Genomic DNA, 115,343 nt, shown 5'->3' on the forward strand with positions numbered 1-115,343 from the left:
AAGATTTCACTATTATATTGTTTATTTATTATTTCATTAAAATTACTTTTCATTTTATACCCCACACGTTATACACCACACGCTAAATCTATTTATAAATATTTAATTATTAATTATTAAATTTTTATTATTCCATAATCATCAAAAAGTTTTCCTGATATAAATACTATTATTAGCAAAGAGCAAAAATATCTTACTGAAAAAATCGCTAACATAATTGCAATTTGATATTTTATTGCAGTTAAGGGAACACTTCCACCTAATATTTGACCTGTCATCATACCCGGAAGTGCGACTAATCCTATAGTTTCAATAGAAGCAATACTCGGCTTTATTGATGTTAAAAGTGCTTCTTTAATATAGGGCTTTATCGCTTCTTTATGATTGGCAGATAAACTAAGTAAATAATAATACTTTAAATGTTTCTCTTCTAGAGATTTAATATACGAATTCATGGTAATAATTATACCAGTTAATGCATTTCCTAAAAGCATTCCACCAATCGGAATGACATACCAAGCATCTAATATATTATCTAATCTAATAACAAAAGTATTAAAATATAGTAGTATTACTAGGTTAGGAATAAGTATCGATAAAAAAATTTGCATCCAATAATTTTTAACTATATTCTTATTACTTTTTATTGCAGAAAAGCTTGCAATAATCATCATAAAAAATAAATAAAGCATATTAATAATTGGCATATTTAATTTAAATAAATACTGAAGAAACAAACCAACGAGCGAAAGTTGTATTACCATTCTGATTATAGCTATAGAAATTTCTTTATTTAAACTAAGTCTAAGTTTGTTATTAACAATAAATATTACTGCTATAAATACTATTAAACTGAAAATAGACAAATAACTAATATTAGCTGTTCCCATTATTCCACCTCAGTACTTTCAAATTTTCATATTCATAAAAAATGTTATCGTGACTAATTATAAAAATAGTTTTATTATTTTTTATAAAATAGTCAATTATTGATTTTTTAGATATCTCATCTAATCCACTCGTAACTTCATCAAGAATCCAAATATCTCGATCAAGTAGAACATTAATTATAAAACCAATTTTTTGCCTTTCTCCGCCCGAAAGTTCTGATATTTTCTTATTCAAAATATTTTCTTCTAAATAAAACGTTGACAATAACTCTCTTAATTTTTCTTTACTTAATAGATTGTTTTTATTTATTGGATACTTAAATATTGTTGTAATTACTTCTTTAACAAGACCCTCAAATAAATCTACATCCTGGCTAACATAAGAAATCCTATTTCTAAATTTAGAAACTGACAATGAATCTAGCATTGTTTTTTCAAGGAGTATTTCACCACTATCAGGTTTTAAAAAACCAAGTAGAAGCTTTGCAAAGCTAGATTTTCCGCTTCCACTTTTTCCATTTAGCCATATTTTTTCCCCATAATCTACTTTGTAATTAAACTTGTCTAAAATAATTTTGTTGCCAAACGTTAAAGAAATATCTTTAAATTCAATCATATATTCACCTTTATATTTTTTCAATTTCTTTCACTAATTCTTCTATTAATTCTTCTTCCTTAACTTTTTTTAATATTTTACCTTTTTTAAAAATCAATGCTTCATTTATTCCGCCTGCTATACCAATATCTGCATTTGATGCTTCTCCTGGACCATTAACCGCGCAACCCATAATTGCAAGAGTAATATTTTTATTTAAGTGTTTTATTTTTTCTTCAACTTGAAGTGCAATTTTCTCTAAATCAATATTACACCTGCCGCAAGTTGGACATGAAATTAGATTTATCCCTTCATTTCTTATTCCAACATCTCTTAGTATTTCTCTTCCTAGTTCAACTTCCTTAATTGGATTTCCAGTAAGAGATACTCTAAGTGTATCCCCTAAACCACTAAGTAAAAGCGAACCAATTCCTATTGAAGATTTTACAGTTCCAGAATGAAGAGTACCAGATTCGGTAATTCCAATGTGAAAAGGGTAATTTACTTCTTTAGCCATTAATTTATACGACTCAATAGTTGTTATTATATCTGAAGACTTAAGCGCTATAACAATATTATCAAAATTTTGTTTTTCTAGTATTTTTACATGCTTAAGCGCACTTTCTACTATTCCTTTTGCATTTACTCCATTATATTTTTCAAGTATTTCTTTTTCTATTGATCCACTATTTACACCTATTCTAATAGGAATATTCTTCTCTTTTGCGTAATCTACTACTTTTCTTACCCTCGACTCGTCGCCAATGTTACCCGGATTAATTCTAAGTTTATCTACACCATTTTTAATAGACAGAAGTGCTAAATTATAGTCAAAATGAATATCTGCAACAAGGGGAATATTTATTTGTTTTTTTATTTCACTAAGGGCATTTGCAGCTTCAATATTCGGTACTGCAACTCTTATTATCTCACACCCAGCATTTTCAAGTTCTTTTATTTGAATAACTGTTTTTTTAATATCTCTTGTATCAGTCGTTGTCATAGACTGAATTGTAATTCTTGAATCTCCACCTATATAAGTATCACCTATAACAATTTTTTTACTTACCCTTCTATTAATCATATTTTCTCCAATCTAAAATTTAGAAATATCTCTAAAAACTAAAAATACCATTAATGCCATTAATAAAACAAATCCAATAAAATGTACTTTTCCCTCAGCTTCTTTATTTACTGGCTTACCTCTTAAAAGTTCTATAAGCACGAATACAATACGTCCACCATCAAGTGCTGGAAGTGGTAATAAATTAAATATACCAAGATTAATAGATATCATTGCTGAAAGTTGAAGAAGTCTCACCATACTTTCTTTTGCTGCTTTACCTATCATTCCGACCATTCCGACAGGTCCTACAACATCACCACCCTGAGTTCCTTTGAGTGGTAAATTGATTAAAAATGATGTTATGCCTTTTATCACGTCTCCTACTACTAAAAAAGAATATTTAACAGATTTAAAGAAATTCTTTTGATATCCTGAAGTAACGCCAATTATTTTTCTTCCATTATCTAATTTTGGAACTATATTAAATTCTATTTCTTTTGAATTTCTCACTACAACAATATCTAGTGTATCTTTTGAAGAAGAAATTGCAGAAATAACATCTTCCCATGATTTTATAGATCTACCATCAATAGTTTTAATAATGTCTCCTCTTTCAATTCCACTAACTTGTGCAGGAAATCCATCAGTCACATTCCCAACAATATTTGAAGGAAATCCAATAATAGTAAATACAGAAAAAAATAATATTAGTGCTAATACAAAATTCATAATTGGGCCACTAGAAAGTACAATTAGCCTTTGAAAGGGTTTCTTATTGCTAAATGCTCTTGGATGATCAGATTCTCCATCTTCACCTTCCATGTTAACAAATCCACCAATAGGTAAAAGTCTTAGAGAGTATTCAGTTTCTCCTATTTTTTTCTTAAAGAGCACAGGTCCCATACCAAGAGCAAACTGATGTACATATATTCCATTCAATTTTGCTGCAGCAAAATGTCCAAATTCATGAAAAAAAACTAATGCACAAAATACTAAAATAAAACTAATTGCTGTAATCATTATATCCACCTCTATTTTCTTATATTTTTAAGTACTTCGTTAAATACTTTTTTTCTAATTTCTTTATCAACGCCTAAAATATCATCTATAGTAGGATTTAAAATCGGCTTATGTTTTTCTAATACACTTTCTATAAATAGTGGTATATCGTAAAACTTAATTTTATCTTTTAAATACAAATCAACAAGAACTTCATTGGCAGCATTTAAAACTGTAGTCATAGTTCCACCTATTCTTAGTGACTCAAAAGCTAAATTTAAACATGGGAATTTAACTAAATCTGGTTTTTCAAAAGTCAACTTTGATATTTCAGCAAGATTTAGTCTTGGATAATCATTTTTCATCCTATTGGGATAAAAAAGAGCATATTGAATTGGCAACTTCATATCCGGAAGTCCCATTTGAGCTATTACAGAACTATCCTTATACTGTACCAAAGAATGGACAATACTTTCTGGATGCACTACAACATCAATTTGATTTAGTTCTACATCAAACAACCATTTAGCTTCAATTACTTCCAAGCCTTTATTCATAAGTGTAGCAGAGTCAATAGATATCTTTTTACCCATACTCCAATTTGGATGTTTTAATGCTTTATTAGCTTTTAAATCAATTATTTCGTTTTTAGTGAATTTGTTAAATGGGCCTCCAGAAGCAGTTAAAATGATTTTATCGATAGATTTTTTATTATTTCCTCTTAAACACTGAAAAATTGCACTATGTTCACTGTCGACAGGAATAATCTCAGAATTATATTCTTCTGCTAGTTTCATTATAAGTTCACCCGATGTAACTAGGACTTCTTTATTTGCAAGCGCAATTCTTTTGCCTTCTTTTATGGCTGTAACTGTTGGAACAAGTCCAATATTGCCAACTAAAGATGACACTACTGTATCTGCATCGCTAATCTTAGAAATATAATTTAAGCCTTCCATTCCATGTAAAATTTCTGTGCTCATTTTAGTTAATTTAACTGTATTTTTTAACTCCAAGTATTTTGTTTTACTATATACAACGGCATATTTAGGAGTAAATTCTTTAATTTGACTATATAATTTTTCAATATTTCTATTACAACTAATAGCAAGTATATTTATTTCTTCTCTGTTTTCTCTTGCAACTTCCAGCGTTTGAGTTCCAATTGAACCAGTAGAACCTAGAATAACTAAATTAATCATATTTTCCCCTTTACATTATTTTTGTTTTCTATTAATTATACATCAAATTTATGTAAAAACTAGTAACAAAATTGTGAACAAGCTTAGCTTAATGTAAAAAAATTGCTCAAGAGCAATTTTTTTATTTAGCCATATATTGATATAATAATACTACGTAATATACTAATGGTCCTGTAAATATAATAGAATCAAATCTATCTAATACTCCACCATGACCTGGCATAATATTACCAAAATCTTTAACACCATTTATCCTTTTAATTTTTGAAGCAATTAAATCCCCTATTTGAGAAAAAACACTTCCCAATAAACCTAAAAATATAGAAAACAACAAAAATTCTTTATTAAATATAAAAGAATATAAGTAAGAAACTACAATTGCTCCAATTACTCCGCCTATTGCCCCTTCTACAGTTTTATTAGGACTTACGTTAGGTATTAATTTTCGCCTTCCAAGTAAAGAACCCACAAAATATGCACTAGTATCAGATACCCAAGCCAAAATAAATATATACCATATAAAAAAGCCGTTATCAATTTTATCGATCATAACAATATGAGAAATAGAAAACGTTATATAAAAAAAACCTAAAATAGTTATCGCTACATCTGATAATTTATACTTATTACTAAATACCACAACCCCTAAAGACGTTGATATAAGGGTTAAAATCAAAAACATATACACTTCATATCTAAAATAAAAAAATAACATTAAGTAAAGCAAAGTTGTTACAAAATAACTTATAATATTTATTGGTTTAATATTATTTCCTTTAAATGATGCATAAAATTCAAATAGTGCAATAATATTAATTATAAATGCAGCTATTAGCAAAAAATTTCCACCTTTTATTACAAAGAAAAATAATAAAGGAAGAGCTATTATACTTGAAAGAATTCTCTTTAACATATTACTCCTCCTTAACTTTTCCAAACCTTCTATTCCTAGTCGTATAAACGTCAATTGCTTTATTTAATTCATTAACGTTAAAATCAGGCCAATACACATCTGTAAAATAAAATTCTGTATAGGCTAATTGCCATAAAAGAAAATTACTCAACCTTTTTTCTCCACTTGTTCTTATTAATAAATCTGGATCCGGTATTTCTTTTGTATATAAATACGATTCAAATAATTTTTCATTAATGTCTGAACCCTTTAGCTTTTCATTTAAACATAGGTCAACTATTGATTTACACGCATCCACAATTTCAAGCCTAGAACCATAGTTAAGAGCAATACAGAAAACCAAACCTGTATTATCTTTTGTTTTATCCATAGCCTTATTTACTTCACTCTTTTGAAGTTTAGGCAATTCATCGATTTTGCCAATAAATGTAATTTTTACATTGTTTTCATGCAATTCTCTTATTTCTTTTCTTAAAAAAACAACTAAAAGTTCCATTAATCCATTCACTTCTTTAACTGGCCTACTCCAATTTTCAGTAGAAAAAGCATAAAAAGTCATAAATCCAATATTATTTTTTGAACCAAATTTTACAATGTCTTTTAAAGCCTCTACTCCTGCTTTATGGCCAAATAATCTTGGCTTTAATTTTTTCTTAGCCCATCTACCATTTCCATCCATAATAAATGCAATATGATTTGGAATTTTTCTTTTTTCTTTAGTCATAATCCCTCCATTTTCAAGCACAAATATTAAAAATTCAGACAGCATATCGCCTGAATTTTTAATAGACTAGAAAAATTAGACAGCTAAAATTTCTTTTTCTTTCTGTTCAATTAATTTATCAACAATTTCTGAATATTTTTTTATTAATTCTTCAACTTTTTTATTTGATTCTTTTAGTTCATCTTCTGTTATATCGTTGTCCTTATGCATTTTCTTAAGTAGATCATTCGAACGACGTCTTTCATTTCTAAGTGCAACTTTCGAATCTTCACCCGTTTTCTTTACTACTTTAGTTAAACTTTTTCTTCTTTCTTCTGTTAACATTGGTATAGCAAGTCTGATTATTTTACCATCATTTGAAGGATTTATTCCTAAGTCTGACGCAATTAAAGCTCTTTCTATATCTTTTAATGCTGTAACATCATACGGTGAAACTTGTAGTAGTCTTGGTTCAGGTGCAGAGACTGCAGCAACTTGCTTTAACGGAGTTTTAGAACCATAATATTCAACCATAATCCTATCAAGTAATGATGGATTAGCCCTTCCTGCTCTTATACTATGTAATTCATTTTTTAGTACAGAAACTGTTTTTGTCATTTTTTCTTCTAAATTACTAAATATTTCACTTGGCATAAGTCTTCCTCCTAAAATTTATTAACTAATAATAGTTCCTATTTTTTCACCACAACTTACTTTAATTATATTAGATGTATCTTTTAATCCAAAAACATGAATCGGAATATTATTATCCATACATAAAGTTATAGCAGTTGAATCCATAACTTGTAATCTTTGATTTAATACATCTATATAACTTAATTTATCATAAAACAAAGCATTTTTATTTTTTTCTGGATCACAGTCATAAACTCCATCTACCTTTTTGGCAAGTAAGATTATTTCTGCATCAATTTCAGCTGCTCTTAATGAAGCAGTAGTATCCGTTGAGAAGAATGGATTACCTGTGCCAGCAGAAAAAATTACAATCCTATTTTTTTCCAAATGTCTAACTGCTTTTCTTCTAATATAAGGTTCAGCAATTTGCCTCATATCAATTGCAGACATTACTCTTGTTTCTAAACCTAAATTTTCAATAGCATCTTGTAGACCTAATGAATTAATTACTGTAGCAAGCATTCCCATATAATCAGCAGTTGATCTATCCATATTATCATTAGACCTTCCACGCCAAAAATTTCCACCACCAATAACTATTGCAATTTCAGTGCCAAATTCATGTAATTTTTTAATTTCCGATGCTATATTATTAATAATATCTTGGTCAATCCCAAAACCATTTTCTCCAGCTAATGCTTCACCACTAAGTTTTAATATTATTCTCTTATATTTAGGTTTCAAAAGTATTCCCCCATTCTTTTTAATAATTCTACAAAACATCTGTAATTCCTTTAAATCTTTTTATATCTTTACTTTAAAAAAGAGAACACAATGTGTTCTCTTTTTAATAATACTTTAAGCATTAAGTTGCTTTGCAACTTCTTCAGCAAAGTTTTCTTCTTTCTTTTCAAGGCCTTCTCCAACTTCAAATCTAGCAAACCTTCTAATTGATAAATTCTCACCGATTTTAGCAATTTTTGATTTTAATAAAGTTTCTACATTTACATCAGAATCTTTAATAAATGGTTGTTCTAATAAACAAACATCTTTGTAAAACTTTGCTATTCTTCCTTCAACCATTTTTTCAATTATTTTTTCAGGTTTTCCTTCATTTAAAGCTTGAACTTTAAGAATTTCTTTTTCTTTAGCAATAATTTCTTCTGGAACTTCTTCTCTTGAAACATAAGTTGGATTTGTCGCTGCAATTTGCATCGCAATATCTCTTGCAAATTCTTGGAATTCATCATTTTTCGCAACAAAGTCAGTTTCAGAATTAATCTCAACTAATACTCCAATTCTTCCACTATGAATATATGAAGTAACAATACCTTCAGCAGCGATTCTACCAGATTTCTTAGCTGCTTTAGCAAGTCCTTTTTCTCTTAATAAGTTAACCGCTTTTTCAACATCACCATCAGTTTCTACAAGCATTTTTTTGCAATCAAGCATTCCAGCACCTGTAATTTGTCTTAATTCTTTTACCATAGCTGCAGTAACTGCCATTTTATACCTCCTAAATTGTTATATAATCAACTATTTGCTTTCTTTTGAGTCTTCTTGACCTTGTCTTCCTTCAATAATTGCATCCGCCATTTTACTTGCAATTAATTTAACTGCACGAATAGCATCATCATTTCCAGGAATTACATAATCAACTTCATCAGGATCACAGTTTGTATCTACAATAGCAACAACTGGAATACCAAGTACTCTAGCTTCATTAATAGCGATTTTTTCTTTTTTAGGGTCAACAATAAAAATTGCAGAAGGTGCACCAGGCATTTCCTTAATTCCACCTAAAAATCTTTGTAATTTTTCTTTTTTTAATTTTAATTTAATTACTTCTTTTTTAGGTAAAACATCAAAAGTTCCATCGTCTTCCATTTTTTCTAATTTGTATAATAAATCAATTCTTTTTTTAATTGTTTTAAAGTTTGTTAGCATTCCACCTAACCATCTTTGGTTTACAAAATACATTCCACATCTTTTTGCTTCTGCTTCAATAGCTTCTTGAGCTTGTTTTTTAGTACCAACAAAAAGAACGTTTCCACCTTCAAGTGAAACTTGTTTAATAAAATTATAAGCATTATCAGCTAACTTTACTGTTTGTTGTAAATCAATGATATATATACCATTTCTTTCAGTAAAGATATATTCTTTCATTTTGGGGTTCCATCTTCTTGTTTGATGTCCAAAGTGAACACCTGCTTCTAATAATTGTTTCATTGATATTGCTGCCATTAGCAAACACCTCCATAGTTTTTCCACCTTGTTATTCATTTTATAGAGGAACTTTATAAGCACTATCTCTATAATCCTAACAAGTGAGTAATATACGACCTTTAGTATTATACCAAATTACAAATAAAATTGCAATAAAAAATACACTATAAAGTGTACTATTTTTTACTTAAATTTAAAATTAATTGTAATTCACCTATACCAACGTCTAACTTTTTCGCTATCTGATTTAAAGAATATCCAGTCTGTCTTAACTCAATTACTTTACTTCTAATTATACTTTTCTCTTCGTAATTCAGATCATTTAATAATATTCTTTTTTTCGTATTTTTTGGTATTAGGATATGCTTTTCTAGGTCATAATCTTTTTCGTTAACCAATTCTTCTACTTCTTTTACTTCCGAATTCTCATATTCTATATTTTCCTTACTAATTCGTTTTACTTTGTTACCTTGAATTTCTTTCGATAAATTAGATTTTATTTTCTTTATATCACTATCGATAATTTTGTTTTGAAGTTCAATTTTCTCTAGTTTTTCTTCAAATAAATCTAATTGTTTTTCATGAATGCTATATTTTCCCTCAAGATCAGAAACAATATCATAAAAAGATCTATTTAATTCATTAATTGTATCTTCAACTTTTTCCAAATTTATTAATACATCTTTCGTATTAGAGTTATTAATAAAAGAATACTTCTTATTAATATCAAATTTCACTTTATTTAATTCTTTTTGAAACAAATAATATGAAACTATTATAATAACACTACCAACTATTATACTAATTATTCCTATCATAACAGCTCCTATTAACAAATTAACTATATTTTCATATCAAATTTATGATATGTTAAAGATTTTTTTGTTTCGACTTTATCAATTTCCGAACCACTTTTTTTCTTCTTTTTTTCCTTCTTCTTTTTTCCCTTTGATAATGAATCTTTAACATGCTTATCTTTTTTTATTTTTGAGTCTTCTTTTTTTTCGTTTTTTAATATTTTCTGTTGTTTACTTACGGCCTCTTTTTTTGATTGAGCTTGAGATTGTTGAAGAGCATTTGCATCTTTATTCACAACAGTTTCTCTAGAAGCTTTATTATCTTGCACTTTTGGCAAAGAAACTTGCATATCAATTGGTCTTAACGGCATATTCTCACCTCTTATATTGCAACTGCAACAATTTGACCCTTTTCTCTATATAATTCAACACCTTTTAATGTGTTTTTAACATTATAATTTGAATTACCAATTTTTATCATTGTACCAACATGAATAATCCCAGCTGCAACTTTTGCTCCTTGTAATTCATTAATAAATTCATTAATCTTAACAAATTTTTCTGAGAGCTCCATAAACTCCATATTTATTTGTTTTTTACTAAGCTTAGTCTTCTCAAGCATTAATTTTGTTTCTTCATTGTCCTTGTCAGATTTAAGTTGCCTAGTTAATAGATTAATAAGTTGCTCAAGTTTCTTTTTGCTTTCTTTGGTTTCTTTTAACATGTCTGTAATAGTTTGATATTCTTTGATAATTTCACTATCTATTCCTAAAGTTAATTTAGTTAATGTTCCCATATCTGAACCAATAGTTTTGGCTAAAATTTCTTTTCTCACATTCACTTCACCACCAACCAATAGTCCACTTTTACCTTTTAAATGTATAGAACCATCGCATACAATATTTGAATGCATAATTGATCCCGATTCAATATCGCCTCCAACTTTGCATGAGCAATTATTGATGAAATTACTTACTAAATCACCTTTGATATTAAGTTTAGCCAAATCGTTACCTTGAATACCTGAACTTATAAGTACGTTTCCTTTGCATATCACCTCAGCACTCTCAACTATCCCTCTAATTTCAAGATCATCATCACAATCTATAATATATCCACTTGTTAGGCTACCATTTACAATAACTTTACCACTAAACTTAATATTCCCTGTTTTAACGCCAACATCACCTTTTATCTCTAAAAGTTCAATAATAGTTATTTTATCACCATCAAAAACAATTGTACCATCTGCTGATGCAATTAGAGCCATGCTATCTTCAGAAAGTTCAACATTTTTTCCAAATTTAAAATTAATCATTTTTCCTGATTTAGCATTTATAACTTTGTTAGTAACCGTAGTTCCCTTAGAACCTTTTGTAGGTGGAATCATTTCTGCTAAAATTTGACCTTTTTTTATAGAAGTAATGAAACTCAAATCCTTAAAATCAACGTTTCCGTTTGGAAGTATTTTGGGCTTAATTTTTTTATCTTTTTTAATTTTATATATAATTTCACCGTCTTTTCCATTAATATGAGGTTTTCCAATAGCAATTTTAACATCACTCACTTCATGAGGATTTTGAACTATAAAATCAATTGCCTCTTCTTCAATTCCATAAGTTATATTTTTAGCGCTTAAGGCACTAATTATTTCTTCTCTTTTAATTGAAAATTCTTCATATTTAATAATTGTCAAAAACGCAGAATAATAATCACTAGAAAGTTTAATGATTATTTCATATTTTTTCTCATCATTTTTTAATGGAACTTTATTTTCATCCATAACTCCTCCAACTTAATCTCATTAATTACCTATAGTCTTTCTTAACTTAGCAATTATTTTTGTATGTAACTGAGAAATTCTTGACTCTGAAATTTTTAATATTTCTGCAATTTCTTTATAAGTAAGTTCAGAAAAATAATATAAATTCACAATAGTTCTTTCTCTCTCAGGTAAACCTTCAATTACATTATGAAGATTATCTACAGACTCATTATAAAGCAGTTTTTTTTCCGGTGAAAAATCAAGGTTATTAGATTTAACTCCAAAATTTGAATTTTCTTCAATTTTTTCATCTAATGAGGCAATTGAAAGAGTTGAAATTTCAGAAATAATATCGTAAAGTTCTTTTAAATCAACATTAAGTTCTTTTGCAATATCTTCATCGTTATAATTATTTCCAAATTGATTTTGCAATTTATTTATTGCTTCCTCAAAAACCCTGAATTTATGACGCGTACTTCTAGGAATCCAGTCTAACGACCGCATTTGATCAATAACTGCACCCCTAATTCTAATATTTGCATACGTCTCAAACTTAACATTTTTTGATAAGTCAAATTTTTCTATGGCATCAATAAGACCAATGATGCCATAGCTTACTATATCATCATATTCAACATGAGAATTATAATTTGTATACAATCTACCAGAAATTATTTTAACTAAATCAATATATTCAACGATTAACTCATCTTTATATTTTTTATCGCCTGTATTCTTATATGATTTCCATAATTTTTCTTTTTTCATAAGCATACTCCACATTCTTAAATATTTTCTATAGAACTTTTTCACCATGACCGATAGTTTTTATTAAAAGTCTACCATCTTCCGAATAAAATTCTATTGTTCTACCAAAGTTGCCACCTGTTTCATTAGCTTTTAATGGAATACTTAATGATTTCATAATTTCTTTTACTGCGATTGCATTTCTCGCTCCTATTTTCATAGTGTCATTACCACTAGAAAAAGCAAACATCTGTGCACCACCTGCAATTTTGCAAACCATACGCTTTGGGTCTGCACCAAGTTTTTTCATTTCTTTTATTAATTTCACCGTGCCAGTGTCGGCAAATTTTGCTTCATTCGAATTTTTTCTAATTGCTTTGCTCGAAGGAAGCATAATATGTGCAAGTCCTGTGACTTTTGTTACTGGATCATATAGACATATACCTATACATGATCCAAGACCAAGAGTAGTTAATGCATCAGGATATTTTACAACCTTTAAATCTGCCATACCAACTTTAATTATTTTACTCATAGACTCACACCCAAACTACTTAATAAAATATCGTAAGAATCTTCATCAGGAATTAAGAAAAAATATCCTTTTGTACTTTTTGATGCTTCGATTTCTAGAAATTCATTTTCAATAATTAATACCTTGTCACCCATAAGACCAAATTGAATTGCAGGCACACTAAGCACTGCTCCTGCCATATCAACAGCTAAGGAAGGAACTGAAATATTTATTTTTAAATTCGTTAAACTTGCAAGCGATGAAACATATGAACCTGAAAGTATATTCCCTATTTCCTTTAATGCCGACATAGTAAATTCATCTAGCTCTTTGACTTCTCTAGGCATTAGTAAATCAATAATCGAATATGCAGAATCCAAATCTAAAACAAACATAATAGAGCCATTTAAATCACCAGAAAGTTTAAAGAAAATACCTGCAACTTGCATTTCTTCTCCGCCAATCATCTCCGGAACTTCAGAAAATTCTAATATTTTTACTTTCGGAACCGTCATATCAACTTTTGTATTAACCATTTTTGCTAATGCAGTCGCAGCATTACCAGCACCAATATTTCCAATTTCTTTTAAAACATCAATTACCATTGAATTGATATCATCAAAATAATCACCCATAATTTAATCTCCTAGCTTTAATTTTCAACTTCTACTAAGCCGAGAATTTTTTTTAAATCTACTAACATTATAATTCTACCCTCGTTTTTGCCAATTTCCCTAACAAAGTCTAAATGAACATTTCCTCTAACTGGAGGTGCTGTGTCAATATCATCACTTTCAAGTCTTAAAACTTCACTTGAAGCATCAACAACCATTCCAATTTTGAGGTCATTTACACTTACTATAATTATTCTAGACTCATCATCAAATTCCTTTTTTTCTATTGAAAATCTTGCTCTCAAATCAACAACAGGTATAATATTACCACGCAAATTTACAACGCCTAATACATATTTTTCTGTGTAAGGAACTCTAGTTATAGGAATAATCTTTTCAATATTTTCGACATTATCAATATCTATACCATAATTTTCTTCATTTATTTTAAATAAAACATATTCTTTACTAGCCATTTACATCACCCCTTTATTAGAATAATTGATTTGGATCAACAATCAGTGCTACTCCACCATTACCTAAAATAGTTGCACCAGCAATAGATTTCGCGCCTTTATTTGAAGTATTAATATATTTACCTAATGATTTGATTACAATTTCTTGTTGCCCTATTAAGCTATCTACAACAAACCCTGCTTCTGATTCACCTTTTCTTACTATTACTACAATAAGTTCTTCTCTATTTTCTTCATTTTCTTTTTCAACATTTAATATCTCATCAAGTCTAAGAAGTGGTAAAGTATTATTTCTATACAAAACAACTTCCTGATTTTGTACCATGCTTATTGTAGAAGCATTAATTGTTGTGATTTCTTTTATATTATTTAGAGGAATTGCATATTTTTCTTTTGCAAGATTAACCATAAGTGCTTGAATTATTGCTAAAGTTAAAGGTAGTCTTATTGTAAATTTACTTCCCTTACCAAGAACTGTTTTGACTTCAACAGTACCATTTAGAAGTTCTATTTTAGATTTAACAACATCAAGACCTACCCCTCTTCCAGAAAGATCTGTAACAACTTCAGCAGTAGAAAGTCCTGGTAAAAATAATAGATTTACTAATTCTTTTTCAGACATATTTTCTACTTCAGCTTCAGTTAATAAACCTTTTGAAACAGCCTTACCCGCAACTTTTTCTGCGTCGATTCCATTTCCATCATCTTCAACTTCAATAACAACTGTATTTCCATCTGGATATGCCCTAAGTGCTACGATACCCATTTCTGGTTTGTTTTTAGCCACTCTTTCTTCAGGTGATTCAATACCATGGTCAATCGAATTTCTAATTAAATGAATAAGAGGATCTCCGATTTCATCAATTACAGTTCTATCAACTTCTGTTTCTTCGCCAGACATAACAAGTTTGATTCCTTTACCCAAATCCTTAGATAAATCTCTAACCATTCTTGGAAATCTATTAAATGTTCTCTCGACTGGTACCATCCTTACTTTCATAACAGCATCATGAAGGCTAGTTGTTATTCTTTCAAGATATTCAATAGCTTCATTCATATTCGCCTTTGACTCAATACTATCTTGATCTTCAAGTCTCGTTTTAATAATAATTAATTCACTTACTAAATTCATAAGATTATCAAGTCTATCAATATCAACTCTAACAGTTTTAGCTGTTTTAGGTTTAACTTTTTTATCAGTTTTTTTGTTAGCTTTTTTATTAGATTTTTTTGTTAGTTTTTCAACTGATTTTGTTTCATCAATTTTTTCTTCTTTAGGAATTTCTATTACAGTTTCAGTTGGTTCATCTTCAAGTTCAACAAAGGCTACTATTACATTTTCAATTTCAGAAATATTCATAAGCTCGTTCTTGATTGTTTTTTCATCTAGTTTCGTAATGTAAACAACTTCAAAGAATTTATCAAATTTTTCATCTTCTATTTCTTCAGCAATTGGATAAGACTCAATAACTTCACCAAATTGTTCTAAAGTGTTAAATACAATAAATGCTCTTGCAGCCCTAAGTAGGCAGCTATCCTCTACAACAACTTTAATTTTAAAAACGTTATTTCCTGTTCTGATTGCTTCTTTAATTACAGTTTTATGAGTTCCATCAAGTTCAATAACAAAACCCTCATTATCTATAGCCACTTTTTTTTCGCTAGTTTCTTCATTTTTTTCTTCTTCGAGGACTACGTCACCCTCAGTAGGTGCAACTTTATTTTTAACTAGATAACGTAATTTTGCAACAAGTTCAGAAGAATCAATATCTCCTTCCTCTCCAGTGTTTTCCAAATTCACAATATATCCATCCAATGTATCAAAACATTCAAATAAAACATCAATAATATAAGTAGTAACTTTTATTTCTGAATTTCTAACCAGATCAAGTACATTTTCCATTTCGTGCGTTATATCTGCTACTTTTGTAAAGCCCATAGTGCCGGACATACCTTTAATAGTATGTGCAATTCTAAAAATTTCTTTTAGGTGAACCAAGTTATTAGGTTCATCCTCGAGTTCAAGTAAAATACCGTTCATATGTTGCAAATGTTCTTTAGATTCTTCAATAAATATCTCCATATATTGACTCATATCCATAAAAACTACACCTCCATCGCATTAATAATTTCTTTTGCTATTCTATCTAAAGGAACTACCACATCTACAACTTTTCTCTCAATAGTCGATTTTGGCATCCCAAATACAACACAACTGTCTTCATCTTGTGCAATTATAAAACCTTTCTCTTTTTTAACTTTTTCTAAACCCTTAGCACCATCGGAACCCATTCCAGTCATGATCACGCCTATTACATTGTCTATTTTTAATTCTGCTATTGAATTCATCATAGCATCAACTGAAGGTCTATGTCCTGAAACCAATTCAGTTTGTTCTAAGCTAATAACAAAACCGCTTCTAGATTTCTTAAGCCTTAAATGCTTGTCTCCAGGTGCTAGATATGCTTTTCCCGTTTCTAAAACATCGCCATCTTCCGCTTCTTTCACTTCGAGTTCTGACATTGAGTTTAAACGATCAGCTAAAGATTTTGTAAAACCTTTAGGCATATGCTGAACTATTAGAACACTTGCATTTATATCCCCAGGTATATTAGGCACAACAGATTGAAGTGCTCTCGGTCCACCAGTTGAAGTACCAATTGCAATAATCTTCTCAATATTTTTACTTCCTCTAGCAAACGAAGATAAATTTTGAAGTTTTTCTTTATAAATCGGTTTATTATAAATAGAATTCTTGGTATATTTAATTTTTGATGCAACTTCAAGTTTTTCTAATAGTTCTTTTTTAGTATCTTCTGTGTTTACTTTAAAAATACTAGATGGTTTTGTTATAAAATCAATTGCACCTAGTTCTAAAGATTTAATAGTTGCATCTGCTCCCTTTTTAGTTATACTTGAAAGCATAATAATTGGTAAAGGATTTTCTTTCATAATAATTTTCAGTGCTGTTATACCGTCCATTTCAGGCATTTCAACATCCATAGTTACAATATCTGGCAAAAGGTTTTTGATTTTATCAATTGCATCCTTTCCATTTTTAGCGGTAGTAATAACTTCAAATTTATCAAATGAATTTACTAAATCTGATATAACTTTTCTCATAAACGCTGAGTCGTCAACTACTAAAACTTTTTTCTTCATATTTATCAGTCCTTTTTAACTAAATTCCTTTGTTTAGCAAATATATACCCAATTATCTTTGATCTAACACTTTCTTCCATATTTATAAATGAACAGCCTATATCATACGTATTATTATAATCTGGCAATACTTGCGCTCTTGTTACTATCGCAGAAAATTCAATTCTATAATTTTTTAATTTTATAATTCCTTTTATATTATCTCCAAGATTTAACTCTTCGTTTTTTATAATAAATCTTAAACCACCACCACTGATATCTCTTGAAGATACATTTACTTCTCTATCCGTTTCTTCCTCTATAATTATATCAGGGTTTCCCTTGTATTTTTCAATTAATTTTTCATTTATTTTTTTTTCATTTTCTTCAAGTTCGAATTTAATGATTACCTCTTCATAAAAAGGCACTCTATAGAATTTTCTTCGTTGAGATTTTTTTATTACACTAGTTGCTAAAATATGAATAACAGAAACTTTTTCCTCTTTGCTTCTTCCAATTACAAGAGCTTGAAATGAAAATATTCCCTTATCGTTTTTATTTATAATAACAAAAATTCTTTTTCCAAGATCTATTGGAAACAATCTTCCTTTATAAAGTGGTGCCGCAATAACCATTTCCTTAGAATTTTTAACTCCAGCAACTATTGATTTTAAAGATATAACATCTTTGTCTTTTTTAAGTATTTGTATTTCAACTAAGTCACCTTCTTGAAATACACTGTCTATAGTATCACTCAAATTAATCCTCCTAACCTCTAAAAGTTTTTGAACAATTTATTTATAAACTTATTAAAACCATTAACTGCAGGAACCAACTTGCTATTATTAACTAAATTATATGCAATAAGACCTATCCCCTTACTAGCAAGAGAATTTGGTGTATTTAAAATAAATGGTTTTTGTATAATGGAAGATTTTTTTACAGATGAATCCTCATAAATATATCCAATATTTTCTAGCGGTTTATTTAAAAACTTTAGAGAAGCTCTATTAATTTTCTCAAATACTTCTTGCCCTTCTTTATTTGAATCAACACGATTAACAACAACCTTCACGTTATTTTCATAATTAAAAATATTTTTGACTACAGCATATGCATCTGTAATAGAACTAGGATCTGGGGTTACAATTAAGATTACATCACTCGCTGATTTGATAAATGATAGAACCGAATCTCCAATTCCTGCACCAGTATCTATAAGTATATAATCAGATTCTTCATTCAATACCGAAAGAGATTTGATTAATTTTTCAATTTCTTCTTCCTTCAGATTAACTAAATCCCTTACTCCAGAACCACCACTAACTACTTTAATTCCTTCACTCGTAATTGTAACTATTTCTTGAATTTTTTTATCTCCCTTTATTACAGAAGATAATGTGTATTTGGGAACTATTCCCATTACAACATCAATATTTGCTAGTCCTAAATCCGCATCTATTATTGAAACTTTTTTTCCCATTTGACTTAAGGCAATTGCTAAATTAACTGTGAAATTAGTTTTACCAACTCCACCTTTTCCGCTAGTAATAGCAATTATATTAGAATCAAATTTCTCTTTATCAAGTTTTTTTATAGATGGTTTTGCAATGATTTCTCTAAGTTTTTGAGCTTGATCCATCTATTTTACCCCCATAAAAAATTCTTTAAGTCGTTTTGAAGATGCAATTTCAATATCATCGGGAACACTTTGACCAATGGTGAAATATGAAAGTTTTCCCTTATTTGTAAGTTTAACGTTAATTACATTTGCTAAAGAACTTGCTTCGTCAAGTTTTGTAAAAATAAATTTGTATTCGCCTATAAAATTATAAGAATTAATTATGCTAATAATATCTTTATACCCAGTTGTTAGGCTAATAACTAAAAATACTTCATAATTCTCTACTTTATTTAACAATGCCCTAACATCAGTTTTTAAATCACTACTTTTATGATTTCTACCAGCAGTATCTACCAAAATATAATCCATGTCGGAATATTTTTTTATAGCATCATCAATTTCATCTGGTTCATATACAACTGATAAAGGTATTCCCAAAATTTCGCTATACGTTCTAAGTTGTTCTACAGCTGCAATTCTATATGTATCTGCTGTAATAAAGGCAATCTTTTTATTATCTACTAAAGATAACCGTGCTGCTAGTTTAGCCAAAGTTGTTGTTTTTCCAACTCCTGTAGGACCAACAAAGAAAAATATTTTCTGAGCATCATCCTTTTCAATTGTATAAACTTCACCAATAATTTCATCAATAATATCATTAAAAATTTTATTAAAGTCATCTCTATTAATATCGCCTTTTTTTGTTAGTTCTTTAGCTCTATTGATTATATTTAAAGCGTTTTCCTTAGTTATATCTCTCTCAATTAATTCATCAATAATTATTTTCTCTTTGTTTTTTACTTTTTTTACTTCACTCTCTTTTTCTTCTTCAATTATATCCTCATTCATTGTATTTGCATTAGATATAAAGTCTTTAACTAAATTTTTAAGATCACTTATTTCTTTATTAATTTTTTCTATATCTTCATTTTCTTTTTTATTTTGATTATCTTCAAAATTCTTAGTAACACCTTTCGTTGAAGATTCTTTAATTTCCTTAACTTTCAAAATTGCTTTTTTTAATTCCTCATGATTTAAATTTTCTTTTTCTTTACTATTATCCACTTCATCTATAGCAGCAACGACTTCAAGTAAAGATTTTTTAAAAAAGCCAAATATTCCTGGCTTCTTGATTTTTCTACTACTAAGAATAATAGCATCTTTACCAAGTTCATTTTTTATTTTAATCATTGCTTCAGCCATATCTTTAACTATATATCTTTTTACGTTCATTAAACACCCACCATTCCAACTGATTGAATATCTACATCTGACTCTATTTCATTATAAGAAAGCACTATCAAATCTGGTATATACTGCTCAGTTAATTTTTTTATATAAAATCTTACAATAGGCGCAGTAATAATTATTGGTTGCTCTCCTAAAGACATAATTTTTTGTATTTCTATTGCTAAATTGTTTAAGAACGTTTGACTGGTAACTGGATCAATTGACAAATATGAACCAGTATCTGATTGTTCAATAGATTCCATAAATCTATTTTCTAGTTCTTGTTCTATTGTTACAACTTTTGCTCTCTTAGAAGGCATATACATATTAGAAAGTAAACGACTTAAAGATTGTCTTACATATTCGGTGAGTATATTTACATCTTTTGTAGTTGTAGCATAATCTGCAAGTGTTTCAAGAATTGTAACAAAATCTCTAATAGAAATTCCTTCTCTAAGCAAATTAGCTAGAACTTTTTGTATATCACCAATTGACATCAAGCCTGGAATTAGTTCATCAACTAAAACAGAATTATTTTCTTTTACGTTATCAATAAGGTTTTTAACTTCTTTTCTTCCAATTAGTTCATAAGAATATTTTTTAACTATTTCAGTTAGATGAGTTGATATTATAGAAGATGGATCTACTACTGTGTATCCAAAAATCTCGGCTTTTTCTCTTTCTTCAGATGTAATCCATTTTGCCTGAAGTCCAAAAGCTGGTTCAACTGTATCGATTCCATCAACTTCACCATCAACAGATCCTGGATTCATTGCCATAAAGTGATCAAACATAATTGTTCCACTTGCAAGCTCGTTACCTTTAATTTTAATAATATACTCATTTGATTCTAGCTGAATATTATCACGAAGCCTAATCATTGGTACAACGATTCCAAATTCTAAAGCAATTTGTCTTCTAATCATAACCAATCTATCAAATAAATCTCCACCTTGATTAGGGTCAACTAATGGAATAATACCATATCCAAATTCTAATTCAATTGGATCGACCTGTAGTAGTGGAATTATATTTTCTGGTTTTCTAAGATCTTCTGATTCGTCTTGCACCTCTTCTTCTTCTTGTTCCTCTTTTGTACTTTCTCCACTAAAAGCAAATCCTAAATATACAAAAACAACAGCTAACATATCAAATGGTACTATCGGTAGTGGAGTAAAAGTTCCAAGCATAAACAAAACTCCACCTAGTATAAACATAACTTTGGACTGCCTAAACAATTGGCTAATTACATCATCACCAAGATTATTGTCTGATGCAGCTCTTGTAACGACAATACCTGTAGCTGTTGATATCATTAAAGCAGGTATTTGACTTACTAATCCATCACCTACTGTTAATAAAGTGTATTTGGAAATTGCTTCAGTAAAAGCTAATTTATTTACAAGTATACCTATGGCAAAACCTGCTAAAATATTTATTATTGTGATAATAATACCCGCAATTGCATCACCTTTTACAAATTTACTAGCACCATCCATTGAACCATAAAAATCTGCTTCTCTTTGAATTTTAACTCTTCTTTCTTTAGCATCTGATTCAGATATAAGTCCAGAATTCAAATCGGCATCAATTGCCATTTGCTTTCCTGGCATTGCATCTAAAGTAAACCTTGCTGCAACTTCAGAAACCCTTTCAGAACCTTTTGTTATTACGAGAAATTGTATTAATACAATAATAATAAATATAATAAATCCAACAATCGCATTTCCTCCAACAACAAAATTACCAAATGCATTAATTATCTGTCCCGCTTGTCCTTTAGATAGAATATATCTTGTAGTAGAAATATTAAGAGCCAATCTAAATAGTGTTGTAATAAGGAGCATAGACGGAAAAACACTAAATTCAAGAGCTTCTGTATTAAACATTGCAAGAAGAAGTATCAAAAGTGCTAAGGCAATATTTATACTTAAAAAGAAGTCCAACATTGCTAGTGGCACTGGTATAATAATTAATAATATAATCGTCACTACTAATAGCGCAACTATTATGTCACCAAATTTCATTTAAACACCTTACTTTCTAAGACCATAAACATATGCAAGTACTTCTGCAACTGCTTCAAAATAGTCTGCTGGTAAACTTTCTCCAATTTCAACGTTTTTGTATAAACCTCTAGCTAAAGGTTTGTTTTCTACTATTGGTATATCAAATTCCTTTGCTTTTAATTTAATATTGTTTGCTATTAAATCTCTTCCCTTAGCAAGTATTCTAGGGGAAATATCTATATTTTGATCATAAAGAACTGCAATAGCGTAATGTGTAGGATTTGTAATTATAACATCAGCTTTAGGTACATCTTGCATCATTCTACTCATTGCCATTTGTCTTTGTTTTTCTTTAATTTTTGATTTTAATAATGGGTCACCTTCAGTTTGTTTATATTCTTCTTTAATTTCTTGCTTGCTCATCATAGTATCTTTTCTATCTTGCCATTTTTTATAAGCATAATCAAAAATTGCTATTGTAAAAAGTATAATACTACTTCTAATAACTACTCCATATGTGAGATCCCACATTATTGCAATCATATTAGGAATACTTAAATTTATAATATTTACAATAAGAAGTGAATTATTTTTTAAATAACTATAAGTAACTGCTAGTATAAGTGTTGCTTTAAATACTGATTTTGCGAGTTCTACAAGTGATCTAATTGAAAACAAGCGTTTAAAACCACTAATTGGGTTAATTTTATCTAGTTTAAATTTTAATGTTTCAACTGTAAATAGAAAACCAACCTGCATATAAGAAAGTAAGAGACCAGTTACGAGTGCAATCATAAGAAAAGGCATACTTACGTATAGTATTACTAGCAAAGTTTCTTTTAAAAGAGCCGAAAGCGAAACAACATTGTATAAATTCTCAGTAGAATCAATTAAATTATTTACTAAATAATAATAATCAGATATTCGTTTAATAACAAAACCTTTAAATATATTTATTCCAGTAAATATAAAAAGCAAATTTAAAGATACATTTATATCCTTACTTTGAACTACTTGGCCCTTTTTCCTCGTATCTCTCTTTTTTTTCTCAGTAGCTTGCTCAGTTTTTTCTTGAGAAAATAACTGTAAATCAAATATTAATTTTTCTTTATAATGCTCTTCTTTATGTTCCACTTATGTACTCCATTAGTCTACTTAGTTCACTAAACGACCAGTTAAACATATTTTTCATTACAACAAAATATGTTGGAATAACAACTAAAAGTATAATAAGACCAACTAATACTTTAAAAGGCATACCTATCATAAAAACGTTCATTCCAGGCATCGCTTTTGAGAGTATTCCAAGTATAATATTGGAAATTAAAATTGTGATAATAAAAGGCATTGCTATTTTAAAACCTAGTACAAATGATCCCGCAATAATTCCAATATAATCATCTATAATAAATTTAGAAAGAATAAGGTGTCCAATAGGTATTAATTTAAACGAATTAACAATTTGAATTATCAACACATGATGTGCATTTGTTACTAAAAAAATCAGCATCGACATGGTAAAATATAAATTTGCACTTACAGGTATTTGACCTTCATCTGTAGCACTAATTACACTAACCATTGAAAATCCAATATTTCGATCAACCATAATTCCTGCTATATATAGCGAATTTAATACTAATAGAACTACTGCTCCAAGTAGTAGTCCTATAACAAATTCTATAAAGATGTAATAACCAAAATCCAAAAATGTATTTATAATAACACCCTGTGCATTTACCACTGGTAAAATTACTAGAGACAAAAAAAATACAAACCACATTTTTGCAATTATTGGGATGTTTTTTGAATTAAATATTGGTACTAAAGTAAAAATACCAGAAATTCTTGTAAAAACTAAAAAAAAGATCATAATGTTGTCACTAAATATCATAAACTACACCACTAACGTTTCCATATAATTAAATATCATAAGCGTAAAATCAACTAAAGTCTTTAATATCCAAGGTCCAACAAACATAAGTGTCAAAAATATTGCCAATACTTTTGGTACGAATGCTAAAGTTTGCTCTTGTATTTGTGTTGTTGCTTGGAAAATTGCAATCATTAATCCAACAATAAGCGCAACTACTAACATAGGAGCTGAAAGCATCAAAATGGTTCTTATCGCTTTATTCAATATATCTATTACTATACTCTCATCCATTTAGATCACCAATTACCTTATTGTCAAAATAATTTTCTGTATTAATAAATTCCATCCATCTACCATTATAAAAAGTAATATTTTAAACGGCAATGAAATCATTACTGGAGGTAACATCATCATACCCAGCGCCATTAAAGTACTAGCAACAATCATATCAATCACAATAAAAGGAATAAATAATAAAAATCCTATTTCGAAACCGGTTTTAATCTCACTAATCATAAATGCAGGTATAAGCGCCACCATTGATACATCACTGTAATCTTTAATATTTTTTACCCCAGCAATATCAACAAAAAGTGCTAAATCTTTTGCTCTAACTTGCCTAAGCATATAAGCTTTTAAAGGTACACTTGCTTTTTCAATAGCAACTTGTTGAGTAATTTCACCATTATTTAATGGTATATAAGCATCATTGTATATTGCTGTAAACGTTGGTGTCATAACAAAAAAAGTTATAAAAAGTGCAAGTGTAATTATAACTTGATTTGGTGGAGTCGATTGAAGTGATAAAGCTCTTCTCAAAAAAGAAAAAATAATTATTATTCTTGTAAAAGAAGTCATCATTATTAAAATAGATGGTGCCAATGTTAAAATTGTTAATAATAGCATTATTTGTACTGTCGAAACTGGCTGATCACTTCCATTAAAAGATATATCAATATTAGGAACCTTAATATTATCTTCTGCAATTGCAAAACTTGAAAAAACAAAAACACTCAATATAATAAACAATATTATTAGTATTATTTTTTTATTTCTCTTAAATATATTTTTCATAATTTATCCTAATTTTCTTTTTCTAATTTTTTTTCATAATTATCAATTAATTTAAAGCCGTTTTTATCAAAAAACATAAAATATGTTTTACTACGCACTTCAACTAAAACTAATGATTTATCAAATCCTAAATTTGTCTTTTCGATTATTTTAATTTCTTTGTATGCCATTTTTTTTCCGGCATATTTTCCTATATATTTTGTAGTAAAATAAACTATGATTAAAAACACTATAATAAAAATTATATTTAATAACAAAGAGAAATTACTAGCTTTTGATTCTATTATAATTAAGCTTAAATTCTTAATATAGGAAAAGGAAAAGTTCAATAACATTATAAACTTCTCCTTTCTTAGTTAACCTAATACTTTCTTTACAGCTTCAATTACTCTATCAGCTTGAAACGGTTTAACAATAAAATCACGAGCTCCAGCTTGAATGGCTTCAATTACCATCGCTTGCTGTCCCATTGCCGAACACATTACAACTTTCGCATTAGGGTCAGATGCTTTAATTTCTTTTACCGCTTGAATTCCATCCACCTCAGGCATTGTTATATCCATAATAACAAGATCTGGTTTTAATTCTTTATATTTTTCTATCGCCTTTTGGCCATTTTCAGCTTCACCTAAAACTTCATACCCATTTTTAGTTAAAACATCTCTAATCATCATCCTCATAAAAGCTGCATCATCAACTACTAATATACCGTTTGCCATTTTAAATCCTCCCTTAAGAATTATATACTTTTCATTCTTTTTTCTGGTACTACTATATCTGTAATTCTAATTCCATAATTTTCATCAACTACTACAACTTCACCCTTTGCAATATTTTTACCATTCGCAAGTATATCTAGCGGCTCCCCTACCAATTTATTAAGTTCAATTACTGTTCCAACACCAAAATCTAAAATCTCTGAAATCTGTTTAGAAGTCCTACCTAATTCTACTGTTATATCAAGTGGAATATCTTTTAATAGTTCTATATCACTAGCATAAGCAATAGTATTGGCATTTGTATCGAAATTTTCATATTGAAGTGGTTGAGCATTGATTGGTGTCTTTACTTGAGGCTGTTCTACGTAATTAAAATTACCTTGTGGTGGCTGTTGCTGATACTGTGGCTGCGGTTGATACTGAGGCTGCGGCTGATACTGCGGTTGTGCTTGTGGCATAGAATTTGGCACTGCACCACCCATAAGTGGCTCACTATTTATACTAGCATCATTCGTAGCTATTTCAGGTTCATTTGCCTGTTCATTATCATCAATACCCCCACTTAGCAGATCTGAAACCATTTTTTTTGCAACATCAATAGGAATTAATTGCATAATTTCACTATCTATTAAATCTCCTACTTTTAAATCAAAGGCAACTTTTACAATAGCATCACTTATATCAATACCTAAATCTTCAAACTTAATATTAGTAATACTGTCATAAATTGCTTCTGGAGGGTCAATATCAATTTTAGAATTTAACATCTCTGATAATGAAGTTGAAGAAGATCCCACCATTTGATTCATAGCCTCGTTTATTGCACTAAGATGCAAATCTGTAAGTTCTTCAGGTAATTCTTCACCCGTACCACCCATCATTAGGTCTGTAATTATTTTAACGTCATTTTCACCTAAAATCAATAGATTTAATCCTTCAATACCAAATTTATATTTTATTGATATCATAACTAAAGGATTAACAAAATCATTTTGCATTTCTTTTAATGTAGTTTCAGTGACTCTAGGTGTTGTTATAGTAACTTTTTGATTTAGAAGAGTGAACAATGTAGTCGCTGCAGTTCCCATACTAATGTTCCCAATTTCACCGAGTGCATCTTTTTCTTCTGCGGTAAGGTTTTCAACTTCGCTACTAACTTCATCTTCACTAGTTCCATTAAGAAGCGCATCTATTTCTTCTTGCGACAACATATCAGCCATTACTTTCATCTCCTTCCTCTAAGTTTTCTGTTATTCTAGCAGCTATTTTACTATTTTTCTTTCCTGGCTTTGCTTTAAATTTTCTATCATTTTCAATATAAATTTCAAAATCTTCATTTACATTCTTATCTAATACAATAACATCTCCAACTGATAATGTCAGCATTTCAAGTACAGATATATTTGTTCTTCCTGCAACAACTTTTATGTTTACAGATGTTTTTTCAACATTCATACTTAAACTTTCTTTTTGAATTTCAGTTGTAGGCTTTTTCGATGAATTAGAAAACCATAATTTCGAACTCAAATTAGGTAGTATAGGTTCAATTACAAAATGAGGAATAGCAATATTTATCATTCCTTCAGTTTCACCAATCTTTAGACTAAAGGTTACAAGTGCAATTGATTCACTCGGAGAAACAATCTGTGCAAATTGAGAATTTGTTTCAATAGTTTCTAATTTTGGTCTAAGCTCAATTATGTTACTCCATGGTTCTTTTAGTAAATTTATAAATTTCATAAGTACATTTCTCATAAGAGTTAATTCAATCTCAGTAAGAGATCTTGATTCTTTTTCTGAAGTTATAGAACCATCGCTACCAAGAACCCTTTCTATCATCGAAAAAGCAAGTTCTGACGACACCTCTATTATTATTTGACCTTCTAGTGGAGAAAAATTTACAATTCCTAATATCGCAGGATTTGGAATTGAATTACTAAATTCATTATATATCAAACTCTGTACACTTAATACTTGTATTTCAACAACTGTTCTAAGATAACCAGATAAAAAGTTATTTAGTAGCCTTGAAAAATTTTCATGTATAATTTCTAGGGTACGTAATTGATCTTTTGCAAATTTATCAGGTCTACTAAAATCATACTTTCTAACTTTTTTCTCATTTGATTCATCTTCAATTTCTTTTACATCCACTTCGCCTGTACTTAAAGCAGAAAGCAAATCATCAATTTCATTTTGTGATAATACATCAGACAATTACACCACCACCTTTTTGCTGTAAGTTCATTTTCTTTAGTCACAATAAGTATATTTTTAATCTATCCTTGAACTATAAATTGAACGAAATACACATTTGTTATATTATCTGAGTCAGATTGTAGAATTTCTATAACTCTATCTTGTATTTCACTACTTATCCTTTCTTGCCCATTTGATTTCATAATATCTTCATATGATTTTGTTCTAAAAAGTTCTAAAATCGAACTTAGAATTTTTGTTTTGTTTTTTGTTAGTTCAACTTCTAGTGTAGCATCTGTATACTCAATTGAGCATTGAAATTTAAGAATTTTCTTTTCATCTTTAATATTTGTATATTGTTCTCCTAAATCATACTCTAAGTATGTAATTGGTTTGGGTGCGTCTGATTTATTAAATACGAACACAAACAACACGACTGCAACAATTATTACTACGACTAAAGCAATACCGCCTATTAACAACATTTTTTTCATATAATTACTCCTTTAATTATTTGGAACTGCTTCTGTTTCAAAAAGTTTATTAAGAACTACAACATCCACTCTTCTATTTCTCGCTCTACCTTTTCTTGTGGTATTTTCTGCTATCGGATGATATTCACTGAATCCACTAGCAGCAAGCCTAACTGGATCAATATGAGAATTATCAATAAAAAATTTAGCAACGTTAGTTGCTCTACTTGTTGAGAGCTCCCAATTTGATGGATATTTAAATGTTTTTATTGGTACATTATCTGTATGACCTTCAATTCTTATTGATCTAGTTGAAAATTTTTCATCATTTAATAGTTGACCTAAGAACTTAAGTGTATCTATAGAACTTTTTTTTAATTCAGCTTTACCTGAATCAAATAGAGCATTATCAGGAAATCTAATAACTAAACCTCTTGATGTAAGTTCAACTTTAATATCTAGCTTTGAATCATTTTTTTCAATATAATCGTTTATTATTTCTTTAAGTATTTGTAAATTATCAGTTGTTTGAGTCGTCTGAGAAACTTGGTCTTCAGGCATAGCGTCAAAGACAAGCTGAGCTTCAGTAACAGACTTACCACCAGATAATACTCCAGCAGATCCCTGGAAAGACTGCATAACAGCATCAAATTTTTGTGCATCAATTTCTGAGAAAGCAAAAAGCAATACAAAAAAGCACATAAGTAGCGTTACTAGGTCACCATAGGTCGCCATATATTCCGGAACGATTTGTTTGCATTCAGGGCATTTTTTATCCATTGTTTTCCTCAGCCTCCTGAGTTCCTATACTTTTTCTCATTTTTGGAGGTAAAAAAGCTTTTAGTTTTTCTTCAATTATTCTAGGATTTTCTCCTGCTTGGATAGAAAGTAAACCTTCTATCATTACTTGTTTAACAAGCATTTCATTTTTACTTTTATAGTCGAGTTTTGTAGCAATAGGATTAAAAATCAAGTTAGCAAATAACGAGCCATAAAATGTAGTTAAAAGAGCAACTGCCATAGCCGGTCCAATTGCACTAGGATCACTTAGATTTTGAAGCATTGCAACAAGTCCAATTAATGTTCCAACCATACCAAACGCTGGAAATAGAGAACCCATATTTTCGAACATGCCTTTATTAGTTCCATGACGATCCTCTATATTAGCAACCTCAGTTTCCAATATATTTTTTACTAATTCAGGATCAGTTCCGTCAACAATTAGCATAACACCTTTTTGAAGAAAATCGTCTTTTATTTCACTTACAGCTTCTTCAAGTGCAAGCAGTCCTTCACGTCTAGCAACATTTGCAAGTTCAATTACTTTCTCAATTATTTTACCAACTTCAAACGGAGCATTTTGAAAAGATTTTGACCCAACTGAACCAAAAGTTAATACTTGTGGTAGAGGATATGATACAAACAATGCTGCAAAAGCTCCTCCAATTACAATAATTACTGAACCAACGTCAATAAATGCACCAATGTTACTACCTTGTAATATACCCCAAACAATTAAAACAAAACCTAAAATTAGACCACCAATAGTTGCTATATCCACTTCTCCACCTCATTTTTTCCATTTTCTACAATGAAAATATCTTCTTTTTATATTTTACTATTTTTTCTATTATTTCGTCAACTTCTTCTGAAACAACCATTTTTTTGCCAGTAGTTAAACTTATAACAGTATCAGGAGTAGCTTCAAGAAATTCAATCAAATCAGAATTTAAAATAAATACTTTTCCATTTAATCTTGTTAAAGCAATCATATATTCCTCCTAATTTTAAACTATTACCGCACCATCAATATTTGTAAACACATTATCTTTAATCTCATTCTCCGTTGATGCTGTAACTATTGTTTTATTTTTTACATTCGCAATAAATATTTTGTTATCCATAAGTATAAGGGCGTCGTTTATTCCTTTTGATTTTGCTTTACTCACAGCAGAATTAAGTTTTTTTATATCATTTTCTGATAAACTAATATTTCTGCTTCTAAGCCTACTTGTAGCATGTTTTGAGAATTTAACATTTGAATTTTCTTCAATTTTTTTTAATACATCATTAAATGATGTACTGCTAGAAGTGTTACTTCTAATAGTATTACTTCTACTATTAGTATCATTTATCCTTTTTTTAATTGCAATGTAATCATTATTATTTATATTCAATTTATTATTCATTGCCTCACCTCTTTTAAAAATTAATTAAGTAATTGATTAATTTTCATTACCCTCATTAATAATGAGGGTAATGAAATACAAAATCATTTTATATTATTTTAATTATCTTTTAAGATTAACAAGTTCCTGAAGCATTTCATCAGAAGTTGTTATTATTTTAGAGTTTGCTTGAAATCCTCTTTGAGTTGTAATCATATTTGTAAATTCTGCTGCTAAATCAACATTTGACATTTCAAGTGCACCTGGTGTAATTGCTCCATATCCGCCAGCAGACGGAGAACCAAATTTTGGAGTACCAGAGTTTGGTGAATCTAAGAATAAATTACTTCCAACTTTCATAAGTCCAGTAGGATTATCAAAATTAGCAAGACCAATTGTAGAAAGCGTTTTTCTTTCCCCATTTGTAAAGACAGCTACTATTTCGCCAGTAGATGAAATACTAAAAGAATTAATGCTTCCTGCGCTATTTCCATCAGTAGGTTGAGCTTTTAAATCTGTTGTTTGTGAATACTGAGAAAACACTCTATTTTTTGTTAAATCACCATTTTCATAAAAAATAGATTTATCGATTGGAATAGTAATATCAGCAGCTCCTGAAATTCCCAAAACTAAATTTCCTGAAATTCCTTCTGTAACAGTTGCAGCAGTTATAGCAGCTGGTGTTGAAAGTGTAACGAAATCACAAACATCCCCATTTTCATTAAACATAGCATAAAGTTCGTTATTTGGTGCTGCTGCTGTAGGATCTGGAACAGTTGTTGTTCCATCTGAAAATGAAACTTTTCTAAAAGAATAATTGCTTGTTCTTCCTGTATCGTCTACTCCATTTGCGTCCGAATCTACAAATCTAGGGTCACTTGGTCTCATAGGTAGTTTACCACTTGATGAAAGGGGTGCACCTTCAAATTTAACCGTTACAGAGTGTGTATCTCCAAGACTATCATATACATCAAATGTAGTTGTATAATCAGTATCATTAAAATTAAGATTTCCTTTCAATATCATATCTGAAGAAGCAGTAGCCGCTTTAGTTTCAGATTGATTTATTTGAACCGATTTTTGATCTGTATCTAATACTTTAAATCCATTAGGAGCAACTAAATATCCGTCTTTATCTACACTAAAATTACCTGCTCTTGTATAAAATTTATTTTGTCCATTAGCATCATTTGATAAGACAAAAAATCCATTTCCATCAACCATAAGATCTGTTGCATTATCAGTTCTTTGTGTTGAACCTTTTGAATGATTCACGTTTATTGATCCAACAGCCATACCGAGTCCAATTTGTTGTGGATTTGTACCACCTTTTCCACCTTGTGGAGAACCAGCACCTTTAACAGTTTGACTAAAAACTTCAGAAAATTGAACATTAGAAGATTTAAAACCAACTGTGTTAACATTTGCAATATTATTACCAATTACGTCCATTCTAACTTGATGTGCTCTAAGTCCAGACACACCAGAGAAAAGTGATCTCATCATAATTGTAACCTCCATTCGTATAATTAGTGTTCTATCAATCAGTCAAGAACATAAGCTTCCCGAAGGTCCAGCTTTTCTAATTAGTAGTATTTTCATTAATTCCATATGCTTCAAAAGCTTTATTTAACTTTATCAACTCATTTAGTATATTTTCATTCGTGTTATTAAGATTCGTCTGTGAAGTTAACATATCTGAATTAGTAGTATTTTTACTCAAATTTGAAACTAAACCACTAATGTTTTCATTTAATAATTTAACTTCAGCTACCAAAGAATCAGTTTTTGATAAATTCTTGTCTGAAATATCAACAAGTTGATTAGTAGATTCTAAAGCGCTAAATTGAGCCATTTGACCCATAAATTCATTATCTTTCATTGGACTAAGAGGATCTTGTGTAGATAACTGAGTAGTAAGAATTTTTAAAAACGCATCTTTATCTAATGTTTGATTTTTAACTTTTCTTTTATTCAATACATCGTTTTTAATTTGATCTAATACTGTTTTATTATCATTCGTTAGTACTCCCGAAATACCTTGAGCCATATCTTCATCTCCTTTATCTTAAAGTATTAATTGTAGAGTATTCGTTATTTAGAGTTTTATTATCTTCTAAAATATCAAGTATATCTAAAAACTCTTCATTTTTTTGTTTTTTACTTGTTCCATTTTCATTTCCATCTTGAGAATTATGCTTATCCTGCTGATTTACAGATACGTCGAGTCCTGCTAGATCATACCCTTTATCCTGTAAAGAATTTCTAAGATCAATTAAATTTGACTCTAAAACTTGTTTAACTGAATTATTTTCAACATTAAATTCAGCTTCAACAATCCCTTTGTTAATTACAAGTTTAAGTGACACTTTACCAAGATTATTTGGCTTTAATTTAAGAACCATTTCAGAACCTGTTTCAGATAATTTGATGCTATTTTTTGTAAAATTAGTAATTTGCTTCATGACATTACTTTCAAAATTTTTAGTACTAACCGGATTATTTAATTTTGCACTTCTAATTAAAGTATTTTCATTTTTAGAAATCTCAATATTTTTTCCTACAGAAATCTCAGTTTTAGTTTTAACACCCTCAGTATCAATTTTTGAAACTGTTTTTGCAGCTGACTTTCTTCCTGTTTTAGAATTTTTTTTAATATTATTTTCTAGCTTACTTGAATTTACTTTTGTATTTTTATCTGTTTTATTAACTTCAACATCCTTACTTGTTATTTTCATTTCATCTGTGGGTTTAATTTCTTTTGTAACTTTTATATCCTTGCTTCCTTCATCAGAAAGTTTATTTAATTTTTCTTTCAAACTTTCAATTTTTCCTATAAGCTTTTCAATCTTTTCTTTAGTTCCTTTTGTTTCATTTGTTTCTTTTGTTTCTTTTGTTTCTTTTGAATTTATATTTTTATCAATTTTTTCTATTGATTTTGTATCATTTTTTGAAACTTTATCAATAGTTGGGACTTTTGTTTTATTATCGGTTTTTTTATCTAATTTTAAAACACTATCAATGTTTTTTTCAGTTAAATCAATAATATTTTCTAAGTTTTTTATGAAGTTATTTGTATCACTAACATTCAGTGTTTCTAATTGTTTAATTAACGATTCAAAATTATTAACATCATTATTGTCTAAATTTTCAACATCAATATTATCAATAAAATCTAAAATTGAATTGATATCCTGTTCCGAGATATCACCTTTTTTACTTAATGATTTTAGTTTTTTTAGAGCTTTATTAACTTCTTTTTTCAGCTTATCGATTTTTTCACTAATATCATTTTTTTTATTCAAATTACTTTCAACCTTTTTACTCAATTTAGGTTTTTTATCAATATTTTTTTGAGAACTATTAATTCTTTTTTCTTTGAGACCTATCGATTTGTCCTCAACCGTTTTCATTTTATTACTCTTGTTTCTAGTTAAACTTTTATTACTATAAGCTTTTTTTTCTAGTACTGATTTAAAACCTTTATCCACAGATTTGTTAAAGGACGTATCAAAGTGTTTAACTTTAGCTACACTAACCACACTAAGCACATCGTTTGTCATCAATACACCTCCTTAATTTGGTAAAGTCATTTTTCTAGATAAATCAGAAGCAAGATTATTATCTAATAAAGAAAGTATCTCGCTAATTTTTTTATTAGAAAAACTCTTTAATAATGATAATGCAATATCTTCATCCGTTAATACTATTTTTTCTCCATTATCAAGAGTATATTCAGTTGGCCTAGCACTATTTCTCACCATATTTTTAATAAGCAGTGCAACTTTGTCGCTTGTCATCTGATTATATACATCTGATAATTCTTTAGTATTATCGTCAAAACTCTTGTAAATCTTTAATGATTTTAAAATATCTTTAGTTACAGTATCTTTTCCATTTTCAAGTACTTGATTTTCTTTTATACTGTTTATTAAATTAAATGTAAAAGTATCATCACTTATTTTTGATAGAATTTTTCCAGCCTTAATTGGTCCGAGTTCATTATACAAAACCGAAAGCTCATCTATAGTATATGTTTTTGTATTACCAATAGTATCAATCAATTTATTTACATCTTCTGTACTATATATATCGGCAATATTTTTTAAATTTTCTCTTCTATTTTTATCATTAGCAATCGCTTTTTTAATTTCAACATTTTTTTCAAATGGAATGTATTCAAAAGTTTTGTCAAAATCTTCTTTATTCATGAATTTTAACAGAGTTGAAGCTTTTTCAGAATCCATAACATTTACAATTGCTGCAAGATCTTTATATCCATTTATAGAACTTTTTATAATATTCTTCATTTCATCTATTGCAGTTGAAACTGAAATAGATGTTAGATAATCAGCTTTCTTCTTTAATTCGTCAGAAGTTTCTGTATTTATTTGATCTATTGTATTAGCAATAACGTCTTTTTTCATTGTACTATCACGAACTCCTTCTAGTACTATTTCTGTTCTATTAGGATTTGTTCTAAGCATTGATTTTATAACTGAATTGTAGACAGCAGTATCATCACTTTTTAGCACAAGGAGTTTATCAATAGCTCTTGTAGTTTCAATAGTAAGCATATAATCTGATATTTTTTTTATTTTCATAGTATTTTCTTGGGGTGTTGGAAAACTATCAAAGTAATTTCCCACCGGACCAGGCACATTTGAAAGTATGTCATTTGCCTGAGTTTTAAATGACTGGTTTAAAAAATATACTCCAGTAATCACACCGCCCGGTAATATAAAAAAAACTAACAATAAAACTAATACCACTTTAAATGATCCACCTTTTTTCTTGTTTTCTTCAGTCATTTCATCACCACTATTTCGAATTTTTGTAGTTTACTATTTCATCAATTAACTTATTTTCCATTTTTTCAATTTCTTTTAAAAATAATTTTTCTTTTTTTTCTTTTAATTTTTCCATTATTTTTTTTTCTTTAAGAATCTCCACATATTCTTCTCTTGCTTTTTTTAATTCAAACAGTATAGTTTCAATTTTAAATTCTACATCCTTTAATGAATCTACATAATATTTTTTATTTCTTTCAATTTCCAAAAGAACACTAGCTTGGCATCCGTTTTGCAGTTGTTCCTGTATTTCTTTAAAATACTTTATTCTATTAGTTAAAATATTATCTCTTTTAGTTTCAAGTTTCATTAATTCGATGTTAAGATTTGCTATTAATATTTTTATTTTACTTTCTTCATTAATTCGCATTTTTAAGATATTTTCATATTTAAATTTAAATTTTTTCAAAAAAACCTCCGATTAATTTTCAATTGCTAATAGTTCATTAACCACTTCATCAAAAGTAAATTTTTCTTCAACTTTTTGAGTAAGTAAATTATTAATATCATCTCTTTTATCTATAGCTAAATCAATTTTTTCATCAGTTCCTTTTTTATATGCACCTATATTTATCAAATCTTCTACCTCGTTATACTTAGAAGTAAGTTCTTTAACATATCTAGCGCATCTCATATGATTTTCTCCGGCAATTAAAGGCATAACTCTACTTACACTTGACATAACATCTATCGCAGGGTAATGAGCCATATCAGCTAATTTTCTCGATAGTACTATATGTCCATCTAGTATTCCTCTTACAGCGTCTGAAATTGGTTCATTTAAATCGTCGCCATCTACTAGAACTGTATAAAGTCCTGTTATTGATCCAACATCAGACGTTCCCGCTCTTTCAAGTAATTTAGGTAATGCCGCAAAAACGCTTGGTGTGTAACCCTTACTAACTGGCGGTTCTCCAATAGCTAGTCCGACTTCACGCTGCGCCATTGAAAATCTAGTTAGTGAATCCATCATAAGAAGTACATCTTTACCTTGATCTCTAAAATATTCAGAGATTGCCGTAGCAAGAAGTGCCCCTTTGATTCTTACTAAAGCAGGTTGGTCAGATGTTGCAACTATTACTACTGACCTTCTAAGACCCTCTTCACCTAAATCGGTTTCTATAAACTCCCTTACCTCTCTTCCTCTCTCTCCTATTAAGGCTATTACATTTACATCAGCAGAAGTATTTCTGGCAATCATTCCCATTAGAGTACTCTTTCCAACGCCGGAGCCAGCAAAAATCCCAATTCTCTGCCCCTTACCACAAGTAAGCATTCCATCAATTGCTTTTATACCTAGAGGTAGCACTTCTCTAATTTTTTTTCGAAGTAGTGGATTCGGCGGAATATTAAAGGCAGGATATTTTTTTGAATATAATAATTTTATGCCTCCATCTATTGGAGTGCCTAGTCCGTCTAAGACTCTTCCCAAAATATTATTTCCAACTCCTACTTGTAAATAATGGCCCGTAGCAACTACTTTGCTTCCCGGACCAATTCCACCTAATTCACCTAAAGGCATTAAAAGTACTACTTCATCTCTAAAACCTACTACTTCTGCCTTTATATATGATTCTTTTTTTACAGAATATATTTCACATACTTCACCTAGCTTAACCATAGGACCCTTCGATTCAATCGTTAATCCAATAATTTTACTCACTCGACCGCTATATTTAATTAAATTCATTTGATTCAATTCATGAAAATACTTATTAAAGGGTATCTTCAATTTATTCACTCCTTAATAAATCTAAAAACTCAAGTTTTAATTTTTCAAATTGCGTCCAAATACCACTATCTACACTACCATATGATGTTTCAATAATACAACTTCCTTTAGTAAGCGATGAGTCTTCTTTAATCAAAATATCATCGACATCTTCATAATTAGAAATAATTTTGTCTTTAATAGTAAGCGCATTTATATAATCATCTGAAAATACTTTTAAAGTAACTATTCCTTTATATGATGTTTTTTCAATAGCTTTTTTTACAATTTCAATTAAATACGAATCATCTGTATCAATTATTCTATTCATTATTTTATCAACTATACTAATAACTAAGTTAACTATATCTTCTTCCGAATCACTGATTATTTTATTGTACTTATTTATAGAAGTTTCTTTATTTTTGTTAATTTCAGAAATGATTTCTATCATTTCAGTCCTAGCTTTTTCAAGACCTTGTTCTTTTCCTATATTAAAACCCTCAATTTTCGACTTTTCAAGAATTGCTTTAGAATCATCATAAGCTTTTTCAATAATATTATTATACTCGTTTTCAGCTTCTTTGATTTTTTCTTTTGATTCTTGAACAAGTTGATCCATATAGTTTTCGGTATCTTTTCTTGTTTTTTCTACAATATCATCGTCATTTTCAACACCAGGTTTTTGAGTAGAAGTCAAATCAAATGAACTTATAATTTCTTGGTTAGTAATAATAATATCATCTGCTAATTTATATTTTTTATTATCTAATACCACTCTTGAGGCTTTAAATACTTTAGACAATTAATTCATCTCCTCCACCTCTTGCAATTATAATTTCACCTGCTTCTTCAAGTTTTCTAATTACATTAACAATTTTTTGTTGTGCTTCTTCAACATCACGAAGTCTAACAGGTCCCATAAACTCCATATCTTCCTTAAGCATTTCTCCCATTCTCTTAGACATATTAGCAAAAATAATTTCTTTAACTTCTTCTGTAGAGCCTTTAAGTGCAACAGAAAGTTCGCTATTATCAATTTCTCTAATAAATCTTTGGATAGAAACACTATCAAGATTAATAATATCTTCAAATACAAACATTCTCTTTCTAATTTCTTCAGCAAGATCTGCATTTTGAATTTCGAGAGTTTCCATAATGAATTTTTCTGTTCCTCGATCAACAGAATTCAAAATATCTACAATCGATTGAATTCCACCAGTAGAAGCATAATCTTGTGTAACCATAGAAGAAAGTTTTCTCTCCAGTACTAATTCCACTTCTTTTATTATCTCTGGTGAAGTAGAATCCATTGTAGCAATTCTCTGCGCTACATCAGCCTGTTTATCCTGAGGTAAAGAAGCTAGTATTGTAGCAGATTGACTAGCTGATAAATAAGAAAGTATTAATGCCAAAGTTTGAGGATGTTCATTTTGTATAAAGTTAAGAAGCTGAGATGCATCTGCTTTTCTTACGAAATCAAAAGGTCTAACTTGAAGTGAAGCCGTTAATTTATTTATAATTTCAAGTGCTTTTTGTGATCCCATCGCTTTTTCTAAGACTTCTTTAGCATATCCTATACCACCCTCGGAAATAAATTCTTTAGCTAAACAAATTTGATAAAACTCTTCCATTACAGCTTCTTTTTCTTCTGGGCTAACTTTTCTCATATTTGCAATTTCAAGTGTTAATTCTTCTATCTCATCATCTGGAAGCTGAGAAAAAATCTGCGCTGACTTATCAGGACCAAGCCCTATCAATAAAATTGCAGCTTTTTCCTTACCATTTAATCCACCTTTTTTCGCCATAAAATTCTACTCTCCTACTCTTCGTTAATCCAAGCTCTAAGAAGTTGTGCAACAGCTTCTGGACTCGAATCAATAAATTTCTCTATTTGATACTTTGGACTTGACTTGTCTTCATATTCTGATGGTATTTCTTCCAATTCTTGAATTTGCTCTTCCATTTCTTTTTGAAGTTGTTCTTCTTTCTCTTTTCCCTTTCTTCTTAAAAGAACAAATATAACTAAACCACCAATTAATAAGGATGCTACAATTACTCCAAATAGCCAGATTGGAACACCGTTTGTAGTCGTAGCCATACTTGAAACAAGATCATATCCAGCATTGGGATCTGCAAATTTTCTAGCTTGGACTTCAACAACTTTTGCATCAAATCCCGAAACAGCTGAAACCAAACTTTTTAATTCATTTTTATGAGCATCTGTTAGTTTATTATCAACTAAAGCATCAGTATTAACTACTACGCCTATACTTATTTCTTTAATTTGTCCTTTAGCTTTAGAAATTTGAGTACTGATTTCATTAAGTTCATAATTAAGTGTTTTTGAAGCTTTATTATAACCAGAAGTTCCTGTATCACTAGCAGCATAATTTGTTGTGGTTGTATTAGTATCTGTTCCTGGCGCTCCAGCACCTGTATCTCCATTTTTTACATCTTCCGTTATCTGAGACATACTTCTAACCATACCATTTGTTTCCCCCTCAATTGGAGGAGAAAATACTTTTGTCGACGTATCCTTTGAATCAAAATCCAAAGTTACAGTAGCCATAACTTTAACGTTATTTTTGCCATATAAACTTGAAAGAAATTCTGTTATTCTGTCTTGAAGACGAGTCTCAACTGATTTTGTTAAATCAAATTGACTAGAGGCAACATACCCATCATCATATACACCAGATTTGTTTAATTCAACTCCTGTATTGTCAATTATTGATACATTATTTTTTTTAAGTCCCTTAACTGAATTAACTAGGATCATTACAATACCATCAACTTGTGGCTGGCTTAGAGTAGATCCATTTTTCACTTTTAAAATAACACTCGCCTTAGACTCAGAATCATCTGTTAATAAATAGGCAGAATCACTTGGTATAAATAACTGAACTACAGCTTCATCAATACCATCTAAAAATTCAATTGCTTGCTCAAGAGCTGATGCTTTAGCAATTAAAAACATTTTATCTTTTTCTTCTGAAGTCATTGTTAAAGAGTTACTAGCAAATGCATCTGTCCAAGTAAAATCTTTTTGATTTAATACACCTTGTACAGATAAGGACATTTTCGCCTTGCTTAATTGATTTTTATCAACTAAAATTGTTGTAGTGTTTTGGTCTTTCCATTTTATTCCATCTTTGTCTAGCGCCGCTGTAATAGAAGACGCTTCAGAAACAGTAACATTTTGAGCAAGAGTAACATAATTAACTCGTGTAAGTAGAATTATAACCGCTGCGAATATCAAAACAAATACTATAGCACCACCAATTATTAAGTATCTTCTTTTTTTATCCATTGTTGAAAAAAAATCATTCATTTGAGTTCTTATTCTATTTAAAAACTCTCCCATATATGTAACCTCTCTTTTTTTATATGTCAATCAACAAAACAATTTCTTAATTTAATATATGATATTAAATTAAGAAATCTAATTTATAATTAAAATTGTATCCTCATTATCTCTTTATAAGCATCCATAATTTTATTTCTTACTTCTACTGCAAAATCTAAAGTTACTTCCGCCTTTTGAGATGCAATCATTACTTCATGTAAATTTTCAACATCGCCAACTGCAAGAAGTTGATCCATTTTATTAGAATCTATTTCAGATTCATTCACTTTATCTAATGCATTTAACAAATAATTGCTAAAATTATTTGTTGTGACATTAGTAGTATTTTTAGGCGAAAGGTTTGCGTTGACTTTACTTATATTATTAATATTTGCATTATCAAGTCCATTAATTAAACTCATCTAATCACCTCTATTTTCCAATCTCAAGTGCCTTCATTGCCATCCCTTTTGTTCCATTTATAACAGTAATATTAGCATCATATGCTCTTGTAGCAGAAATTAAATTTATCATTTCTGTTACCGTTTCAACATTAGGTAGTAAGACATATCCATCTTTATCTGCATCAGGGTGAGTAGGATTATATTCTCTTTTAAAAGGCGACATATCTTCTCTAATTGCCTCTACTTCTACACCCTTTCCAGATCCACTTTGACCACTTGCTTTTTTAAGTATATCACTAAAAGAGTTTCCTTCTAATTCTCTAAATACTGGAATTTGTCTTCTGTATGGTCCGCCACTAGCTGTTCTCGTAGTATTTGCATTTGCAATATTTTTTGAAATCAAATCCATCCTAAGTCTTTCAGCAGTCAAAGCAGAAGTGCTAATATTAATACTATTAAAAAATCCCATCTAAACTACCTCCCCTCTTTTATTGCAATCTTAATTCTTCTAAGCTGATCCGAAATTTGTCTTGTTAAAAAATCATATTGCATTATATTTTTACTATATGCAGACATTTCTGTATCTATATCAACGTTATTATTATCTTTTCTAAAACTTGTATTTCTGTCCTTTTCAATAGTAGGCTCAAATGAATTGTAGGTATTAATATGAGCATTATTTGTAGTTTTCATACTTACCCCATTATTAATTTTCATTTGATCTCTTAATACGCTTTCAAAATCAACAGTCTCTCTTTTATATCCAGGGGTATTAACATTTGCAATATTGTTTGAAATCGCTTGGTTTTTTTTCCAAGAACCATCCATTGCTTTTTTTAAAAAATCAATATTATTAAAAGATGTTTTTATCATATTATCAGCCTCCATAATTATGTTATCGACAATTATGAGTATATTTTTATATTTAATAAATAAATACAAAAAAAATATATACCCTTTACTTATTTTAATAAATAAAGGATATATACATTATATCATAAATTTGCGCCTATTGAGAGCAATAATATTACTTATTTAATTTTTCTAATTCCGCAAACAGTTTCTTGTTTAAAACCTTAATATAAGTACCTTTCATACCAAGAGATCTTGATTCTATAACTCCTGCACTTTCAAATTTCCTAAGTGCATTTACAATAACACTTCTCGTTATACCAACTCTATCAGCAATTTTACTTGCAACTAATAAACCTTCATCTCCATCTAGCTCTTTAAATATATGTTCAATTGCTTCAAATTCAGAATATGAAAGAGTTCCTATAGCCATCTGAACAATCGCTTTTTTTCTAGCTTCCTCTTCATCGGCTTCATTTTTCGCTCTTATTATTTCCATACCAACAACTGTTGCAGCATATTCCGCAAGTATTAGATCGTCATCTGAATATTTACTACCTCTAGCTACAATTAATGTTCCAATCCTCTCACCTCTTCCTATAATAGGAACGATTGTAGCGAATTTCGAATAACTAGTTTTGTCATTTTTAAAAATATCCACTAGTTTCTCTTCTGTTACATTAAAAATAGTTGATTCCACTTTTAAAAGTTCTTTATTATCATTTTCAGAAAAATGTTCTGTACCTGTAGTTTCATCAAAAATAAGCGGACTATCACTATTATCCACTAAACTAATTCCTAAAATTTTACCACGCTTACTAGCAACGTAAATATTAGCATCTAATACATCTTTTAAAATATTAGTTAGGTCTGAAAATGCAATTGTTCTTTTTCCTGAAAGTTGAATAATATTGTTAAGTTTCCTCGTTTTTTCTAAAAGTAAATTACTCATTTAAGCCTCCTGTTTTTCATCATTATTAATTTCTTCTATATATTTACATTCTTTATTTGCACATTCAATTCGATGTATTTTTTTCGTTTTTCTCTCAACCAATACATCTGAACAAATTGGACATAAGCGTCCAATAGGTCTATTCCATGAAACAAAATTACAATCAGGAAAAGTACTACATCCATAAAAAGTTTTATACTTTCTTGTTTTTCTTTCAACAACTTGACCCGACTCACATTTAGGACAATGTACTCCAATTTCTTTTAAAATAGCTTTTGTATTTGAGCACTCAGGATAATTCGAACATGCTAAGAATTTACCATATCTTCCATGTTTGATATTCATAAATGCACCACATTTTTCACAAACAATATCTGTTTCTTCAGTTAAATCTATTTTATCAAGTTCTTTATCAGCATGCTCTAGCATTTCTTTAAAAGGACTATAGAAATCTCTTATAATGCTTTTCCACTCTAATTCATCATTTTCAACATTATCTAGATTGTTTTCAAGACTTGCTGTAAAATCAACCGAAACAATACTTGTAAAATAATTTACAATTATTTCATTGATGATGTATGCAAGCTCTGTAGGTTTTAATGATTTTTTTTCTCGTTCTATATAACCTCTACCAATAATTGTACCAATCGTAGGTGCGTAAGTACTTGGTCTACCAATTCCGTTTTCTTCCATGTATTTCACCAAACTCGCCTCAGTATATCTTGCAGGTGGCTGAGTAAAATGCTGGTCTAAGTCTATATTTTTAGATTTTAATTTTTCATTAACTTGAACTTCAGCAATTTCTTTATCTTTTGTAGCACTATAAGAATAAATTTTTAGAAATCCGTCAAATTTTAATTTTGAACCTGAAGATTTAAATAAATATTCGCCGTTTTTAACTTTAACACTTATCGAATCATATAATGCATCAGCCATTTGACTTGCAACAAATCTTTCCCATATCAATTTATAAAGTTTATATTGATCTTTACTTAGAGAACCCTCTATTTCAAGAGGGATACGTAGTACGCTTGTTGGCCTTATAGCCTCATGAGCATCTTGAGTAGTTTTTTTCTTCGTAGTTTTTTTAACAGATTTTTTCAAGTAATCTTCACTTAAATTTTCGACTATAAATGAGCTAAGTTCTTCTTTTGCTTCATTAGATATTCTCGTAGAATCAGTCCTCATATAAGTAATTAAACCAATTGTACCATTTTTTTTGATATTAATTCCTTCATATAACTGCTGAGCTATAATCATCGTCTTCTTAGTTGAGAATCCATACCTATTCGCCGCTTCTTGCTGAAGACTAGAAGTAGTAAAGCATGCATAGGGAGATCTCTTTTTAACTTTTTTCTCAACGCTTTCTACAATAAAATCATTTTCGCTAATATCTTTTTTTATATTTTCAGCTTCTTCTATTGATTTAATTTCTATTTTTTTATTATTTTTTAGTGCTAAATCGTAAACAGACAATTCACTAAGTTTGTTTAATAAACTCGCATGAACACTCCAGTATTCTTCACTATTAAATGCCTTGATTGACTCTTCTCTATCAACAATCAATTTAGTAGCAACTGACTGAACTCTACCAGCACTAAGTCCTTTTTTAACTTTATTCCAAAGTATTGGACTAATACTATATCCAACTAATCTATCTAAAATTCTTCTTGCTTGCTGAGCATCAACCAACTTCATATTTATTTCTTTTGGTTTTTTTATAGCTGCTCTAATAGCATCTTTTGTTATTTCGTGAAACTCCACTCTACATTTTTCTTTTATATCAATACCTAACATAAAAGAAAGATGCCACGCAATCGCTTCACCTTCTCTATCGGGGTCAGTTGCAAGAAATATTTTTTCTGCTTTTTTCGCAGCTTTTCTAAGTTCCTTTACAACTGGTCCTTTTCCTCTAATAGTAATATAATTAGGTTCAAAATCATTTTCGATATCGATACCCATTTTACTCTTAGGCAAATCTCTTACATGTCCCACTGAAGCTTTGACGGTATAATTCTTACCTAAAAACTTCTCAATAGTTTTTGCTTTTGCAGGAGATTCAACTATAACTAAGTACTTTCCCATTAGCACCCTCCAATTTATACATTTATCATCACTTGATGTATACATTACTATTTAAAATTTATCTTACAATTATAAGTAATATAATAAATATTACAAACATTTTGTATTATAACAGAAAATTCAAAATGTTTCAAAAAAATATTCAATTTAAAGTAATGCAAAAAAATACTGCTACTTACCATCGAAGTAGCAGTATTTTTATTTTGATATATATCTATTTCCTGATAATTTATCAATTTTGCCTATTAATTGTAACTCCAATATTTCTTTTGTAATTATACCACTAGAAATATTTAAGTCAATAGGTAAATTGCTAATGTGTATTTTAGGATTGCTTTTAATATAACAAAATATTCTTTCTTGTAGGTCAGTTAAATCAATATTACTCCTCTGATTTATTTTAATATCAAAGTACTCAATCATATCATCAATAGATACGATTGGAATCGCACCTTCTTTAATAAGGAAATTTGTACCTTTACTTCTCATACTATATATGCTTCCCGGAACCGCATAAACATCTTTTCCTTGATTAAGTGCATGATTCACTGTAATAATAGTTCCACTTTTAATCCCTGCTTCAATAACTATCACAGATTCAGAAAGAGCGCTTATTATTCTATTTCTTTTTGGGAAATTATAACTATAAGGTTTTGTTTCATCTGGATATTCAGATATAAATAGATTTTCTTCTCTAATAATCTTATAAATTTTTTTATTTTCTGACGGATAGCATATATCTAAGCCACATCCAAGAACTGCAATAGTATCTCCTAAACCATCTATTGCAGCTTTATGAGCAAAAGTATCTATACCATAAGCAAATCCACTAATAATTGTATAGCCATTTTCTGAAAGCAATTTAGAAATATTATAAGCTGTTTTTTCCCCTTCATACGAAGGATTTCTTGTCCCTACTATTGCCACTGTTTTATTTTGAATCTTATCACTATTTAACAATTCTTCATTTCCCCTATAAAAAAGCAACATTGGCGGATCATCAATTTCTTTTAATTTTTTAGGATATTTTTTTGATGAATAAGTTAATATTTTACTACCACCTTTCAAAAGGTCTTTATACTTGTTTTTTAAAAGGTTAACTGATCGTAAATTGATATATTCCCTTGCTATTTTTTTATTATTTGTTATAGTCATAAATTCGTCAAACGTACAATTTGCTAAAAAATCATACCCGTATTGCATTATTAATTTTTTAGATTTACATGGTCCTATACCTTTTACTAGAAAAAGTAATAAATCTATATATTTACTTTCCACTCTATCCTCCTACACCATCAAAATTTCTAAGACTAATTGCTTCAGAAATATGCAATTCATTAATCAACTCTTCACCGTCTATATCCGCAATCGTTCGCGAAATTTTTAATATTTTATTAATACTTCTAAAACTACACTTAGCAAATTTTATATACTTATCAAACATTATCTTTGCATTTTCATTTAAAACACAATACTCTTCGACCTCTTTCGAAGTCATATTTCCATTATATTTTTTTCTAGAAAATCTATTTTGCTGAATAAGTAAAGCCTTACTTATTTCACTATATAGTTCATTTGAGCTTTTAGAGTAGTTTTTATTATTAAAACTTTCTCTAGAACTCTTATAAATCATATATTGAATATCTATCCTATCAAGCATTGGACCTGAAAGTTTACTTTTATATTTTTTAATTTCTCTTTCAGAACATGTACATTCATTATCAGAACCAAGATGGCCACAAGGACAAGGATTTGAGGTTGCCACTAATAGAAAATCAGATAAAAAAGTTATTTTACTGGCCAGTCTTGATAAGGAAATACACTTATCTTCTATTGGAATCCTTAAAGATTCTAAAACTTCTTTTTTATATTCTAAAATTTCATCTAAAAGTAATATCCCATTATTTGCTAGTGTTATCTCACCTGGCACTATTTTTTTCCCACCTCCAATCATCGATAATTTCGTCACACTTGAATGCGGCATTCTAACAGGTCTTTTAGCAATGGTTTCTAAAGAAAATTTCGAATCTAACAAACTAAAAATCTTAGCATTAGAAATAATTTCATCATAATTCATTTTAGGAAGTATCGTTACAACCCTTTTTGCTACCATTGTTTTCCCAATTCCCGGTTCTCCTAGAAGAAGTATATTATGTCTTCCACATGCTGCAATTTGAACAACTCTTTTAAGAGCTTCTTGAGATAATACATCCTTAAAATCATAATCGTACATACATTTAACAATATTTTTATTATTCATTCCTACACTTTTCTCAAAAATTAATTCTTTGGTAAAATCAATTTCTAATATACTCGAAATTCCTAAAAGTAAAACATTTTCTATCAAATTTGCTTCTTCCATATTTAATAAAGGAATTACAAATTTATTTATACCTTCTTCTTTTAATTTTATTATTAACGGAAGAATTCCTTTAACATTTACAACAGAACCATTTAGATTTATTTCACCTATAAATGCTGTATCGAGTAAGCTACTATACAAGCCTGAAAATGATTCTGAAAGCAAAATACTCACAAAAATCGGCAAATCTAAATGAGATCCATCTTTCCTTAAATCTGCAGGTACTAAATTTACCACAATTTTTTTATAAGGAAATTGAATTTTCAACATTCTACACGCGCTAATTATCCTTTCTCTTGATTCATTAACTATTTTATCCGGAAGTCCAACAATTTTAAAATTTGGAATTCCTTTGCCAATATAAGTTTCTATATATATCTTTTGAACTTCCACAAAATTTAGCACTCCAGAAATCACTTTCGAATAAATAAACCCACCCCCCTATACTTTTTTTGTTATAAACTAACTTTCACACTCTATATTATCATTTGAGGTAATTTTTGTAAATAACATATAAAAAAAATACCCTTCGGTATTTTTATTTTTTAATCTATTAAAGTTTCATGAATAAAAATTTTCTTTCTTTTTTTTGCTTCTTTTACTATTTCTATTTTTAACACATCTAAATCTTCGATTGAATTCTTTAAAGTGATAAGATCATCAAAACTACCTACAACAATCCACTTCTTATTTTTTCTAGTTCTACTAACCAATTCTATATTTTTCCAAGTTATTTCTTTATAAACTTTGTCTTTATAATAGACTTTAACACTTTTTTCATCTACTCCGTAAGACATAAAGTATTGTCTATATCCATCTCTAAAGAGTAGTACGCATCCAAAAAAACTTATTACAAAAAATACTAAGTTTTTAAGCATTAATGATCCAATTACAAACAAAAGTCCAACAAGTAAATTTACAATAATATGTGTTCTTTTTACCTTATGCATTTTACACCCACTCTATAATTTTTTCAATATATTCTATATTGATTTCACCATTCACATCAACTATTATACCAATACCTGACACAAAATAACAAGGATTAATTATTTTCTTTTTTATTTGATGATAATTATAACATTTAATTATTCTGTCTATCTTTTTTCTATTTATAAACTCAAGTGGATGTCCATACTCTAAGCTTCTTCTTGTCTTAACTTCAACTAAAAAAAGTTCATTTCCACTTCTTGATATTATATCAATTTCTCCTAGCCTATTAAAAAAATTCCTATTTATAATAAAATGGCCTACACTTTTTAAATATTCCTCCGCTATATTCTCGCCCAATTTCCCAAGTTCAATTTTATTCATACTCTTTATCCATTTTAGCAATAAAAGATAAAACTTCAGCAACTACATTATATAAATTTACTGGTATTTCTTCCCCAATAGAAAGATTATATAATTGATTTGCTAATTTTTCGTCTTTATACTTTGGTATATCATTATCATTAGCAACCTCTAATATTTTTTCAGCAATTACGCCTCTACCTTTTGCAACTACAATAGGAGCTGCACTTTCAAGCGCATCATATTTTAAGGCTGTAACTAATTTGTTTTTTTCTTTCATATTTTCACATCCTAAATCTTCAAATCTATATTACTAGGTATAATATTATCATTTTCAATAAAATTTATTAACGTGATTTTATCTTTTTTATTTTTAAAAACTACAGTTATTTGTCTATCATCAATTTCTTTAATAGCGTTAAGTAAAACGTTTTTTTTATCTTTTAAGTTATTTACAATTTCCTCATTTGCAATATTGAAATTTATATCAATTTTATTTTCATTAACATCAATTAAAGATTGAATTAATCCAATATTATTAGTCTCAAGAGAAATAAATATACTAAAAGATTCACCCTCTTTTTTATTTTTTTTTCTAAAAGCAAATTCCATACTCTTTTCTTCGTTATTTAATTTTAGTGGAATTTGATAATATACCACTTCGTTGTTTATATTTTTATTATATTTTAAAGAATCTTTTAATATTTCTATTTCATCTATTTTTGTTTTACTTGAATCGCTAGCATCTTTTTTAATAAGTTCTTTAATTTCATCAAGTATTTTTAACTGTTTATCATATTCATCAATTTTTGTACTACTTAGTTCAACTAATAACTTATTAATAGTTTTATTTTGCGTTTTATCAAATTTTGAAAATAAAGAATTAAACTGCTTAACTAAACTATTATTTTGATTTACATTATTATCATAATTAAATAAATTTTTTATTGTATTTCCAATATTAATTTTTTTATTAAAAAGAAAACTTTTTTTAAGGCTGGAATCAATTATTTTCGCAAGTTGATTTAAGTCTTCATTTTTTACATTTCTTGTATGAGCTCCCGTTTCATTATTTTTTAATGGAAAATCAACATTTTTTTTTATATTATCCAAATCAATAATAGTTTTCCCTTTCACTGAATTTTTAACACTAATAGAATCTTCTGATTTATTGTTTATTTTTGAAAGAAATTCTTCTATTTTTGCATCAGATTTGTCATTAGTTTTATTATCAATTTTAATATTCAATTTTGCAATTTCTGAATTGCTATCTTTAGTAAACGGAACTACTATTTCTTTAATTTTATCACCACTAATTCCTGTTTTATTAGGCGAAGCAGGCTTATTTTTCAAGTCTATTAATTTTATTACAACATCTTTTATATCTGAATTTTTACTTTCTTCTAAAATTTTAGATACATCACTATATTCTTTTTCATTTCCTGCGACTGCGTCTTTGATAATGCTAATAAAATTTTTTGCTAATTTAGTAAATGTTTTTAATTCATTTACAGTATTTTTATTGATAGGCAAATTATATTTTTTCAAATCATTTATTATACTCCATTCTTCTTTTTTTACACTATTTGTTATTTCATCTTTTGTGTTTTTCTTTGCCTCAACCTCTGTGTTTACTGTATTTACTGTATTTACTGTATTTACATGATTATTACTTTTTATATCCATGCTCAAACTAGTCTTTTCACTATTTTCATTTAAGGAAAACGTTATATTTTTCCCTAAAAAATTACTAAGATCAACATTAAAACGAAGTGTAACTTTTTCTCCATTTGAAAGAAGAACAGTCGCATTATTGTTAGACAAATCAATTAATTTGCCTGTTATTTGTTTATCTTTAGAAGAATTGTCTAGAGTTTTGTTAAAATTATTAATAATTTTCATAATTTACCTCTTGTTTATAATAAGTATACTATAATCTATATCATAATTATCGAATATTTAAGTAAATAATTAAATAAAAAACTCAGAAATATTCTGAGTTTTTTATTTTATAATATATTTTTCAAAAAAGTTTTTCTATGATAAGGTGTTATGCCATGTTTTTTTATACCATCATAATGTTTTTTAGTACCATAACCTTTGTTGTTTTCAAAATCATAATTATTATAGTCTTTAGAGAGTTCCACTATCATTCTATCTCTTGTAACTTTTGCTACAATCGATGCTGCAGCAATTGAAACACTTTTAGCATCACCCTTAATAATTGCAGTTTGAGGTATATTTACGTCATCTAATTTAAGTGCATCTATTAATAGATGCTTAGGTTTTGTTTTTAACTTTAATATTGCATTCTTCATTGATAGTTTAGTTGCATTTAGAATATTTATTTCGTCAATTATTTTATTATCAACTATTCCAACACTATAATCTAACGCGTCTTTTATAATTATATTATAAAGTTCTTCTCTTTTTTTCTCAGTAAGCTTCTTTGAATCATCAACGCCTAGTAGAGAATAATTCGGAGGTAAAATTACAACAGCAGAAACTACAGGACCAAAAAGAGGTCCTCTTCCGACTTCATCAATTCCACCAACAATAATATTATTATCCCAATATTTTCTCTCATAAGATTTCATAAATTCACTTTTTTCAATTAATAAATTCATTTTATTTTTATCTCTAAGCATCTTTTCGCCAAGTTTATTTACAGCTTTCCTTGTATCTTTTAATAAACTTTCTATAAATTTATTATTATTAAAGTTATCATTATTATCAATATATTTTTTTATTTCTTTAACACTTAGTTTATCAATCTGCATAAGAATTAATCATCCTTTTTTATGTCATCAGGAGTTTCTAAACTCAGTTTTCCAAGTACTCCTTTTCTAAATTCATCAAGTACAATTTTTGCAACTTTAGTATAATCAATTTGATTTTTAGACATAAGACATCCACGTCTTCTACCAATAGCTTCCATAACTTCTAATCTATCTTTATCATCAATTTCAATATTATATCTAGAAGTAATAATTTCTGGGTTAATAGTAATTATTTTTTCAATTAAGTACATGCCAACTTCTTCAAGTGGAAGTATTTCATCTTTAATTGCTCCAGTGTAAGCTAAATTTAATCCCACTTTTTTATTTTCAATTTTGGGCCATAATATACCTGGAGTATCAAATAGTTCAAGATCTTTTCTAATTCTAATCCACTGTTTTCCACGTGTTACACCTGGTCTATTCCCAGTTTTAGCACTTTTTTTACCAACAAGTTTATTAATAAGAGATGACTTTCCTACATTTGGAATGCCAATAATCATAGCTCTTACAGCTCTTGCTTTTCTTCCTTGTTTTTCAAACTTTTCGATTTTTTCTCTCATTACAAATCTTATTTCATGTACAAGTCTATTTATACCTACACCTGTTAATGAATTTATTGGGATTGCAGAAATCCCTAAATTTTTATAATATCTAATCCATTCTTCGAGCGTTTTTTCATTTGCAAGATCAAATTTATTTAAAGCAACAATTTTAGGTTTATTTTCAAGTAAATCATCAATACTTGGATTTTTACTACTAACAGGAATCCTAGCATCTAAAACCTCAACTACTATATCAACCATTTTTAAATTTTCTTGTATTAGTTCTCTAGTTTTTTTCATATGCCCAGGGTACCAGTTAATATTCATCATTTTCTCCTTTACCATATATGTAAACAATTTAACACGCTCTTTTTCATTATAAATTAATCCGTAATATAAGTAAAGAGGCTGAAATTCAGCCTCCTCTCAAACTTATTTTCTTTCTTTAACTTTAGCTGATTTACCTACTCTATCTCTAATGTAGTTAAGTCTTGCTCTTCTTACTTTACCTTTTCTTGTTACTTCGATTTTTTCAATCTTAGGTGAATGAATAGGAAGTATTTTCTCAACGCCTACTCCGTAAGAAATTTTTCTTACAGTAACAGTTTCATTAAGTCCACCGTTTTGTCTCTTCATTACTAGGCCTTCAAAAATCTGAATTCTTTCTCTTTTACCCTCTTTTACTTTTAAGTGAACTTTAATAGTATCACCAACTCTAAAAGGTGTAATTGTTTCTTTCATTTGCTCAGCTTCAATAGCTTTAATCATGTTCATATTCATAATAATATGGTCTCCTTTTTTATACTCGTAGACGTTCTTGAACCATAACAGCGGACCGTCCGTTTCCAAAATACATTATAACACTAATATCTATAGTAAACAATAAAAATCTATAAATCATCTAATATTTTTTTAATATATTTATTTTTTTTATTATCTATAGCAAATTTATTGAAAAGATCTTTTCTTCTTTTCTTAGTTACTTTTAATGATTCAATAAGTCGCCATTCTTTTATTTTTTCATGATTACCCGACAAAAGAACATCAGGAACTTTTACACCTTCAAATGTTGAAGGTCTAGTGTACTGCGGGTATTCAAGAACTCCACTATAAAAGCTCTCATCTTCAAAGGATACATTTGAAGATAATACTCCATCAATCATTCTTGAAATACTGTCAACAACCATCATTGCAGGAATTTCTCCACCAGTTAAAACAAAATCTCCAATTGATATCTCATCAGTAACATAATTGTCAATAACCCTTTGATCAACACCTTCATAGTGGCCACACAAAAGAATAATTCTATCAAGCTTAGAAAATTCTTTAGCATAATTTTGATTAAAAGTTTTACCTTTAGGCGACAGATATATCACCCTTGTATTCTCATAATCAATAGCTCTAAGTGAATCTATAATTGGTTGAGGAGAAAGTAACATACCGGCTCCACCACCATAAGTATAATCATCAACTTTTCTATGCTTATTAGTTGAATAGTCTCTAAAATTAATTGTATTTACATCAATTATTTTGTTTTTTATCGCTCTTCCGATTATGCTTGTATTTTTAAATGATTCAAACATTTCAGGAAACAGGGTAAGAATATCAAATTTCATCAAATCATTCCTTCAATTACTTTTACAGTTATTACTTTTTCATCTGAATTTATTTCAAGAACAAATTCATCTACATCTGGAATTAATATTTCTTTATCACTAGTAAGACTTTCAATCACTAATACATCTTGTACAGATTTCGAAATAAAACTCTTTAATACACCAATTTTACCTAAATTCACATCTACTACATCCATACCAATCAAATCTTCTATATAAATATTGTTTTCATCTAAATCATCTTTTTCAACATATACAAGTTTACCTTTATATTTTTCAATATCATTAATATCATCAATATTTTTAAATTTAACAATAACCATTTTTTTAAAATATCTTACTCTTTCAATTTCAAATTCTTCGCTAACTCCTTCAAAAGTTAATTTGCCAAAAGTTTCATAATCTTCCTTAACATTCAGATAAGGATATATTTTAACTTCTCCTTTTAAACCATGTGTATTTGCAATTTTTCCGACTTTAAGTTTTTCGCTCATATTTCCCTCCATTTTAATTCACTAAATATACCTAGTATAAATAACTATATTTACTAAATTAAAATTATATTTTAATATTAAAAATACAATTATTAATGCATATTAATTAAAAACAACAAAATGAGGTTTAATCCTCTTTTTGTTGTTTTATTCATTACATTGTTAATTTTGTTGAACAATCTCAATAACTACATGTTTATTTACTTTAGTAGCAGCCGCTTTTACAACTGTACGTAAGGCTTTAGCAATTCTTCCTTGCTTTCCAATAACCTTACCCATATCATCTGCATGAACTTTTAACTGTACAAGAACAGATTGAGATTCCTCTTTTTCAGTTACTTCAACTGCCTCAGGATTATCAACTAATGCTTTAGCAATTGACTTTACTAATTCGCCCATTTTAACACCACCTAAGCTTTTAACAAGCAATTATTTGCTCATTTTATCATAGATACCATGTTTTTTGAATAAATCTTTCACAGTATCAGTTGGTTGTGCACCATTACTTAACCATTTAATAGCTTTTTCTTCATCTATCTTAACGTCAGCAGGATCTGTCATTGGGTTATAATGACCAATATGATCAATAAACTTACCATCTCTAGGAGAACGTGCATCAGCAACTACTACTCTATAAAAAGGTTTTTTCTTAGCACCCATTCTTCTTAATCTAATTTTTACAGCCATTTTTTCACCTCCTCATAAATTACATATTTATATAAATATTATTATACACAAGTTAATTAACTACATAAATGGAAGTTTAAGTTTTCCACCTTTTTTCATTTTCTTTTCCATACCTGTAAATTGTTTCATCATTTTCTTTGTTTGAGAAAACTGTTTTAGAAGTTTATTTACGTCTTGAACTTTTGTACCACTACCACTTGCTATTCTTTTCTTTCTATTCGAATTTATAACATTTGTATTTTTTCTTTCTTTAGGTGTCATTGACTGTATAATCGCTTCAAGTCTTAAAAATTCTTTATCATCAACTTCAATATTTTTAAGAGCTTTATTATTCATACCTGGAAGCATTCCAAGGATATCACTAAGCGGTCCCATTTTTTTCATTTGTTGAAGTTGATCTAGAAAATCTTCTAAATCAAAATCATTACTTTTCATCTTTCTCTCTAATTTTTTTACCTTATCTTCATCAAATGACTCTTGAGCTTTTTCAATTAATGTAAGAACATCTCCCATCCCTAATATTCTTGAAGCCATTCTATCAGGGTGAAATTCCTCTATATCAGTCAGTTTTTCACCAACACAGGCAAATTTAATAGGTTTTCCGGTTACCGCTCTAACTGAGAGCGCAGCACCACCACGTGTATCACCATCTAATTTAGTAAGGATTAATCCATCTATTCCAAGACGTTCATTAAACACTTCAGCGACATTAACTGCATCTTGACCTGTCATTGAGTCAACGACTAAAAGTATCTCAGATGGTTTTACACTCGATTTAATATCTTCAAGTTCTACCATAAGATTATCATCAATATGAAGTCTACCTGCTGTATCTATTATAATTAAGTCATTATTATTTTTTACTGCATGTTTTAGCGCTGCTTTTGCAATGTCAACGGGGCTAAGTTTATCTCCCATAGAAAAAACTGGAATATCTAAGCTTTTACCTACAACTTCTAATTGTTTGATTGCTGCTGGTCTATATACATCACACGCTACCAAAAGCGGATTCTTACCTTTTTTCTTAAGTATATTACCAAGTTTACCACTTGTAGTTGTTTTACCTGCACCTTGAAGACCAACCATCATAAGTATCGTTGGATTAGCCGAAAAATCAATTTTACTTTGAGTTTGCCCCATCAGTTCCGTTAATTCTTCGTTAACTATTTTGATAACCTGTTGACCTGGCGTTAAGCTATTAAGTACTTCCTGTCCAATTGCTCTTTCATTAACTTTTTTTATAAAATCTTTTACTATTTTAAAGTTTACATCCGCTTCAAGCAAAGCTAATTTTACTTCACGCATTGCTGATTTAACATCACTTTCGTTTAATTTACCTTTACCTCTTAAATTTTTAAAAGTATTTTGAAGTTTTTCTGCCAATCCATCAAATGCCAAGGTGTAACCTCCTTAGTATTATCTTTCAACAATACATTTTATCTTTTCTATTTGTTCTTTAATATATTCATTATCTAATCTACTTTGTATTTCATTAACTAAATTCAAAATAGTAGTCTTTTCTTCTAACGTTTTTAAATATTTTTCTAATAAGCCAAGTTTATCTTCATAGTCATTAAGTATCTTTGCACTTCTCTTAAGTGAATCATAAACAGCTTGTCTACTTACATTAGCGTTAATAGATATTTCTGCAAGCGATAAATCATTAACTAAATACTGCTCTAAAACTTCTTTTTGTTTCTCAGTTAATAGTTCACTATAAAAGTCATATAAATTTCCTAGCTCTAATTTTTTTTCAATCATATTATCAATCGCCTTTTGTAAAGGTTAATTACTTTACAGATGTATCTTATACTATAAATATATCTATGTCAAGGCTTTTTCATTGACAAAGATATATTTCTTACGTTAAATAAAACACTATACTAACCAAATAATGCATCAACAAAAGTTTTAGCGTTAAATTTTTGAAGATCGTCTACTCCTTCACCTACGCCTATTAATTTAACTGGTATATTGAGTTCTGAATTAATACCTAAAATAACTCCACCTTTTGCTGTTCCATCAAGCTTTGTTAACACTATACCCGATATAGCCGCAGCTTCTTTAAATAATTTCGCCTGCTGAATTGCATTTTGTCCAGTAGTAGCATCAAGTACCAATAAAACTTCTTTATCAGCCTGTGGATATTCTCTATCTACTATTTTAAAAACTTTAGTTAACTCGTTCATCAAATTTTTCTTATTGTGGAGTCTACCAGCCGTATCACAAATTAAGACATCTATATTTTTTGCTCTAGCAGACTGAATTGCATCATAAATTACTGCAGCGGGGTCTGATCCTTCTTGATGTGCAATAACGTTGACATTTGCCCTTTTACCCCAAACTTCGAGTTGATCAATAGCAGCCGCTCTAAAAGTATCTCCAGCAGCTAAAAGTACAGATTTCCCCTCACTTTTAAATTTATTAGCTATTTTACCTATAGTAGTTGTTTTACCCGCCCCATTTACACCAATGACTAAAATTATGGCTGGTACTGACGAAATTAGTTCTCTATTATTATTTTCAGATAGAATATTAACTAATACTTCTTTTAATACATCTTTTACTTTGCTAGAGTCCTTAATTTTTTGTTTTTTAAGTTCATTTTGTAGTTCTTCTATTATTTCCATTGTAGTGCTCATACCAATGTCAGCCATAATAAGTATTTCTTCTAATTCTTCAAATAAATCGTCATCTATTTCTCCATAATTATTAAAAAGATCATCTATTCTATCATTAATAACTTTACTTGTTTTTACAAGTCCATTCTTTAATCTAGCAAAAAAGCCTATTTTTTTTGAATTTTCAATATCATCACCATTACTAGATTCTTCTACAAAGTCTCCTCTTTCCATAGAAATATCACTTGTAGTATCAAAATCATTATAACTTTCTTGATTTTTATTATCGACAATCATAAGTTCGTCTTCTTCAGATTTTTTTTCTTCTATGCTATTTTCTATATCAGTTATATCATTATCTTCGTCATTTGCATCGCTTGTATCTATATCTTCTTTTGCTATTTCCTCTACCACTTCTACAGTTTCTTTTTTCCCTTTACCAAATAATTTTTTAAACATTTTCCCTCCTGAATTCTATTTTTCAACATCACTTAGTTTAACAGATACAATTTTTGAAACTCCAAACTCTTCCATTGTAACACCATATAATGAATCTGCAACTTCCATAGTTCCTTTTCTATGTGTAATAACTATAAATTGAGATTTATCAGTATAGTGATTTAAAAAATTTGCAAATCTATATACATTTACATCATCTAGTGCTGCTTCTATTTCATCTAATATACAAAAAGGCGATGGCTTAATTTTTAGTATTGAAAAAAGCAGTGCAATAGCAGTAAGCGCTTTTTCGCCACCGGACAATAGATTTAAGCTTTGAAGTTTTTTTCCTGGTGGTTGAGCTACAATTTCAATATTGGAACTTAGAATATCATCCATATCTTCAATAATAAGCTTTGAATGACCTCCATTAAAAAGCTCTTTAAAAATAGAATCAAAATGACTATCTATTTGTTCTAGTGCTTCTTTAAATTTTTCTATCATTTTAGCTTCTAGTCCACCTATAACTTCTATCAAAGATTTTCTAGCAGTTACTAAATCTTTATGCTGATCATACAGAAAATTATATCTCTCTGACACATCATCATATTCTTCTATTGAGCTAACATTAACTTCTCCAATATTTTTTATATCTTTTCTTAATTTATTCATAACTTTTAAAGGATATTTTATTTCTAAATTACTTCTAAATTTATTAGCACTTTCTATATTCATTTCATACTTTTCCCACAAGTTAGCAGTAATATTTTCTTTTTCTGTTTCATTTTTAATTTTTATTAATTCCAAATGATGAATTTCTTTTTGGATATTCTCAATTGAATTACTTATTTTCAAAATTTTATTTTGTATTTCACTATATTTGACTTTTAAAGTTGCAACTTCATTTTTATTTATTTCTGCTAGTTCTGATGCATTTACTTTATCTTTAAATAATTTTGCAAGTTTAATCATAATTTCATCAAGTTTTGCTAAAGAAGCATTTTTTTCAAGTTTTGCTAAATTAATTTCTTCAAATTTGATTTTCACTAAATTCTCTGTTTTTATATATTCACTTTTATTTCTATCTATCTCCAAAATAAAATTATCAATTTTTTCTTTATAGGTAGCAATTACTATTTTCTTCTCAGTTATTTCTTCTTCTAATTTATTTAACTCACTTACAATTATACTTCCATCACTTAAAAAACTGCTTAGCTTAGCATCCAATTGATTTTTTTCCAAAGCAAGATTGTTCATTTCTTCATCTAGTTTATCGTTTTTATCCAATATTGATTCAATTTCTCTGTTTAAACTTATTATTTCTTTATTATTATTCTCTATTTGTTTCTTCATTTCATAAATATCTTTTTTCAAATTTTCAAATTCGTTATTTTTATTAATTGAATTAATTTTTAACTCTTCTAATTCTTCAAAAATCAATTTTATTTTTTCTTCAAGTTTAAATTTGTTTTTCTTTAATAATTCAATTTCACTTTTGTTTTTCAAAAATATTTTTTCTATACTATCTAATTCTAATTCCAATTCTTTAATTTTTCTTTTGCGGCTTAATATGTTAGAAATTTTTGTTTTATACGAACCACCCGTTATTGATCCAGATTGGTTGATTATTTCGCCATCTAATGTAACAATTCTAAAATTCGTATTAAAATTTTTACTTATTAACGTTGCCACTTTATAATCTCTTACTATAACTGTTTTACCAAGTAAATATGAAAAGACACTATTAAATTTTTCATCATAATTTACAAGTTCCGACGCAACACCTATGTAACCATCAACCTTTAATAAACTATTATCAATTCTGAGTTTTGAATATTTTTTTATAGATTGAATTGGTAAAAAGGTCACTCTACCTTTTTTTTCCTTTTTTAAATAATCTATAACAGTATGCGCAGATGACGCACTCTCGCACACAATATTTTGTAGAGATTTTCCAAGCGTTATTTCTATTGCTTTTTCATATTTTTTTGGAAGTTCAATAAGAGAAGCTACTACTCCATAAAATCCTTTTTTATTATCAATAAATTTCATAGCAGTTTTTACACTATAATCAAAACCTTCATGTTCTTTTTCCATTTGAACCAGAATTTTTTTTTCTGTAGTAATTTCAGTTATTCTATTATGAGCATTATTTAATACAAGCTCTTTTTCACCAATTTGAGCTATTAACGCTCTATTTTCACTATCTAAATTTGTTTTTCTAAAAGAATTATCATTGAATTTTTTCTTTAAATTATTAATATTTTTTTCGATCAAAATGATTTCTTCTTCGTTTTGACTTAATCGATTCATTTTTATACTTAGTTTTTCTTTTATATCATTAACACTTCCAATAAATGTACTTATAATTCTTTCATTTGAAATAGTTTCACTCTTTTTTCTTTCAATTTGATTTAACAAATCAATAGCATAAGTCTTAATTTTCTCATTTCCAACTTCTATTTCTTTAATTTTATTATTCTTTTTTTCATATTTTTCACTCAAAACATTAAAATCGTTTTCAATTTCAGTACTTTCTGAAGAAATTTTATCTTTATTTAAATTTAATGATTTAATATTATTGCTAAATTCATTTTTTTCTTTTTCCAAAACAATAATTTCATTTTCTATTCTTGTTAGATTCTTATTTAAATTAGAAATTTTTTCATTATATAAAGATTCTTCTCCTTCAAGTTCCTTAACATTGTTTAATATTTCAAAATGGTTTTCTTTAGATGCACTAATGGCTAAAGTTAATTCATCTATCTCTTTTAGCAAGGTTCTTTCAATTTTTTTTAATTCTAATAATTGTTTTGAATCAACATCTGTCTTATATCCATAATCTATTTCATCATTTTTAATGCTATTAAGTTTTTCATTAATTTTATCAATATTACTTAAAAAAACATTAACTTCTACATCTTTTAATTCTTTTGAAAGTTCTAAATATACTTTTGCTTTTTCACTTTCTTCCTTAAGTGGATCAAGTCTTTCTTTTAATTCACTAAGAATATCATCAACTCTAAGTAAATTTAAATCTGTATTTTCTAATTTTCGTTCAGATTCTTTTTTTCTGTTTTTATATTTGACGATACCAGCTGCTTCTTCAAAGATTTGTCTTCTTTCGTCCTTATTTGTACTTAGAATACTATCAATTTTTCCTTGACCAATAATAGAATAACCATCAGTTCCAAGACCCGTATCTACAAATATTTCTTTTATATCTTTTAACCTGCATAAAGTGTTATTTATTAAATATTCACTATCTCCAGATCTAAATACTCTTCTAGTTACTTTTACTTCATTAAAATCTATTTCGAAAAAATTCTCTGAATTATCAAATAACAAACTAACCTCTGCAAAGCCAAGTTTTTTTCTATCCTTAGTACCACTAAAAATAATATCTTCCATTTTACTTCCGCGAAGAGACTTTACCTTTTGTTCACCCAGTACCCACCTAACTGCATCTGTAATGTTACTTTTTCCACTTCCATTTGGTCCAACAACACACGAAATTCCTGAATTAAAATCTATATTAGTTTTATCAGCGAAAGATTTAAAACCTTTCATCTCAAGTTTTTTTAAATACATATTTTCTCTCCAATGGTCAAATTAAAAGGATAGCTTCTCAGCCATCCATTATTTCAATTGTAAAATTATCTTGTAAATCATTATTTATTTCATAAAATATCTTAACAAAATTATAGTGTTCTTTTAAAAATTTAATATTACTCTTTTTTATACCTACTATTTCTGAAATTTTTTTATTTGAAGCTTTGATTTTTAACGTCTTTTTTTCAGTATTTAATCCTTTTAATTCTATAACAATTTTTTCTAAAATAAGTTTAGACTCAACAAGGTGTCTAAAAGATGAATGGAAGGGTCCAGAAACAACGTCACCACCACTTGTAATATTATCTGTAGGTTGAAGACCCATTCTAATAACATTAATATTATTAGAAGTAAAAATTTTATACATCTCAGCGGCAATATTAACTGCATTTTCAATGCTTAAAGCTTTATAAATACCTTTATTAAACATTTCTTCGAGTTTTGTATCTTTAATAACTAAAGTAGGGTAAATCCTTATTGTACTCGGTTTTAAAGCAGCCGCTTTTTTTGCACTTTCAACAGATTTAAACAAAGTATCTGTTGGTAAACCAATCATAAGTTGTATTCCAAAATTTAATTTATATTCTTTTATTAATTTTACAGCAACATATACATCATTAGCCGTATGACCTCTTTCTGAAATCATTAATACTTCATTATCAAATGATTGAACACCAAATTCAATTAAATTTATAGTATATTTTTTTAAATTATTTAAAATACTTTCATTTATATAATCTGGCCTAGTTGACATTCTTATGCCTCTTAAAAGCCCTCTATCAACATATTCCTGTGCAAGGCACAAGTATTTATTTTGAATTTCTTTTTCTATACCTGTAAAACTACCACCATAAAATGCAATATCAATATTAGTATTCATTTTATCTTTTACACTATTTATATAAGTTTCAATATATAATCTCAACTTTACTTCATCAAATGGTTCCCATTCTTTTGCGATTTTCCGTTGATTACAAAATACACAATCATTAGGGCAACCCATATGAGAAACGAAAATTGGAACTATAACATTTTTTTTCTTAGTTGATTTCATCAATACTCACTTTCTCAAGCGCCATCTTTGCAGCTTCTTGCTCTGATTCCTTTTTGCTTCGTCCTTTTCCTATTCCAACTACATTTTCATTCAATTTAACATGAGTATGAAAAATTTTACAATGATCCGGACCTTCTTCTTTAAATATTTCATAAGAAATATGATTTGCAGAATTAACTTGAATTACTTCTTGTAGATGTGTTTTATAATCAAGGAAAACTTTTCCTTCAACAGAATCATTTATTTTGCTACGCATTTGATATAAAATAAACTTTCGACTCTCTTCAATTCCACCATCAAGATATATTGAAGCTATTAGCGCTTCAAATGCATCTGCAAGTATGGATGTTCTTTCTCTACCACCAGTCATCTCTTCACCTTTTCCAAAAAACATAAATTTGCCTAGTTCAAGTTTTCTAGAGCATTCTCCAAGTGTACTTTCGCATACTATTTTAGATCTTATTTTAGTTAACTCGCCTTCAGGAAGGTCTTTATAATTATTAAACAAATAATCGCTAATAACAATACTGAGGACTGAATCTCCTAAAAATTCTAACCTTTCATTATTATGTGTAAGATTATTTCTTCTTTCATTAGAATAAGAACTATGCGTTAACGCTTCGTCTAGAAACGAAATATTGGTAAATACATAACCAATATTTTTTTGTAATTTTTCCTTTTTATACCTCAAAACTTTTCCTCCTTATAAATCTTTTGTACTACTTTAGAATTTAATTTTATTTATCCGATGCCTTAGAGTTCTAATACCCCCACTACTTAAAAAAGTGGGGTATAAAGAACTCTAAAAAGACCCTAGATTATGTTTTCTAAGATTCAGTGGGAGTAAAAACTCCCTCTGAATCTTAGAAATTCATTTATTAAGAGAAAAGTTTTTTAAACACACAATTTTACCTCATATATTTAAGAAACCTTTCCACCTATAACATTTTATACTTTTTAAGATAAAAATACAAATGTTTAATTCATAAAAAAAAAGCTCTTCAATTTAGCGCTGAAGAACTTTTTTTACCCTAACCCACTAGATTTAATCTACAATTTTTTTTAACTTTAAAGTTAAAGTTAAAAAACTCTAAAGAGCTTAGGATTAAATTTATTTACTTGCTTTAAAAAATAATCTTATTTTTTAAATTTTTTTACTATAATAGATGCATTGTGTCCACCAAATCCAAGTGAATTTGAAAGTGCATAATTAACTTTTCTGTTTTCACCTTTATTAGGTAAATAATTTAAATCTAATTCAGGATCCGGTGTATGATAGTTCATAGTTCCATGAACAAAATCTTCATTTACGGCTAAGATGCATGAAATAAATTCAATAGCTCCTGAAGCTCCAAGCAAATGTCCTGTCATTGATTTAGTAGAAGAAACACATAAATCGTAAGCATGGTCTTTAAATGTTGTTTTTATTGCCATAGTTTCAAATTTATCATTGAAAGGTGTTGATGTTCCATGTGCATTAACGTAGTCAACTTTATCATAACTTATAGAGGCATCATCAAGTGCACACTGCATAGATCTAGAAGCTCCTTCTCCGTTTGGTGATGGACTAGTTATATGATAAGCATCAGCACTCATTCCAAATCCTGCTACTTCAGCATAAATTGTTGCACCTCTTTTAATTGCATGTTCGTATTCTTCTAAAACAACTATTCCTGAACCTTCACCCATAACGAAACCATCTCTGTCTTTATCAAATGGTCTTGAAGCGCTAGAAGGATCATCATTTCTTGTACTTAAGGCTTTCATTGTACAAAATCCTGCCATGCCAAGTGGTGTAACTGACGCTTCAGCACCACCTGTTAACATTAAATCAGCATATCCATTTTGAATTAATCTAAAAGCATCTCCAATAGCATTTGTACCAGAAGCACATGCAGTAACTACTGTTGTATTTGGACCTTTACATCCAAATTGCATTGATACATTTCCAGATGCCATATTAGAAATCATCATTGGAATTAAAAATGGACTAACTCTATTAGCTCCTTTATTAAGTAATTTTTCATGTTCTTTTTCAAGAGTTCCGAGTCCACCTACTCCTGAACCTAGAACAACACCAAATCTATTTTTATCAACTTTATCCATATCTAGTTTTGAGTCTTCTAAAGCAAGCTTTGAACAAGCAACGGCAAACTGAGTAAAACGATCCATTCGTTTCGCTTCTTTTTTATTAATATATTCATTTGGATCAAAATCATCAACAAGTCCAGCTATTTTAGCTGTAAACTTTTCTGTATCAAAAGTATCAATAAGCTTTATACCGTTTCTTCCTTCTCTCAATCCTTTAAAATATTCATCTTTTCCAGTTCCGATTGGAGTGATTGCTCCAATACCAGTAACTACAACTCTTCTTTTCATATCGAACCTCCAAATATTCAAAAAGAGAACTTTTCGTCCTCTTTAAGATAAATATTATTATTTATTTAACAATAAGTTTAAGACCAAAAGGCCTTTTTTTACGTTAATTATTTTACTCTACCTTGAACATACGATGAAATATCACCAATATTTTTGAATTTTTCAGCATCTTCATCAGGAATTTCTATATCAAATTCATCTTCAAGAGCCATTATTATTTCCACAGCATCTAATGAATCAGCCTCTAAATCTCCCATAAGTGATGTAGTTTCAATTATTTCAACACCCTCATCTACACCTAGTTGCTCTATTATTATTTCCTTAACTTTATTAAACATTTTTTATTCTCCTTTCGAATTTAATATTATATTAACATGCCACCATCGACATTAATAACCTGACCTGTAATGTAAGAACTATATTCTGAACTTAAAAACATTACTGCATTTGCTACATCTTTTGCAACTCCTAAATTTCCTAGAGGTATATGTTTCTTATACTCTCCAATAACTTCATCACTTAATTTAGCAGTCATATCTGACTGTATGAATCCAGGAGCAACTGCATTTACATTTATTCCCCTTGAGGAAAATTCCTTTGCACTCGATTTTGTTAATCCAATTAATCCCGCTTTTGATGCCGAGTAATTTGCTTGACCAGCATTACCCATAAGACCAACAACAGAAGAAATATTTATGATTCTTCCAGATTTTTGTTTTAACATTTTTTTACCAATTTCTCTAGTGCATAAAAATGAGCCCTTCAGATTAACATTCAACACATTATCCCAATCTTCATCTTTCATCCTTATAAGTAATCCGTCTTTCGTTATTCCAGCATTATTCACTAAAATATCTATCTTATCAAAATCTTTATAGATATCTTTTGTAAATGTTTTTACATCATCTGAAGACGCAACATTACACTTATAAGCTTTTGCATTAACATTATAAGACTTAACTTCTTCTACAACTTTTAATGCCAATTCTGCGCTAGAATTATAATTGATTATTACATTAGCACCCTTTTTAGCAAATTCTAAAGCAATCGCCTTTCCAATACCCCTTGATCCACCTGTAATTACAACATTTTTACCGCTAAAATTCATACTACACCTCACTTCAAATTTTACTATGCAATTTCTTCTGAAATATTAATTGTTTTTTCAAAAGAATTTATATTTTCTAAAATACTAATTGTTTTTTCAAGTGAACTTATATTTTCTACGTTAAGTACAGACACTTCTTTTGAAACTTTTTTTATAAATTTCGTAAGAGCATTACCAGGTCCTACTTGAACAAATACATTAATTCCATTATTAATCATATTATTTATTGATTCTTCCCATTTAACAGGATTACTTACTTGTTTAATAAGTTTTTCTTTAATATCATTATGTGACTCTAAAAATTTAGCATCATAATTAGCAACAAGTGGAATAGAAAGTTTATTAATATTAATTCCATCAAGTTCTTTGGCTAATTTTTCTCCTGCACCTTTTAATAATGACGTATGAAAAGGCGCTGAAACTGGTAACATTACGACTTTTTTTGCACCATACTCTTTGCAAAGCTCTCCAGCTTTTTTCACCGCTTCAATTTCTCCAGCAATAACTAATTGTTTTGGACAATTAAAATTAGCTGGTTCAACTACTCCATGTTCTCTTGAATTATCACATGCCTCAATTACTTTTTCATTAGAAAGTCCAAGAATTGCTGCCATACCACCAATACCCTCAGGTACTTCTTCTTGCATAAATTTTCCTCGTTTTTGTACTATTTTTACACTTTCTTTAAAATCAATTGCGCCAGAAGCTACAAGAGCTGAATATTCTCCAAGACTAAGCCCTGCCACTGCATGAGGTTTAAAACCTTTTTCCTCAAGCACTTTATATATTGCGAATGAAGTAGTTAAAATAGAAGGCTGAGTATTTTCAGTTTTTTTCAATTCATCTTCTGTACTAGAAAAACATAATTTTTTCATATCATAACCAATAGAATCTGATGCTTCATCAAAAACTTTACTCGCTATTTCATATTTCTCTACTAATTCTTCACCCATTCCAACGTATTGTGCACCTTGACCTGGAAAAACAAAAGCCACTTTTTTCATATTTACCTCCAAAGATTGTGAGTTAAAAGGATATTACCACTTAATCATGCAAGCTCCCCAAGTTAATCCACCACCAAATCCTACTAAAACAACATTGTCACCCTTTTTTATCTTATTTTCTCTAACAGCTTGATCAAGCGCCATCGGAATTGAAGCCGCAGATGTATTTCCATATTTATCTAAATTTATTTCAACTTTATTTAAAGGTAATTTTAATTTTTTAGCTGCTGAATTTATAATTCTAATATTTGCTTGATGTGGCACTAAGAAATCTATATCAGAAATTTCTAAACCTGCTTTTTTTATAACATTTAAAGACGCTGATCCCATTTTTCTTACAGCAAATTTAAAGACTTCATTTCCTTCCATTCGCACGTAATGCTCTCTAGAGGTAACTGTATCAACACTCGCTGGTTTTCTTGAACCGCCAGCAGGTAAATCTAAATACTTTCCACCACTACCATCAGCTCCTATTTCAAATGATTTGATACCACTATCATCATCACTAACTCCAAGTATTGCAGCTCCAGCTCCATCACCGAACAAAACACAAGTATTTCTATCTTCAAAATCCAAAATTTTCGACATCGTTTCAGCGCCGATAACTAATACATACTTATAAACACCCGTTTTAATAAATTGTTTTCCAACTGTCACTCCATATAAAAAACCTGAACACGCTGCTTCTAAATCAAAAGCGGCAGCATTAAGCGCTCCAATATTATCTTGAACTATACATGCTGTTGCAGGAAAACCCATATCAGGTGTTATAGTTGCGACAATAATTAAATCTAAATCTTCTGCTTTAATATTTGCCATTTCAAGCGCTTTAATAGCAGCTTTTGTTGCAAAATCAGATGTCGCTTCACTTTCGAGTGCAATTCTTCTTTCACTAATTCCTGTTCTAGTTCTAATCCACTCGTCATTTGTATCAACTATTTTTTCTAAATCAAAATTAGTCATTATTTTTTCTGGCAATGATCTACCAGTTCCTATTATCTTTACGTTCTCCATATACACTCTCCTGTCTAAGCACTAACTATTTATAGTTGTTTTTAGTACCTACTACTAAAATTATTATAGCACACTTTTTAAATAAATCAATAGTATTTATATTTTTTTATTACCTACTCCTAAAATCACGTAAAAAAAAGCAGCTTTCTAAATTAGAAAACTGCTTTAAAAATTTGTATTCTTTTATAATTCTACTTTTCTAAAACTTTTGTTATCTCAGAAACAACATTAGTAAGAGCACATTTTTCAGTGTACTTTAGAGCATTCATAAATGCCTTTGAGTTCGAACTTCCATGAGCTTTCATGATAAGCCCATTACATCCTAGTAGTGGAGCGCCACCATATTCTGTGTAATCTAACATTTTCTTCATATCCTTTAGAGAATTCTTAACAAGAAGTGCAGCTAGTTTTGTACCAATGTTTTTTAGAAAACTTTTCTTTAGCATATCAATAAAACTCTTAGCAACACCTTCCGATAATTTTAGTATAACATTTCCAGTAAATCCATCGCATACAATTACGTCAGCCGTAGCGTTCGGAATATTTCTTGCTTCTAAATTACCAATAAAATTAAGTTCAGATTCTTTTAATAAATCATACGACTCTTTTACAAGAGCATTTCCTTTTCCTTCTTCAGCCCCTATATTTACAAGCCCTACCTTTGGATTTTCAATTTCAAAAACTTTATCTGCGTATATTGAGGCCATATGAGCAAATTCGAATAAATTTCTTGGTTTGCAATCGGCATTTGCTCCTGCATCAGTGAGGACACAAGCGCCTTTACTAGTAGGATATATAGAACAAAGAGCCGGTCTATCAATCCCTTTAATTCGTCCAACTTTTAAGAGACCCCCTGCAAGAAGCGCTCCCGTATTACCTGCTGATACAAATCCTTCTATTTCACCGTCTTTTAGCATTTTCATACCTACAACCATAGAAGAATCCTTTTTAGATTTAATTGCCTTTACAGGCTTATCCTCATTTAAAATTACTTCTGACGTATGAATAATTTCAATTCTACTCTTTTCAAATTTATACTTTTTTAATTCAATTTCTATTTTTCCTTTGTCGCCGATTAAAACTATCTGCGAGCTTGTAAATTCAAGAGCTTCAATTGCACCTTTTACGGTTTCTATTGGAGCCAAATCTCCTCCCATTACATCTATAGCTATTTTCATATTTTCCCCTTTATTCACACTACAATATTAGCCTACGCTAATAGAAACTAAATTAAATTTACTCCTAAATACTTGATCGTTATTCACAGTTATCCAAACTCTTACTATAAATTCACTTCCGCGTACTCTCATAAGCTCCGCTTTAGCAACTAATTTCTGACCTGCTATTACAGGAACTCTATACTTAATGTTCGCTACTCCTGTTAATGCAACATTTGTGTCTATTACTGCCATTGCAAGTGATTCTGCCATTGCAAAAATATAATGTCCCTTAACGATCTTAGTTTTTTCAAATGCCATATCATCAGTTGTTTCTAAAATAGATATTGCTTTTTTATTTAACTCCAAATCAATTAATTCACCTACAATTTCACTTCTAGCAAGTGTTTTAACTTTATCGTAATTATTAGTAGCGACTGATTTTACACGTTCTCTAAGTTCAGGAATACCAAGACTCATTCTATCAAGTCTTATTGTTTGTATGCTCACGCTAAAACGCTCACATAGTTCTTCATCTGTCAAAAATGGATCATTTTTAAGAATTGTTTCAATCTCTATAAGCCTATCTTTCTTTTTTAATTTAGCCATTGTATCACTCCAACATATTTAATAGTTACTACTAAGATTATACCATATTGCTAGTAACTATTAAATATTGAGCTTGCTAGATTATTTATTATCTAAAAAAGCGTAAAGATTATAAATCTTTACGCTAAAGTTTAATCAAATATTTTCATTAAAAACTTCCATCTAACAATTTTCTACTTTCAATTAATATTTTTACTTCATCAGAACTTGTCGAACTAATAATAGTAGAATCATGTGTTTTTTTAAATTCAATGATTGAATTTAAATAAATACCATCAACGATTTTTTTATCACTATCGCCCAAAATCTGACCAATAACATAAGGAAGTTTCCATAATTCATAATCTTTATAATTATCATTTAAAGATAATATTCCTCTAACATCATAATTATTATCATTTACGACTATTTTTGACGAAACTAACATATAATAATCTCCAATTGGCATCATATCATTATCTAAATTTAAAGGTTCAATTTCCAAAGTATATTCATCATTAATTTTATCATATTCAATTATCGATTTAATAAATATTCTTTTATTATTTCCATCAAATAATTCTAGTTTGGGATATTCAAAATTAAGATAACTATTACCGTGAAGTGTGAATTTTAATTTTGGATAGTAAATTCCGCTCTTAACAATACTAAATTTTAATACATCTTTTAGAGTATAATCATAAAATGTTTCTAAAATATTATCATCATTTGCTATATATCCATTTTCATCTTCTTCATTATTAAGTTCTATAGCATCTAAATATTCATCATTTACTGCATCAATAATAGCTTGTACATCTGCTGTAGTTATTATAGAAGTTGTATTTTTAAATGCCTCAGCATATTTATCTGCAAGATTATCATGAATATTTATCCCTCCTGCACTACCAAGAATCCTAATAAAGTCAACATTAAGTGCATCCAAAACTAATTCATCGGTATCATATATATTGTTATAATACGAATCCGTGTACCAAGGAATATCGTTTGTTTTTGCATACTCATTTAACGACTTAATCGCATCAGATTTCCAATTAGCTTTATCTAATGGCAAATTAGATGTATCTTCAATATACATAACATTAAAAGCTTGCTTTGTTCCAGTAAAATCAAATATTTTACTATTTGTATCTAAAGAACCTTCAACTTTATAATTAGCTAATCTCAAATCAATATTAACCGATGTAGCTCCTTCATATAGTTTAATAATACTACCTAACTTCTTACCAGTATGCCCAGAATACTGATTAATAATAAGTGAATTATCTGATCCATTCCATGTGGTAAGAGCATTCGCCGATTTACTTTGTCCTATAACTGCAACAAGCTTAAAATATTTATTATTTAAGTCATATAAAGGATTACTAGAATCAATACTTACATCGAAAGAAGTAGCATTCTTGTCAGTAATATCTCCAATTTTATTTAATTCATCAGCTTTGTTCCCAATATAAAGTTCATAATAATCAAGATTGAATTCAGGCTTATCCCAAGTCAAATGTATTTTTTGATTTAATGTACTTGATTTAAAATTATTTATGCTTCCTTCAGAAAGGTTAATCCCATCTATTAAAGCTTGTAATGTACTTAAGTCGGTTACAGAATGCGCGGAAAGAAGTTCATTTTTATATAATTCTATTTTATCCGAATTAACCCTAAGGACACCTGTGTTTCTTAGTATGTCTTCAAAACTATTTAATAAGGCATTATTAAGATCGATTGAATTCAAACCTATTTTACTAAATCCATTATCCTCCCACCAATTAATATTACCATCATTTGAGTATTTAATAATTGATTCAAGTGATTTTTCACTAGAAGTATTATTTGAAGAATTGTACATTACAAATATTTCTTGTGGATCACTAGTAAAGGTCAAATTCAAGTTAGTATTGTTTACCGGAGTAAGTCCACCTGAACTTTCTAAAACATAATTAGTATTAAAACCATCTTCGCCAAATAACACTTTGCTATCAATTAATTCTCCTGTTTTTTCAGAAATATAGTTTAAAGTAATTGAATTTAAACTTCCATTCCAAGTTGTATTAGAATATTCACCCTTTACGCTGCCCTTAATGGCTCTAATTTTAATATATTTGATTGATGAAGTATCAAAATCAATATCATAATTTATAACATCTTTATCAATATTTACAACTTGACTGTATGGTCCATTTTCTGTATTAGCATAGTAAAGTTCATAATTATCGAAATTGTAATTTGGTTTATCCCACGATAAATGAATTTTACCATTCTTAGTTTCTGCACTAAAATTTTTAATAGCAGATAAAACAAAATCGTTAGACCACTCAGCATAACTTGAAGTTGAAACTCTTTCACCTCTAATAGCCACTATTTTAAAGACCTTGTCATTATAATCATTAGCATTTAAAGTCAAATCTAATGTTCCAGTAGACGAATCAACATCTTGTAGCTTAATCATATTATCCTGATTGTCACCCATATAAACTACATATTTATCAAACTCATAGTTTGGCTTATCCCAACTTAAACGAATTTTACTTTCATTTGTTCTTGCATTAAAATTTTCTATCGCTGCTAAAGAAAATTGATTAAACCATTCCTTATAACTAGGTTCTGATACTCTGCTACCTTTTACAGTTAGTATTTTAAATACTTTATCATTATAATCATTAGCATTTAAAGTAACATCTAAAGACTCACTAAGCGAATTTACATCTTGTAGCTTAGTCATATGATCTCTATCATCACCAATATATATTATATATTTATCAAAGTCATAATCTGGTTTTTTCCACGTTAAATGTATTTTATCATTATTTGTTTTTGCATCAAAATTACTTACTGCTGGTAAAGAGTTATTATTATAATAATATTTAAAGGTTAAATTATATCCTTGAGACACAGTTAAATATCTAAAACCATATTTATTGTAATCTAAATCCAAAACAAAATTATTAGGTTTGTTGTCTATATTATTTAAAATATTATTAAATTTTATATTTTTATATAAATCATAATTCTCTTTTTTTAGAAAATCTGTAAACTTGACTCCATTTAAAACCTCATTCATTGTCAAACTTATATTAGAGTAAGAACCAATATTTGAGTTTTTATAACGCCTTGGCATATTAATTTCTCTATCCATATAGTCTTTATACACGACTTCTACTCTATCAATTTTATAATCTTCATTGCTTAAGTATGAATAAATGTAGTTATGATATGTTTCATTTGAAACATATGCTCTGTCTATTGGCGGAATTATATCATTCCCATTTTCATCATAGAAGTGGTTTTCTGCTATTGCATGGTAATATTTATACACCATTTTTACTATTTCTTCTTTTGTTAAATCACGTCCATATGTTAATTTTAAACTTTGTACTGCTCTCTTCAACCGATATAAATCATTATTTAAAATTTTTGTATCATCATAAGTATTTGAAGTATACTCCTTATAAGTCGAATCAATAAAGTTAAATGAATATGAATTCACAAAATCACTAATAGTACCATTTTCTTTTACTTCTTTAATAATTTTATTAAAATCATTTACTTTTCCAACTCCAGAGTTTATATTTTGAATTGAACTACCTGCAGACGAATCTGTGAAAATATATTCGTTTAAGCTAGGATATAACTTCGTTTGATTTACTAATTTATAATTTCCATTATTATATTTTTCCTTAAATTCAAAGTATCCATATCCGCCCCAATTAAAATATTCAAAATATATTGGATATTTCTTATTTTTAATAAGGTAAACTTGATTCGTAGTATCTTCTGCATTAGAATCTACATGAAAATCATCCGCTGATGCTATAGGGTTATTTAAATGAGTTACATCTGAATCAAAATCAAATAAATAAAATAACGATCCGTCATCTGAATTAATTCTAAAATTATAATTTCCTGTCTTGTTTGGTACATAATATCCCCAAACTTTTTTTGCAGTTTTTGAATGATAGCCAAAGTTACCACTTGAATTAATTTTAACAAAAATTACGTTATTATTTGCTGTATTAACTTTAAAACTTTCATTTTCAAAATGCTTGGCAGATACATAATATGTTTCTTCAGCTCTATTATCGTTAAAAATTATATTTTTATCTTGCCATACACGAATATTAGCATCCCGACCATGACCTTGATTTGCCCATGCTAAATCCGAAACATTATAAGATTTAACTGTTAGATTTCCTTTCATGTAATTTACAAAGTTATTTGGTGAATCCGCAAAAGAAATTCCTAAAGCAAATAACACCACTAATACTAATATTAGCGAAATAAATATTCTATTTTTCTTCATATATACCTCCTATAATGCATTTAAAAATATTTTAATATCTTCTAAACTAAAATCTGTAAATTCAAAATAATAGACCTTATTGTTCTTACTTATAGTTAAAAAAGTATGATTTGCGTAATTGTAATAAACGTTATAATAATTATATGAGTATCCATCAGCTTCAACTTTTTTAAGATCAGAAATATTTATTCCAGTACTATTAAACAATTTTACTTTAGCATCATCTATATTTATAAATTTCATATCCACATATAATTTTTTATTAGTATCTTTTGACCCAAAAAACATATACTCCTTATCAGAAATTTTTTCAGACCTAATTAAAGTAGATTTAATATATAAAGGAAGTTTAAAATCATTAATCAAATTTGTGTCTACAGCGACAGTTTTAGTCTCACCGTTCCATTTATATTTTACTCCGAGTACATCAAATAAATATTTTATAGGAATATAAGTACGATTATTTATAAGCATTGGTGCAACATCCATTTTATAAAGAGTATCATCTACTCTAATATTTTTAGAACCTAATTCCATTCTAATATTTTTTCCTTCTTTTGTAACAGTTGTAATAGATTTATCGCTAGGATTCCAATTAAGCTTCAAATCAAACAATTCAAAAATATATCTAACTGGTGCAATTGTTCTATCGTTATATATCCACAAACTAACTGGCATTTCTTGAACCTTATCGTATAAATCTACAGGATAAGCGTTTACACTTAAATTTACTGTATACATATCATCTTCTTGTGCAAATGAACTTATAGAAAAAGTCAAAATCAAAATTATTGCTACTAATAAAATTTTCCTACTCATCAAGCATCCTCCCTATTGTTATTAATTAGTATATAAAACAGTTTATATATAATTATATGTATAATTAGAATATCATATTTTTAACAATTTTTCCATAGAACTTTTAAAATGAAAAAAACCAACAAAATGAATTTTGTAAGCTAGCTTTTCTTTCTTCAAAGTTAATTGCGGTGCTTCACTAGCGAAACGCAAGCTGCACTTGCTACCTTTCGCTCGTTATAGGGAAAAATTCCCTATAAAAAAAACCAACAAAAATGAACTTTGTAAGCTAGCTTACAATTCATTTTTGTTGGTTTTTTTTGCACCGCTTTATTTAACTTCAATTACTTCTGTATTTTTATAATATCCACAAGCTGCACAAACTCTATGTGGCATAGATGGTTCGTGGCAATTTGGACACTCAATTACATTAGGAGCTGTCATCTTAATGTTAGATGCTCTTCTCTTATCTCTTCTTGCTTTTGATATTTTACGCTTAGGTACTGCCATTTGTTACACCTCCTCACTTACTTAAAGAAGTCTTTTAGACCCGCTAATCTAGGGTCAACATTATCTTCTAAACATCCACATGATTCATAATTTAAATTTGCTCCACACATTGAACATAGCCCATTACAATCAGGTGAACAAAGCACCTTATTAGGGAAATTCAAATACAAATCTTCCATTACGACTTCTGTAAGATCAATTAAATTATTTGATATAACCATAACATCTTCACTAGTATCATCAAATGATTTTAATAATAATTCTCTTTCAAAAGAATTTGAAATAGTTTTCTTAGTCTCCTCTAAACATCTTGAACATTTAAAAACTAAGTCACAAGAATAATTAACAGTCAATAAAAACTTATTACTATCTTGTGCTTTAATATAAGCATGAACTTTAATGCTACTAGCATTTACTACATCCTGCTCATTTAAATCATTAACATTAAGAGATGTTTCTAAGTCAAATTCCTCAGCAACAACTTTTCCATTAATAATTTTCGCCAAATTCAGTAACATAATTTCACCTCATTACTACAACACAACAATTATATATTCATAGGATTTCTTTGTCAAGTCATTTCATTAAAAAATAACCTAGTCTATTTGCAGCACCAAAAACAAAAACTACCTTATTAAAAACAATAAGGTAGTTTTACTAATCTTATTTTAATAATTCAAGTGTATCACGAGCTATCATTAGTTCTTCATTTGTTGGTATAACCATAACTTTTACAGCAGATCCTTCTTTATTTACGATAGCTTCTTTTCCTCTAACTTTGTTTAATTCTTCATCAATCTCAATTCCCATAAACTCTAAATTAGAGCAAATATTTTTTCTGTTATCTGCTGAATTTTCTCCAAGTCCTGCTGTAAATATAACAGCATCTACTCCACCCATCACAGCAGCATATGCAGCAATATATTTTTTAACTCTTAAATCAAATGTATTTAATGCAAGAGTTGCTCTTTCATTTCCATCAGCAGCAGCGTCTTCAATATCTCTAAAATCAGAACTAATTCCTGAAATACCAAGCACTCCTGACTTTTTATTCATTAAATTATTAATTCCTTTAATATCTAAATTTTCTTTTTCCATAATAAATGTAACTATTGCAGGATCAATATCACCACATCTAGTTCCCATTGCAAGACCTTCTAAAGGAGTAAATCCCATTGAAGTTGCAACAGATTTACCACCATCAATTGCATCAACAGAAGCACCATTTCCTAAATGACATGATATTAATTTTAAATCTTTAATATCTTTTCCTAAAATTTCTGCCGCTCTTTGAGAAACATATCTATGACTAGTTCCATGGAATCCATATCTTCTTAATCCATATTTTTCATACAATTCATAAGGAAGTGGATAAATATAAGACTCAGCTGGCATTGTTTGATGGAAAGCTGTATCAAATACGGCTACATTCTTAATAGAAGGAAGTAATTCCATAATTGCTTTTACACCAGTAATATTCGGTGGGTTATGAAGAGGTGCTAAATCAATACACTCTTCAACTTTTTCCATTACATCATCAGTTATAATCACTGATGAACTATAAAATTCTCCTGCATGAACCATTCTATGTCCTGCAGCTTCAATTTCAGACAAACTTTCAATTGCACCATACTCTTTACTTACTAAGGCATCAAGCACTTCAGTTAAAGCTTCTTTATGATTATTCATTGGTACTTCAATAACCTTTTTATCTTTTCCTGCAGCTTCATGTTTAAGTCTTGATCCATCAAGACCAATTCTTTCAACTAATCCTATTGCTAGTACAGACTCATCTTTCATATTAATAAGTTGATATTTTAACGACGAGCTTCCACAGTTTATAACTAAAATATTCATTATAACCCTCCTCAAATTTTCATACATCCTAATTATAAAATAATATCAATATAATTCAAGTCAATTTTATTAATATTAATTCATAGGTCGTGGATATTTTTACATTTATTTAATATATTATTACAACATTTTATATAATTAATATTAAAATAATATTTAAACATCCTAATAATCACTATATTAGCGTATCTTGACGTGTTACATTTTTTTTTTAACGCTTCAAAAAAAAACATATTGTGTTATGTATACAAAATTCAATATTTCATTAATTTTATGTGAAATATTTATTTATATCTGTTTTTTTTGCATAAATTACTTTAATTGTTAGTAGTTCACATGGAAAATTATAAAATTTTATACTATAATAATAAACTATAGTAATTAAATATAGTAATTAAATATAATAAGGAAGGTAATTTATGAACATAGTTGGACTTGTGACGGAATACAATCCTTTTCATAATGGACATTTGTTTCATTTGAATGAATCTAAAAAAAATACCTCATCGGAATATTCTATAGCAATTATGAGTGGTAATTTTGTTCAAAGAGGAGAACCTGCTCTTATGGACAAATGGACTAGAGCATCAATGGCTGTTAAGTCTGGTGTTGACTTAGTAATTGAATTACCATTAGTTTATGCCTTAAATAGCGCAGATTACTTCGCGTATGGTTCATGTTCAATTCTTGACAAATTTAATGTGGTTGACCAATTAGTATTTGGAAGCGAATCTGGTAATATTTATGATTTTAAAACTATTGGCAATTTTCTTGTTGCCAATGAAGAACAAATAATGCATTTAACAAAAGAATTATTAAAAATTGGAAATTCCTATCCAAAAGCTCGCGAAAAAGCTCTTTGGTCATTGATTGAAAAATCTAATATTAATATTAATTTAACCTTAAATTCACCAAATAACATTCTTGGAATCGAATATGTAAAAAATTTATTAAAACTTAATTCAAGTGTCACTCCTTCAACAATCAGGCGAATTAATTCAGATTATAATTCAATTAATATACAAGGTGAATTTAGCAGTGCTACTTCAATTAGAAACTCAATATTAAATAACGAACTTCCTAATATAGTTAATACAGTGCCTTCTAATGTTTTTAATACGCTTTCTTCTTATGAAAAAAATGAATATTCCTATATTGAAGATTTTAGCGATTTAATTTTTGCTTCCATAAGAAGATTAAGTGCTGAGGAACTCAGAGAAATTCATGATGTTTCAGAAGGAATAGAATACAAACTTATAAAAGAAGCAAATAATACAAATAGTATACTTGAGCTAATTAACAATGTAAAATCTAAGCGTTATACAAGAACACGAATTCAAAGAATTCTTATGAAGATAGTATTAAATGTAAAAAAAGACTATATTGGTTTATCAGGTTCATTAAATCCAGAATATGCAAGAGTATTATCTTTTAATGATAAAGGTAAAGAAATAATAAAAAAAATAAAAAAAAATTCTGATATAAAGTTAATAACTAATTTAAGGAATTTAGATTATTATAAACCTTCAATAAAAAAAATGCTTGAATACGACATAAAAGCGACGAATATATATGCCCTTAAATCAAACCTAGCTGTCAATTCTGATTTCTTTAGGCATCCAATATATATAGAATAATAGATGAATTTCTAAGATTCAGAGGGAGTTTTTACTCACGCTGAATCTTAGAAAATATAATCCAGGGCCTTTTTAGAGTTCTTTATCCCCCACTTTTTTTAGAAGTGAGGGTATTAGAACTCTAAGGCATCGGATAAATAAATATCAAAAGGAGAAAAAAATATGCCATACTATGTAGGAATTTTTGAAATGCTTGATAAAAATAAAGATAAGGAAATTTTAGATATTCATATTGATTTTTTAAATAAAAATATCGAAAAAGGAAATATTTATGCTAAAGGTCCATTTCTAGATCACAGTGGTGGACTTGTTATTTATAAAATGAATTCATTTGAAGAAGCTAAAAAACTAGCTGAAAGCGATCCTGCTATTGTTAATAAAACTAGAAAATTAATTTTTAAAGAATGGAAAAGTACCTTCTCTGATTAAATATACTATTTATAAATGAATTTCTAAGGTTAAGAGGGAGTTTTTACTCCCACCGAATCTTAGAAAACGTAATATAGTGTATTTTAAAGTCTTTTATCTCTATCTTTATAAATTTGGAATATTTGAACTTTTAGCGCTTTAATAAACTCGTTTAGCTAGGGCTAAACATCGAGGAGTTAATTGGAATAATAAACACCTTAAACTTATGAAACGTAATATAGTATATTTTAGAGTCCGTTTAGCTAGGGCTAAACATCAGGGAATTAATTGGAATATAAACATTCAAGCGGTGCCACTCCTGCATGCCTACAGCATTCAGGGCGCTTTTTTATTTTTCATTCAAGCGGTGCCACCCCTGCATGCCTGCGGCATTCAGGGCGCGCTACTTTAGCGCTATGGAAAAACAAAAAAATCAGCGATTGCAAAACTTTGTTTTGCTCGCTGATTTTTTTTATTTTTCCGCACCGCTTTCATCGTTCGCGACAAACGCAAACACATGATCTATATTTCTCATATAATCGCCATAATTTAATCCATATCCTACTATGAATTTGTCTGGTATTGTATACCCTACATAATTTGGTACTAGTTCAACTTTTCTTCTTGATGGTTTATCTAAGAGTACGCAGCATTTAAGACTTTTAGGATTTTTCTTTTTTAAGTGTTCAAATACGCCCGTCATTGTAATTGCAGTATCTGTTATATCATCTACTATAAGTACATCAAATTCTTCTAATGAATCAATATTTAAATCTTGTACTACCTTTACTTTTCCTGATGATTCTTCATTATGTCCATAGCTAGATGTTGTCATAAATTCTATTCTAACTGGAAGTTTAATTTCTCTAACTAAGTCTGCAGTAAATATAAAACTTCCCTTTAGCAAAGAAATTACCAACAAATTTTTATCTTTATACTCTTTAGTTAATAACACTCCAAGTTCTGCACATCTCTTAGCTATGTCTTCTTTTGAAAAGAGAACTTCCCTTTTTTTATTCTCAATACTCATAAAACCCTCCACAAAGTTTGTTTATTTTATTATTTACTAATTCTATATCACTTTTATCCAAATATCAAGTGCTAGAAGTACTTTAAAATCAACATTTTTTAACTTTTATCAAATTTTTTTTACTAATATGTTTAATATGTGAACAATGTATTACGTTTATTTAATTAATATTTTAAAATATTTGATTGTAAAAAAAAAATCCAAAGTGTAGAATGTATTTGAAATAATAATTTTTTTATATGTATAATTTTTTTATTGGAGGTCGTTATGGAAAGTAAGAGAGTAAAAAAAGCTATTTCAAAAGAAACTTTTGTTTTTCTTGGAGTATCTACCCTTGTATTTATTTACATAAGCAACATTATGGGTGTTGGTCCAATGTTTAATGTAATTATGAAAACAGCACATGATTTATTAATTAACACCGTATTTTTTATTATGGCAATAGCTGTTTTAGCTGGTGCGTTTTCAGCGCTTTTATCTGAATTTGGAGTTGTGGCTTTGATAAATAAAATTATTTCTCCAATTATGAAACCACTTTACGATTTACCAGGAGCCGCATCAATCGGTGCTATTACAACTTTTCTATCAGACAACCCCGCAATTATTAGTCTTGCAAAGGACAAAGGTTTTTCAAAATATTTTAAAGACTATCAAACACCTGCATTATGTAACCTTGGAACAGCATTTGGTATGGGACTAATTCTTTCAACTTTTATGATTAGCCAAGGAACTGGAACTGAATTTGTTATACCAGTTTTAATTGGAATTCTAAGTGCAATTATTGGTAGTATAGTAAGTGTAAAAATAATGATGATTTTTACAAAAAAATTCTATGGTTATAAAAAGAACGATCCGAAATTAAAAGAAAAGTTAAATATTGATAGTAAATACCTTGATTACCGTGAAGTTAGAGAAGGTAGTGTATTAGAGAGAGTTTTGGACTCAATTTTAGATGGTGGAAAAACAGGAGTAGAACTTGGTCTCGAAATTATTCCTGGAGTACTTGTAATATGTACCGTAGTAATGCTTTTAACCTTTGAACCCTCTACGGTAAATGGAGTTCATGTATACAAAGGTGTTGCATATGAAGGCATTGGTTTATTACCTAAAATTGGCGATTTCCTTTCATTTATTATTAAACCACTTTTTGGATTCACTAGTTCTAAAGCAGTAGCGTTTCCAATCACATCATTAGGTTCAGCTGGTGCTGCACTTGCGCTTGTACCTAAATTATTAAAAGAAGGATTAATCTCCTCTAACGAGATTGCCGTTTTCACTGCAATGGGCATGTGTTGGAGCGGATACCTTAGCACTCATGTTGGTATGATGGATTCACTTGGAGTTAGAAAACTTGCAAATAAAGCGATTTTCTCTCATACAATAGGCGGACTTGCAGCTGGTATTTCGGCTCACTTTATATATTTATTTATAAGTTCCCTTCTTTAAAATTATTCATATAATAAATTCATTTATCAATACAGTACTATAAAATATATAGCATTGTATTGATATTTTTTTGTTAATATATTATTTACTTTTTTATGTTATACTGTTCAAAGAATAAAATACTAAAGAGAGGTGTTAAATGTTTACAAATAATAGCGACAAGCAAGTTAAAAATAAATTAGTTATTCTTTATATTTTAAATAGATTTGATAAAAAAATTACAAATCGCGACTTCACTGAATTTTTTTTAGAAAATGAACTTTTTAACTATTTTGAACTTCAATTGACTTTTGATGAAATGTTGGAAAACAATTTACTTAATGCTTTTCAAACAGGAAATGAAACTTACTACAAAATCACGAATTCAGGAATAAAAACACTAAGTTTATTCAACGATAAAATTTCTAAAAGAATCAGAAATAAACTTGATAAACTCCTTGATTTCAAGATATCATCAATCAAAAAAACATCTGAAAGTAATGCGAGTTATAAAAAAATAGGTGATACCGATTATGAAGTAAATATTATTATTAAGGAATTTGAGAGAACCCTTCTAAAATTAGATATAAATGTAGTTTCAGAAGAACAAGCTAAAATCGTTTGCGAAAATTTTAAAAACAACACTTCTCTTATTTATAGCAAAACAATCAACTTACTTCTGGGCGAGTAAGTAAGTATCTAAAATCGAAATATTATAAAAAAAAGCAAACAGAAGATTCATACTCTTTTGTTTGCTTTTTAATATCTTTAACTACTTATTTATCTTATTAAATTCTTCGACTGATATTTGTGCACTTATTTTCCGATTTGCTTCATAAGTCATATTATATTCAATTTCATAATAGTCATCATTTAATCCCCATGTGAAAGTAGATTTATCAAGAATTTTATCTATTTTTTCTTTACTTGAAATTTCATATATTTTTTTTCTTTCATTAGTTCCATTTTTTTTAGGTATCTTATAGACATCTACAGAAATAATTTGATCTGACGAAGGAACAATCTCACTTAAATAGCCATTTTGATTTAAAAATATATTTACATTTTTATAAGTTTTTCTGAATTTTTCATTATAAGTCGTTCTAGTCAAATATAAATCTTTTTCACTAATGGATCTATCATTTTTTTCTTTCTCCATTAATGAAATTTCTCCCCAATAATTACTTGGATTTCTTGTTTCAACCGAAGTTTCACTATTTATATCTTTCCTTAGTGCTTCAATAAACTCTACAATTTTATCTTTTTCAGTAATTCTAACACCAAAATGATCATTTTCTTTATCATATACTGTAAAACTACTTGATATAACAATTTCTGTAATATCATTTATAGGTTTAGTTAATACAGGATGAATCAACCTTTTATATTCTTTCGTTTCCGTTATTGGATAATACTTATTTAATACGCTTAAATTCTTAATATCATATTTTCTCACAATAGTTCTTCCATTTAATAAATTATATTTAATCTTAACATAATATATATTACTAAAATATCTTGTTTTCGAATTTTTTTCTTCATTTTTACTTACTATAGCAGCTCTATGAAAATCTTCTAAATCTGAAAATTGATTTTTATAAGAAAGAATTACTGTTTTCTTTTCTTTTTTATTATTACCTTCAATATTTTCGTATCTAGTATTTTCAATATTATTATCACTCACTTCTATTGTTGATATGCTCGAAATTTCAGGTATTCTAGCTTCAAAACCAATTAAATCCAAATTCACTATTAATAGTAATGCAATAATAATTATAGAATATATTAAGAATCCTTTATATTTTTTTAGTCCAACAAGGCTTTTAGTAAGTGTTATTTCAGCTACTAAATAACCAATAAACCCACCAAAAAGTATTCCCATATAAAAAGCTAAATTAACTTCGTATTTTGAAAATAAAAATGCAAAATACATACCAAGTGAAATAGAAAAACAATATGTTACCCCGTATTTATAAATACTTTTTAATATATCAAATGCAATTAATTCTTCCGCTTTTTCAGATTTTCTATTTTTATAAAAGAGAAAACCAAATACTATAAAGGCTACTATTTGACTTAGCAAAACCAATATCATTTCAAGACTGTGTAAATTCTTCTCGCTTACAATTTCACTAATGAAATAAGTGAGTGGTGACATTTTCATAAATATTGTTTCTGCAGAAATATTATAGTTGAATCCAAAAAGTAATTTTGATATTAAATTCATCGTAAACGAATAAATTCCAATTGGAACTAGTAAAAAAATATAAGTGAGAACAACTTGAGCACTCGATTTCCCAGTGATTGTTGAAACTAACATTGAAAAAGTAAAAATTGATATATTAATCAGTAGTGAAATAATAGCAAAATTCCAAATTTCTAAATAATTAAGCGAAGATATCGATTTGCTAAATAATAATATAATATTCATTAATATAGAATTAAATAAAATCGGAGCCGAAAGTAATGTAATTCCTGAAATAATATGACTTCCAAACGCTTCACTTCTTGTAAACGGCATACTGTGAATAACACTAGAGCTTGATTTCTTATGAATATATCTAATTATAAAAACACTTGTAATAACTGGAATTACAATATATATCATTATTAATAAGGGATTTTGCATTTTAAGCAGATGCTTTGTAATACTATAATAATTTAAATTGTTATTATAATTTATATCAAAAAATACGCTAATTGGCATAATGAAAAATAAAATTACAGTATATAGAATTCCAATCCAACTGTTTAATTTTAAATCATTTAAAATAATGTTTTTATTATAAAATAATATTTTTAATTTCATATCCATCACCTCCAACTTCATAAATAAATACTTCTTCAAGCGTCAAACTAATAATATCAATCAAAGCAGGAGAAAAAGAATTATAATATTCTAACAGTTTTTCTTCATTACCTTTTACGATAATAGTTACAATACTTCCAGATATGCTGCTATTAATTATGTTCTCATCTTCAAGCATTTTTTTTGGAATTTTATCCTTAAATCCAATTTGGAGTTTATGAATATCATTCTTTGCACTACTTAATTCTTTTTCAAGAAGTAATTTACCTTTACTCATTATACCAACATGATCACAAACATCTTCAAGTTCTCTGAGATTATGCGAAGAAATAAGCACTGTAGTTCCTCTCTCAGATACATCTTGAAGAACTAAATTCCAAACTGACTTTCTAGCAACAGGATCAAGTCCATCTACCGGTTCATCAAGAATCATAATTTCAGGTTTCATAGAAATAATCATCCAAAATGCAACTTGTTTTTTCATTCCTTTTGACATTTTTCTTATCTTCATATTTTCATCAATACTAAATGCATTTTTAAGCGAATTATACCTATCAAATGACCAATTAGGATATATTTTAGAGTAAAATTTCGCAGTATCTTTTATAGTGTAATTTGAAAAAAAGTAAAGTTCATCAGAAATAAAACCAATTTTTTCTTTTAATTTTTTATTTTCATAAGGGTCTTCACCCATAATTTTCAAACTCCCATCATCTTTTTTATAAACACCCATTAAAGTTTTTAGAAGTGTTGTTTTACCGGCACCGTTCGGACCGACTAGTCCATATACTGAACCTTGTTCAACATTTATATCCATTCCATCAAGTGCAAAAAATCCATCAAATGTTTTCTTTAAATTAGAAGCATGTATCATTTTTATCCCTCCTCTATCTTTCGTACACTTTATTAACCATATCAACAATCTTTTTATGTGGAATACCTAAAAACTTTGCTTTTTCAAAACTCTCATAAATATCTTTAAGAATTTCATCGATTTTTACTGAATCCTTTATATTAACTTTTTCCATAACAAAAGAGCCTTTGCCTTTAAGAGAATATATATATCCACTTAATTCAAGTTCTTTATACGCTCTTTGAATAGTATTGGGATTTATAGTTAGCGTTGATGCAAGATCCCTTACAGAAGGTAGCTTTTCATTTGGTTTGATCACCTCTGTAACAATAAGTTTTTTTATATTTGAAACAATTTGATCATTAATTGATTTCCCACTTCTTAAATCAATATTAAATAACACTTTTCCACCTCCACTGTGTGATTTGTATTAATACAGTTGATACGAAAATAATAATATTTTATCAAACTTTTGTCAATGTTAAATTAATTACAAAATAATTTCATTGTTTTAAATTTAGCATTTTTTCAAAATAACACTAATTTTGTAGATTGTTTATTTTATCAAGCTATTATATAATTATATGGTTACAAAAGGAGGGTAATACTATTATGAAAGATAAATTTTTAATAGGCGAATTAGCAAAACTATGTAATATTAGCACAGATACCTTGCGTCATTATGATAAACTAGGTTTATTTAAGCCTCAATATGATAATAAAAATAATTATCGATATTATGATATCCGCAGTCTGTTTAAATTAAGTAGGATACTTTTTTTAAAGAATCTTGATATTTCTTTAAATGAAATCAAAGATTATATGAACAATAAAAATACTGATAATCTTAAAAATATGCTTAGAAAAAAAGAAACAGAAATAGATTTTAGAATTCACCAATTGACAAATCTTAAAAGTAAAATTCAATCAAAATTAGAGCTACTCGATAGTTTTAAAACAGAAGTTGATCAAATAAAAATTAAAACTATTAATAAGCGCTATGGAATTTTTATGGATATGAATGAACTAAAAAACGAATCTGAAATAAAGCAAGCCTTTAAAAAAAGCGAAAATTATTTAAAAATTAGTTCTTGGCTTATTGAGGGTCAAATATATACGTCTTTATCAAAAAAGAATATGGATAATGCCATATTTGATAAATTTAGATATTTCATTGAGATTGATTCTATTGAAGAAGAAACTAATAATCATCTTACAATTTTATCAAAGCAAGAGTATGCGTGTTTAATTGTTCTTGGACCCTACCAAGATATGATTACTCATTATCAAAAGCTTGTAGAATGGATTAAATCTAATGATTATGAAATAGCTGGCGATTCAATAGAAAAAAATATAATTGATTACGATTTTTCAGATTACGAATTAGAATATGTATCAGAAATACAAATTCCTATAAAAAAACTACCTACTAAAATTTAATAGGTAGTTTTCTTTATAAGAATTTAATTCAATTTTTAATAACTCTTTTAATCTTGGTATAACTTTTTAACAAAATTAATAATATACAGCTAAATTAAAACAAAGAATAAAAAAATGGTACTAAAAAAGGTACTAAGGTGCTAAGAAGTGCCCCGCTAAAAAAAGACATTACTACAACTTCTGGTGATGTATACTTTGATACTAGCGGAAGAGTAGTATCCATTGCAGTCGCACCAGCGGGTGCTATAACTGAATAATCATTTAAGTATTTAGCGATAAATGGAATCGTTATAAAGGTTAAAAGTTCCCTAAATACATTTGATAAAAATGCAATAGTTCCAAGCTTAGCACTATCAAGTTTTGTTAATATAATTCCAGATAAACTATACCAGCCGAATCCTGCTGAAACTGAAAGTCCTTTATTAAGTGGCATTTTTAAAATGATTGATGATAATACACCTCCAAAAAGAGTTCCTAGAATTACACCAATAGGAATCATTATTATTATTAATCCATGTTTTTTCATCCCCTTAAAAATCGATCTATTAATGCCAAGATCAATTCCAACTAAAAATAAAACAAAAGAAAGAGAAATAGTTATAAACAATTCAATATAATTTGAAAACTCTATTGGAACGAAAAAATGACCTATTATTATTCCAATTGATACTGCAAGCAAGATATTTTTTGTCATTAGTTTTCCCTCTCTTCATTTTTCTTTACTATATATTGTGTAATAAAATACACAAAGATTATACTGAAAATTGTTGTTAAAAGTGCAAAAACTAATGCTTTAATTCCTATATTACTTAGTTCACTAATAATATTAGGGTTAATTCCAATTGAAATGCCCATAACGAATAGTAAAGAAACCACTCCTAAAGTTTGAAGATTACTAATATTTTTCTTAATTTTATCACCTAAATTAAATGATGCTCCTACGATTATTCCTAAAACTAGTGCAATTATTATCTGTAACATATTTACCTCCTATAAAAAACACTACAGTAGTATTTTACTTCAAATTGATTGAATAAGCAAAAGAATATATATTATTTTCATATGTAACGATTACATTTGTGTGTTAATTACATCGAATTTATGTTATACTATAATTGCAAATTAATTGTTTGAAATATAGTTAATTTGGTAAATATATTTTAGATACATATGGAGGTGATTATTTTGCCTAAACCTTTTAATCCAGGTTGCGCAAAACCAAGTAAAACTGTAGCTCTAAAAGATGAAATAAAAAAGGTAAGTGCTAAAAAAAAGGAGGAAAATATTAATATGATTAAAGTAGGAAAACCAGCACCAGAATTTGAACTTGGTGCATATCACAAAGGCGAGTTTAAACAATTTTCATTATCAGAATTTAAAGGAAAATGGGTATTACTTTGTTTCTATCCTGGCGACTTTACTTTTGTCTGAGCGACTGAAGTTTCTGCAGTTGCAGAAGAATATTCAGATTTACAAAAATTAGATGCCGAAGTACTTTCTGTTAGCGTAGATAGTGTTTTTGTTCATAAAATGTGGAATGACAAGGAACTTAGTAAAATGGTTGATGGAGGAATTCCTTACCCTATGCTTTCTGATCAAGGCGGTAAAGTTGGTTCACTTTATGGTGTTTACGATGAAGAAGCTGGCGTAGAGATGAGGGGTAGATTTATTATTGACCCTGATGGAATTGTTCAAGGTTATGAAGTATTAACTCCTCCTGTTGGAAGAAATGTAGCTGAAACTACAAGACAACTTCAAGCATTTCAACTTGTAAGAGCATCAAAAGGAACAGAAGCTACACCTTCAGGATGGCAACCTGGTAAAAAAACTCTTAAACCTAATCCTGATTTAGTAGGAAATGTTTGGAAAGAATGGAAGGTTAAAGATGCTAAATAGTTGGTAAAATTAAGTTTACCTTAACTCTAATTATAAAAAAGTGGTATGTATTAAATTTACATACCACTTTTTTCATTTTACAAATTCTTAAATGTTAAATTTTTCTGTTTCTACTAGCAAAGATTCACTGCTTTCTTTAGAATTATTAATTTGATTCACTATTTCAGTTGATTTTTCATTTATATCATATATTTTTTGTGCAATATCGCTAGTACCTTTTGCTCCCTCATTAGCAGCACTTGAAACCCCTTCTATAGAATCGGTTATACTCTCAATCGAAGCTAGTATCTCCTCTGATGTTGCACTAAACTCGCCTACTAATGATTCAAATTTAGATGAGTCGTTAGTATAAAACTCCACTATTTCGAGCATTTTTTCATAATCGTTATTAACATCTTTTGATACAAAATTTAACAATTTATTTGAACTATTTGAAAGATTTTTTACAGAACCAACAACTTTTAAAGTTATGTCTTGTATTTTTAAAACAGTTTCTTTAGATTGTTCAGCCAAACTTCTAATTTCTTCAGCAACCACTGAAAACCCTTTTCCTGCTTCACCTGCACGTGCAGCTTCAATTGCAGCGTTAAGTGCAAGTAAATTTGTTTGAGAAGTGATTTGCATAATCGAATCTGAAAGTAAATTTATTTCTTCTACAACTTTAGATTCTTTAATAGCTTTTTCAAGTTCAACTTTTGTATCACTTAATATTAATTCAATATTCTCTTGTGATTTTATAACATTTTTTTGCGTATCATTAGCTCTTATATTTATTTCACTACTTACTGTAGCACCTTCCTGAGCTGTATTAGCTAATGAATGTACTGCAGATTCAATTTCCTGAGCTGTTAATGAAATTTGATCAGATATAGCAGCAGTTTCTTCCATATTAGCTGCTAATTCCTCAGTAGTTGCTGATACATCTTCAATATCAAGTTTAAGGGAATTCGTATTTACTAAAGCATTATTTACTCTTTCATTAATATTTTCTGATTCTCCTTTAATATTATTAATTAAATTAGTTAAATTATCTTTCATTAATTCTATTCCATTAACAATTACACCAAGTTCATCTTTTCTTTTTAAATCGTTTTTATTAATCTCAACAACAAAATTACCCTTAGCAAAAGATTCTAAATGCTTTGAAGAATTTTTAATTGGCTCAGTAAAACTTTTTGAAACTAACATTAATATTATTGTAGCTAATATTAACATTACCGTACCAATTAACAAATTTCTTTTTTTAGATGCAAATATAAATTTCATTGCATCTTGTTTTTTCTCTACAGTTATTACAGCCCAACTTTTAGAATCTCCCAGCAATTTAATTGGGTTATATGCACTAATAACATCTATTCCATCTTTGTTTTTATAAGTAATTGTACCACTTTCTCCATTAAGCACATTCTGTGTAGCAATTTCAAGTTCTTTAGGAATAACGATATCTTTTTCTTCAGTCTTTTGATTACCTTTTTCATCCATAATAACTTTTCCATTTGAATCTAATTTTAGTACAGTTTTTTTCTTTTTTAAATAATTATAAAGCTGAGCAACTTCTTCTTTATTAGGATGCGCAATTACAACACCTTCTCCATCTAAAATATATGCATAATTACTGTCGGTACTTGTTTTTTCAATTATATTTTGAAGTGCTGTTAATTTTATATCTGCTCCCATTACACCATTAAGTTTATTATTTAAATCGTAAATTGGTATAATTACTGATGTAACTGGAACATTTCCAGATAATGAAAAATATGATTTACTAACAAATGGTTTTTCAGAAGCCAATTCTTGCTTAAACCACCATCTATTCGCTCGGTTTCCTAAATTACCACTTGATCTAGCTGATTGATCACCATTTTTATCTTGAATATACAATAAATCAAAAAAATTATTTTTCCCTACCATGTCTACTACCATCTTTTTTTGCATTTCTGAATCAAAATTTCTTACGCTATGATTCATTGCTACTGTTTCAGTTAAACCATAAGCCTTATCAATAAAATTGCTTACCTGGTCAGAAATATTTATTGCAGATACTTTATTATGTTCAATTAGTTCTTTTTCATAAGCATTTGATAAATAATATTCATTTATTATATTTGATAAAATAAATGGTATTGCAATTAAAAGCAAAACTATCAAAATAAATTTTGTACGAAATGATTTCATGTAACCCTCCAATAATATATTAATAATAATTATAATATGAAAATATTTTAATAGTGAATCTACACATTTCTACGAATATCTACATATTACTACAAAGTTTTTATATATTTATTTAATCGGATAGGAGGGGAAATTGAATAATTCCCCCGACCTTCCACAACACCGTACATACGGGTCTCGTATACGGCGTTTCCTAAGTTTATGCATTAACAGATTTGTAATAATCAGAAAAGAATAGATAACCAGACTCTCTAAGTCGATTATCTGTGATAGAACAACTTAGTATTTGGCTACCGGCGACTTGCCAGTAGCCTTTTCTAGTATTTGCATACTTAATTGCATTGGAATGGTTATAACCGAGACGCTTAAGCATTCTGTACCTCGTTCTTACTTTCTTCCACCTTTTCCAGATAAACATCCGAAGCCTTCTGCGTAACCACCTGTCAGTACGTTGTAAAAGAGTTTTCATGTCAGCTAGTTTAAAATAATTCACCCAACCTCTAACAAATTGTTTCAGTTTAAGCTTTAAAGCTTCATAACTGATACCTTTGCTTCTTGATGTGATTTCTCTTACTTTCACTTTCATTTTGCCTACATTTTTCTTGTGCACTCTCAGTTTTATACCAACTCTACTTGGATAGAATCCATAGCCTAAGAACTTTATGTGTCCAATGTAAGACACTGAGGTCTTTTCTCTGTTCACACGAAGTTTTAGCTTCTCTTCGATGAACGGTAAAATATGTCTCAGTATCCTTTTAGCGCTCCGTTTTGTTTTTGCAAACAGCAATGCATCATCTGCATAACGAACAAAGCGTATTCCACGACGTTCCAGTTCTTTATCCAATTCATTCAACATAATATTACTGCACAGTGGGCTTAAGTTTCCACCCTGTGCTAAACCTATAGATGTTTCTTCAAACTTTCTATCGACTATTGCTCCTGCTATTAAATATTTGTGAATCAATGAAATGACGCGTCCATCTTTAATTGTTCTTGATAGGATTTCTATCATTTTCGATTGACTCACTGTATCAAAAAATTTCTCTAAATCCATGTCTACAACATATGTGTAACCTTCATTAGCATATTCTTTGCACTTCTTTAAGGCATCATGAGCACTTCGCTTTGGTCTAAAGCCATAACTGCTTTCACTAAATGTTGCTTCATAGATTGGCGATAGTATTTGCTGAATTCCTTGTTGCACCATTCGATCTACCACTGTTGGTATTCCCAACTGTCGTTTCTTTCCATTGTCTTTCGGTATTTCTACTCGTCGAACTGGTTGCGGACGGTATTTTCCATCCAGTATGGCCTTTTTCAACTCATCTCCATTGTCTTGCAAATGTTGTAGAAGATGCTCTACTTCCATTCCATCAACGCCGTGAGAACCTTTATTCTTTTTCACCTGTTTATAGGCTTTATTCAGATTTGCAGATTCTAAGATTTGTTCTAAAAGTCCATTTGCATCTCTGTCGGCATCGGTGATGTTGTTTTCAGTTATCCTCTTTTCGGTAAGCACTCTGTCATACCCTTCGTGTGCCGCACTAGCTCTCCGACAGTAGTCATTGTCACTACAATATTTTCTGCTTTTCTTCATCCCGATTTCGGTAACATTCATTGACTTTCACCTCCTTAGGTTCAACCCTTCATGACTTCATAGGCGAAGTCACTAATATGGTATCGGCTGACTTCTCATGATAAATCTTATTTCAACCACGATTCACACAAATGTTTCACATGTCCATGAGATCTCCCCAGGTAAGAACACAATCTTTCTCTCCATGTATCTGCCACATTTACGCTGTTGATTCCGAGTAGTTATTGGACTTTGATTTGTTTAGCAACCTTATCCATCAACTTGCGCCTTATGTGATTTCTGTTCGTCAGACCAGAGATTTGCCGCCGGCTTCCTTCAGATTCCTCGTCACCAAGGACACCCTTGCCATAAGCTATATGTTGATTGTCAAATTATTTGATGTTGGATTCTTCAAATTAAATTACGTTAAAAATAGCTAAAAAAATAGCATATTCAAATTTATTGATGTAGCTTATTCATGTTAAATAATGTGTTTTAAAATGAAATAAAACCATGATTAAATAACTAAATCATAGTTTTATTATTTTTTATCCTAATTCAGTTTCATTAACCGCCATCATTACAATATCGTTATTAATATCTGTAATATTTTGATTATTACCTATTAATAAGCATGCATTACATATTTTATTAATAATTCTTGGTATACCATTTGAAGAGTTAATTATGCCTTCTAAGGCTCCTTCACTAAAAATATTTACATGACAATTAGCTCCGATGAGTTTATTTTTTATATAGCTTCTAGCTTCTTCTTTATTTAGTCCATCTAAATGATAATTCATAGTTATTCTTTGTCTTAGCGGTTCGTGTGATACTAATCTAAGAGTATTATTTATATTTGGAAGTCCAACTAATAATACAACTGCACGATCTTTTGAATCCATTTCAAAATTGAAAAGAATTTTCAAATCATTTAGTATACCATTATTAATGTAATTTGCTTCATCAATAATAATAACCGGAGTTATGCGTTTTTCAACAGCGTATCTAGTAATTTCATTTTGAATTATCTTAAAATTATCATTTTTTCTCATCATTGGCTCTAAACCTAATTGCTGAGCTAAATTTTTATAAAATTCAGCTACAGTTAGAGTTGATAATGAACTATAAATAACCTTAAAAAGTGAAGGATTTAGTATTTTAGACCAACTTCTTATAATAGTTGTTTTACCTTTTCCAGGTGATCCTGTAATAAGACCAAATCCTCTAGTTTCAAGTAGTATATTAAGTCTTAACAAAGTTTCTTTGTATTCAGATGTTTCAATTATTATTTCTTTACTATTTTTTATAAATGGGTTAAAATCTAACCCAAAACGACTTGTATAATCCATTAATTTTTTCCTCCTGTTAATTTAACTTTTTCACGTTTGATTTTAGAATTTTCATGCTTATTTAGTAACTTAATAGGCGTTAAATCTCCTGTATATTTATCTAATATAAAAATATTTTTCATATCAGGTGAATACCTTAAAGTAATTCTTTGTTTAGAAAATCTATAATGCACTTCATATTCCACTTCATTAATTACAACTACATTATCTGTTGAAACTCGCCGCTCTATTTCAAGTAGAAAACTTTTATAAATATGATCTTCACTTAATCTTTTGATAAGCGCTGATTCACTAAAAAAACGGTCCATTGGTGATAATCCGTTTAAAGAACTATGAATCTTTTGATTGTAAGATTTTACATATATTAAAAGTGATAAACGAAGATCCTCGAGTGATGAAAAATCATTCATGTTAAGTCCACTCATCCACTGTTGTTTAAGGGTTTTAAAGAACCTTTCTACCTTAGCTTTTCCAGTTGGTGTATAAGGTGGATTGTAGTTAAGCGTTGAACCAATGCGAGCAGCAAGTAAGGTGATTTGCTTATTTTTATATGAAGATCCATTATCAAAATTTAGTCGTTTTGGTCTTCCATATTTTGAAACTGCAGATTTTAGTACAGACATTACATTAACTGTATTATCATTAAAAAATACGTCAATACCAGTTATCATACGTGAAGCATCATCTAACATAGCAATAATCCACACTTTATGTTTTTTCCTATTAATCATTAAGTAAGGTCCAACACTGCTGTCACCACACCATACTTCATTGATATGAGGACGCTCATATCTTCTCATATCCTTATTATTGGTATAAAGATTATTTTTATTTAATTGATTTACATATCTATTAATTGTTGAAAGTGAAATTTCACCTTTGTTAATAGTGCCATTACTAATTAACTTTTGATGAATTAATGTAGCAGGAATTCTTGGATATTCACTTTTAAGATAGTTAATTTGCTCTATCATATCATCATCAAGTTTTCTTGATTGACCTGTATCATTACGCCTTTTAGGCATTAGACCATCAAAACCATATTTTTGATAACTATAGTACCAACGCTCTATAGTTGTAGCCGAAATAATAGTATCCATGCCCCTCGGATTGGTATAAGTGTTATGAGAGGCATCACGAAAAAAAGCCTTATTAGATTTCGAATCATCACATGTTCCGCTAATTAATGGAGCAAGAATGCTATACCTAAAAAGTGCAATTTTTTGCTTATCATCGTTATTCATTAAAAAATCCTCCTGTATTTATAAGTTTATTAGGAGTATAAATCATTAAAAAGTAAGCGTAAAACTAAGTTATGTGGGTGTTATTAAATAAAATATTTGAAGTGCTTTTAATTTGCATAAACTGTCTATTATATTTTTTAAAAGACATAATAGTTGTAAATTTATGATTTATTGGTATCTTAAAAACAGCTAATCGCTCTCTCCAGTGCCGATTGAACTGACGAATAATATATCTAATGTTACTTTCATCAATAAGTAAGTTGTTGATCATAATATTTTCGAAAGGTAATTTTTTTAAATAAGTCTGAATAACTGTGATAATATCCTTTAATAATATTTGAGAATAAGGAACAATCCAACTTGGTAGAACTGATTCAGTTTTACCACAACATTTACAGATTAATCTTAGAATTTTTAGTTCGTATAATTTACCAGAAATTTTAATAAAACGTTTATAATAGGCGTGTTTAATAAGACAGCCCTTTTGGCCACAGCTACAAGAAAGGCGATGAAACGGTAAATGATCAATCATCGTATTATAAGAATTTTGTGAAAAAGACTTGATTATTGTAGAAAAAATAGTTATCATAATATATGTCTTACTTATGAAAATCCTATGGATTTACGTAAGCATTTAGAAAGGCAGAAGAAACTTTCGAAGGGCTCTTCTGTCTTTTTTCCTTTCTTAATTATTTTATGATAGCATAACATAAAAAGGGCCTATATTAAATAATCTGATTAAAATTTAGTCAATTATTTAATGTAGGTCCTTTGTTTATTTTGAAGAATAATAAGTGTTATAATAGTAAATAAAATGCCTATCTACAGCTATACACTTCCCACTACTAGGGTATGTTAGGGACTTTCACCCGTTAGATTGTGCCCATGCTGGGCACACTAAAAAAAAGGTTACTTCTAATAAATAGAAATAACCTTTAATAATATTAATATCACAGTGTATTAATTTTTGTTTTTTGCTTTATTATATAAATATTCATCAATACCCATAGCTGCTTTATGTCCATCTGCAACTGCAGTTATAATATCAGGTCCTCTTGTTATATCACCACCTGCAAACAGCCAAGGATATCCTTCAACCTGACCATCTTCTTTTACTTTTATTTTATTTCTTGAAATCTCTAGATTATCAATAATTTCATCAGTAAAATATTCAAAATCCGGATCACTACCTACTGACATAAATACTTCTTTAGCGTAAATTTCTTCAGTCTCGTCTGTGCATGTTGTTTTAGCTTTTCCACTTTCAGTCATTACTGAAGTACATCTTGCAACTTTTACTCCGTAAATTTTATTGTTATCATCAATTAATATCTCAACTGGTGATCTATCAAGATGAAATTTAAGACCTTCTTCTGTTCCTTCTTCAAATTCTTCAGGATCACAAGCTAAAAATTGTGATGGCTTTCTAGCAATAAATTTAATATTTGTTTTACCATTTTTTATGGTTTGGAGTCTTAAAAGTGATCTAGCGACGTCAAATGAAACATCACCACCACCAATAACAATTAAATCGTCTTCAAACTCAGGCATTTCGCCTAAATTTCTTGAATAGTCTCTAGATTCTTGAAGAAATTTAGCAGCAAATCTAATATCTGGATGATCTACATTTTTAACTCTAAGTTTTTTAGGAATCCAATTTCCGGTTCCTGAAAATACAGCATCATGAGTATTTTTTATTTCATCAAAAGATATATCTCTACCAACTTTCGTATTAACAATAAAATTAACTCCCATTTTTCTTATCATTTCAACATCTTCTTTTACAGATTCTTCTGGAAGTCTATATTCTGGAACCCCATATCTTACCGCTCCACCAAGAAGTGGTTTTTCTTCATATATATCTACTTCATATCCTAAAGTTCTTAAATAGTAAGCACATGATAGGCCAGCAGGTCCACCACCAATAATACCTACTTTACCATTAATTTTTTCAGATACATTCGAAAGAACAACTCTTTCAAAATCTTCTTTAGGTGTATTATCAATTATATACCTTTTAAGCCATCTAATAGCTACAGGTTTTCCTCTATTTCCTATAACACATGCACTTTCACATGTATGTGTACAAACCCTACCACAAACATTTGAAAGTGGGTTAGTTTTATAAAGATAATCTATTCCTTCTTCCATATTTTCTGTCCAAACTGACTTAATATATTCTGGAATATTCATATGTGCAGGACATGTAAATGTGCATATTCCACATTCCACACATCTTGAAGCTTCTGCAATAGCCATTTCCTTTGAATAACCTTTAATAATTTCCATAAAAGATTCAGCTCTTCCATCATGTTTAATTTCATCCATTTTATATCTTTCTAAATCTAAAAGCTCAGAAACTTCATCTCGAACATATCCATCTTTATATTCAATTTCATGAATTCCATCAATTTCTGGAAGAAAATAAAATGTATCTGCATCCTTTGAAAGATGAATATATTCTTTTGACATAGATAAGGAATCAGATGTACATATATCAACACATAGTGCACAAAAACTACATCTACCATAATCTATTGCAGGTCTTTCTGGCTTATTGCCTTTTGATTGTTCTAAAGTTGGAATTTCTATCATATTGATTGCATTTGTTGGGCATATTTCTGCACAAGTACCACATCCTACGCATTTATCCCAGTCATTAATATGAAATCCTCTATAATTATCAGATGCTTCTCTTGGAGTATCAAAAACTAAAGTTTTAGGAATTGTAACAGGCTTTTTAGTTAGATATTTCCAAGCACCAATTGGTGAAAAAACACTTTTATCTTTAGCCAATTTTTTTTCCCCCTTACCTATCTATTTCTGGCGCACAAACATCCATAGTAGCCATCCAAATTGATGCATCATCAATTCTGTGCCCAGGTAAATATTTTTCAACTCCAAGTAGTCCTTGAGGATAAGATGCTCCTCTTACAGCTATTCTATACGGTTTATCTGATCCATCAGATACCATTAAATAACCATATTCTCCTCTTGAAGATTCAATAACTGGATAAACCATGCCAGATGGAACTGTCCATCTAATTGCATTGCCCGTTGAATAACTAACTCTTACCGGTCCTTCTTTAGGCATTTTTTCTAACGACTGTCTAATAATTCTAACACTTTGTTTCATTTCAATTAATTTATAAGAAACTCTAGTATATGCATCAGAATACGGACCAAAGGGAACATCAAATTCAACTTGATCATATCTTGCATAAGGCTTTACTTTTCTTATATCATTTGCTTTATTAAAGGCACTTCTCATTCCAATTCCAGTAACACCTAGCTCGTGAACTACTTCTTTAGGAAGTAAAATATTATCTTTTAATCTAGCATGGATAATCGGATTTTTTAAGATTAATTCTTCGTACTCTGGAAATCTTGTTTCAATATAATCTAAAAATTTTATGATTTCCTCTTCAATCCCTTTCGGCAAATCTTTTCTTACCCCTCCAGCAACAATATACATATGGTAAACTCTAGCACCAGTTATTTTTTCGAAAATATCGAGTATTAAATCTCTATCAGCTACCGACCAATAACTTGCAGTATATAAACCCGTTGGTCCACCAATTCCACCAAATGACATTAAATGAATTGCAAGCCTTGCTAGCTCTAAAATTATCATACGAATCCAATGAGCTCTTTCAGGAACCTCAATTTTAGCTAATTTTTCAACTCCCATTGCATAAACCATTTCATTTATATCAGGTTCTACAACACAAATTCTTGGAATAAGAGCGATATTACCCATCCAATATCTTCGCTCCATTAATTTTTCAAAACCACGGTGTAACATTCCAGGCATTGGATTTGCTTTTTTTATTATATCTCCATCTACGTACATATGCACACTATAGTTACCATGCATTCCAGGATGCTGAGGTCCTAAAAACAATTTAACTTCTTTCATTATTTTTCGCCTCCCTTTTCTGAAATGAATTTTGATTTATATTCTCTTGGTGCATATTTTTTATCGGAATATGCTTGTGTATCAAAATCTTTTCTCATTGGAGGCTCTGCGTCCCATAATTCAAGGAATAAATGTTTATATGATCTTTCATTACCTTCAAATTCTACTCCAAAAAATTCATGAACATCCCTTTCATAGAACTCTGCGCCAGGGTAAATTTCCATAACAGTTCTAAATAATGGTTTATCTCTATCTAATTTAGTTCTAACTAATATATGAATACCACTGTCCCAATTAAAAATTACGTACACTAATTGAAGCACACCCTCTTTAAGCCAATCTACACACGTTAATATACTTAACTGTGTATATCCATCTGATTTTAGATATGCTAAAACTGTATGAATATCTTTTTCTTCTAAATCAATCGCCATTTGCATATCATCAGGATAATCAACGCTTAATATGTTAAATTTACTATTTAAATTTTCATAAATGCTATTCATGGAATTCATCTTTAACATACACCTCCCCTAATGAATGTAATTGATTTTCATGGTACCAATCATAATTTTCTTGATAGTGTTTCCAGCCCTTTGCTTCACCCTTTTTTATCATAGATATAAGAGTGTCAAAACCATTCATAACAGCTTCCGGTCTTGGCATACATCCTGCTATATATAAATCTACAGGTAAATAATGATCCAATTGTTTCATAGTTGCATATGAATCATAGTAAATACCTCCGTTAATAGTACATGATCCAAATCCTATAACGTATTTAGGATCTTGCATCTGTTCATAAGAATATATAACACGTCTTAAAGTTTTTGCACTTAAATATCCTGTGATAAGAAGAACATCTGCCTGTCTTGGTGTTGCCATAGGACCCATACCAAGTTGCTCCATATCAAATCTTGAAGTCATTGTTGGTGGCATTTCTATTGCACCACAACCAGTACAATACCACATCATCCAAATTGAATTCGCTCTAAAATAGTCACCTATTTTTTCCCATACTTTTCTCATGTCTTTTTTATCTTTTTCTAAATTATTACTAATAATCTCCACTCTTTAAGACACCCCCAAACCTGTAAATATAATGATTAAACCTTGTATAAATGCAAGTGCAAGTGGCACCTTGTAATAAAACTTAACCGCTTGGTCAATTTTAAATCTTGGAAATACTCCAGCAATTATATTCATAAATGTATAAAGCAGAGCGTACTTAATCATAAATTCAAGAGGACTTGCTCCTCCACCAAAAAATATATGCACAATTATTGATACTTCAATAAATGTTGAAAATTCGTGAAGTAAAAATAGCATTCCTAAATGTCTTCCACCATACTCAACCATTGGTCCAGATGCTATTTCAGCAGGAGCAATAAATGAATCAAAAGGTTTTTTACCAAGCATTCCTTGTAAACAAATTAAAGCAAGTATTCCTCCAAGTGGAAATCTAAAGAAGTTCCACCCCATTACTCCAGCGCCTTGCTGAAGTGCTGCAAATCCTGAAAGTGATGAAGTTTTAAAAGCAAAAATAAATGAAACTATTAAAACCATAAATGGCACATCATATGCAAGCATATTTGTTAAGGCACGACTTACACCAATACTTGCCCACGGGTTACCTGAACCCGATGCACTCATTGCCATTCCAAGCATACCAACAGCAAGTAAGTAAGTAATAATAAAGATATTATCTACATCAGGGAAGGCCTTTAACGGACCAATTGGAATTAAAATAGCAGTTGCCATAATTCCACCAAGTGCCATTATTACTCCAAAATCAAATATCCATCCATGACTTGTAGATCCTTTACTCATAGCTTTAAATATATCTATATATTGCTGAAACCATCTCGGTCCTCTTCTTCTTTGAAGTCTTGCCATTACTTTTCTATTTATTCCAGTAATACTTGTTTGAAAAAAGAATGCAAATAATAAAAGTAAAAATGCATAAATAAAATTCATTATATTCATATATTAACACCGCCTAAAAAAATTAATGTCATAATAGCCATGGCCCAAAAGACTGTAATACTTGGTTTATGACTAAAGAATAGAGAATTTATAAGTAGTCCAAATTCTTCTGTCTTAATTGCAAATTTATCTAAAAACTTTTCAACTGACGGATGGTTTTTATAAAGTCTTTCAAATGGAGCGTAGAAACTATTTGCATAATGATAAAGCTCCGGAGTATATATAAATTCAGCTGAAGTAAAGGTATCCATTAAGCCAACTTTTCTACTCTTTGGAAGAACTAAAAATATCACTAAACTTATCATAAAACCAAATCCAAATATAAGAGCAACTTTATTTGAATTTAATACACCGTTTATTGCAACTATTGTATTTCCATTCATCATAATTGGATCAATACCAATTGATGATTGAATTTCACCAATAACTGCTAATAAATATTTAGGAAAAACTCCAAAGAAAATTGACATAGCTGCTAATATAACCATTGGAATTTTCATAAATATTGTAGAAGGTTTTATATTTTCGTATTTAGGTGCTAACTGACCAAGGAAAAGCCCAGCAAGTGGTCTAAATACATATAAGAAAGAACCAATTGAACCGAAAAATGCTGCAAAAGCTATAAATATTAGTCCTTTACTTGCAAGCCCTTGAACAATCAACCATTTTGAAACAAATCCACCCATAGGAGGAATTCCAGCAAGAGAAATTATAGAAATCAAATAAACTACATAAGAAACTGGCATTTTATGAATCATACCACCAAGCTCTGATATTTTTGTTGTTCCAGTTCTATGAGCAATTGCTGCAATTGTAAGAAATGCTGCAGCAGAAGCTATTGCATGATTAAATATATGCATAAGAGCACCTGCAAATGTTAATTGATCCATCATAAGAAGACCCACTAATATATATCCACCATTTGCAACGGATGAATATGCAATTAATTTTTTCGCATCATCTTGCTTTATTGCCATTAATGTACCTACTACCATACTAATTGCACCAAGCACCATAAGTAGATATATTTGAACTGGCATACCCATAATTTTTAAACTAGTCGAAAAGGCTTTATAAGCTGGAAGAACTCCAACACTTATATAGGCTATAAATGCTCCCATTTTAACAAGTCCACCTGAAAGTACTGGTGAAAATGTATGAGGTGCACTACCATGAGCTAGTGGAAGCCAAATATGGAATGGGAATATACCAATTTTAGTTAAACCAGCCATAATAAATGTAAAGAATACAAAGCTAGCAATAGTTGGCTGAGTTGCTAAAAATGCAAATGCCTCGTTTATATTAAAAGTTCCTGATTTTGAATAAACAAACATTATTGCAAATAGAGTTGCCATTGAACCAACACTACTTATTGTATAGTAAACAACTGCTGCTCTTCTTGATTTTCCAAGTGGAACTATAAAGGTTGAAGACCATACAACTATTTCCCAAAATATAAATAAGGTTATTAAATCTGCTGAAAAAAACAGTCCGACAGTTGCAGCTAAAGAAAACATATAAAGAAAATTATAACTACTTTTATGAAGTATTTTTTCCATCCAATATGGATTAAAAAATGATGTTGACGAATATATAAGTACCATTATTATTGAAAAATACCACCCAATAGCAGTAACTTTAAAATTCATATAAAGCAAAGTAAATTCATTTCCTATATTGCTTTTCCCTAAAAATAATATAAGCAAACTGATTGTAGAAAATAAAACTGTTAAATAAGCTCCTGCCTTACTATTTTGTTTAGATACTGCATAAGTAACAATTGCAGATATAATCATAAATAGAATTAATGTAGAAAAACCCAAATTACATCCCTCCTTTTAGATTAAACATATATGAAGGATTATCTTCATTTAGTAATTTATCCGTATTAAACAAATTATCTTTTACAAGACTTGGATAAATTCCTGCAAGTAAAATAATTAATGAAAGAGCAAAAACTATTATCTTTTTACTAACATCAAATTCTACTTTTTTATCTGTAATATATTTAATATTTGATTCTTTACCTTCTTCTCCTGGATCCCAAAGTTTAACTAATAATCTGATAAAATAAGCACCTTCTACTATTGTTGCAAGTAGTATAAAAGCTGCTACTAGTAAACTTGATTTTGAAAACAATCCTAAAAGAAGGTTTATTTTTGAATAGAAACCGTAAAATAAAGGTAAACCTATAAGAGAAAGTGCTGATACAGTGAAAGCAAAACCAATTAATTTATTCTCTGCAAAAAGTCCCTTTAAACTATCAACATCGTCAGTAGCAGCTTCATCAGATATTCTACCAGCTACTGTAAACATAATGGCTTTTGCTATAATATTATTAAGTAATTGAAGCACTGCTGGAAAAATAAGTCCTGATACAAATAATAGTGCTACTAGACCAGACTGAGCTATACTAGAAAAAACCAATATTTCTCTTAACTTTGTTTTACTAAATGCCGAGGCTTCTCCTGCTATTAAAGTTACTAAACCAATAACAATTAATACGCCTTTTAAATAACTACTTACCAATAATACTTGTCCAAACACTCTTCCAAATACAAATAAAATAGTACCAGCATAAACAGATGCAAATAATGCACCTATCAAACTATTTGTATTACCATAAACGCCCTTTGCCCAGCCGTTAAATGGAAGTAATTTAGCTTCTACAGCTAATCCAACAAAGATTAACATCATAGGAACTATAAGCTTATTTGCGTCATAAGAAACCATTTTCGAGCTAATATCGGCCATATTTAAACTTCCAAATATCGCATATAGAACAATAAGCCCAAATAAATACAGCCCTGAACCTAATGTACCTAGTGTTAGATAGTTAAAAGAATATTTATATTTTTTTGATTCTGTAGAAAGTATATAAGCAGTTATAGAAACAATCTCTAAAAATACAAATAAATTAAATAAATCTCCCGTTAAAAGCATTCCATTTAGTCCTGCAAGAGATACTAAAAGTACAGTAGAATACTTATTTATTTTCTCACTAGACATTACAATTACAAGTAAAAATAAAATATTTATTGAAATTACAGCTAAATGAGAATAACTATCTAAATTTAGGTTGATACCATAGGGAGCTTTAAATCCTCCAATAATATAGTTTCCATTTTGTATAATAAATACTTGTAAAACATTAAAAATAGCTGCTAAAAAAAGAAGTGTTTTTTTGCTCTTTTTTAATGCAATAGATAAAAATGCCATTAATAAGGGAATTACAATTAAAAGTACTGGATTAGTCATTATTAATACCTCCTATCTCTTCAAGATCTAAAGAATTATAAGTAGTATACATTTTTCTTGCAATCCCAAGAGCAAGAGCAGTAGTACCTAGTCCAATTACAATAGACGTAAGAACTAGCGCCTGCGGAAGTGGATCTACAAATATTAGTGCTGAACTATTATTAACTGATGTTAATATAGGTGCAACACCTCCACTTACAAACCCAACGCTTATAATGAAAATATTTAATCCAACTTCAAATATATTTAATGCAACAATTATTTTAATTATGTTTTTATTAATTAATAGACCATATATACCTATTAACATAAGTAATATCGAAACGTATTGTATCATTATTCATTGACCTCCTCTTTCAGGAAATCTGTAATAATTCCTGTTAGTTCCGAGCCAACCTTTAGTCCTACAAGAACATACACGATTGGAACAATACCCGCACTAAATAAATTACCCACAACTCCTGTGTTTAAGAAGTTACTTAAGAAATAACCAGCTGTAAATAAGCCAAATATTCCAACAAGTACATATAAACTACCCATAAGGCTCTCAGTAAGTTTAAATGAACTCATCTTCGCTCTAAAGTTTTCATCTGATAAATATAGTAATAAAACTGCCGAGGCAATCATGCTACCACCTGGAAAACCACCACCAGGAGTTAAATGCCCATGAGTGAAAATATAAATTCCTATAAGTGCAATTAGTGGAAACACCGTTTTAGCTCCAACTCTTAATATAAAATTCGCTTTATATTTAAGTGTTAATTTACCACCAAAAGAACCAAGTAAGAGAGCAACTCCAAGTGAAGAGACAAAAAGCACAGTTACTTCACCGAGTGTATCAAAGGATCTATAGTTTACAACAATTGAAGTAACATAGTTAGAAGAACCCGTTTCTAAATTAGAAGACTTGTTATATTCAACTATTTCATTATCATTTGTAACACTTTTTGTAATAAATTTATTTGAAACTCTATCATTAAGATTTACTTTTCCAAAGCTTCCAAATGCATCATTAGCGTATATTCCACTAAAAATAAAAAAGCCTAAAATTCCAAGGAATAAAATTGCTACTATTTTTTTCATTTTTTGTCACCTACTTTCTTCATTGATAATAGGGTGAACAAAAATACTGCTGTTACAAGACCAGAACCAATTACTGCTTCAGTGATTGCAACATCAGGAGAACGCATAATTACAAAACTTACAACAGCAAGCATACTTAAAAACGACAAATAGATTATTGAATTAATCATTTTTTTACTGCTAACTGCAAGAATAGCTAATATAAGTAACAACAAGGAAGTAACAATTTCAACTATATTAATTATTTTCATAATTTTCTTCCTCCTCATTATTGTAAAAATCTTTTAATTCATCAATTTTAGTCCTCTTATCAACCTTAATATTTGATAAATATGCGCTGCGAATAAGAGCACTACTTCCAATTGGATTTGTTATTGCAATAAATACAGCTATTAGTAAAAGTTTTGGAGTCCACGAAGGATTAAGTATTGCTATACCTATTAGTAAAGCTAAAGTACCAAGCGTTGTTGCTTTCGTTGCTGCCTGAGATCTATTATATACATCTGGCATACGAAATACTCCAAGACCACCAATAGCATAAAAAAACGCACCTACAATCAAGAAAAAATTCGCTAAAAATATCATATGCGACCCTCCAAATATCTTGCAAATACTACAGTTTCAATAAACGAAAGAATTGCATATACAATTGCAATATCTAAATATAATTCATTATTAAAAATAAATCCAATAAAAACTAAAGCGCCAGTTATAATAATATTAATAATATCTAAACTAAGCACTCTATCAAAAGTAGAAGGTCCAATAACGAGTCTTAGAAAAGTAAATAATATTCCAATTCCAATAAGTAAAAATACCAATGTATTCATCAATTGAAAATACCCCCTAGAATTTTCTCAAAAGAACCCGAAACATTCTTTTGGTATTCTTCGTTATTACTTCCTTTAACATCAATCCAATGAATATATACACTATCATCTGATACATCAACAGATATTGTACCTGGTGTAAGCGTTATTGAATTTGCTAAAGTAAGTCTTCCATATTCACTTTTTATATTCGTAGGTATTCTAACAAAACCTGGATTAATAGGCATCGACGGGCTAAGTACCCTATATGCCACATCAAGATTCGCCTTAATTAATTCAAGTAAAAATACTGGAATATATACTACAAAAAATTTAATAATCTTTGGAATACTGTTAAAAGAAAATTCATAGTCAATTATACTTCTAATAACATAAGAAAGTAACACTGAAACAACAAATCCTAAAATCAATTCATTAGTATTTAATCCAGTTAACAAAATCCATGTAATCCAAATTATTGAAAAAGTTGATACACCTTTTTTCAAAATTCTCCCCCCTTTTTTTAACATTAAAATCTTACCTCTTAGCTATAACTTTATATCTTTTATATGTAGCCTAACTAATCAAAATTCTTTCCTTTTAAAAGCAATTTTACAATTTTTACAACATCATCATCCAAAATTTTATATGTAACTTCAAGTCCTTTTCTTTTACCTTCAACAATTCCATTCATTCTAAGTTTTGCTAAATGTTGTGAAATTGTAGATTGAGGTTTTCCTAGTACTTTCATCATTCTAGTTACATTACATTTTTTTTGATTAATTAGACAATCTAAAATACAAAGCCTAATCGGATGAGCGATTGCTTTTAATAATTCTGCTCTTTTTTCTAAATACTCCATCTTTCGTATTTTTTCATTCAATATATCAATATTGATTTTTATCTCCTCCCATTAGTCTTATATTCTAAAATCGTAATATAAAGATATAGCAAATCTAATTTCATCGTAGCATATAGACATTGCCAATACAATAAATCTATATTTTAACAAAATTATCTAATTATTAACATTCAAGTATGATAATTATCAAACAATATATTATTAAGTAGATACCCAAAAAATATTAAGAAAATTAAATATTTTAAGAAAATACTAAAAAAAAAGCAAAATGTATATCAAATACACTTTGCTTTTTACTAAAAAAATATTCAATTGTTATATTTTAAATTACATTATTTTGGAAGTTCACTTAAATTTTTTTCTAAAAAAATCATTATCGAATAATTTAAGTTGAATTTACCAACTTTTTTTTACTTATATCATAATCGAATTCACGAACCTAAAGTTTTTATTCTCCTTCTTTATACGGATTTTCAATTTTTCCTTCTTTAAGCGATTTAATTACCTCTTCAACTTTTGATTTTTGCTCATCTGTTATTTGATCAGTCCACTCCATCCCAAGAACTCCTTCAGCCCAGCCTTGAGAGATTCCTTCAGGTTTTAATGTACCATCAACTAATTTTTTTACAACAAATTCAAATAATTTTGGAGTGTTATATACAATACTTGCAAGCACTGTTCCCTTAGCTACATCATTTTGAGGTGCAATATAACCTACAGCTTTAACATTATTAGTTTTAGCTGCATCAATTGAACCTAATCCTACTTGATTAGCTGAGCAAAATACAACGTCTGCTCCTGATTCTATCATAGCTGTTGCAGTTTCTTTTCCTTTAGAAATATCATCCCATGAATTCACATAAGTTTTACTTACAGATATAGAAGGGTCAACTGCCATAGCACCCGCTTCAAAAGCATCTAAAGTTCCTTCAATTACAGGAAATGGGAACGATCCAATTGCGCCAAGTTTTTTAGAAGTAGTATTCATTCCTGCAATTGTTCCAGCAACATATCCACCTTCCCACTCTCTAATACCAATACCACCAACATTAGGTGCGATTCCTTCTTCTGAATTAATAATCATAAAATAAGTATCAGGATATTGAGGAGCAATTTTTTTAGCAGCATCTAAAAATTGGATTCCATGACCAAAAACTAAATCATATTTTTTTTCACCATAATCTCTAAAAGTCGCTTCAAAATCAGCTTGTTGAACACTTTCAACATATTCCATTTTAATACCCATATCTTTTTCTACCATTTGAAGTCCTGCATAAGCAGTAGCATTCCATCCTTGATCATTAATAGGTCCAGGTAGAACTAATACAATTTTATAATCTTTTGCACCATCTTTTGTAGCTGTTTCTTCAGCTGGTTTTGATGCGCAGCCTGTAAATACAAGCATCATCACAACAACTAAGGCAATTAAAGCATTCATTTTTCTTTTTAACATTTTTTATCCCCCTTTTTTAAATAAAACACTCTCTATAGTTTTCAGCAAAGCTGTAACTACTATTGTTTATAATATGGCTTTCCTAATGAATTAGGTGGTTTATTGTATCCAACTAAGCCTGTTAAAGCAATAATTGTTATTATATATGGTAGCATTAACAGCAATTGATAGGGTATCCCTACTCCTGCAGCTTGAAGTCTTATTTGAAGTGCATCTGCAACACCAAAAATTAATGATGCAATTAAAATACCCTTTGGTTTCCATTTACCAAAAATAATGGCTGCAACTGCAATAAAGCCTCTTCCTGAAACCATATTATCTACAAACATATTAAACTGACCAAGTGATAGAAAAGCACCACCAATTCCTGCAAGCGCACCGCTAATCAGTACACCAGTATATCTGATTTTTATAACATTTATACCAACAGTATCAGCTGCTTTAGGATGCTCTCCAACAGATCTTACTTTTAACCCCCACATAGTTTTAAAAAGTAAAAACGAAGTTATCGGTACAAGTAAAAGTGCTATATACACTAAAACCGTTTGATTAAACATAATTGGTCCAATAATGGGTATATCAGCAAGCAGTGGTATTCTAACAGGGTGAAAAGAATCTACTTTAATCGGAACTGTTGTTATTCCAAATAACGCTCTATATAAAAAACTTGTAAGTCCTACAGCAAGCATATTTATAGCGATTCCACTTACAATTTGATCAATTTTTATCGTTATAGTTATATAAGCAAATAATAAGGCCATTAACATACCTGAGATCATTGCTACTAGTATCCCTACCCAGTGATTACCACTATAATAAGATCCAACTACACCAAATAAAGCTCCCATAAGCATTATTCCTTCAAGTCCAATATTTACGACGCCACTTCTTTCTGAAAACATTCCTCCAAGAGCAGAAAACAAAATTGGAACAGACATTCTAAGAGCGGCAGAAAGAAGTGCTACTAAAAAGGTAACTGTAAGTATATTAGTAATAGCCATTATATTCTACCTCCTTTATTAGCAAAATATAGTTCGATTTTAGGAAGTAAAATATTGCCTGAAAGTACAAATATTATTATCAAAGCTTGAATTATACTCACAACATTTGCTGGAACACCTACACCCCTTTGCATTGCACTTGCACCAGTTTTAAGCATTCCAAGTAAAAGTGCACTTATTATAACTCCAATTGGATTTCCCCTTCCAAGTAAAGATGCAGCAATACCATCAAAACCTACTCCGCTTGAAAAATTATCAAGTAATCTATGATGTATTCCATTAATTTCAGTAAAACCAGCAATACCAGCAAGCGCACCAGAAATAGCAAGCGCTATCATCATATTTGTTTTAATGTTTATACCAGCATATTCGGCTGACTGAGAATTATAACCAACTGCCCTAAGTTTATAACCAAACGGAGTTTTCTTAATCACAATATATATTACAATTGCAAATACTATGGCAATTATTATACCTAAATGAAATCTCGTGTTTTTAAGTAATATTGGTAAAAAAGCTGTATTTGATATTAAATCCGTTTGTGGATAAAAACCACTCGCTTCTCTTAGAGGTTTATCAACCATTAAGCTCACAAAATATATTGCAATATAATTCATCATTATTGTAGTTATAATTTCACTAGCATTAAAAAAAGCTTTTAAAAGTCCAGGAATAGCCCCCCATATACCTCCAGCAATTATTGCAGCAATTAATGATAATGTTACAGCAATAAAAGGATTTAAATTTGTACTATGAAGTCCAACAAATACCGCTGCGACTGCACCCATAAACATTTGACCTTCTCCACCAATATTAAAAAGCCCTGCTTTATAAGCAAACGTGAAAGCAAGTCCAGTCATGATTATTGGAGCTGCTTTTGCAAACACTTCTGAAATTTTATAAATACTAGTAAAGTTATCAAAAATTAAATAACTATAAGCTTTGATTGGGCTTACTTTTATAAAAAGTAAAAGCAAACTGCTTACAAGTAGTGCTAAGACTACTGCAACTAATGGAACTAATAAAGCTAAAATTCTTTCCATATTATTTTTTGATTTGCTTGAAGTCATAAAGTTAAAATATTTTTTTAATTTTTTATCCATTTTCAAGCCCCCTTCTATGAATTCTAGCGTCTTCAAGAGGCTGACCTGCCATCATAAGCCCAAGTAAGTTTTCATCAAATTCTTCTTTATCAATAATCCCCATTATTTCCCCGCTATGAAGTACTGCAATTCTATCGCTTAAAGCATTTATTTCTGTGATTTCGGTAGAAATAAGTAGAACGGCAGTTCCTTTCTCTCTCTCTTTTAAAATCTGTCCATGAATAAATTCAATTGCTCCAATATCAACACCTCTAGTTGGCTGCATTGCAATAAGTAGAATTGGCTTTCTATCAATTTCTCTTGCAACTACAATTTTTTGTTGATTACCACCTGAAAGTTTTTTTGCAAGTGTATCTTTGTTTAGAGTCTTAATATTATACTCTTCAATCATTTTATTTGAATGTTCATCTATTTTTTCAAAATCAAAAAACATATTTTTAGCAAATGGAGGCTTATTAAATACTTGAAGTATAATATTTTCACTAACCGAAAAATCAAGTACTAGCCCTCTTCTATGCCTATCTTCTGGAATATAACCAATTCCATAATTAGTTCTTTCTTTAATATGTTTTCCGTTAAGTACATTGTCTAAGAGTCTAATTTCACCATCAATATTTTTAATTAATCCTGTAATAGCTTCAGCGAGTTCATTTTGACCATTACCATCTACTCCTGCTATCCCAAGAATTTCGCCTTTTTTAACTGTTAGGTTAATATTTTTTAGCGCATCTACGCCATTACTTTTTTTATAACTCAAATTACTAATACTAAGAATAGTTTCATCAAAACATTTTTTTCTATCTGATTTAAGTTTTTTAATGTCTCTTCCTATCATTAGCTTTGTAAGCTTCATTTCGTTAGTTTCATTTGTATTTACAACATCAATTACTTTACCATCTCTAAGTACAGTAACTCTATCAGAAACCTCTAATACTTCATTTAGCTTATGAGTAATTAGTATTATAGACATACCATTTTGAGACATAATTTTTAATGTCTTAAATAAGTCTTTCGTTTCTTGCGGTGTTAATACTGCTGTAGGCTCATCCATAATAAGTAGTTTTGCACCTCTATAAAGTGCTTTTACAATCTCAACTCTTTGCTGAGTTCCTACAGAAATATTTGATACATAATCATTTATAGGTATGTCCATACCGTATTTATTTGCTATTTCAAGTATTTTTTTTTCAGATTTTTTTTTATCAATAACAAAACTATGATCTTTTTTCATACCCATAATAATATTTTCAAGAACAGTATGTACTGGTACTAGCATAAAATGCTGATGTATCATTCCTATTCCAATATCAATTGCGTCTTTAGCTGAATGAAAGTCAACCTTCTTATTTTCAAAATATATATGACCTTCTTCAGGTTTATATAAGCCATAAAGACAATTCATTAAAGTTGATTTACCAGCACCATTTTCACCAAGCAAGGAATGAATTTCTCCTTTTCTTACATCAAAATTAACACAATCATCTGCAATCAATGTTCCAAATCTTTTCGTAACTGATTCCATTTTTAATATTACTTCCATCAAAACCCCCCTGATCATATAATATGTATATATTTAAGTATAAGCGAATAATTTTTATTACAATATATTAATTATTCACAAAATTCAGAATTTATTTTGTATAAACAAACAATTTTTTTATATATAAAAAAATGAAATCTTTTTAAAAAGACATTTGTCCTTTTAAAAAGATTTCATTTAATATTTTAATATATATTAATTGCTTTTATTCTTTATATTTATCAAGTTCTTCAATATTTTCTTCTATTTGATTTAAAACATCACTTAAACTTGCACCAAAATGTTTTAAAAGTTTTTCTACATATTCATAGCCATTTTTTTTAATGCTTTCAGAAAGTTTCTCAGCATCACCAATTATTTCAGTTGCTTTTTTATTGGCTTCCCTTACAATTATATTTTCGTCAACTAAAATTTTCATTTTTTCGTTAATTTCAAATTCTATTCTTTCTTCCTCAGCACGTGCTTTCTGTATTATTTCTTGTTCTTCAGACTCAGCATTTAGAATAATTGTATTCGCCTTTTTTTGAGCCTCGTCTACTATCTGACTTTCTTGAGATTTAATCCATTTCACATGTTGATACTCTTCTGGAAGGAGTATATTTATTTCTCTAATTATATCTAAAAGTTCATCTCTATCAATCATAATTTTTCCCGTGAATGGTACTGCAGACAAATTTTCTAATTTATTTTCAAACTCATCCAATAAATTTAGCACTTTTAAATCCATAATATTATTATTCATATACTAAACCTCCGTAAATTTCTCTATCATATTACCTATAACATTCTTAGGTACTAAACTTTCAATATTTCCACCAAAACCAAATACTTCTTTTACTAAACTTGAACTTAAAAAGGAATATTCAGTTGCAGTCATCATAAATAATGTTTCAATCTTACTATTTAACTTTCTATTCATAGAAGCCATTTGAAGTTCAGATTCAAAATCTGAAATTGCTCTTAACCCCTTTACTATTACATCGTACTTTTTTTGAGATACATAGTCAATAAGTAATCCATTAAAGGCATCAACTTCTACATTATCTAAATCGCTAATAGCTTCTTCAATCATTTTCTTTCTTTCAGCAAAATCAAACATAGAGTTTTTTGAAGGATTATTTAATACCGCAACTACAAGTTTATCAAATATTTTAGAAGATCTCCTTATTATGTCCATATGACCACAAGTAATAGGATCAAAACTACCTGGGTACACTGCAACTCTCATATTATTTCCTCCTATAAAAACTTACACCAGTTTTTCCATATTTTTTATATTTATATTTTTCTATATCACATATTTTTTCAAATACTTCATCTTTAATATCATGTTCAGCAATTATAATACCATCTTTTTTTAATATTTTTTTTTCTGCTATAAGTTCTATAGTTTCATTTACTAAATTTTTTGAATAAGGTGGATCCATAAAAATTATATCAAATGAATTTGAACTAAAAAATCTAAAACTATTAAATACATTTTCTGTATATATTTCAACTAAATCATTTAAAGAAGTTGCATTAATGTTTGCCTTAATAAATTTTATACATTTTGGATTATTTTCTACCATAGAAACTTTTTTAGCACCTCTACTTGCAAATTCAAGTCCAATAGCACCTGAACCTGAAAACAAATCAAGCACATCGCTTTCACCAATTTCAAAAGCAATAATATTAAAAATATTCTCTTTTATCCTATCTGTTGTAGGTCTTGTGCTAATTCCTTCTATTGTAGTTAATTTGATGCCTCTTGCTTTTCCAGATATAATTCTCATATTAGTAAGCAGTATATATACCGCATTCTCCTTATAGTTTTTATTATTTACGTACAACTATTTACATACAAATGATATCATATATTAATATTATTTGACAATCTATTCTCAATAAATTTAATTATAAATTCAACACTTGCTTTTTCGCCTTGATTATACATTTGGACTAAATTATTTACATCCATTTTTACTATTTCAAATATTTGAGAATGTTTAGCAAGTTCTCCAATTTTAAGTTCAGGAAGGCCATGTTGTTTTAAACCTAGTATTTCTCCTGGACCTCGAAGTAATAAATCTCTCTCTGCAATTTCAAAACCGTCATTCGTATCAATCATTGTTTGAATTCTTTTTTTCGAAGTATCACCCATTTTATTTGACGTCATAAAACAATATGACTGATACTCACCTCTACCAACTCTTCCCCTTAATTGATGAAGCTGTGATAAACCGAATCTATTAGCATCATTTATAACCATTATACTTGCATTAGGCACATTAATTCCTACTTCAATAACGGTTGTTGAAATTAATATATTTATTTTTCCTTCGCTAAAATCTTTCATTATAGTTTCTTTTTCTTTTGCTTTCATTTTGCCATGAAGTAGTTTAACATTAAACTTTGTGTAAATTCTTTCTGATAATTCTTTATAAAGCTCAGATGCTGATTTAATATCTAAAGCCTCAGATTCTTCAATCAATGGACAAATAAAATATATTTGTCTTTTTTCTTCAACTTTAGACCTTATAAATTCATACATATCATTTATTTTATTTTTTTTTACATAATGGGTTTTTATTTGCTTGCGTCCCGATGGAAGCTGATCAATTACGCTTATATCAACATCTCCATATATTATAAGTGATAATGTTCTTGGAATAGGAGTAGCCGACATTACCAAAACATTAACATTTTTCTCTTTAGTACTTAAAATATTTCTTTGTTTTACTCCAAAGCGATGCTGCTCATCAGTAATCACTAAAGCAAGATTCTTAAACTTAACACCTTCTTCAAGAATTGCATGTGTCCCAATAATAATATCATATTTGCCTAATTCGATATCCTTATATATTTGTTTTTTATTTTTTGTATTTCCTGTTAATAGAATTATTTTAATATTAAAATTTTTAAGTACATCTGAAAAAGTTCTAAAATGTTGATTTGCAAGAACACTCGTAGGTACCATTAGTGTACTTTGCATATTGTTTTTATATGTAAGATACATTGCCATCATTGCGACTATTGTTTTTCCAGAGCCTACATCGCCTTGAAGCAACCTATTCATTTGATTATTACTTGTTAAATCAATTTTAATTTGATTCCATACTTTTTCCTGACTCTTAGTAAGAGTAAATTTAAGATTTTTATAAAAGTCTACCATTGGTAAATCTTTAAGCACAATACCACCTGAAGATTTAACTTTATTTTTTATTAGTGATAGACTTAAAAATAAATTAAAAAATTCTTCATAAATAAATCTATATCTTGCTTTTTTTAAAGCCTCTTTACTTGTAGGTAAATTTATATTCTTAAATGCGTAATTTATATCACATAATTTGTTTTGAATTATATATGGAGAAAATAAATTCTCCTCAAACAATACATTATCAATAATATTTTCAT

Annotated in this window: 122 protein-coding genes (2 of these 122 only partly in view); 6 read left to right on the top strand and 116 right to left on the bottom strand. The window is 28.9% G+C overall.

Features of this window, described 5'->3' with window-relative positions; all coding sequences use genetic code 11:
• From AACH12_RS08430 to AACH12_RS08840, 83 genes are all read right to left on the bottom strand, one after another.
• Positions 1-53: the beginning of a PolC-type DNA polymerase III gene (locus tag AACH12_RS08430; RefSeq protein WP_338534976.1), read on the bottom strand. The gene continues 4,240 nt to the left of window position 1, outside the view; 53 of the gene's 4,293 nt are visible here — the first part of the coding sequence; its start codon is at positions 51-53; the stop codon falls past the left edge of the window.
• A gap of 63 nt (positions 54-116) precedes the next feature.
• Positions 117-890, bottom strand: coding sequence for an ABC transporter permease (locus tag AACH12_RS08435; protein ID WP_338534977.1), 774 nt, complete (start codon positions 888-890; stop codon positions 117-119).
• Complete coding sequence (locus AACH12_RS08440) at positions 877-1,506, bottom strand: ABC transporter ATP-binding protein (RefSeq protein ID WP_338534978.1); 630 nt, start codon at positions 1,504-1,506, stop codon at positions 877-879. Before AACH12_RS08440 ends, AACH12_RS08435 begins: the two co-directional genes overlap by 14 nt.
• A gap of 10 nt (positions 1,507-1,516) precedes the next feature.
• On the bottom strand, positions 1,517-2,566 hold the full coding sequence (gene ispG / locus AACH12_RS08445) for a flavodoxin-dependent (E)-4-hydroxy-3-methylbut-2-enyl-diphosphate synthase (RefSeq protein ID WP_338537362.1): 1,050 nt from the start codon (positions 2,564-2,566) through the stop codon (positions 1,517-1,519).
• Between the two features lie 15 nt (positions 2,567-2,581).
• Complete coding sequence (rseP, locus tag AACH12_RS08450; RefSeq protein WP_338534979.1) at positions 2,582-3,571, bottom strand: RIP metalloprotease RseP; 990 nt, start codon at positions 3,569-3,571, stop codon at positions 2,582-2,584.
• 11 nt (positions 3,572-3,582) lie between these two features.
• A complete protein-coding gene (locus AACH12_RS08455) occupies positions 3,583-4,752 on the bottom strand; it encodes a 1-deoxy-D-xylulose-5-phosphate reductoisomerase (RefSeq protein ID WP_338534980.1) in 1,170 nt (389 codons plus the stop codon).
• 121 nt (positions 4,753-4,873) lie between these two features.
• Entirely contained in the window at positions 4,874-5,665 is a 792-nt protein-coding gene (locus AACH12_RS08460) for a phosphatidate cytidylyltransferase (protein ID WP_338534981.1), read from the bottom strand.
• A 1-nt stretch (position 5,666) separates the two neighbouring features.
• Complete coding sequence (locus AACH12_RS08465; RefSeq protein WP_338534982.1) at positions 5,667-6,389, bottom strand: isoprenyl transferase; 723 nt, start codon at positions 6,387-6,389, stop codon at positions 5,667-5,669.
• A 75-nt stretch (positions 6,390-6,464) separates the two neighbouring features.
• Positions 6,465-7,022, bottom strand: a complete 558-nt coding sequence (gene frr / locus AACH12_RS08470; protein ID WP_338534983.1) for a ribosome recycling factor — start codon at positions 7,020-7,022, stop codon at positions 6,465-6,467.
• A gap of 21 nt (positions 7,023-7,043) precedes the next feature.
• Positions 7,044-7,787, bottom strand: coding sequence for a UMP kinase (gene pyrH / locus AACH12_RS08475; RefSeq protein ID WP_338534984.1), 744 nt, complete (start codon positions 7,785-7,787; stop codon positions 7,044-7,046).
• Positions 7,788-7,862: 75 nt separating this feature from the next.
• Positions 7,863-8,510: a translation elongation factor Ts gene (tsf, locus tag AACH12_RS08480; RefSeq protein ID WP_338534985.1), complete on the bottom strand. Its 648-nt coding sequence runs from the start codon at positions 8,508-8,510 to the stop codon at positions 7,863-7,865.
• A 30-nt stretch (positions 8,511-8,540) separates the two neighbouring features.
• Positions 8,541-9,248: a 30S ribosomal protein S2 gene (rpsB, locus tag AACH12_RS08485; RefSeq protein ID WP_338537363.1), complete on the bottom strand. Its 708-nt coding sequence runs from the start codon at positions 9,246-9,248 to the stop codon at positions 8,541-8,543.
• A 158-nt stretch (positions 9,249-9,406) separates the two neighbouring features.
• The gene (locus AACH12_RS08490; RefSeq protein ID WP_338534986.1) at positions 9,407-10,048 is read right to left on the bottom strand and encodes a hypothetical protein; all 642 of its coding nucleotides are present in this window, start codon (positions 10,046-10,048) and stop codon (positions 9,407-9,409) included.
• Between the two features lie 23 nt (positions 10,049-10,071).
• Positions 10,072-10,398 (bottom strand): hypothetical protein, encoded by a 327-nt coding sequence (locus tag AACH12_RS08495; protein WP_338534987.1) that lies wholly within the window; start codon positions 10,396-10,398, stop codon positions 10,072-10,074.
• Positions 10,399-10,409: 11 nt separating this feature from the next.
• The gene (locus AACH12_RS08500; RefSeq protein ID WP_338534988.1) at positions 10,410-11,810 is read right to left on the bottom strand and encodes a DUF342 domain-containing protein; all 1,401 of its coding nucleotides are present in this window, start codon (positions 11,808-11,810) and stop codon (positions 10,410-10,412) included.
• A 21-nt stretch (positions 11,811-11,831) separates the two neighbouring features.
• Positions 11,832-12,560, bottom strand: coding sequence for a sigma-70 family RNA polymerase sigma factor (locus AACH12_RS08505; protein ID WP_338534989.1), 729 nt, complete (start codon positions 12,558-12,560; stop codon positions 11,832-11,834).
• 28 nt (positions 12,561-12,588) lie between these two features.
• Positions 12,589-13,074, bottom strand: a complete 486-nt coding sequence (locus tag AACH12_RS08510; RefSeq protein ID WP_338534990.1) for a chemotaxis protein CheD — start codon at positions 13,072-13,074, stop codon at positions 12,589-12,591.
• Positions 13,071-13,688: a chemotaxis protein CheC gene (locus tag AACH12_RS08515; RefSeq protein WP_338534991.1), complete on the bottom strand. Its 618-nt coding sequence runs from the start codon at positions 13,686-13,688 to the stop codon at positions 13,071-13,073. Before AACH12_RS08515 ends, AACH12_RS08510 begins: the two co-directional genes overlap by 4 nt.
• Before the next feature lie 17 nt (positions 13,689-13,705).
• On the bottom strand, positions 13,706-14,143 hold the full coding sequence (locus AACH12_RS08520) for a chemotaxis protein CheW (protein WP_338534992.1): 438 nt from the start codon (positions 14,141-14,143) through the stop codon (positions 13,706-13,708).
• Between the two features lie 16 nt (positions 14,144-14,159).
• Positions 14,160-16,226 carry a chemotaxis protein CheA gene (locus AACH12_RS08525; RefSeq protein WP_338534993.1) on the bottom strand — a complete coding sequence of 689 codons (2,067 nt, stop codon included), beginning with the start codon at positions 16,224-16,226 and terminating at the stop codon, positions 14,160-14,162.
• A gap of 23 nt (positions 16,227-16,249) precedes the next feature.
• Complete coding sequence (locus AACH12_RS08530; protein WP_338534994.1) at positions 16,250-17,305, bottom strand: protein-glutamate methylesterase/protein-glutamine glutaminase; 1,056 nt, start codon at positions 17,303-17,305, stop codon at positions 16,250-16,252.
• 5 nt (positions 17,306-17,310) lie between these two features.
• Positions 17,311-18,042 carry a flagellar brake protein gene (locus tag AACH12_RS08535; protein ID WP_338534995.1) on the bottom strand — a complete coding sequence of 244 codons (732 nt, stop codon included), beginning with the start codon at positions 18,040-18,042 and terminating at the stop codon, positions 17,311-17,313.
• 17 nt (positions 18,043-18,059) lie between these two features.
• The gene (locus AACH12_RS08540) at positions 18,060-18,926 is read right to left on the bottom strand and encodes a MinD/ParA family protein (RefSeq protein WP_338534996.1); all 867 of its coding nucleotides are present in this window, start codon (positions 18,924-18,926) and stop codon (positions 18,060-18,062) included.
• Complete coding sequence (gene flhF, locus AACH12_RS08545; RefSeq protein ID WP_338534997.1) at positions 18,927-20,141, bottom strand: flagellar biosynthesis protein FlhF; 1,215 nt, start codon at positions 20,139-20,141, stop codon at positions 18,927-18,929. It abuts the gene before it with no gap.
• The gene (gene flhA, locus AACH12_RS08550; protein ID WP_338534998.1) at positions 20,141-22,165 is read right to left on the bottom strand and encodes a flagellar biosynthesis protein FlhA; all 2,025 of its coding nucleotides are present in this window, start codon (positions 22,163-22,165) and stop codon (positions 20,141-20,143) included. The genes flhF and flhA overlap by 1 nt, the downstream gene beginning before the upstream one ends.
• Positions 22,166-22,174: 9 nt before the next feature.
• Complete coding sequence (gene flhB / locus AACH12_RS08555) at positions 22,175-23,281, bottom strand: flagellar biosynthesis protein FlhB (RefSeq protein ID WP_338534999.1); 1,107 nt, start codon at positions 23,279-23,281, stop codon at positions 22,175-22,177.
• Positions 23,271-24,020, bottom strand: coding sequence for a flagellar biosynthetic protein FliR (gene fliR, locus AACH12_RS08560; RefSeq protein WP_338535000.1), 750 nt, complete (start codon positions 24,018-24,020; stop codon positions 23,271-23,273). Before fliR ends, flhB begins: the two co-directional genes overlap by 11 nt.
• Positions 24,021-24,044: 24 nt before the next feature.
• Positions 24,045-24,314: a flagellar biosynthesis protein FliQ gene (gene fliQ / locus AACH12_RS08565; protein WP_338535001.1), complete on the bottom strand. Its 270-nt coding sequence runs from the start codon at positions 24,312-24,314 to the stop codon at positions 24,045-24,047.
• Positions 24,315-24,326: 12 nt separating this feature from the next.
• A complete protein-coding gene (fliP, locus tag AACH12_RS08570) occupies positions 24,327-25,097 on the bottom strand; it encodes a flagellar type III secretion system pore protein FliP (RefSeq protein WP_338535002.1) in 771 nt (256 codons plus the stop codon).
• 8 nt (positions 25,098-25,105) lie between these two features.
• Complete coding sequence (locus AACH12_RS08575) at positions 25,106-25,432, bottom strand: flagellar biosynthetic protein FliO (protein ID WP_338535003.1); 327 nt, start codon at positions 25,430-25,432, stop codon at positions 25,106-25,108.
• A gap of 21 nt (positions 25,433-25,453) precedes the next feature.
• Complete coding sequence (locus AACH12_RS08580; protein ID WP_338535004.1) at positions 25,454-25,816, bottom strand: response regulator; 363 nt, start codon at positions 25,814-25,816, stop codon at positions 25,454-25,456.
• 20 nt (positions 25,817-25,836) lie between these two features.
• On the bottom strand, positions 25,837-27,036 hold the full coding sequence (fliY, locus tag AACH12_RS08585; RefSeq protein WP_338535005.1) for a flagellar motor switch phosphatase FliY: 1,200 nt from the start codon (positions 27,034-27,036) through the stop codon (positions 25,837-25,839).
• Entirely contained in the window at positions 27,029-28,033 is a 1,005-nt protein-coding gene (gene fliM / locus AACH12_RS08590; protein ID WP_338535006.1) for a flagellar motor switch protein FliM, read from the bottom strand. The genes fliY and fliM overlap by 8 nt, the downstream gene beginning before the upstream one ends.
• A 62-nt stretch (positions 28,034-28,095) precedes the next feature.
• Positions 28,096-28,509, bottom strand: coding sequence for a flagellar basal body-associated FliL family protein (locus AACH12_RS08595; protein ID WP_338535007.1), 414 nt, complete (start codon positions 28,507-28,509; stop codon positions 28,096-28,098).
• A 12-nt stretch (positions 28,510-28,521) separates the two neighbouring features.
• Positions 28,522-29,268: an OmpA/MotB family protein gene (locus AACH12_RS08600; RefSeq protein WP_338535008.1), complete on the bottom strand. Its 747-nt coding sequence runs from the start codon at positions 29,266-29,268 to the stop codon at positions 28,522-28,524.
• A complete protein-coding gene (locus AACH12_RS08605) occupies positions 29,261-30,049 on the bottom strand; it encodes a motility protein A (RefSeq protein WP_338535009.1) in 789 nt (262 codons plus the stop codon). Before AACH12_RS08605 ends, AACH12_RS08600 begins: the two co-directional genes overlap by 8 nt.
• Positions 30,050-30,074: 25 nt before the next feature.
• The gene (locus AACH12_RS08610) at positions 30,075-30,260 is read right to left on the bottom strand and encodes a flagellar FlbD family protein (protein WP_338535010.1); all 186 of its coding nucleotides are present in this window, start codon (positions 30,258-30,260) and stop codon (positions 30,075-30,077) included.
• Between the two features lie 15 nt (positions 30,261-30,275).
• A complete protein-coding gene (locus AACH12_RS08615; protein ID WP_338535011.1) occupies positions 30,276-30,677 on the bottom strand; it encodes a TIGR02530 family flagellar biosynthesis protein in 402 nt (133 codons plus the stop codon).
• A gap of 102 nt (positions 30,678-30,779) precedes the next feature.
• On the bottom strand, positions 30,780-32,162 hold the full coding sequence (locus AACH12_RS08620; RefSeq protein ID WP_338535012.1) for a flagellar hook protein FlgE: 1,383 nt from the start codon (positions 32,160-32,162) through the stop codon (positions 30,780-30,782).
• 76 nt (positions 32,163-32,238) lie between these two features.
• The gene (locus tag AACH12_RS08625) at positions 32,239-32,706 is read right to left on the bottom strand and encodes a flagellar hook capping FlgD N-terminal domain-containing protein (protein ID WP_338535013.1); all 468 of its coding nucleotides are present in this window, start codon (positions 32,704-32,706) and stop codon (positions 32,239-32,241) included.
• A gap of 13 nt (positions 32,707-32,719) precedes the next feature.
• Positions 32,720-34,219 (bottom strand): flagellar hook-length control protein FliK, encoded by a 1,500-nt coding sequence (locus AACH12_RS08630; RefSeq protein WP_338535014.1) that lies wholly within the window; start codon positions 34,217-34,219, stop codon positions 32,720-32,722.
• A 12-nt stretch (positions 34,220-34,231) separates the two neighbouring features.
• Positions 34,232-35,467, bottom strand: a complete 1,236-nt coding sequence (locus tag AACH12_RS08635) for a hypothetical protein (protein WP_338535015.1) — start codon at positions 35,465-35,467, stop codon at positions 34,232-34,234.
• A gap of 10 nt (positions 35,468-35,477) precedes the next feature.
• Positions 35,478-35,915, bottom strand: coding sequence for a flagellar FliJ family protein (locus AACH12_RS08640; RefSeq protein WP_338535016.1), 438 nt, complete (start codon positions 35,913-35,915; stop codon positions 35,478-35,480).
• Between the two features lie 12 nt (positions 35,916-35,927).
• Positions 35,928-37,196 carry a flagellar protein export ATPase FliI gene (fliI, locus tag AACH12_RS08645; RefSeq protein WP_463671017.1) on the bottom strand — a complete coding sequence of 423 codons (1,269 nt, stop codon included), beginning with the start codon at positions 37,194-37,196 and terminating at the stop codon, positions 35,928-35,930.
• A 43-nt stretch (positions 37,197-37,239) separates the two neighbouring features.
• Positions 37,240-38,022 (bottom strand): FliH/SctL family protein, encoded by a 783-nt coding sequence (locus AACH12_RS08650; RefSeq protein ID WP_338535018.1) that lies wholly within the window; start codon positions 38,020-38,022, stop codon positions 37,240-37,242.
• Positions 38,015-39,025: a flagellar motor switch protein FliG gene (gene fliG, locus AACH12_RS08655; RefSeq protein ID WP_338535019.1), complete on the bottom strand. Its 1,011-nt coding sequence runs from the start codon at positions 39,023-39,025 to the stop codon at positions 38,015-38,017. The genes AACH12_RS08650 and fliG overlap by 8 nt, the downstream gene beginning before the upstream one ends.
• Positions 39,026-39,039: 14 nt before the next feature.
• Positions 39,040-40,584, bottom strand: coding sequence for a flagellar basal-body MS-ring/collar protein FliF (gene fliF / locus AACH12_RS08660; RefSeq protein WP_338535020.1), 1,545 nt, complete (start codon positions 40,582-40,584; stop codon positions 39,040-39,042).
• An 89-nt stretch (positions 40,585-40,673) separates the two neighbouring features.
• Positions 40,674-40,988 carry a flagellar hook-basal body complex protein FliE gene (gene fliE, locus AACH12_RS08665; protein ID WP_338535021.1) on the bottom strand — a complete coding sequence of 105 codons (315 nt, stop codon included), beginning with the start codon at positions 40,986-40,988 and terminating at the stop codon, positions 40,674-40,676.
• Positions 40,989-40,998: 10 nt separating this feature from the next.
• Entirely contained in the window at positions 40,999-41,439 is a 441-nt protein-coding gene (gene flgC, locus AACH12_RS08670; RefSeq protein ID WP_338535022.1) for a flagellar basal body rod protein FlgC, read from the bottom strand.
• Between the two features lie 5 nt (positions 41,440-41,444).
• The gene (gene flgB / locus AACH12_RS08675) at positions 41,445-41,843 is read right to left on the bottom strand and encodes a flagellar basal body rod protein FlgB (protein WP_338535023.1); all 399 of its coding nucleotides are present in this window, start codon (positions 41,841-41,843) and stop codon (positions 41,445-41,447) included.
• A 154-nt stretch (positions 41,844-41,997) separates the two neighbouring features.
• Positions 41,998-42,774 carry a GTP-sensing pleiotropic transcriptional regulator CodY gene (gene codY, locus AACH12_RS08680; RefSeq protein WP_338535024.1) on the bottom strand — a complete coding sequence of 259 codons (777 nt, stop codon included), beginning with the start codon at positions 42,772-42,774 and terminating at the stop codon, positions 41,998-42,000.
• Entirely contained in the window at positions 42,775-44,859 is a 2,085-nt protein-coding gene (gene topA, locus AACH12_RS08685; protein ID WP_338535025.1) for a type I DNA topoisomerase, read from the bottom strand. It abuts the gene before it with no gap.
• Between the two features lie 198 nt (positions 44,860-45,057).
• Positions 45,058-46,137, bottom strand: coding sequence for a DNA-processing protein DprA (dprA, locus tag AACH12_RS08690; RefSeq protein ID WP_338535026.1), 1,080 nt, complete (start codon positions 46,135-46,137; stop codon positions 45,058-45,060).
• 1 nt (position 46,138) lies between these two features.
• Positions 46,139-47,614, bottom strand: coding sequence for a YifB family Mg chelatase-like AAA ATPase (locus AACH12_RS08695; protein WP_338535027.1), 1,476 nt, complete (start codon positions 47,612-47,614; stop codon positions 46,139-46,141).
• Positions 47,615-47,766: 152 nt separating this feature from the next.
• Complete coding sequence (locus AACH12_RS08700) at positions 47,767-48,171, bottom strand: hypothetical protein (protein WP_338535028.1); 405 nt, start codon at positions 48,169-48,171, stop codon at positions 47,767-47,769.
• A gap of 1 nt (position 48,172) precedes the next feature.
• Entirely contained in the window at positions 48,173-48,535 is a 363-nt protein-coding gene (locus tag AACH12_RS08705) for a YraN family protein (protein WP_338535029.1), read from the bottom strand.
• Entirely contained in the window at positions 48,528-48,794 is a 267-nt protein-coding gene (locus AACH12_RS08710) for an EscU/YscU/HrcU family type III secretion system export apparatus switch protein (protein WP_338535030.1), read from the bottom strand. The genes AACH12_RS08705 and AACH12_RS08710 overlap by 8 nt, the downstream gene beginning before the upstream one ends.
• 11 nt (positions 48,795-48,805) lie before the next feature.
• Positions 48,806-50,416, bottom strand: a complete 1,611-nt coding sequence (locus AACH12_RS08715; protein ID WP_338535031.1) for a hypothetical protein — start codon at positions 50,414-50,416, stop codon at positions 48,806-48,808.
• Between the two features lie 107 nt (positions 50,417-50,523).
• Complete coding sequence (locus tag AACH12_RS08720; RefSeq protein WP_338535032.1) at positions 50,524-51,294, bottom strand: ribonuclease HII; 771 nt, start codon at positions 51,292-51,294, stop codon at positions 50,524-50,526.
• Positions 51,295-51,299: 5 nt separating this feature from the next.
• Complete coding sequence (ylqF, locus tag AACH12_RS08725) at positions 51,300-52,181, bottom strand: ribosome biogenesis GTPase YlqF (RefSeq protein WP_463670982.1); 882 nt, start codon at positions 52,179-52,181, stop codon at positions 51,300-51,302.
• 87 nt (positions 52,182-52,268) lie between these two features.
• Positions 52,269-52,610: a 50S ribosomal protein L19 gene (gene rplS / locus AACH12_RS08730; protein ID WP_338537365.1), complete on the bottom strand. Its 342-nt coding sequence runs from the start codon at positions 52,608-52,610 to the stop codon at positions 52,269-52,271.
• Between the two features lie 116 nt (positions 52,611-52,726).
• Positions 52,727-53,452: a tRNA (guanosine(37)-N1)-methyltransferase TrmD gene (gene trmD / locus AACH12_RS08735; protein WP_338535033.1), complete on the bottom strand. Its 726-nt coding sequence runs from the start codon at positions 53,450-53,452 to the stop codon at positions 52,727-52,729.
• Positions 53,452-53,946 (bottom strand): ribosome maturation factor RimM, encoded by a 495-nt coding sequence (gene rimM / locus AACH12_RS08740; protein ID WP_338535034.1) that lies wholly within the window; start codon positions 53,944-53,946, stop codon positions 53,452-53,454. Before rimM ends, trmD begins: the two co-directional genes overlap by 1 nt.
• Before the next feature lie 162 nt (positions 53,947-54,108).
• Positions 54,109-54,345 (bottom strand): KH domain-containing protein, encoded by a 237-nt coding sequence (locus AACH12_RS08745; RefSeq protein WP_338535035.1) that lies wholly within the window; start codon positions 54,343-54,345, stop codon positions 54,109-54,111.
• Between the two features lie 30 nt (positions 54,346-54,375).
• On the bottom strand, positions 54,376-54,633 hold the full coding sequence (rpsP, locus tag AACH12_RS08750; protein WP_338535036.1) for a 30S ribosomal protein S16: 258 nt from the start codon (positions 54,631-54,633) through the stop codon (positions 54,376-54,378).
• A 60-nt stretch (positions 54,634-54,693) separates the two neighbouring features.
• Entirely contained in the window at positions 54,694-56,031 is a 1,338-nt protein-coding gene (ffh, locus tag AACH12_RS08755; RefSeq protein WP_338535037.1) for a signal recognition particle protein, read from the bottom strand.
• An 18-nt stretch (positions 56,032-56,049) separates the two neighbouring features.
• The gene (gene ylxM / locus AACH12_RS08760) at positions 56,050-56,394 is read right to left on the bottom strand and encodes a YlxM family DNA-binding protein (protein ID WP_338535038.1); all 345 of its coding nucleotides are present in this window, start codon (positions 56,392-56,394) and stop codon (positions 56,050-56,052) included.
• Between the two features lie 122 nt (positions 56,395-56,516).
• Positions 56,517-57,425 carry a signal recognition particle-docking protein FtsY gene (gene ftsY, locus AACH12_RS08765; protein ID WP_463671018.1) on the bottom strand — a complete coding sequence of 303 codons (909 nt, stop codon included), beginning with the start codon at positions 57,423-57,425 and terminating at the stop codon, positions 56,517-56,519.
• 303 nt (positions 57,426-57,728) lie between these two features.
• The gene (smc, locus tag AACH12_RS08770; RefSeq protein ID WP_338535040.1) at positions 57,729-61,283 is read right to left on the bottom strand and encodes a chromosome segregation protein SMC; all 3,555 of its coding nucleotides are present in this window, start codon (positions 61,281-61,283) and stop codon (positions 57,729-57,731) included.
• A gap of 37 nt (positions 61,284-61,320) precedes the next feature.
• The gene (locus AACH12_RS08775; RefSeq protein ID WP_338535041.1) at positions 61,321-62,358 is read right to left on the bottom strand and encodes an elongator complex protein 3; all 1,038 of its coding nucleotides are present in this window, start codon (positions 62,356-62,358) and stop codon (positions 61,321-61,323) included.
• The gene (gene rnc, locus AACH12_RS08780) at positions 62,345-63,049 is read right to left on the bottom strand and encodes a ribonuclease III (RefSeq protein ID WP_338535042.1); all 705 of its coding nucleotides are present in this window, start codon (positions 63,047-63,049) and stop codon (positions 62,345-62,347) included. The genes AACH12_RS08775 and rnc overlap by 14 nt, the downstream gene beginning before the upstream one ends.
• A 446-nt stretch (positions 63,050-63,495) precedes the next feature.
• Positions 63,496-64,737: a beta-ketoacyl-ACP synthase II gene (fabF, locus tag AACH12_RS08785; RefSeq protein WP_338535043.1), complete on the bottom strand. Its 1,242-nt coding sequence runs from the start codon at positions 64,735-64,737 to the stop codon at positions 63,496-63,498.
• A 107-nt stretch (positions 64,738-64,844) separates the two neighbouring features.
• Complete coding sequence (acpP, locus tag AACH12_RS08790; protein ID WP_338535044.1) at positions 64,845-65,075, bottom strand: acyl carrier protein; 231 nt, start codon at positions 65,073-65,075, stop codon at positions 64,845-64,847.
• Between the two features lie 26 nt (positions 65,076-65,101).
• Positions 65,102-65,845: a 3-oxoacyl-[acyl-carrier-protein] reductase gene (fabG, locus tag AACH12_RS08795; protein WP_338535045.1), complete on the bottom strand. Its 744-nt coding sequence runs from the start codon at positions 65,843-65,845 to the stop codon at positions 65,102-65,104.
• Positions 65,846-65,868: 23 nt separating this feature from the next.
• Positions 65,869-66,849, bottom strand: coding sequence for an ACP S-malonyltransferase (fabD, locus tag AACH12_RS08800; protein WP_338535046.1), 981 nt, complete (start codon positions 66,847-66,849; stop codon positions 65,869-65,871).
• 33 nt (positions 66,850-66,882) lie between these two features.
• Positions 66,883-67,863 (bottom strand): beta-ketoacyl-ACP synthase III, encoded by a 981-nt coding sequence (locus tag AACH12_RS08805; RefSeq protein ID WP_338535047.1) that lies wholly within the window; start codon positions 67,861-67,863, stop codon positions 66,883-66,885.
• Positions 67,864-68,054: 191 nt separating this feature from the next.
• Positions 68,055-69,041 carry a phosphate acyltransferase PlsX gene (gene plsX / locus AACH12_RS08810; protein WP_338535048.1) on the bottom strand — a complete coding sequence of 329 codons (987 nt, stop codon included), beginning with the start codon at positions 69,039-69,041 and terminating at the stop codon, positions 68,055-68,057.
• A gap of 27 nt (positions 69,042-69,068) precedes the next feature.
• Entirely contained in the window at positions 69,069-69,629 is a 561-nt protein-coding gene (gene fapR, locus AACH12_RS08815; RefSeq protein ID WP_338535049.1) for a transcription factor FapR, read from the bottom strand.
• Between the two features lie 148 nt (positions 69,630-69,777).
• A complete protein-coding gene (locus AACH12_RS08820) occupies positions 69,778-73,923 on the bottom strand; it encodes a PA14 domain-containing protein (RefSeq protein WP_338535050.1) in 4,146 nt (1,381 codons plus the stop codon).
• 9 nt (positions 73,924-73,932) lie between these two features.
• Complete coding sequence (locus tag AACH12_RS08825; RefSeq protein ID WP_338535051.1) at positions 73,933-74,742, bottom strand: copper amine oxidase N-terminal domain-containing protein; 810 nt, start codon at positions 74,740-74,742, stop codon at positions 73,933-73,935.
• 309 nt (positions 74,743-75,051) lie between these two features.
• Positions 75,052-75,231: a 50S ribosomal protein L32 gene (gene rpmF, locus AACH12_RS08830; protein ID WP_338535052.1), complete on the bottom strand. Its 180-nt coding sequence runs from the start codon at positions 75,229-75,231 to the stop codon at positions 75,052-75,054.
• A 17-nt stretch (positions 75,232-75,248) separates the two neighbouring features.
• A complete protein-coding gene (locus tag AACH12_RS08835) occupies positions 75,249-75,749 on the bottom strand; it encodes a YceD family protein (RefSeq protein WP_338535053.1) in 501 nt (166 codons plus the stop codon).
• Positions 75,750-75,894: 145 nt separating this feature from the next.
• Positions 75,895-77,088: an acetate/propionate family kinase gene (locus AACH12_RS08840; protein WP_338535054.1), complete on the bottom strand. Its 1,194-nt coding sequence runs from the start codon at positions 77,086-77,088 to the stop codon at positions 75,895-75,897.
• 419 nt (positions 77,089-77,507) lie between these two features.
• Here AACH12_RS08840 and AACH12_RS08845 point away from each other — a divergent pair, with 419 nt between their 5' ends.
• Together AACH12_RS08845 and AACH12_RS08850 are read left to right on the top strand one after the other, a co-directional pair.
• On the top strand, positions 77,508-78,725 hold the full coding sequence (locus AACH12_RS08845) for a nucleotidyltransferase (protein ID WP_338535055.1): 1,218 nt from the start codon (positions 77,508-77,510) through the stop codon (positions 78,723-78,725).
• A 162-nt stretch (positions 78,726-78,887) separates the two neighbouring features.
• Entirely contained in the window at positions 78,888-79,154 is a 267-nt protein-coding gene (locus tag AACH12_RS08850; protein ID WP_338535056.1) for a YciI family protein, read from the top strand.
• A gap of 451 nt (positions 79,155-79,605) precedes the next feature.
• Here the strand turns inward: AACH12_RS08850 and hpt are convergent, their stop codons facing one another.
• Complete coding sequence (hpt, locus tag AACH12_RS08855; protein WP_463671019.1) at positions 79,606-80,157, bottom strand: hypoxanthine phosphoribosyltransferase; 552 nt, start codon at positions 80,155-80,157, stop codon at positions 79,606-79,608.
• Between the two features lie 273 nt (positions 80,158-80,430).
• Between hpt and AACH12_RS08860 the strand changes: the two genes are divergently transcribed.
• Positions 80,431-81,609, top strand: coding sequence for a CD0519/CD1768 family membrane protein (locus AACH12_RS08860; protein WP_338535058.1), 1,179 nt, complete (start codon positions 80,431-80,433; stop codon positions 81,607-81,609).
• Between the two features lie 139 nt (positions 81,610-81,748).
• The gene (locus AACH12_RS08865; protein WP_338535059.1) at positions 81,749-82,279 is read left to right on the top strand and encodes a DUF4364 family protein; all 531 of its coding nucleotides are present in this window, start codon (positions 81,749-81,751) and stop codon (positions 82,277-82,279) included.
• An 81-nt stretch (positions 82,280-82,360) separates the two neighbouring features.
• Here AACH12_RS08865 and AACH12_RS08870 read toward each other — a convergent pair whose 3' ends face one another.
• Genes AACH12_RS08870 through AACH12_RS08880 form a run of 3 tightly spaced genes read right to left on the bottom strand, consistent with a single transcriptional unit; the run spans position 82,361 to position 85,653 of the window.
• Positions 82,361-84,397 (bottom strand): DUF6449 domain-containing protein, encoded by a 2,037-nt coding sequence (locus tag AACH12_RS08870; protein WP_338535060.1) that lies wholly within the window; start codon positions 84,395-84,397, stop codon positions 82,361-82,363.
• Positions 84,372-85,271 carry an ABC transporter ATP-binding protein gene (locus AACH12_RS08875; protein WP_338535061.1) on the bottom strand — a complete coding sequence of 300 codons (900 nt, stop codon included), beginning with the start codon at positions 85,269-85,271 and terminating at the stop codon, positions 84,372-84,374. Before AACH12_RS08875 ends, AACH12_RS08870 begins: the two co-directional genes overlap by 26 nt.
• Before the next feature lie 13 nt (positions 85,272-85,284).
• Positions 85,285-85,653 (bottom strand): GntR family transcriptional regulator, encoded by a 369-nt coding sequence (locus tag AACH12_RS08880; RefSeq protein ID WP_338535062.1) that lies wholly within the window; start codon positions 85,651-85,653, stop codon positions 85,285-85,287.
• A 209-nt stretch (positions 85,654-85,862) separates the two neighbouring features.
• Here AACH12_RS08880 and AACH12_RS08885 point away from each other — a divergent pair, with 209 nt between their 5' ends.
• Entirely contained in the window at positions 85,863-86,690 is an 828-nt protein-coding gene (locus AACH12_RS08885) for a MerR family transcriptional regulator (RefSeq protein ID WP_338535063.1), read from the top strand.
• Positions 86,691-86,784: 94 nt separating this feature from the next.
• On the opposite strand, the gene AACH12_RS08890 is transcribed toward AACH12_RS08885, so the two are convergent.
• Entirely contained in the window at positions 86,785-87,384 is a 600-nt protein-coding gene (locus AACH12_RS08890) for a LysO family transporter (protein WP_338535064.1), read from the bottom strand.
• Positions 87,384-87,671, bottom strand: coding sequence for a LysO family transporter (locus AACH12_RS08895; protein WP_338535065.1), 288 nt, complete (start codon positions 87,669-87,671; stop codon positions 87,384-87,386). Before AACH12_RS08895 ends, AACH12_RS08890 begins: the two co-directional genes overlap by 1 nt.
• A gap of 204 nt (positions 87,672-87,875) precedes the next feature.
• Here AACH12_RS08895 and prxU point away from each other — a divergent pair, with 204 nt between their 5' ends.
• Positions 87,876-88,586 carry a thioredoxin-dependent peroxiredoxin gene (gene prxU, locus AACH12_RS08900; protein WP_338535066.1) on the top strand — a complete coding sequence of 237 codons (711 nt, stop codon included), beginning with the start codon at positions 87,876-87,878 and terminating at the stop codon, positions 88,584-88,586.
• A gap of 87 nt (positions 88,587-88,673) precedes the next feature.
• On the opposite strand, the gene AACH12_RS08905 is transcribed toward prxU, so the two are convergent.
• The 27 genes from AACH12_RS08905 to recG all read right to left on the bottom strand — a co-directional run.
• Positions 88,674-90,761 (bottom strand): methyl-accepting chemotaxis protein, encoded by a 2,088-nt coding sequence (locus AACH12_RS08905; protein ID WP_338535067.1) that lies wholly within the window; start codon positions 90,759-90,761, stop codon positions 88,674-88,676.
• A 199-nt stretch (positions 90,762-90,960) separates the two neighbouring features.
• Positions 90,961-92,379, bottom strand: coding sequence for a group II intron reverse transcriptase/maturase (gene ltrA / locus AACH12_RS08910; protein WP_338535068.1), 1,419 nt, complete (start codon positions 92,377-92,379; stop codon positions 90,961-90,963).
• Positions 92,380-92,885: 506 nt separating this feature from the next.
• A complete protein-coding gene (locus tag AACH12_RS08915; protein ID WP_338534919.1) occupies positions 92,886-93,689 on the bottom strand; it encodes an ExeA family protein in 804 nt (267 codons plus the stop codon).
• Positions 93,689-94,933, bottom strand: coding sequence for a DDE-type integrase/transposase/recombinase (locus AACH12_RS08920; protein ID WP_338534918.1), 1,245 nt, complete (start codon positions 94,931-94,933; stop codon positions 93,689-93,691). Before AACH12_RS08920 ends, AACH12_RS08915 begins: the two co-directional genes overlap by 1 nt.
• A gap of 64 nt (positions 94,934-94,997) precedes the next feature.
• Complete coding sequence (locus AACH12_RS08925; protein ID WP_338534917.1) at positions 94,998-95,465, bottom strand: DUF6431 domain-containing protein; 468 nt, start codon at positions 95,463-95,465, stop codon at positions 94,998-95,000.
• 428 nt (positions 95,466-95,893) lie between these two features.
• Positions 95,894-97,729 (bottom strand): FAD-dependent oxidoreductase, encoded by a 1,836-nt coding sequence (locus AACH12_RS08930; protein WP_338535069.1) that lies wholly within the window; start codon positions 97,727-97,729, stop codon positions 95,894-95,896.
• A 13-nt stretch (positions 97,730-97,742) separates the two neighbouring features.
• Positions 97,743-98,852 (bottom strand): NADH-quinone oxidoreductase subunit D, encoded by a 1,110-nt coding sequence (locus AACH12_RS08935; protein ID WP_338535070.1) that lies wholly within the window; start codon positions 98,850-98,852, stop codon positions 97,743-97,745.
• A complete protein-coding gene (locus AACH12_RS08940) occupies positions 98,852-99,376 on the bottom strand; it encodes an NADH-quinone oxidoreductase subunit C (protein ID WP_338535071.1) in 525 nt (174 codons plus the stop codon). Before AACH12_RS08940 ends, AACH12_RS08935 begins: the two co-directional genes overlap by 1 nt.
• Positions 99,351-99,923 carry an NADH-quinone oxidoreductase subunit NuoB gene (gene nuoB, locus AACH12_RS08945; RefSeq protein WP_338535072.1) on the bottom strand — a complete coding sequence of 191 codons (573 nt, stop codon included), beginning with the start codon at positions 99,921-99,923 and terminating at the stop codon, positions 99,351-99,353. The genes AACH12_RS08940 and nuoB overlap by 26 nt, the downstream gene beginning before the upstream one ends.
• Positions 99,924-99,926: 3 nt before the next feature.
• Positions 99,927-100,838, bottom strand: coding sequence for a respiratory chain complex I subunit 1 family protein (locus AACH12_RS08950; RefSeq protein ID WP_463670983.1), 912 nt, complete (start codon positions 100,836-100,838; stop codon positions 99,927-99,929).
• Entirely contained in the window at positions 100,835-102,661 is a 1,827-nt protein-coding gene (locus AACH12_RS08955) for a proton-conducting transporter transmembrane domain-containing protein (protein WP_338535073.1), read from the bottom strand. The genes AACH12_RS08950 and AACH12_RS08955 overlap by 4 nt, the downstream gene beginning before the upstream one ends.
• Before the next feature lies 1 nt (position 102,662).
• A complete protein-coding gene (locus AACH12_RS08960; RefSeq protein ID WP_338535074.1) occupies positions 102,663-104,096 on the bottom strand; it encodes a complex I subunit 5 family protein in 1,434 nt (477 codons plus the stop codon).
• On the bottom strand, positions 104,089-104,433 hold the full coding sequence (locus tag AACH12_RS08965) for a sodium:proton antiporter (RefSeq protein ID WP_338535075.1): 345 nt from the start codon (positions 104,431-104,433) through the stop codon (positions 104,089-104,091). The genes AACH12_RS08960 and AACH12_RS08965 overlap by 8 nt, the downstream gene beginning before the upstream one ends.
• A complete protein-coding gene (locus AACH12_RS08970; protein WP_338535076.1) occupies positions 104,433-105,179 on the bottom strand; it encodes a Na(+)/H(+) antiporter subunit B in 747 nt (248 codons plus the stop codon). Before AACH12_RS08970 ends, AACH12_RS08965 begins: the two co-directional genes overlap by 1 nt.
• Positions 105,176-105,430 (bottom strand): Na(+)/H(+) antiporter subunit B, encoded by a 255-nt coding sequence (locus AACH12_RS08975; RefSeq protein ID WP_338535077.1) that lies wholly within the window; start codon positions 105,428-105,430, stop codon positions 105,176-105,178. The genes AACH12_RS08970 and AACH12_RS08975 overlap by 4 nt, the downstream gene beginning before the upstream one ends.
• Positions 105,417-105,764 carry a monovalent cation/H(+) antiporter subunit G gene (mnhG, locus tag AACH12_RS08980; protein WP_338535078.1) on the bottom strand — a complete coding sequence of 116 codons (348 nt, stop codon included), beginning with the start codon at positions 105,762-105,764 and terminating at the stop codon, positions 105,417-105,419. The genes AACH12_RS08975 and mnhG overlap by 14 nt, the downstream gene beginning before the upstream one ends.
• A complete protein-coding gene (locus AACH12_RS08985; RefSeq protein WP_338537367.1) occupies positions 105,761-106,009 on the bottom strand; it encodes a monovalent cation/H+ antiporter complex subunit F in 249 nt (82 codons plus the stop codon). The genes mnhG and AACH12_RS08985 overlap by 4 nt, the downstream gene beginning before the upstream one ends.
• Complete coding sequence (locus AACH12_RS08990) at positions 106,009-106,494, bottom strand: Na+/H+ antiporter subunit E (protein WP_338535079.1); 486 nt, start codon at positions 106,492-106,494, stop codon at positions 106,009-106,011. The genes AACH12_RS08985 and AACH12_RS08990 overlap by 1 nt, the downstream gene beginning before the upstream one ends.
• A 74-nt stretch (positions 106,495-106,568) precedes the next feature.
• The gene (locus AACH12_RS08995) at positions 106,569-106,871 is read right to left on the bottom strand and encodes an ArsR/SmtB family transcription factor (RefSeq protein ID WP_338535080.1); all 303 of its coding nucleotides are present in this window, start codon (positions 106,869-106,871) and stop codon (positions 106,569-106,571) included.
• Between the two features lie 427 nt (positions 106,872-107,298).
• The gene (locus tag AACH12_RS09000; RefSeq protein WP_338535081.1) at positions 107,299-108,303 is read right to left on the bottom strand and encodes a BMP family protein; all 1,005 of its coding nucleotides are present in this window, start codon (positions 108,301-108,303) and stop codon (positions 107,299-107,301) included.
• Positions 108,304-108,362: 59 nt separating this feature from the next.
• The gene (locus AACH12_RS09005; RefSeq protein WP_338535082.1) at positions 108,363-109,304 is read right to left on the bottom strand and encodes an ABC transporter permease; all 942 of its coding nucleotides are present in this window, start codon (positions 109,302-109,304) and stop codon (positions 108,363-108,365) included.
• On the bottom strand, positions 109,304-110,407 hold the full coding sequence (locus AACH12_RS09010; RefSeq protein ID WP_338535083.1) for an ABC transporter permease: 1,104 nt from the start codon (positions 110,405-110,407) through the stop codon (positions 109,304-109,306). The genes AACH12_RS09005 and AACH12_RS09010 overlap by 1 nt, the downstream gene beginning before the upstream one ends.
• Positions 110,400-111,947 carry an ABC transporter ATP-binding protein gene (locus tag AACH12_RS09015; protein ID WP_338535084.1) on the bottom strand — a complete coding sequence of 516 codons (1,548 nt, stop codon included), beginning with the start codon at positions 111,945-111,947 and terminating at the stop codon, positions 110,400-110,402. Before AACH12_RS09015 ends, AACH12_RS09010 begins: the two co-directional genes overlap by 8 nt.
• A gap of 205 nt (positions 111,948-112,152) precedes the next feature.
• A complete protein-coding gene (locus tag AACH12_RS09020) occupies positions 112,153-112,689 on the bottom strand; it encodes a hypothetical protein (protein WP_338535085.1) in 537 nt (178 codons plus the stop codon).
• A 3-nt stretch (positions 112,690-112,692) separates the two neighbouring features.
• Positions 112,693-113,175: a pantetheine-phosphate adenylyltransferase gene (coaD, locus tag AACH12_RS09025; RefSeq protein WP_338535086.1), complete on the bottom strand. Its 483-nt coding sequence runs from the start codon at positions 113,173-113,175 to the stop codon at positions 112,693-112,695.
• A 1-nt stretch (position 113,176) separates the two neighbouring features.
• Positions 113,177-113,722 (bottom strand): 16S rRNA (guanine(966)-N(2))-methyltransferase RsmD, encoded by a 546-nt coding sequence (gene rsmD / locus AACH12_RS09030; protein WP_338535087.1) that lies wholly within the window; start codon positions 113,720-113,722, stop codon positions 113,177-113,179.
• Positions 113,723-113,799: 77 nt separating this feature from the next.
• Positions 113,800-115,343, bottom strand: partial view of an ATP-dependent DNA helicase RecG gene (gene recG / locus AACH12_RS09035; protein WP_338535088.1) — the 3' portion only. Its footprint extends 487 nt past the window's final position; only the last 1,544 of its 2,031 coding nucleotides appear in the window; its start codon lies off the right edge, out of view; it ends in the stop codon at positions 113,800-113,802.

The organism is Helicovermis profundi (genome assembly GCF_033097505.1).
Taxonomy (GTDB): domain Bacteria; phylum Bacillota; class Clostridia; order Peptostreptococcales; family Acidaminobacteraceae; genus Helicovermis; species Helicovermis profundi.

Bases quoted from the DNA above. Each gene is read 5' to 3' on its own strand.
- AACH12_RS08435 (WP_338534977.1), bottom strand. From the start codon at position 890: ATGGGAACAGCTAATATTAGTTATTTGTCTATTTTCAGTTTAATAGTA.
- AACH12_RS08440 (WP_338534978.1), bottom strand. From the start codon at position 1,506: ATGATTGAATTTAAAGATATTTCTTTAACGTTTGGCAACAAAATTATT.
- rseP (WP_338534979.1), bottom strand. From the start codon at position 3,571: ATGATTACAGCAATTAGTTTTATTTTAGTATTTTGTGCATTAGTTTTT.
- AACH12_RS08455 (WP_338534980.1), bottom strand. From the start codon at position 4,752: ATGATTAATTTAGTTATTCTAGGTTCTACTGGTTCAATTGGAACTCAA.
- AACH12_RS08460 (WP_338534981.1), bottom strand. From the start codon at position 5,665: ATGTTAAAGAGAATTCTTTCAAGTATAATAGCTCTTCCTTTATTATTT.
- AACH12_RS08465 (WP_338534982.1), bottom strand. From the start codon at position 6,389: ATGACTAAAGAAAAAAGAAAAATTCCAAATCATATTGCATTTATTATG.
- frr (WP_338534983.1), bottom strand. From the start codon at position 7,022: ATGCCAAGTGAAATATTTAGTAATTTAGAAGAAAAAATGACAAAAACA.
- pyrH (WP_338534984.1), bottom strand. From the start codon at position 7,787: ATGTTTTGTAGAATTATTAAAAAGAATGGGGGAATACTTTTGAAACCT.
- tsf (WP_338534985.1), bottom strand. From the start codon at position 8,510: ATGGCAGTTACTGCAGCTATGGTAAAAGAATTAAGACAAATTACAGGT.
- rpsB (WP_338537363.1), bottom strand. From the start codon at position 9,248: ATGGCAGCAATATCAATGAAACAATTATTAGAAGCAGGTGTTCACTTT.
- AACH12_RS08490 (WP_338534986.1), bottom strand. From the start codon at position 10,048: ATGATAGGAATAATTAGTATAATAGTTGGTAGTGTTATTATAATAGTT.
- AACH12_RS08495 (WP_338534987.1), bottom strand. From the start codon at position 10,398: ATGCCGTTAAGACCAATTGATATGCAAGTTTCTTTGCCAAAAGTGCAA.
- AACH12_RS08500 (WP_338534988.1), bottom strand. From the start codon at position 11,810: ATGGATGAAAATAAAGTTCCATTAAAAAATGATGAGAAAAAATATGAA.
- AACH12_RS08505 (WP_338534989.1), bottom strand. From the start codon at position 12,560: ATGAAAAAAGAAAAATTATGGAAATCATATAAGAATACAGGCGATAAA.
- AACH12_RS08510 (WP_338534990.1), bottom strand. From the start codon at position 13,074: ATGAGTAAAATAATTAAAGTTGGTATGGCAGATTTAAAGGTTGTAAAA.
- AACH12_RS08515 (WP_338534991.1), bottom strand. From the start codon at position 13,688: ATGGGTGATTATTTTGATGATATCAATTCAATGGTAATTGATGTTTTA.
- AACH12_RS08520 (WP_338534992.1), bottom strand. From the start codon at position 14,143: ATGGCTAGTAAAGAATATGTTTTATTTAAAATAAATGAAGAAAATTAT.
- AACH12_RS08525 (WP_338534993.1), bottom strand. From the start codon at position 16,226: ATGGAGATATTTATTGAAGAATCTAAAGAACATTTGCAACATATGAAC.
- AACH12_RS08530 (WP_338534994.1), bottom strand. From the start codon at position 17,305: ATGAAGAAAAAAGTTTTAGTAGTTGACGACTCAGCGTTTATGAGAAAA.
- AACH12_RS08540 (WP_338534996.1), bottom strand. From the start codon at position 18,926: ATGGATCAAGCTCAAAAACTTAGAGAAATCATTGCAAAACCATCTATA.
- flhF (WP_338534997.1), bottom strand. From the start codon at position 20,141: ATGAACGTAAAAAGATATATAGTTAAAGATATGGCTGAAGCAATGATT.
- flhA (WP_338534998.1), bottom strand. From the start codon at position 22,165: ATGAAATTTGGTGACATAATAGTTGCGCTATTAGTAGTGACGATTATA.
- fliR (WP_338535000.1), bottom strand. From the start codon at position 24,020: ATGATCTTTTTTTTAGTTTTTACAAGAATTTCTGGTATTTTTACTTTA.
- fliQ (WP_338535001.1), bottom strand. From the start codon at position 24,314: ATGGATGAGAGTATAGTAATAGATATATTGAATAAAGCGATAAGAACC.
- fliP (WP_338535002.1), bottom strand. From the start codon at position 25,097: ATGAAAAATATATTTAAGAGAAATAAAAAAATAATACTAATAATATTG.
- AACH12_RS08575 (WP_338535003.1), bottom strand. From the start codon at position 25,432: ATGTTATTGAACTTTTCCTTTTCCTATATTAAGAATTTAAGCTTAATT.
- AACH12_RS08580 (WP_338535004.1), bottom strand. From the start codon at position 25,816: ATGGCAAACGGTATATTAGTAGTTGATGATGCAGCTTTTATGAGGATG.
- fliY (WP_338535005.1), bottom strand. From the start codon at position 27,036: ATGGCTGATATGTTGTCGCAAGAAGAAATAGATGCGCTTCTTAATGGA.
- AACH12_RS08595 (WP_338535007.1), bottom strand. From the start codon at position 28,509: ATGAAAAAAATGTTGTTAATAGGCGGTATTGCTTTAGTCGTAGTAATA.
- AACH12_RS08600 (WP_338535008.1), bottom strand. From the start codon at position 29,268: ATGGATAAAAAATGCCCTGAATGCAAACAAATCGTTCCGGAATATATG.
- AACH12_RS08610 (WP_338535010.1), bottom strand. From the start codon at position 30,260: ATGATTGCTTTAACAAGATTAAATGGAAAAGTATTTATTTTAAATTCT.
- AACH12_RS08615 (WP_338535011.1), bottom strand. From the start codon at position 30,677: ATGAATAATAAATTGAATATAAATAATAATGATTACATTGCAATTAAA.
- AACH12_RS08620 (WP_338535012.1), bottom strand. From the start codon at position 32,162: ATGATGAGATCACTTTTCTCTGGTGTGTCTGGACTTAGAGCACATCAA.
- AACH12_RS08625 (WP_338535013.1), bottom strand. From the start codon at position 32,706: ATGGCTCAAGGTATTTCGGGAGTACTAACGAATGATAATAAAACAGTA.
- AACH12_RS08630 (WP_338535014.1), bottom strand. From the start codon at position 34,219: ATGACAAACGATGTGCTTAGTGTGGTTAGTGTAGCTAAAGTTAAACAC.
- AACH12_RS08635 (WP_338535015.1), bottom strand. From the start codon at position 35,467: ATGACTGAAGAAAACAAGAAAAAAGGTGGATCATTTAAAGTGGTATTA.
- fliI (WP_463671017.1), bottom strand. From the start codon at position 37,196: ATGAATTTAATTAAATATAGCGGTCGAGTGAGTAAAATTATTGGATTA.
- fliG (WP_338535019.1), bottom strand. From the start codon at position 39,025: ATGGCGAAAAAAGGTGGATTAAATGGTAAGGAAAAAGCTGCAATTTTA.
- fliF (WP_338535020.1), bottom strand. From the start codon at position 40,584: ATGGGAGAGTTTTTAAATAGAATAAGAACTCAAATGAATGATTTTTTT.
- fliE (WP_338535021.1), bottom strand. From the start codon at position 40,988: ATGAGTTTAATTAATGGACTTGATAATGCAAATATTAATAATATAAGT.
- flgC (WP_338535022.1), bottom strand. From the start codon at position 41,439: ATGGGATTTTTTAATAGTATTAATATTAGCACTTCTGCTTTGACTGCT.
- flgB (WP_338535023.1), bottom strand. From the start codon at position 41,843: ATGATAAAAACATCTTTTAATAATATTGATTTTTTAAAAAAAGCAATG.
- codY (WP_338535024.1), bottom strand. From the start codon at position 42,774: ATGAGTAATTTACTTTTAGAAAAAACGAGGAAACTTAACAATATTATT.
- topA (WP_338535025.1), bottom strand. From the start codon at position 44,859: ATGGGAAAGTACTTAGTTATAGTTGAATCTCCTGCAAAAGCAAAAACT.
- AACH12_RS08700 (WP_338535028.1), bottom strand. From the start codon at position 48,171: ATGCATAAGGTAAAAAGAACACATATTATTGTAAATTTACTTGTTGGA.
- AACH12_RS08705 (WP_338535029.1), bottom strand. From the start codon at position 48,535: ATGAATAAAATTGAACTTGGGAAATTGGGCGAGAATATAGCGGAGGAA.
- AACH12_RS08710 (WP_338535030.1), bottom strand. From the start codon at position 48,794: ATGAAAGAAAAAAACAAATTAGTTACAGCCTTAAAATATGATGCGCTT.
- AACH12_RS08715 (WP_338535031.1), bottom strand. From the start codon at position 50,416: ATGAAAATTATTAATAATTTTAACAAAACTCTAGACAATTCTTCTAAA.
- AACH12_RS08720 (WP_338535032.1), bottom strand. From the start codon at position 51,294: ATGCAGATTGATAAACTAAGTGTTAAAGAAATAAAAAAATATATTGAT.
- ylqF (WP_463670982.1), bottom strand. From the start codon at position 52,181: ATGGTAAAGGAGAAAATGATGAATATTAACTGGTACCCTGGGCATATG.
- rplS (WP_338537365.1), bottom strand. From the start codon at position 52,610: ATGAACATGATTAAAGCTATTGAAGCTGAGCAAATGAAAGAAACAATT.
- trmD (WP_338535033.1), bottom strand. From the start codon at position 53,452: ATGAAATTTGATATTCTTACCCTGTTTCCTGAAATGTTTGAATCATTT.
- rimM (WP_338535034.1), bottom strand. From the start codon at position 53,946: ATGAGCGAAAAACTTAAAGTCGGAAAAATTGCAAATACACATGGTTTA.
- AACH12_RS08745 (WP_338535035.1), bottom strand. From the start codon at position 54,345: ATGGGCGAATTAGTAAAGTCAATTGCTAAAGCATTAGTTGATAATCCT.
- rpsP (WP_338535036.1), bottom strand. From the start codon at position 54,633: ATGGCTGTAAAAATTAGATTAAGAAGAATGGGTGCTAAGAAAAAACCT.
- ylxM (WP_338535038.1), bottom strand. From the start codon at position 56,394: ATGATTGAAAAAAAATTAGAGCTAGGAAATTTATATGACTTTTATAGT.
- smc (WP_338535040.1), bottom strand. From the start codon at position 61,283: ATGTATTTAAAAAAACTTGAGATGAAAGGTTTTAAATCTTTCGCTGAT.
- AACH12_RS08775 (WP_338535041.1), bottom strand. From the start codon at position 62,358: ATGAAATCAACTAAGAAAAAAAATGTTATAGTTCCAATTTTCGTTTCT.
- fabF (WP_338535043.1), bottom strand. From the start codon at position 64,737: ATGAAAAGAAGAGTTGTAGTTACTGGTATTGGAGCAATCACTCCAATC.
- acpP (WP_338535044.1), bottom strand. From the start codon at position 65,075: ATGTTTAATAAAGTTAAGGAAATAATAATAGAGCAACTAGGTGTAGAT.
- fabG (WP_338535045.1), bottom strand. From the start codon at position 65,845: ATGAATTTTAGCGGTAAAAATGTTGTAATTACAGGTGGATCAAGGGGT.
- fabD (WP_338535046.1), bottom strand. From the start codon at position 66,849: ATGAAAAAAGTGGCTTTTGTTTTTCCAGGTCAAGGTGCACAATACGTT.
- AACH12_RS08805 (WP_338535047.1), bottom strand. From the start codon at position 67,863: ATGGAGAACGTAAAGATAATAGGAACTGGTAGATCATTGCCAGAAAAA.
- plsX (WP_338535048.1), bottom strand. From the start codon at position 69,041: ATGAAAATAGCTATAGATGTAATGGGAGGAGATTTGGCTCCAATAGAA.
- fapR (WP_338535049.1), bottom strand. From the start codon at position 69,629: ATGGCTAAATTAAAAAAGAAAGATAGGCTTATAGAGATTGAAACAATT.
- AACH12_RS08820 (WP_338535050.1), bottom strand. From the start codon at position 73,923: ATGAAGAAAAATAGAATATTTATTTCGCTAATATTAGTATTAGTGGTG.
- AACH12_RS08825 (WP_338535051.1), bottom strand. From the start codon at position 74,742: ATGAGTAGGAAAATTTTATTAGTAGCAATAATTTTGATTTTGACTTTT.
- rpmF (WP_338535052.1), bottom strand. From the start codon at position 75,231: ATGGCAGTACCTAAGCGTAAAATATCAAAAGCAAGAAGAGATAAGAGA.
- AACH12_RS08835 (WP_338535053.1), bottom strand. From the start codon at position 75,749: ATGTTACTGAATTTGGCGAAAATTATTAATGGAAAAGTTGTTGCTGAG.
- AACH12_RS08840 (WP_338535054.1), bottom strand. From the start codon at position 77,088: ATGAATATTTTAGTTATAAACTGTGGAAGCTCGTCGTTAAAATATCAA.
- AACH12_RS08845 (WP_338535055.1), top strand. From the start codon at position 77,508: ATGAACATAGTTGGACTTGTGACGGAATACAATCCTTTTCATAATGGA.
- AACH12_RS08850 (WP_338535056.1), top strand. From the start codon at position 78,888: ATGCCATACTATGTAGGAATTTTTGAAATGCTTGATAAAAATAAAGAT.
- AACH12_RS08860 (WP_338535058.1), top strand. From the start codon at position 80,431: ATGGAAAGTAAGAGAGTAAAAAAAGCTATTTCAAAAGAAACTTTTGTT.
- AACH12_RS08865 (WP_338535059.1), top strand. From the start codon at position 81,749: ATGTTTACAAATAATAGCGACAAGCAAGTTAAAAATAAATTAGTTATT.
- AACH12_RS08870 (WP_338535060.1), bottom strand. From the start codon at position 84,397: ATGAAATTAAAAATATTATTTTATAATAAAAACATTATTTTAAATGAT.
- AACH12_RS08875 (WP_338535061.1), bottom strand. From the start codon at position 85,271: ATGATACATGCTTCTAATTTAAAGAAAACATTTGATGGATTTTTTGCA.
- AACH12_RS08885 (WP_338535063.1), top strand. From the start codon at position 85,863: ATGAAAGATAAATTTTTAATAGGCGAATTAGCAAAACTATGTAATATT.
- AACH12_RS08890 (WP_338535064.1), bottom strand. From the start codon at position 87,384: ATGACAAAAAATATCTTGCTTGCAGTATCAATTGGAATAATAATAGGT.
- AACH12_RS08895 (WP_338535065.1), bottom strand. From the start codon at position 87,671: ATGTTACAGATAATAATTGCACTAGTTTTAGGAATAATCGTAGGAGCA.
- AACH12_RS08905 (WP_338535067.1), bottom strand. From the start codon at position 90,761: ATGAAATCATTTCGTACAAAATTTATTTTGATAGTTTTGCTTTTAATT.
- ltrA (WP_338535068.1), bottom strand. From the start codon at position 92,379: ATGAATGTTACCGAAATCGGGATGAAGAAAAGCAGAAAATATTGTAGT.
- AACH12_RS08915 (WP_338534919.1), bottom strand. From the start codon at position 93,689: ATGGATTATACAAGTCGTTTTGGGTTAGATTTTAACCCATTTATAAAA.
- AACH12_RS08920 (WP_338534918.1), bottom strand. From the start codon at position 94,933: ATGAATAACGATGATAAGCAAAAAATTGCACTTTTTAGGTATAGCATT.
- AACH12_RS08925 (WP_338534917.1), bottom strand. From the start codon at position 95,465: ATGATTGATCATTTACCGTTTCATCGCCTTTCTTGTAGCTGTGGCCAA.
- AACH12_RS08935 (WP_338535070.1), bottom strand. From the start codon at position 98,852: ATGAAAGAAGTTAAATTGTTTTTAGGACCTCAGCATCCTGGAATGCAT.
- AACH12_RS08940 (WP_338535071.1), bottom strand. From the start codon at position 99,376: ATGTTAAAGATGAATTCCATGAATAGCATTTATGAAAATTTAAATAGT.
- AACH12_RS08950 (WP_463670983.1), bottom strand. From the start codon at position 100,838: ATGAATATAATGAATTTTATTTATGCATTTTTACTTTTATTATTTGCA.
- AACH12_RS08960 (WP_338535074.1), bottom strand. From the start codon at position 104,096: ATGACTAATCCAGTACTTTTAATTGTAATTCCCTTATTAATGGCATTT.
- AACH12_RS08965 (WP_338535075.1), bottom strand. From the start codon at position 104,433: ATGATACAATACGTTTCGATATTACTTATGTTAATAGGTATATATGGT.
- AACH12_RS08970 (WP_338535076.1), bottom strand. From the start codon at position 105,179: ATGAAAAAAATAGTAGCAATTTTATTCCTTGGAATTTTAGGCTTTTTT.
- AACH12_RS08975 (WP_338535077.1), bottom strand. From the start codon at position 105,430: ATGAAAATAATTAATATAGTTGAAATTGTTACTTCCTTGTTGTTACTT.
- mnhG (WP_338535078.1), bottom strand. From the start codon at position 105,764: ATGATATTTTTAGCGAATTTTTTCTTGATTGTAGGTGCGTTTTTTTAT.
- AACH12_RS08985 (WP_338537367.1), bottom strand. From the start codon at position 106,009: ATGAATACATTGGTATTTTTACTTATTGGAATTGGAATATTATTTACT.
- AACH12_RS09000 (WP_338535081.1), bottom strand. From the start codon at position 108,303: ATGTTAAAAAGAAAAATGAATGCTTTAATTGCCTTAGTTGTTGTGATG.
- AACH12_RS09005 (WP_338535082.1), bottom strand. From the start codon at position 109,304: ATGGCTATTACTAATATACTTACAGTTACCTTTTTAGTAGCACTTCTT.
- AACH12_RS09010 (WP_338535083.1), bottom strand. From the start codon at position 110,407: ATGGATAAAAAATTAAAAAAATATTTTAACTTTATGACTTCAAGCAAA.
- AACH12_RS09015 (WP_338535084.1), bottom strand. From the start codon at position 111,947: ATGGAAGTAATATTAAAAATGGAATCAGTTACGAAAAGATTTGGAACA.
- AACH12_RS09020 (WP_338535085.1), bottom strand. From the start codon at position 112,689: ATGAATAATAATATTATGGATTTAAAAGTGCTAAATTTATTGGATGAG.
- coaD (WP_338535086.1), bottom strand. From the start codon at position 113,175: ATGAGAGTTGCAGTGTACCCAGGTAGTTTTGATCCTATTACTTGTGGT.
- rsmD (WP_338535087.1), bottom strand. From the start codon at position 113,722: ATGAGAATTATATCTGGAAAAGCAAGAGGCATCAAATTAACTACAATA.